Source organism: Janibacter sp. YB324 (assembly GCF_014217915.1).
In the GTDB taxonomy this organism is placed as follows: domain Bacteria; phylum Actinomycetota; class Actinomycetes; order Actinomycetales; family Dermatophilaceae; genus Janibacter; species Janibacter indicus.
The window spans coordinates 1-112898 of the sequence record NZ_CP060120.1 but is presented as its reverse complement, the minus strand read 5'-3'; the positions used below and the strand labels follow the sequence as shown (position 1 = coordinate 112898).

Below are 112898 nucleotides of genomic sequence, written 5' to 3'. Positions count from 1 at the left end.
GATGCCGCCGGCAGCGAGCACCGGGCGTTCGGTCGCGGCCAGCGCCATCGCGAGCAGGTCGTCGGTGGCCACCTCGTCACGGCCGTGTCCGCCCCCTTCGCCACCGCGGGCGACAATGATGTCGGCGCGCGCCTCGATCGCCTGCTCGAGATCGGCCGCGTTGCCGACCTGGCAGGCGACGAGCAGGCCCCACTCGTGCAGGCGCCGGACGGGTTCGACGAGGTCGCCGAAGGAGACCGACACGAGCTTGGGCCGCGACAGGCCGGTGAGCGAGGTGATCGCGTCGATCTGCTCGTCGAGCTGCGGCACCCACGCCATGAGCCCGATGCCGAAGGGGGTGGCCCCCTCTCCCGCGATCGCCGCCTGCTCGGCGATCCACTCCGGCGACGAGGTGCCGCGGGCGCCGATCATTCCGAGCCCGCCCGCCGCGGAGACGGCGTGCGCGAGGCGGCCGCCGGCGACGCCGGCCATGGGGGCGCTGATGATCGGGTGGGTCGTGCCGAGCAGGTCGGTGATGGCGATCATGTCCCTCATCATGCTCCGTGCACTCCTAGACTCCGGCCCATGACCCGACGCGCCGCCGCCCTCGCCGCCTCCGCCGCGCTCGCCCTCGCCGGGTGCGGCTCCGACGACGGGTCCGGCGACGACGGGTCGTCCGGTGCCGAAACCACGGCGATCAGCGGCGAGACCGAGTGCCCGCCGGAGGGCGGCGCCGAGGTGCGGGCCACGAGCTTCGAGCAGGCGCCGCCGATGTGCATCGACGAGGCGAAGACCTACACGGCGACAATGACGACCGACGCCGGCGAGGTGACGATCGAGCTCGACGCGAAGCAGGCGCCGAAGACGGTCAACAACTTCGTCGTGCTCTCGCGCTACAAGTACTACGACGGGCTGACCTTCCACCGGGTCATCAAGGACTTCATGGCGCAGGGCGGCGACCCCTCGGGCGACGGCAGCGGCGGGCCGGGCTACGAGTTCGACGACGAGCTGCCGGAGCAGGGCGACTACGAGATCGGGTCGGTCGCCATGGCCAATGCGGGTGCCAACACCAATGGCTCGCAGTTCTTCATCATCACCGGCGACGCGGGCGTGCAGCTGCCGCCGAGCTACAGCCTCTTCGGCAAGGTGACGCAGGGGATGGACGCCGTGGAGAAGATCGAGGCCGACGGGTCCGCCGACGACGGCGCCCCCGCCAAGGTGCACACCATCGAGAGCGTGACGATCGCGGAGAAGTAGGCCCCGGGCCGAGGACGGAGGAGCCGTGGACGACGTCCTCGTCGAGCGGGTGCTGCGGGCGGTCGAGCTCGTGCCCCGGGGCCGGGTCGTCTCCTACGGCGACCTCGCCGCCCTCGTCGGCACCGGCCCGCGCCAGGTCGGCTCGATCATGCGCGTCTACGGCAGCAACGTCACGTGGTGGCGGGTGACCAATGCGTCGGGCGACCTGCCCTCGCACCTGCGGCAGGCGGCCTTCGTCGAGTGGGCGGTCGAGGGCATCGAGGTCAAGCCCAACCGTCTGGGCTGCCGGATCCGTGACCACCGGGCAGATCTGGAGGCGCTGGCCGCCGCGTGGGAGGCCGCGGTCGCCGACCTGGGGTGAGCGGGGCGCGCGAGTCGATGTATGAGAGTGAGTCCCAGCGCACCGAGGTACATCAACCGAAGGGGAGTCAGCCGCGCTGGTGGCGCATCTGCTCCAGCGCCAGGGCGGCCACCGCGCCGACCACGAGGACCGCGGCGGGCAGGAGCAGCGACTCGGCGAAGGCGGACGACAGCGCTTCGGCGACCTGCGGGGGCAGGGTTGCGGGACCGGCGGCAGCACTCCCTTCGCCCGAGCCGAAGCGCTCGGCTGCCTGCGGACCTAGGTGGGAGGCAATGCGCGCGGACATGAGCGCCGCGATGGCCGCCGACCCGATGACCGAGCCGACCTGGCGGGTCGTGTTGTAGATGCCCGAGCCGGCGCCGGCGAGGTGGATCGGCAGGTTGCGGTTGGCCGTCGTCGCGAGCGGGCCCCAGATGCACGCGCCCGTCACGCCGATGAAGGTCATCGCGACGCACACCGCGACGATCGACGAGTCGGGGGTCATCAGGCGCGAGAGGACGAACAGCGTCACGGCAAAGCCGCCCAGGCCCAGCGTCGGCAGCACCCGCGGGTGGATCCGGTCAACGAGCTGGCCGACCGGGCGGGCGAGCGCGATCGAGGCGATGGCCTGCGGGGACATGAGCAGCGCGGCCTCGGTCGGCGTGTAGCCACGCACGCTCTGCAGCCACACGAGCAGCGGGAACATCATCGCCGTCACCGACAGGCCCATCGTCGTGATCGCCAGGTTGGACAGCGAGAAGTTGCGGTCGCGGAAGAGCCCGAGCGGCACGAGCGGCTCGGCCGGCCCTCGCGCCTGCCACACGACGAAGCCGACGAGCACGAGCACCCCGGCGCCGATGAGCATCGGGACGGTGAGCGGCCCGACGATCTGGCCCCAGTCGTGGCCCTCACCCTCCTGCAGGCCGAAGATCACGAGGAAGAGCCCGACCGCCGACAGGCCGACGCCGACCCAGTCCATCTGGTGCGCGTGCTGCTGCAGCCGCGGCACGAGCCGGGCCGCGGCGACGAAGCCGATGATCCCGACGGGCACGTTGATGAAGAAGATCCACTCCCAGCCGGCCGAGTCGAGGAGCAGGCCGCCGAGCAGCGGGCCCACGAGGAAGGCGACGCCCGCGGTCGCACCCCACAGGGCCATCGCGGACCCGCGCCGCGCGGGCGGGAAGGTGCGGGTGATGACGGCCATCGTCTGCGGGGTCATCATCGACGCACCGAGGCCCTGGACGACGCGTGCGCCGATGAGCCAGCCGATGGTCGGGGCGAGCCCGCAGGCGAGCGAGGCGAGGGTGAAGATCGCCAGGCCGGTGAGGTAGAGCCGCTTGGGCCCGAAGCGGTCGCCGAAGCGCCCGGTGATGAGCAGCGGCACCGCGTAGGCGAGCAGGTAGGCGCTCGTCACCCACAGCACCGGCTCGATGCCCGTGTCGAAGGACTCCATGAGCGCCGGCGTCGCGATCGAGACGATCGAGACGTCGACGAGGATCATGAAGAAGCCGACGACGAGGGCCCACAGCGCCGGCCACGGGTTGTCGGGGAACTCGTCGTCGCTGAGCACGGGCGCCTGGCCCGCCTGGGTCGTCATGGGCCCGACGCTACGCCTCGGGCCCGGCAGTCCCGCCATCCGTCGACGGGAGGGGAGAGACCACCCACCGGCCTATGCTGCGCTGGCGTCATCGCCGACCGAAGGGAGTGCCCGTGCACGACGTCCTCGACGACCTCGAGTCCGCCTGGCACGCCGGACGGTCCGTGGGGCTCGCGACGCTCACCGGCACCTGGCACTCCGCCCCGCGCCAGCCGGGCGCGACGATGCTCGTCGACGAGGACCGTGCCGTCGGCTCGGTGTCGGGCGGCTGCGTCGAGGGGGCCGTCTACGAGCTGGCCCGCGAGGTCGCGGCCGAAGGGAGCCCGGTCCTCACCCGCTACGGGGTGAGCGACGGCGACGCCCTCGAGGTGGGCCCTGACGTGCGGCGGTCAGCTCGAGCTCTTCGTACAGCCGGTGTCTCCCGCGACCTTCCCCGAGCTGCCGGAGGTCGCCGCCGACATCCGTGCGGGGCGGCCCGTCGCCGTCGCGACGGTCATCGAGCACCCGGAGCCGGCCTTCGTCGGGCTGCGGCTCGTCGTGCGGCCGGAGGGTCTCGAGGGTCGGCCGCAGGCGGCCTCCCACCTCGACCACCGGGGAACGGGTCGGCCGCAGGCGGCCTCCCACCTCGACCAGCGGATGAGCACCCGGCAGGTCGCGGCGCTGACCGATGACGCCCGGGGACTACTCGCCCAGGGCCTCTCAGAGGTCCTCACCGTCCTCACCCACGACCCGAAGTTCGACATCCCCCTCCTCGAGGTCGCCTTGCGGCTGGAGCAGGTCGCCTATGTCGGCGCGATGGGCTCGCGCCGCACGCACGACCAGCGCCTGGCGCAGCTGCGCGAGGTCGGCGTCTCCGACGACGAGATCGTCCGGCTCAGCTCGCCCATCGGCCTCGACCTCGGCGCCCGGACGCCCGAGGAGACGGCCGTGACGATCGCCGCGGAGATCATCTCGCTGCGCTGGGGCGGCGCGGGGTCATGGCTGTCGGACCGGGGCGGCCCGATCCACCACACTCACGCCTGAGGCCGGTCGACGTCCTGACCGGTCGCGAGGTCGGCGCACTCGACGGTCTCGGCGTCGCGCCGCCGCAGGTAGTCCGCGGCCCCACGGTCGCCGTCGAGCTCGGCGACGAGCGGCGCCCAGTGGTCACGGCCGATGAGAACCGGGTGACCGGGCCTCCCGGAGTAGACCGCCCGCCGAAGGGCGCCACTCCCCACCTCTCCCCCGAGCAGCCGCTGCGCCACGGCCGCGGTGACGTCCGGCAGGTCGACGAGGTGGACCAGGGCGGCATCGGCCCCACCCTCGCCGAGCACACGCAAGCCATGACGAAGGGAGTGACCCACCCCCTTCGCCCAGTCCGGGCAGTGCGTCCACGAGGTGCGTGGCAAATCCAGCTCCGCCTGCTCCCCGCTCGCTCCCAGCACGACGAGCGTTGCGGCACAACCCCCTTCGTCCAGCACGGACACCGCCCGGGCCAGCCACGACGTGCCGTCGGGGTCGCTGACGAGGGCCTTGGGCCGGCCCATCCGCCGACCGGCGCCGGCGGCGAGGAGGAGTCCGTGGACGAGGGCCATGCGGGCAGCCTAAGTCTCGAGAGGCAGGGAGCGGGATCGCGCATTGCCCTACGGCAATGCCGTGTGGAGTCCGCATTGCCGTAGGGCAATGCGGACTCCTTGACATTGCCGTAGGGCAATGCGGACTCCTTGACCGGGTACTGAACACGGGTTTAGCCTGCTGAACATGAGTTCAGTCGACGATCGCACCGGGCGGGCGCGGGTGCGCGATGCCGCGCTCGAGCTCTTCGCCGAGCGCGGCGAGGACGCCGTGACGATGCGGCAGATCGCCGAGCGGGCCGAGGTGTCGCCGGCACTCGTGGTCCACCACTTCGGGTCCAAGGCCGGGCTGCGCGAGGCGGTGGTCGAGCACGTGCGCGCCTGGATGGACGAGCTCTTCGACCTGTCGACCGACACCGACCTCGCCGCCGACATGCAGGCCGCCGAGTGGTCGTCCATCGGCGAGATGCTCCAGCAGGCGCTGCCGGAGGGCTCCCCGATCGTGCCCTACCTGCGCCGCATCCTCATGAGTGGTGACCCGCTCGCGACCGAGCTGCTCACCGCGTGGCACCGGCGCACCGTCGAGGTCTTCCGCGTCTGGGACGCCGCCGGCAAGCTCCGGGCCGGCCCCGACCCCGAGATGCGCGCTGCACTGGCCATGTCCTCCGACCTCGGCGCCCTCTTCCTCGCCGACCACTGGCGCCAGATCCTCGGCGTCGACCCCCTGCGCGGCGAGGGCCTGGCCCGCTGGGCCGACGAGGCGATGCGCTTCTATGCAGCAATCTTGCCCACACCCGATACAACAGCAGACGGCGGCATCGGGACCACACCCCCTTCGTCCGAGGAGACCTCGTGAACGACGTCATCCGCACCCGCGACCTGCGCAAGACCTACGGCAGCACCCACGCCCTCGACGGTCTCGACCTCACCGTCGGGCAGGGCGAGGTCCACGGCTTCCTCGGCCCCAACGGCGCCGGCAAGTCGACGACGATCCGCGTCCTGCTCGGCCTGACCCGGGCCGACGGCGGGGAGGTGAGCGTGCTCGGTGGCGACCCCTGGCACGACGCCGTCGAGCTGCACCGCCGCCTGGCCTACGTGCCCGCCGGCGTCACCCTCTGGCCCGGCCTCACCGGCGGCCAGTGCATCGACGTCCTCGGCCGGGCGCACGGCGGGCTCGACGAAGGGCGGCGACGTGACCTCGTCGAGCGCTTCGACCTCGACACCCGCAAGCGCACCCGCGACTACTCCACCGGCAACAAGCAAAAGGTCTCGCTCATCTCCGCGCTGGCCGCCGACGTCGACCTGCTCCTCCTCGACGAACCGACCTCCGGCCTCGACCCGCTCATGGAGCAGGTCTTCCAGGAGGTCGTCCGCGAGCGCGTCGCCGGCGGCACGACCGTGCTGCTCTCGAGCCACATCCTCGGCGAGGTCGAGGCGCTCGCCGACCGGGTGAGCATCATCCGCGCCGGCCGCACGGTGACGACCGGCACGCTGGCCGACCTGCGCCGCAGCACGAGCAGCCGGGTCCACGCGGTCACCGACGCCTCCCCCGGGCTCACCGGGGTCGCGGGGGTCACCGCCCTGGACGAAGGGGAGGTCGACGGCCGCGTCGAGACCCGCTGCCACGTCGAGGCGCACGCCGTCTCCGACGTCGTCGGGCGGCTGCACGCCGCGGGCGTGCACACCCTGACGATCCAGCCGCCGAGCCTGGACGACCTCTTCCTCGAGCAGTACCGGGTGTCGGCATGAGCATCGCCGGGGTGGGGACCAGCCTGCGGGTGCAGTGGCGCACCGGGTGGAAGGTCGTGCTCGCCTGGGTCCTCGGCCTCACCGCGGTCGTGCTGCTCACGACGACCTCGATCACCGGCCTCTACGACACCCCCGACAAGCTGCGCTCCTACGCCGAGACCACGGCGGGCCCCGGCATGCGGGTGCTCAACGGCGCCGTCGCCGGCACCGACACCCTCGGCGGGGTACTCGTCAACGAGCTCGGCTTCGTCGTCGCCTTCGCCATCCCGCTCCTCGCGACCGCGCTGACCGTCCGCGGCACCCGTCGCGAGGAGGAGGCCGGGCGGCTCGAGCTGCTCCTCGCCTCCCGCGTGGGGCGACAGGCACCGCTCGTCGCGGCGATCGGTCTCGCCCTGGCCGCCCTCGTGGGTGTCGGGGTGCTCTCGGCCCTGGCCTTCCTCGCCGCCGACGCCGACCCCACCGGTTCCCTCGTCTACGGCGCGGCCCTCGCCTGCCTCGGCGCGGTCCACGTCGGGGTCGCCGCCGTCGCTGCCCAGGCCTTCGGGCACGGGCGCACCGTCTGGGCGGCGAGCCTGGCGGTCGCCCTGGTCTCCTACCTCGTCCGCGGCGTCGGCGCCGTCGACAGCACGTGGGTGCTGTGGCTCAGCCCGCTCGGCTGGTACGACGAGGTGGCGGCCTTCGGGGAGACGCGAGCGCTCCCCTTCGTCCTGAGCCTGGCCACCGCCGCGCTGCTCATCGCCGCCGCCCTCAGCCTCTCGACCCGCCGCGACGTCGGCGGCTCGCTCGTCGCCCCCCGCACCGGGCCGCGCCGGGCGAGCGCCGGGCTCGTCGCACCCCTGGGCCTCGCGCTGCGCGAGCACCGCACGGTGACGCTCGGCTGGGCGGTGCTCGTCGCCGTGCTCATGGGCACCTACGGCTCGCTCATGCAGACGGTCATCGACGCGATCACCGGCAACCCCGACCTCGAGGTGTGGATCGGCGGGGACACGAGCAGCATCGTCGAGCCGATGGCCGCGATGTTCGTCCTGCTGCTGTCGATGCTCGTCGGCGGCTACGTGCTCCAGTCGCTCGGGTCGTTGCGCGGCGAGGAGACCTCAGGCCGCCTCGAGCTGCAGCTGAGCGAAGCCCGCAGCCGGACCGCCTGGCTGGCCCCGCACCTGCTCGTCGTCGCCGGCGGGACCCTCGTCGTCGGCGCCGCCGGAGCCATCGCTCTCGCGGTGAGCACCGCTGCGGCACTGGGCGACTCGTCCTGGGTCCCCACCCTGCTCACGGCCGCCGCCCAGCACCTGCCGGTCATGCTCCTGCTCGGTGGACTCTCGCTCGCCCTCTTCGGCTGTGCCCCCCGGTGGCAGCCGGCCGTCTGGGCGGTCTTCGCCGTGGCCGCGGTCATCGGCTACATGGGCCCGGGGCTCGACCTACCTGCGGGGCTGGTCGAGTGGGCCCCCTTCGGCCTCGTCGGCAACGTCCCGGCGGAGGCGGTCGACGTCACCGGGTCGGTCGTCGCCGGGGTCGGCGGACTGGCCCTCGCTGTGCTCGGCGTCGTCGGCTTCCGCCGCCGGGACGTCCCGCACCGCTGAGCGGTCCTCGCCCGACCGGTCCTCGCCCGACCGGTGCGAACCCTGCGCGGAGGGGCCCCCTGCGCCCCTCCGCGCACGCTCGGCGTCCTGGTGCTGCCGTCGCGAGATCTCGGCCCGGGCCAGAAGCAACCCGGCGAGGATCGGGAGGATGTACTTCAGGTGGCCGAGGATCCACACGAGCCAGCCCGGAGCACTCCAGTCCGGCCACGGGATCGACGGGAGGTCGATCGAGGGCCACGGGATGCTCGGCAGGTCGAGGTCGGGCATCGGGAGGGACGGCAGGTCCCAGTCGGGCCACGGGATCGACACGACGAGGCGGGCCGCGAGCGCGGCCAGCAGGATCGGGATGACGACCTTGCCCACCCCGGCCGCGACGTGCCGGGCAGCGTAGAGCCGCGGCCTGGCCCGCATCCGCTCCTCACGCACCGCGGCCGGCGACCCCGGCTCGGGCACGAGGTCGAGCCCGCCGACGCCGACCTGGGCCTTGGCCTCCGCGGCCGAGCGGTCTCCCTCGAACCACGTCGCGCGGACCGGCTTGCTCAGGGTGGTGAAGCGAGCGCGGACGGCACCGACCTCGTCGGCGAGCTCGTGGTCCTCGTCCGCGACGAGGTAGAGGTTGTCGGCCGTGGAGGACCTCGCGGTGGCCAGCTCCTCGTCGTCGACCCACCACGTCGCCGAGTTGCTCCAGCCGTCGCCGACGGAGGTCTCGACGCGGTGCCGACGCCCGTCGATGACCATCTCGTAGACCTGACTGCCTCCCATGACGACGAGGCTACGAAGAGGCCGGTGGACGGCACATCGGCCGAAGGTCGCTCCCTTCGTCAGCCTTTGGGACAGGATCGGTCAGGGCCGGTGCGCCTCCCCCGGCCGCGGCCGCACCGGCCCTAGGTTGCTGGGAAACCGACTCCGAGGTGCCCCGTGAAGATCAACAACGACCCGGTCTACGTCAAGCGACGTCGTGTCGCCATGGCCGTGCTCATCGTCGTGCTCATCGTCCTCGTCGTGTGCATCGGCCGGCTCGTCGGCGGCGACGAGACCGCCTCCGCCGGCACGCCCCAGCAGGTGGCCGCCCCCGCGAAGCGCGCGGCCCCGGCCAAGGTCGAAAAGGCGGCGCCCGCGGTCAAGCCGGCGCAGAAGCAGGGCAAGGAGGCCGCACCCGCCGACTCGTCGATGGTGCGCATCCAGCGGCTCACCGGCGCCATGACGCCCAAGTCGGTCGTCGCCTCGCCCACGGGTCACGTCTTCGCGCAGAACATGATGTACAGCCACTCGGTCACCGCGCTCACCCCCGACGGCGCCATCGAGAAGACGATCTCGGACGCGGTGAAGCTCTCCGACTTCGGGGTCAAGGGCCACCCGGGCACGAGCAAGGGCGCGCCGGTCGAGATGGCCTTCAGCCCCGACGGCAAGACCGCGTGGGTGAGCAACTACGCGATGTACGGCGAGGGCTTCTCCCCCGAGGGTGCCGACGCGTGCACCGGCCCCGAGGGCATCTCCGACAGCTACCTCTACAAGATCGACACCGACAGCCTGGAGATCAAGGACGTCGTGCGGGTCGGCGCCGTGCCCAAGTACGTCGCGGCGACCCACGACGGCAGCAAGGTCCTGGTGACCAACTGGTGCTCCATGGACCTCGACGTCGTCGACACGGCGAAGGGAGAGGTCGTCACCACGATCCCCATCGACGGCAAGCACCCCCGCGGCATCGCCATCACGCCCGACGACAAGGTCGCCTTCGTCGCCGTCATGGGCTCGGACAAGACGGTGCGGGTCGACCTCGAGTCCGGCAAGGTCAGCGACTTCGCCGCCACCGGCGACGGACCGCGCCACCTGCTCGTCTCGCCCGACGGCTCGAAGCTCTACATCTCCAACAACGGCGCGGGTACCGTGAGCGAGGTGGACGCCACGACCGGCAAGACCCTGCGCGAGGTGCAGGTCGGGTCCGAGCCGCGCTCGATGGCGATCAGCCCCGACGGCGGCGCGATCTACGTCGGCAACTACGGCAGCAGCACGGTGAGCAAGATCCGGACCAAGGACTTCGAGGTCGTGCAGACCGAGAAGACCGACGCGCTGCCCATCGGCATCACCTACGAGCCCACGAAGAAGCGCGTGTGGGTCGCCAGCTACGGCGGCTCGATCATCGTCTTCGACGACTCGCGGACCCTGTGAGGACCGCGCCATGAGGGCCGCGCTCGTCCTCAACCCCTCGAAGGGGGGCTGGGAGCGCGCGCTCGAGGCGGTAGTCGCCGCGGCCCAGGCGGCCGGCTGGCCGGACCCCGACGTCCACCTGACGACCCGCGACGACTGCGGTCACGGCCAGGCCCGCGCCGCGGTCGAGGCCGGCGCCGAGCTGGTCGTCGCGGCCGGCGGCGACGGCACCGTGCGGCACGTCGCCCACGCCCTCGGCGGCACCGGGGTCGACCTGGGCATCGTGCCGATCGGCACGGCCAACCTCCTCGCCCACAACCTCGACCTGCCGCGCACCGTCGAGGGGGCCGTCGAGGTCGCGCTGACCGGCCGCGCCCGACCCGTGGACCTGGGTATCGCGCGGGTCGACGACGAGGCGAGGGACCTCCCCTTCGTCGTGCTGGCGGGGATGGGCCACGACGCGGCGACGGTGGCGGCGACCAACCCGACCCTCAAGGAGCGCATCGGCTGGCCGGCCTATGTCGCGCCGGCAGCGGTCAAGGCGCTGCGGCGCCCGGTGCCGGTGACGGTCCGGCACGACGACGGCGAGGCCGAGCACCTGCGGGTGTGGAGCGTCCTCGCCGCCAACTGCGAACGGGTGCGGGCCGGCGTGCGGATCGCGCCGGGCGGGCTCGTCGACGACGGGCTCTTCGACGTGCTCGAGGTGACGGTGCGACGTCCCGGGCAGTGGCTCGGCGTCGCGGCGAAGGGGGTCTTCCGCCTCCCCGGTGACGTCGCCGGCCTGGCGACCCGCGCGTCGCGGGAAGTCGAGGTGACGAGTGAGCAGCCGCTGCACGTGCAGCTCGACGGTGACGTGGTCGGCCCGGCCCGACGGCTGCTCGTGCGGTGCGAGGAGCACGCGCTGGCGATCCGTGTCGCGGGCTGAGCACCAGTGCCCGCGGGCAGCGGGCCCCAAGCGGCTGGGTCGATGCGGCGGCCGACAGGAGCACGAAGGACAGGCCCGCCAGGGTTCGGCTTGACGCTGCGCCAACCCGCCTGGCCGTCCGCTCGATGCGCAGCCATCCCCCCTTCATCCTGCGGCAGGTAGGGTCGGGCGACATGAACCCGGGTTCAGGACAGGAGCGGCGATGAGTGCAGGAGCGGTGCGTGAGGAGGACGCCTTCGACGTGGCGCGGGTGAGCGCGTGGCTGCGCGAGCACGGCGACCCGGAGGTCGTCAGGGCGCTGGAGGGCGAGCCGCAGGTGCGGCAGTTCGACTCCGGGGCGTCCAACCTCACCTACGAGCTGCGGTGGCCCACCAGGGCGCTCGTGCTGCGCCGCCCGCCCCACGGGGCCCTCGGCGGCAGCGCGCACAACATGCACCGCGAGCACGACCTGCAGGCGGCGCTGCACCCCGTCTTCCCCCGCGTGCCGCGGATGGTCGGGCTGTGCACGGACCCCGAGGTCCTCGGCAGCGATTTCTACGTCATGGACAAGCTCGAGGGCACGATCCTCGGCCGCGACCTGCCCGACGGCGTCACCCTCACCCCCGAGCAGGCCACCGCCCTGTGCGAGGCCGCCCTGGCCACACTCGTCGAGCTGCACGAGGTCGACGTCGCCGCCGTGCCCCAGCTCGCGGCCCTCGACCGCGGCGACGGCTACGTCCACCGCCAGGTCGAAGGGTGGTCCTCCCGCTATCGCGCAGCGGCGACCGACGACGTCCCGGACTTCGAGGACGTCATGGCCTGGCTGGCCGAGCGCGAGCCGGCCGATCGGCCGCATGCCTTGATCCACAACGACTTCCGTCTCGACAACCTCGTCCTCGATGCCGCCGACCCGACGCGTGTCGTCGGTGTCCTCGACTGGGAGCTGGCGACCGTCGGCGACCCGCTCATGGACCTCGGCGGGGCCTTGGCCTACTGGGCCCAGGCCGACGACGACGCGACGATGCGCTCCCTTCGCCTGCAGCCGACGCACCTGCCGGGCATGCTCACCCGGGCCCAGATCGTCGAGCGCTACTGCGCCGCACGGGGACTCGAGGTGAGCGCTCGGGAGTGGGCCTTCTACGAGGTCTTCGGCCTCTTCCGCCTCGCAGGCATCGCCCAGCAGATCTACGCCCGCTACGTCTCCGGTGCCACGACCAACCCGCGGTTCGCGGCCTTCGGGCCGATGGTCACCTATCTCGACGCCCGCTGCCGCGCCCTCGTCGGCTGATCCCCCTTTCGCCCCACACCCAGGAGTCCGCATGACCTTCACGACCCTCATCACCGGCGCCAGCTCCGGCCTCGGCGCCGAGATGGCCCGCCAGTTCGCCGCGCTCGGCCACGACCTGGCGCTCACCGCGCGCCGCACCGACCGGCTCGACGAGCTCAAGGCGCAGATCCTCGCCGCCCACCCTGGTCGCCGGGTCGAGACCTATGCCCTCGACGTCACCGACGACGACTCCGTCACCGCCGTCTTCGACCAGGCGAAGGGGGACTTCGGCCGCCTCGACCGGGTCGTCGTCAACGCCGGACTCGGCAAGGGCGCGCCCTATGGCAAGGGCAGCCACTACGCCAACCGGCAGACCATCGAGACCAATGTGCTCGGCGCCGCGATCCAGACCGAAGCCGCGATGGCGATCTTCCGCGAGCAGAAGGCCGGCCACCTCGTGCTCATCGCCTCGGTCACCGCGCTGCGCGGCATGCCGAAGTCGATGACGACCTATGGCGCCTCCAAGGCCTTCCTCGCCTCGCTCGGCGAGGGCATCCGCAGCGAGATGATCGGCAAGCCCGAGCTCGACATCGACGTCACCGTCCTCTACCCGGGCTACATCCGCTCGGAGATGAACGAGAAGGTCGAGCAGAAGACGAAGTTCATGGTCGACACCGAGACCGGCGTGCGCGCGATGGTCGTCGCCATCGAGGGCCGCAAGGCCAAGGCGCTCGTCCCCGCCAAGCCCTGGGTCGCCGTCGGCTCCGCGATGAAGGTGCTGCCGCTCTCCGTCGTGCGCAAGATGCTCTGACGCCCGACTCTGCATTGCCCTACGGCAATGCGGCCTCCCGGCCGACCTGAATCTGCATTGCCCTACGGCAATGCAGACTCACGTCTGGCGGATGGCGGCGAGGCGGATGGTGAAGTCGTCGATGGCGTCGGCGAGGCCGGGCCCTTCGAGGACCTCGAGGGTGGCGCCGAGGTCGAAGGCCGCCATCGTCAGGTGACGGGCGAGGCTCGCGAGGTCGTCGGCGCTCGACTCGAGGTCGGTGACACCGGGGCGCACCTGGGTCGCGACCCCGTAGGCCGCGGGGACGCGGCGGCGCACCGCCTCGACGTCGGCGGTCAGGCGCACCCGCACCCGGTGGGCATAGCCGGCCCGGGTCACCGCCCGCCGCACGTGCTCGACGGCATCGGGCGACGGCCGCGGCCGGAAGCGGAAGGTCGACGCCCGCACCCCCGACATCCGGTCGAGGCGGAAGGTGCGCCAGTCCTGCCTTCGCCCGTCCCACGCGAGCAGGTACCACCGCCGACCGGTCGCGACGAGGCGATAGGGCTCGACGGCGCGATCGCTCACCTCGCCCGAGCGCCCCGTGTAGCCGAAGCGCACCCGCACGTGGTCACGCACCGCGTGGGCGAGGACGACGAGCACGCCGGTGTCGACGTCGTCGGTCGCGCCGGGCAGCAGGGCGGTGGCGTCGGCGAGCGCCGCCACCTCGCCGCGCAGCCGCGGCGGCATCACCTGGTCGAGCTTGGTCAGGGCCCGCACGGCGGGTTCGCCGATCGCCGAGATCCCCTGTGCGCCAACGCGAAGTGCCACCGTCACGGCCACGACCTCGTCCTCCTCGAGGAGCAGCGGCGGCATCCGCCCGCCGCTGCCGAGCCGGTATCCGCCGCCGACCCCGGGCGTCGCCTCGACGGGATAGCCGAGCTCGCGCAGCCGCTCGACGTCGCGCCGCAGGGTGCGGGTGGTCACCCCGAGCAGCTCGACGAGCTCGGGTCCCGTCCACACGGACCGGGTCTCGAAGAGCCCGAGCAGGCGCAGCGCACGTTCGGTCGTCTCGGCCATGCCCACCATCATCCGCCGGATTGGTGACAGAAAGTGTCCGCAATGCCGTGGACAGTGGATTCCGGGCGAAGGGAGGTCCCTCCCTTCGCGGCACGAGCAGCGAGACTTCGACCGCAAGGAGCACGCCATGTACACACCGGCCGTCCACGACGAGATCACCGGCTACGCCGAGTACGTCGACCAGCAGCTCGAGAGCCTGCGCGCCAGCGCCCACGGCCTCACCGAGGAGCAGGCTCGCCTCACCCCGACCCGCTCAGCACTGTCTATCGGCGGGATCATCAAGCACACGAGCTATGTCATCGCCGCGCCGGACGACAAGGAGGCGCGCGTCGAGGAGGGCGGCGAGATCACCGAGGACGCCTACGCGGCCTTCATGGACACCTTCGCCCTGCGCGCCGACGAGACCCTCGCCGAGACGATCGCGACCTTCGACCGACGCCGGGTCGCGGTCGTCGAGTGGATCCGCAGCAGCGACCCGAGCGCGGAGCAGACCGTCCCGCCGGCCCCGTGGTACGGCCTGATGGACTCCTCGCAGGCCGCGATGCGCTACTCCTTCGGCCACTTCATCGAGGAGCTCGCCCGGCATGCGGGCCACGCCGACATCATCCGCGAGCAGATCGACGGCGCGACCTCGCTCGAGCTGGTCCTCGCCGACACGGGCCGTCCGGCGACCCCCTTCGCCGAGCCGTGGAGCGCCCCGCAGCCGGCCACGCCATGATGGCGGGGTGAGGATCAGCGGACTGACCATCACCAGCCCCGACGTCGCCGCCACGCAGGACGCCTGGCGGCGACTCGGCACGCTCGACCGCGAGATCGAGGTCACGCCGGGCGAAGGGGGCCTGGCCGCCGTCGTCCTCGGCGTCGACGACGTCGCGGCGACCGAGCGCCTGCTCCAGCGGCGCGGCCTCGTCGGCGACGCCGACGGCTTCGACCTCGGCGGACTGACCTGGCGACTCGCCCCCTTCGTCGAGGGCGAAGGGATCCCCAGCAGCACCGACCTCGTCCTCGACCACGTCGTCGTGCGCACCGGTGACGCCGAGCGGGCCGCCGCCGACCTCGGCGCGCGCGTCGGCCTCGACCTGCGGCTGGACCGGCGCCTGATGGAGCACGGCTTCCGCGGGCTCTTCTTCCGGTGCGGCGACGCGGTCGTCGAGGTGGCCGCACCAATCGAGCCGACGGGCGACCCCGACAGCTTCGGCGGCCTGGCCTGGCGGTCCGCCAACATCGAGGCCACCCGCGAGCGCCTCGTCGCCGGCGGCGTCGAGGTCTCCGAGGTGCGCACCGGCCGCAAGCCCGGCACCCGGGTCGCGACCGTCCGCGACCGCGCCCTGGGCACCCCGACCCTGATCATCGAGCAGGGCTGACCGTCCCCCTTCGGGCGCGCCCGCCCGGGTGCAGACCGAGGGCATGGCCACGGACGCACGGACCCTGCTCGCCGGCATCGTCGCCGACCGGCTGCACGAGCTCGGCTGCGACATCTCGCGCGCGCTCGACGTGCCCTCCCTGCGGACCGGCATGAGCGCGATGACCGTCGCCCTCATGGCCTACCTGGCGAAGGGGGCCTGAGGCTCGCCGGTCGTGCCGGAGGCGGTGTCGGAGGCCCCGACCACGGTCGGGAAGAGATCGGCCAGGGTCTCGTCGAGATCCGGGACGACGCGGCTCTGCGTCGGGTCCGACGCCGCCCGACCCACGTCTCGGTCCTGCTGGCCGTGAAGCAGCCGCAGGTACGACACCTGACGTGAGTCGAGCACGGTCGGCAAGTGCCGGTGCAGCACCGCGTGACTACGGGCGGACGAGGGGAAGCTCGTCCTGCCGGTGCCGTCGTGATGCCCGACGAAGGCCAGGCCCATCGAGACCATCGCCTGCACCGTCACCCCGAAGTCGGCCAGGGCTCCGTCGGTGTAGCGAGCGGTGAGGCCACGACCGAAGCTCACCGCGAACCCGTCGTGGGCCAAGGTGACGAGCGGCAGCAGCCGGTCGAGGTAGTCGGTGGCGAGCAGGTCGTCGTCGTCGACGCGCACCCAGGCGAGCGGCCCGGCAGGCACACCTCGGGCCCGCAGGTCGTCACGGATCGCGCCGATGCGCCCCTTCCACCCGCCGACCGGGTCGAGGACGAGCGCCGGGTTGGCCTCGGCCGCGGCACGAAGGGGGTCCAGCCACCGGTCGGGCAGGTCGGGACTGTGCTGCACGATGTGCCGGTAGCCGTGCCGCTCGTGGAAGCGCTGGTACACCGGCACCGCCCACTCGAGGAAGATCTGCTGGCGCGGCGCCATCCGCTCGGGGGCCCAGAGCCGGTCGCGGTACTCCGCGGCGTCCACCTGGGAGAGGCGCCAGTCCGGGCTCTCCGGCTGGAAGAGGCTGTAGCGGGTCACCCCGTAGACGGGCGGCACCACGTCCTGCGCTGCGCCGGCGCGAGCCCGCAGCAGCTCCTCCCCGAGCTCGGCGATCCGCTCGGCCCGCTCCCGCGAGCGCGCAGCGTGGTACTGCGCCTTGGCTTGCCAGTCCTGCTCCCCCATGGTCCATCCCCGTCGTTCGTTCGCGCTTCCCCGACCACGTCCACCACGCAGCCGCCGTCACCGTACTGCCACCGCCCCGCCCGCCGCGGACGCCGCACCGTGTCCCCCGTCGCATTTCCTTGAGGTCGGGCGATTTGGTTGGTTGCCTCATGCAGGCATATAGTTGATGGGTGCACACAACCACCTCCACCGTCGCAGTTCATCTGCAGGAGACCCTGGGCCAGGTCTTCGGGCTCTTCTCCAAGATGATCGCGCGCCGGCAGGCGACCGACCCCCAGGCGATGAGTCGCACCGACTACGCCCTCCTCGGGTCGCTCGCGCACTGCCCCACCGAGGCCGGCATCCGCATCTCGAAGCTCGCGGAGACCCTTGGCCACGACCTGTCGACGATCAGCCGGCGGGTCACCCACCTCGAGTCGCACGACCTCCTCGAGCGACTGCCCGACCCGAGCGACGGCCGGGCCTCGACCGTCCGCCTGACCGCCGCCGGTCACGACGCGCTCACCGACGAGCGCTCGGCCCGCACCGGCCTCCTCGGCCGGATGCTCGCCGACTGGCCGGTCGACGACCTCGAGGAGCTCGACCGTCTCCTCAGCCGACTGGCCACCGATCTTGCCGCCGAGGCGCACCCGGCGACGCACCCCCCTTCGCCCCTCTAGACCACCGGAAGGACCGCCCCGTGAGCTCCACCACGGCATCCGCCCCCTACACGTTGAGCACGGAGAACAAGCGCGTCTTCGCCGGCCTCATGCTCGGCATGCTCGTCGCCTCCGTCAGCCAGACCATCGTCGGCCCCGCCCTGCCCCGGATCGTCTCCGAGCTCGGCGGCATGGACCACTACAGCTGGGTCGCCACCGCGGCCATGCTCGTCTCGGCCGTCACCGTCCCGATCGTCGGCAAGTTCTCCGACCTCTACGGCCGGCGCGGCTTCTACCTCGGCGGCATCGTCGTCTTCATGATCGGCTCGCTCATCGCCGGCTTCTCCCAGTCCTTCTGGATGCTCGTCGCCGGCCGTGCCGTGCAGGGCCTCGGCATGGGCACGCTGATGCCGCTGTCGCAGACGATCATCGGCGACATCATCCCGCCGCGGCAGCGCGGCAAGTACCAGGGCCTCATGGGCGCGGTCTTCGGCGTCACCTCGGTCGCCGGACCGCTCCTCGGTGGCGTCATCACCGACCACCTCGGCTGGCGCTGGCTCTTCTTCGTGTCGCTGCCCATCGGCCTGATCGCCCTGGTCTTCATCGCACGCTTCCTCCACGTGCCGCACACCCCGCGCAAGGCGCCGATCGACTACCTCGGCATCACCACCCTCTCGACCGGTCTCGTCGCGCTGCTGCTCGCCGTCTCCTTCGGCGGGTCGAGCTGGGCCTGGGGCTCCACCGAGTCGATCAGCCTCTTCGTCCTGAGCGTCGTCGCCCTCACCGCCTTCGTCCTCGTCGAGCGCAAGTCCGTCGAGCCGGTGCTGCCGCTGCGCCTCTTCGCCAACCGCACGATCAGCCTGAGCCTGGTCTCCGCCTTCGGCGTCGCGATCGTCATGTTCGGCGCGATCATCTACATCCCGGTCTTCGCCCAGGGCGTCATCGGGGTCAATGCCACCAACTCCGGCCTGATCCTCATGCCGCTCATGCTCGGCTTCATCATCTGCGGCATCCTCACCGGGATGCTCATCACCCGAACGGGCAAGTACCTGCCCTTCATGCTCACGGGCATCGCGATCATGGCGGTCGGCGTCTTCCTGCTCACCCGCCTCGACCACGCCGCCACGAGCCTGCAGCTCACCGAGGCGATGGTCGTCCTCGGCATCGGCCTGGGCATGGCGATGCAGCAGTACACCCTCGTCGTGCAGAACGCCGTATCCCGCTCCGACATGGGTGTCGCCACCGCGTCGACCCAGTTCTTCCGCAACGTCGGCTCGACCGTTGGCATCGCGATCTTCGGTGCGGTCATGTCGAGCGGCCTGCAGGAAAAGATCGCCTCGCACCTGCCCGGCGGCATGCCCGCGCAGGCAGGCGGTCACATGGACGCCGGGGCGGTGCTCGACCCGAGCGCCCTGGCCAAGCTGCCCCCGGCCGTCGCCGACGCCGTCCGCTGGGGTCTGGCCGACAAGCTGACCGACGCCTTTGCGCTCGGCCTGCCGATCCTCGCGGTCGTCTTCGTCGCGACGCTCTTCATCCCGAACACCCCGCTGCGCGAGACCAACGACGACGACCCGGTCGAGGACGCCGGCCAGCAGGTGCTCGACGCCTATGCGTCGGAGTCCGGTGAGAGCGACCACCGCACCACGGGCGAAGGGGGCGCCGCCGCCGGTACCGCGTCGGCCGCGTCCGACCTGGCCGGGGCGCGCCGGGCCTGAGACCCGGCAGGCGGGTCCGGGGACCCTGTCGCGGGGAGGCCAGCGGCCGACCCGGGCCCCTACGCCACTGCTCCGTCCTCTGGGCCGACCCGAGGTACGGAGCAGTGGCGTATGCAGCCAACGGACCTGCAGAGTCAGCGGCAGCCGGCCCGCCACGAGCCGACCCAGAGGCTCGGAGGGTCAGCCCGGCGGGGCGATCGGCAGGCTCCGCCCGCTGACGAAGCGCCGCTCGCGCCCGTCGACCGGGTCGACGAGCTCGAGGGTGCTCGCGAGCAGCTGCAGCGGCGTCGAGAAGTCGTCGACCGACACGTCGAGCACCTCGGGGTAGAGCGGGTCACCGACGATCGGGATGCCCAGGCCGTGCAGGTGCAGCCGCAGCTGGTGGGTCCGCCCGGTGTGCGGGGTCAGCCGGTAGACGGCGAGGTCCTCGACCGCCCTCGCCGCCTCGATGTCGGTCACCGCGTTGACCGGGGCGTCGGGGACGACCTGTGCCTGCCACACCCCGCGCGTCTTGGCGATGTGGTTGCGCACCGTGAGCGGGAAGGCCAGGTCGTCACGCCGGGGCGCGAGCGCCTCGTAGGTCTTGCGGACCCGGCGGTGCTCGAAGAGCGTCTGGTAGGGCCCGCGCCACCGCCGCTCGGTCGCGAGCAGGAGCACGCCAGAAGTCACCCGGTCGAGCCGGTGCAGCGGGGTGAGCTCCGGCAGCCCGAGCTCGTCGCGCAGGCGCACCGTGACGCTCTGCATGACGTGCCGCCCACGCGGGATCGTCGAGAGGAAGGGCGGCTTGTCGACGACGACGAGTCGCTCGTCACGGTGCAGCACCGTGATCTCGCCAGGCACCGCGGGCTCCTCGCGCAGGTCGCGGTGGAACCACACGAAGGTGTGCGGCCGGTAGGCGTCGTCGGCCAGCAGCACCGAAGCGTCGTCGTAGACGAAGCGCTCGTCGGCCAGCATCCCGTCGACGTCCACCCCTTCGGGCGAGGTGTCGCGCAGCCAGTGGCCCATCGTCGACCACGGGCGCGGCCGGCCGTGGTCGTGGTCGGGGGTGCGCACCCAGGCCGCGCCGAGGCCGTGGCGCGCGGGGAGGGGTGAGCGAGGGGCCACGGGTCCGAGGGTAGGCGAGGGGAACGTGGGACCCACACGAACGGGCAGGCGGAATGTTTGATTTTCAACTACTGTTGACCCAGGTGACCATCAACCGAAGGAGCACCAGATGCCCGCCGTGACCGTCGACAACATCCTCACCCTCCCCCGCGTCACCCAGCCGGCCCCCGAGGCGGTCTCGCGCCCCGTGCTGTCGGTGAGCACCGCGCCCAAGGGCTTCGAGGGCGAGGGCTTCCCGGTCCGCCGCGCCTTCGCCGGCGTCGACATGGCGCGCCTGGACCCCTTCATCCACATGGACCAGATGGGCGAGGTCGAGTACGCCCCGGGCGAGGCGCGCGGCACCAGCTGGCACCCGCACCGCGGCTTCGAGACCGTCACCTACATCGTCGACGGCACCTTCGCCCACGAGGACACCCACGGGGGCGGCGGCCTGATCACCGACGGCGACACCCAGTGGATGACCGCCGGCTCCGGGCTGCTGCACATCGAGGCCCCGCCGGAGGAGCTCGTCGTGAGCGGTGGCGTCTTCCACGGGCTCCAGCTGTGGGTCAACCTGCCGAGCCACCAGAAGATGTCCGACCCCAGGTACCAGGACATCCGCTCGGGTCAGGTCGGCCTGCTCTCCAGCCACGACGGCGGCGCGCTGCTGCGGGTCATCGCCGGTGAGCTGGACGGTCACGAGGGCCCGGGCATCACGACGACACCGATCTCGATGATCCACACCACGGTCGCCCCTGGCGCGCGGCTGCACATCCCGTGGCGCGAGGACTTCAACGGCCTGGCCTACGTGCTCTCCGGCCGCGGCACCGTCGGTCCCGACCGCCGTCCGATCCGGGAGGGCCAGCTCGCGGTCTTCGGCGCCGGCGGCGCCCTGGAGATCACGGCCGACGACCGCCAGGACTCGCGCAGCCCCTCGCTCGAGGTCGTCCTGCTCGGCGGGCGCCCGATCCGGGAGCCCGTCGCCGCCTACGGCCCCTTCGTCATGAACACGCGCGAGGAGCTCGTCACGGCCTTCGAGGACTTCCAGGCCGGCCGCCTCGGCGTCATCCCCAAGACGCCGAAGGTGCGCCCCGCCCTCGAGATCGCCGAGGCCATGGCGCAGGGCGGGCACCCCGGCCACGACGTCCTCTGACCCGACCCCCTTCGTCACCCGCTTCGACACCTCGGTGCGCCCGAAGGAGGCCACCACGGACATGACCTTCACCCGCGCGGCGGGGACACGACCTATCGCCGCCAGGAGGTCGTCGAGACCGACTACCCCTGGTACGTGCGGGTCTTCGTGCCGTCGGCGGGGACCTTCGCCTCCTGGCTCGTCGCCCTGTCCTTCCTCGCCGTCCTCATCGGCGTCCCGACGCTGGCCGTGCGGCTGATCCTCGGCGCGCGCCGCAGGCCGCGGCCCCGGTGACGCCGACCGGGCGCGTCGCCGCGGCGATGTCGCACCCGTGGGTGAGGATGTTGGGGTGACCAGCCCGTCGGCGACCCGTCAGGCGGCCCCGGCCGATGCGGCCCGGCCCGCGACGAAGGGGGGAGGCTCCCCCCTTCGCCACTGGCCGTGGGCGCTGGTCGCGGTGGCCCTCCTCGCCCTGGTCGCGGTCGGCTGGTCGGCGACCGCCTCCTATCCCGAGCACGCCGGCTCGTGCGCCGAACCCGGCTGCAAGGTCGCGGCCGGCCACCGGGTCCTCGCCCACTGGGGCGGCATGGCCGCCGCCGGCCTCGCGCTCGCCGTGGGGCTGATCGCCTGCCTGCGCTCACGCTCGACGCAGCCGACGACCTTCCCCGCCCGGCTGTCCCCGATGTGGCACGGCACGGTCGTCGGGATCGTCGTCATGGTGCTGGCGACCTTCACGCTGTGGCCGACGGTGCGCGTCGGCATGCTCGGCCCGCCGCTCGGGGTCGCCGTCCTCGCCGTCGAGTGGGTGCTGCTCGCCGTGGCCCTCGACCGCATGCACCTGGCCGCCCGGCCGGCGAGCGCCCCGCGCCGCCGGCTGCTCCAGTCCCTCGCCGTGGCAGCGGCCGTCGTCGTCCTCGAGGTGGCGCTACCGCTCGTCTCGCCCTTCCGGGCACTGTCGGCCGGCATGCTGCAGATCGCGCTCGTCCAGGCCGGTCTCGCGCTGGCGCTCACGACCTGGCTGTCGCTGCGCGACCCGGCCGGTCACGGCGACGCCCACGGCGAGCGGCGCACCGCCCAGCTCGCGACACTGGGCATGCTCGTCGTGGTCGTGACGATCTCGGTGACCGGGCTGCACCTGGGCCCGGGCAGCGCCGAGCGCTTCGGCCGGGACCTGGCCGACCTCGTCCAGCCCTGGTAGCTCGTGCCCGCACCTGACCGCTCGCACCAAAGTTTCGCCGAAGGGTGATCCACGGGGCCCCCACGGGTCGACAGTGGGGGTATGGCCGAGCAGCTGGCCAGTGACCGCGAGGTCCTGGCATCCATCGCCGAGGGAGACCAGCTCGCGCTGCGCGAGCTCTTCGACCGGCACCACGGCTGGCTGCTCTGGCGCCTGCGACGTCGCACCTCCGACGCGGAGCTCGCGGCCTCGGCCCTGCAGGACACCTTCGTCGAAGTATGGCGCTGCGCCGGCCGCTACCGCGGCGACGGTGACGTCGGCGCCTGGCTCTGGGGCATCGCCATCCACCGGCTCGTCGACCGACTGCGGGTCCGGACCGCGCCGACCCCGGTCTCTGCGCAGGCCATGGCGCTGCTCGTCCCGAGCGTGCGCAGCGCCGAGGACGAGCTCCTGCTCGCCGTCGAGCACGGCGACCTCGGCACCGCGCTGGACACCCTCACCCCCGAGCTGCGCGCCGTCGTCCAGGCCGTCGTCGTCGACGGACTGACGACCCGTGAGGCCGCCCGGCTCCTCGCCATCCCGCAGGGGACGGTGAAGAGCCGTTGGCGCACCGCCCGCACCCGGCTGCGCGAGCAGCTGCTCTCCCAGGGAGGCACGACATGACCACGACCGAGGGATGGCACCCCGACCCCGCGCTGCTCGAGGCCTGCGCCCACGACCGCCTGCCGCCCGCGGCCGACCTGGCCGTCGAGTCCCACCTCGCCGGGTGCGCGACCTGCAGGGCGAACCTCGTCGTCCCCGATCTCGCCCGGGACGAGCTCTGGGCCGGGGTGCGGCGCCGGGTGGCCACGCCCCGCCCAGGCCTGCTGCACCGACTGCTCGTCGACAGCGGCGTCGACCCCGGCGACGTCGTGCTCGTCGACGCCGCCGGTGCGCTCCGGATCCCGTGGGCCCTCTCCCTCGGCGGCTCCCTCGCGGTCGGCACCGTCGCCGGCCAGGTACCCGCTGCCCTGGGTGACGCCGCCTTCCTCCTGCTCGCACCGCTTGTCCCCGTGCTCGCCGTCGTCGCCGCCTACGACGCGACCGACACGCTGCGCGAGCTGTCAGCCACCACGTCCCACTCTCGCCTCCGGGTCGCCCTCGTGCGCACCCTCGCCGTCCTCCTCGTGGCCTTGCCCTCGATGCTGCTCGTCAGCCTCGCCGTCCCCGTCCTCGGGGCGCTCGCGTGGGTTTGGCTCCTCCCTTCGCTCGGCCTGACCTCCACCACGCTCGCCCTGATCCACCACTGGCCCGCCCGGTTGGCCGGCGGGGTCGTGGCCGGGGGCTGGGCAGTCGTGGTGAGCGCGCTCGCCGGAGGCGGGTCGGCGAGCGCCCTCGCCACCCCCGCCGGCCAGGGCGCCATCGCCCTCGCCACCACCGCACTCGTCGTCGCGCTCATCGCGGCGTCCCGCCACCCCGCTCGACCGACAGGAGGCCGACGATGACCGTCGTCCTGCACGACCTCGCCAAGAGCTACGGCCGCACCGAGGCCCTGGCCCCGACCTCCCTTCGCCTCGAGCCGGGGATCGTCGGGCTGCTCGGCCCCAACGGTGCGGGCAAGACGACGCTGCTGCGGCTCGTCGCCACCGCGATGCCACCCACCTCCGGCACCGTCGTCGTGGACGGCCTCGACGTCACGGCCGGGCAGGCAGAGCGGGTCGCGGCCCGCCGTCGGATCGGCTACGTGCCGCAGGAGGTGACCTTCCCTCGCGGCATGAGCGCCTTCGGCTTCCTCGACTACATCGCGGTCCTCAAGGAGTGGCGCGACACCGAGCGACGGCACACCGAGGTGCTGCGCGTGCTCGACCTCGTCGACCTCGGCCAGCGCAGCACCGACCGCATCCGCCGACTCTCCGGGGGGCAGCGGCGCCGGCTGGCCATCGCCCAGGCGCTCATCGGTGACCCCGCCGTGCTGTTGCTCGACGAGCCGACGACCGGCCTCGACCCCGAACAGCGCGCCTCGCTCCGACGGGTCCTGTCGGCCGTGCCGGGCACCGTCCTGCTCTCGACCCACCAGACCGAGGACGTCTCCGCCCTCTGCGACCGGGTCGTCGTCATCGACGGCGGGCGGGTGCGCTTCGACGGGTCGGTCCCAGGCCTCCTCGCCACGGCCGCCGGCCGGGTCCACGTCGGGCCCAGCCCGAGCACGGGCGCGGTCGCCAGCTGGCGGACCGGCACCGGCGAGCAGCGCTCCGTCGGCGGCACCCCTGCACCCGACGGTCAGGCGGTCGACCCCTCGGTCGAGGACGCCTACCTCCTCATCCGCCACCTCGACACCGGAGTCCCGTCATGAGCATCGCCGCACCCCACCCCGCCCGACGACCGGCGACCCCGTCGGCCCTCGCCGTCCTCACCCGTCACGAGGTCGTCGGCTACGCCAGATCGTGGACCTACCTCGTGGGCACGGCGCTGTGCCTGGCCGTCGTCACCACCGGCCTCGTCGGACCGGACGACGAGACGTCGTCGACGATGACGATGATCGTCCCGGCAGCCACCCTGGGCCTGCTCGGCCTCGTCGTCATGGCCCGCCTCACCCGACGGTCGGACGAGTCGGCCGCGGCCGCCGGGGCCGTCGCCACGAGCGAGTCGACCCGCACGCTGGCCCTCGTCGGCGCAGTCGTCGTCCCCCTCGCAACGGCCCTCGTCGTCTTCGCCCTGCTCTGGTGGACCTACTCCGCCCGCCCTCCGGCCGCCGGCGCCGTCCCCTTCGGCCCGGTCGACGACGCCCACGTGCTGGCCGTGATGTTTGCCCTCTCGGTCATCCCGGCCGTCGGCGGACCGCTCCTCGGGCTGCTCGTCGCGCGCTGGATGCCCTTCCGCGGGGCCACGGCCCTCGCCGTCGTGTTGCTCGCGCTGGTCACCATCGTCCTGCAGGGCAACTTCGAGTCGACGTGGCGGTGGAAGGTCGTGTGGCCCTGGACCTACTGGTACGGGCCCCTCGGGTGGAGCACGGCCGGGGGCGACGAGACGCACTGGGTCGCGACGCCGGGGTCTCCGCAGCTGTGGATCGTCTACCTGCTCGCGCTGTGCGCGCTGGGCGTCGTCGCCGCACTGGCCCATGACGCCGAGGCACCGCGGGGTCGGCTCGTACGGACCGCCGTCGCGCTCGGGCTGGTCGCGCTGGGCGCGCTCGCCCTGACGATGCTGCTCGGCCTGCCCGACCCCGCCGTCAACCCCGTGCCCGGGCGGGCCTTCTGAGGCCACGATGGGCACCTACCTCGCCCGCGCCGTGCCGTGGCCGCTGCTGTTGGCAGTGAGCGGGCTCGTCCTGCTGGTCGTGCGGGTGCTCCAGCTCGACCCGTGGACCCTGTGGCCCCTGCAGGGAGTCGCCGTCGGGCTCGTCGCCGGAGGTGTCGGGTGGTGCCTGGACGAAACCTGCGCCGACGTCGTCGACACCCTGCCGCGCCCCCTGGCCTGGCGCACGCTCGCCCGCCTCGCGGGTGTCGGTCTGGTCCTCGCCGGCTGGAGCCTCGCCGTCTGGTGGGCTCGCGACGGCCTCTTCGGCCACGCCCGGGCGGTGTGGTGGCAGGGCGTCGCCGCGGCCCTGATCGCACTTGCCGCGGTGACGTGGGCGCGAGCCGTGGGCCACCCGACACCGGGACGCGTCTGGGCCGTGACGATCGTCCCCGGGGTCACGGTGTGGTCCGTGGTGCGGCCGGCTGCCGACCGACTCCCCCTGCTGCCCTACGCGGACGGCCGGTGGGAGGCGAGCGTCGTCCTGTGGACGGCTCTGGCCGGGTCGGCGCTCGCGGTGCTGGTCCTCGGGCTCCTCGATGCGCGGTGGTGGCCGGCTCACTGGCGCGCCGGGGACCACCGCGGATCCACCCATGGCATCAGGCGAAGGGGTCGCGCCCCCGCTTGAGCGCTGCCCGCGCTTTGCCCGACTTCCCGATCGCCGCCCACCGCTTGCGGGCAGCGGCCCGGGCGGCGGGGTCGGTGCGCATCGCGATCCACGCCGCCTCGCGCTGGAGCTTGCCCCAGCTGTGCCAGCGACGCTCGTCGAGCTCGCCGGAGGCCAGTGCGGCCTGCACCGCGCAGCCGGGCTCGGTCTCGTGGGCGCAGTCGGCGAAGCGGCACGACGCGATGAGTCCCTCGACGTCTGGGAAGGTCAGCGCCACGCCGTCGTCGTCGTCGTGCAACCCGATCGAGCGCAGGCCGGGGGTGTCGATGAGCACCCCTCCGCCGGTGAGGGCGATGAGCTCGCGCGCGGTCGTCGTGTGCCGACCCTTGCCGTCCTGCCGAGTCCCGGAGACGAGCTGGACCTCTTCTCCCGCAAGGACGTTGACGAGCGTCGACTTGCCAGCGCCGGACTGGCCGACGAGGGCGGTGGTCCCGCCGGAGAGGACCGCGGCGAGGACGTCGACGCCCTCGCCGGTCTCGGCGGAGACGACGTGGACGTCGACCCCGGGCGCGGCCGTCTCGACCTCGGCGCGGGTGGCGTCCGGGTCGTAGGCGAGGTCGCACTTCGTCAGCACGACGAGCGGCTGCGCCCCGGACTCCCAGGCGACGACGAGATAGCGCTCGATGGTCGACAGGTTGACCCGGGTCTCGAAGGGCACGGCCACGAGCACGTGGTCGAGGTTGGCGGCCATGACCTGGGCGTCGGACCGCTCGCCGGCGGCCTTGCGCACGATCGCGGAGCTGCGCGGCAGGACCACGCGGACGACGTCGCCGTCGGGGCGGCGCTCCAGGCCCACCCAGTCGCCGGTCGTCGGCTGGTCCTCCAGCTCGCTGCCCGCCGGCAGCCGGACGAGCGCCGGGGTCGGCCCGTCGGCGGTGTGGACGGTCACCCGCCCGCGGTCGACCCGGCCGACGCGCCCCGCCACGAGGTCGAAGGCGCCGTCCTTGGGTCCCACGTTCCGCGTGGGCGGAGCGACGGAGGAGCCACGAAGGGGGGAGCCCGTCACGGCGTCGTCGAAGGCGCCCGCGGTCGTCTCGTCCCACCCGAGGTCGGTGAGGGTGGGGACGGTGGTGGTGTCGCTCATCGGCACCACGGTGGCACCGGTGCCGGGCCGCTCGCCAGTGATTATCTGCCGGGCCCGGCACCCGGTCCGTCAGGGATCAGGCGCGTCGGCGGCGCAGCCAGACGACGAGGCCGATGACCGTGACGACGACGGCGAGGCAGCACAGTGCGCCACCGATCGAGGCCATGACGATGCTGCCGACGGACAGGTTGTCCCCGACGACGAAGGGCGCCGTGCAGCTGATCGTGTAGCCGCCACCCTGCTCGGCGTCGAAGGCCATGACCCGGTGCAACGTCTTGTCGCCTGCCGTCACCGACTGGTCGCCCGTACCGGAGTCGGACACGGCGCCGGCGGGACCGGTCACGGTGCACGATGCGGTCGCGGTCTCCGACCAGACGGCCACCGACTCACCCTCCTCGAGGGTGACCGAGTAGGACCCGGTCTGCATCGGCTCGTCGGCGAGCTCCTGGCTCTGGCCGAAGACGGAGAACCCGCCGATCCCGCACAGCACGAAGGAGATGAGGAGGATGACCAGACCGGTGACGAAGACCCAGGGGGTCCCGCGCTTCGTGGGCTGCTGGGGCGGCATCGCGTAGCTCATGGCCACACCCTAGGAGGACCGCACCCCGGCGCGTGGGACGGACTCACCACCAGACCGTTGACAGATCAATCACCCTCCGCCACGATGACGCCCGGGGGACCGCGGGAGCGGTGCATCGCAGGGGCCTCCACTCACCCTTTCACCCCCCTTCGTCACGCGGACTCTGCCGTGATCCGCGCCACCGCCACCTTGGCTGCCGCTGCCCTGATGCTGTCCCTGCCCACCGCCGCGAGCGCCGCACCAGCTGCCGTCGCACCCTCTGCCGTCACCGTCTTCGCGCCGGCCGTCGCCTCGGCGACGAGCGCCCGACCCAAGGGCAGCTACGCGGTCAAGGTCGTGAGCGTCACCGACGGCGACACCATCCGGGTCCGGGTCAAGGGCCGCTCCACGCCCGTGCGCCTCATCGGGCTCAACGCCCCCGAGACCAACCCTCGGCAGTGCTACGGCACCCAGGCCACGAGCCGGATGAAGCAGTTGACCAAGGGCGGCACCGTCTACATCAAGGCCGACGGCTCGCAGGGCAACAAGGACAAGTACGGCCGACTGCTGCGCCACGTCTACACGCCCGGCGGCACGTCGCTGGCGCTGAAGATGATCGAGGGGGGCTACGCGCGGGAGTACACCTACAACCGTAAGTACGCCGGGCAGTACTCGCACCGACGTGCCCAGAGCCGGGCCAAGTCGGCGAAGCGCGGGCTGTGGCGCTCGTGCGTGTCCACCCCGAAGCCGACGCCGGTCAGCACCAGCTGCAAGATCAAGGGCAACATCAGCAGCAGCGGCGAGCGGATCTACCACCTGCCCGGGCAGCGCTTCTACAACGTGACGAAGATCGACACGAGCAAGGGCGAGCGCTGGTTCTGCACCGAGACGCAGGCGCGCAACGCCGGGTGGCGCAAGAGCAAGGTCTGATCAGGGGCCGACGCGTCGCCGCGACGGGCCGCCCAGCGCCGCCCAGACCGTCGTCTGCTTGTCGTCGCGCTGCACGCCCCACTCGTGGGCGATGCTGCGCACGATCCGCAGGCCGCGGCCGGACGTGGCCCACATCTGGCGGGGCGCCGGGGCCGGCTCGGTCTCGGCGCCGCCGTCGCTCACCTCGACCTCGACGTTGTCGCCGCGGGCCTTCCAGTGGATGCGCACGGTCCGGTCGGCGAGCGGCGAGGCGTGCCGAAGGGAGTTGGTCACCAGCTCGGTGACGACGAGCTCGGCCTCGCCGATGACCTGCTCGCTGACCTCACGCGCCGCGAGGTCGAGGGCGATCGCCTCGCGCACCCGGGTGACGGTCTGCAGCTCCCAGCGGGCCCGGATCGTGCGGGCCTGGCCGCGGCCGATCTCTCCCCCGAAGGAGTCGAGCGTCGGTGCGGTCGCGGCGCCGTCCTGTGGCTGCCCCATGTCTGACGATCCCTTCGTCGCGGTCGCGGACCCGGTCATTGTCCCTGCCACGGCGGTGCGACCCAACTCCCGGGCCGTGCAGCGCCTACGCTGACCGCCATGGGTAAGGCTTCACGTCGCAAGAAGGACGCACAGGGCAAGACCAAGGTCGCCCCCGTGCCATATGTCGCACGCCCCTTCGAGGGGCTGCCGGGCGAGCCCGACTGGGTGGCCGCCTACGAGATCCTCCCGGCGGCCACGGCCACTCTGACGCTGCGGTCCGACGCGGTGCCCGCGGACTCCCCCGACACGGTGACGCTCGCGAGCGTGCTGCCGATGGCCTGGCCGGCGCTGCGCCGTCAGGACGGCAGCGTGCTCATCGCCAGCCAGTCCGGGTCGAGCAGCGGCGACCCGAGCCGCGACCTCGCGCAGGCGCTGCTCACCGCCCTGGCCGCCGAGCCGGGCGCCCCGATCCCCCAGCTGCCGCGCACGACCGCCGAGACCCCGCGGCTGCAGGACCTCGTCGACACCTCCGCCCCCTTCGACATCACCGTCCACGAGGGCTTTGACTTCTGGGTCGACGGCCAGGAGGTGAGCGGCGAGGCCGCCGCGTCCCTCGAGCGGGCCAACGAGTCCGTCGTCCCGACCACCCCGATCGCCGGCACCCCGAGCACCTACTGGTGCCGCATCGGCGAGCGCACCTACATCCGCCACGTCCTCGCCGACGACGAGGAGAGCGCGACGACCGCCCTGGCCCGACTCCACGCGAAGGGGGAGGCGCACCTCGACGAGGACCGCCGCCTGCTCGGCATGTTCCGCGCCGGCGGCCTCGTCGTCCCCGTGTGGGAGGTCGCGGCCGACTCCGAGCCCGCCGAGCACGAGGGCGCGGTGGCCGACTTCGCCACCCGCTACGCGGCCGCGGCCGCCACGACCGACGACCTCACTGCCGACGAGCGCCGGGCCCGTTCCGGTCTGCTCTCGCGGCAGGTGACCCTGCGCTGACGATGTCCGCGAGAGTGGCCGCGATCGTCCCGGCCAAGGACGAGGCCGAGCGGGTCGCCGCGACGGTCACAGCACTGCTCTCGCTCCAGGACGTCGACGTCGTGGTCGTCGTCGACGACGGGTCGACCGACGCCACGGCCAGCGAGGCCGCCGACGCCGGGGCTCTCGTCGCGCGCCACCCCGCCAACCGCGGCAAGGCGGCCGCCCTCGAGACCGGCGTCGCCCGGCTCGTCACCGAGGAGCAGCGCACCGGATCGCCCGAGCACGTGCTCCTCTTCGCCGACGCGGACCTCGCCGAGTCCGCGGCCAACCTCGAGCCCCTCCTCGTCCCGGTCCTGCTCGGGTCCGCCGACCTGACCGTCGCCAACATCCCGCGCTCGGCGTCCTCGCTCGGCTCCGGCCGCGTCGTCCGGCTGGCCCGCGCGCAGATCGAGGCGATGACCGGGCGCGCGATCGAGCAGCCGCTCAACGGCATGCGGGCACTCACCCGGGCGACCTTCGCCGATGCCACCCCCCTGGCGTCCGGCTGGGGCGTCGAGGCGGCCATGCTCGTCGACGTGCTGCGGGCAGGCCGGCGGGTCGTCGAGGTGCCCGTGGAGCTGACCCACCGGCGCACCGGCAACGACATCAAGGGCCGGGTGCACCGGGCCATGCAGCTGCGCGACGTGTCGACGGCGCTGCTGGCTCGGCGCTTCCTGTCGTGAGGGACGACGGCGACCGCGACCCGCTGGGGCTCGGCCTGCTCGTCGTCGGCATCGGCCTGCTCCTGCTCGTCGGGGCGAGCGGCACCTCGCTGGCCCTCCCTCCCCTGGGACCGAGGGGCTGGGCTCCCCCTTCGCTCCCGTGGCGGCTCGGCGGCTGGACGGTCATCGCCCTCCAGGCCACCGGCTACGCCCTGGGCGCGGCCTCGCTGTGGCGGCACGTGCGGCGGCCGACCCCCCTTCGCCTGCGGTGGTGGCACCTCGTGGTGCTCGCCGGGCTGGTGCTGCTCACCGCGCCCTTCGGGACCGCCGACCACACCAACTACGCGGCCTACGGGCGGATCCTCGTCGAGGGCGGCGACCCGTGGTCGGTCGTGCCGGCGCAGTGGCGCGGCGGGGCCGACCCCGTCGTCAGCCGGGTCCAGGACCCGTGGCGTGAGGCGACGAGCGTCTACGGGCCGGTCGGCACGTGGCTCATGGGGCTCGCGGCCGGGGTCGGCGGTGACGTCGCCCGGCAGGTCGTGTGGGTCTGGCAGGCGCTCGTCGTCGCGGCCTGGCTCGGCGCCCGTGAGCTGCTCGTGCGCCTGGGCACATCCCGGCCCACCGTCGACCGGTGGTGGACGACCAATGCCCTCGTCCTCGGCGCCGGGGTCCTCGGGGCGCACGTCGACACCCTCGCCGTCTGCGCGATGGCCGCGGCCATCGGGCTCGGTCTCGCCCGGCGACCGCTGCTCGCCGGGCTGGCCACCGGGCTCGCCGCGAGCGTGAAACTGACCGCCGGGGTCGTCGGGGTCGCGCTGCTGTGGGACCTGCTCTCACGGCGTGGGGGTCGGTGGGCCGGCGCCGGTGCACTCGTGCTCGGGACCCTCCTCGTGCTCGTGCCGGCTCATGCCGTCGTGGGTGCCCACGCGCTCGGTCGGATCACCGAGGCCGGCGGCGGGATCTCCTACGCGATGCCGTGGCGTGGCCTCTACACGCTGCTCGACCTCGCCACGAGCGAGCCCTTCGCGCGCACGACGACGACCTGGATCGCGGCGGGCGCGTGCCTGCTGCTCGCCATCGCCCTGTGGCGGATCACCGAGGGCCTGACCGACGTGGTCGTGGTGCGGGCGCTGTGGGTGCTCACGACGGCCTACGCGCTCGGCGCGGGCTACGTCCTGCCCTGGTACGAGCTGCCGCAGTGGCTGGCGACCGCCGTGCTCGTCGGGGTCGTGGGGCGCGAGGGGTGGCGTCGGCTCGCTCCGGTGCTGCTCCTGCTGGTGGGTCGCTCGCTCGTCCTCGCCCTGGCCTACGTCCCCGGTCGCGTCCAGCTGCCCGAGACGATCGAGACGGTGACGCTGGGCTTCCGCTTCGTTGCGTCGCCGCTGGCCACGGTCGCCGTGTGGGTCGCGATCTGGGTGCTGTGCCGGCAAGCCCGTCAGAGTCGAGTCAGGGGATGGTCAGGAAGGGGTCAACGGATCTAAGATCCAGTGATCGCGCGCAACCCGGGGGGACGAGATGGAGTGCACTTCGTGCGGGACGACGGGCACGGGGGCCTTCTGCCCCGGGTGCGGGGTCCGCATGGCGACCGATGGTGGCACGGACGACGCCGGTCGCTTCTGGCAGGACGACGAGCCAACCCGCGCCCAGGCAGCACTCGACCCCGGCCCGGGCTGGCCGCAGCCGTCGCCCGAGACCTCGTGGGACGACTGGATCGTGCAGCCGGCGCCGCCCGCGGGCCCAGGTCCACTCCCGGTCACGCCCTCTGCAGGTGCACCGACAGCGGGGGCCTCGATGGCCCCACCCCCCGGCTCGCACGGCGGCCCGCCCTGGACCGCAATCGTCGCTGCCGTCGTTGCCGGTGTCCTGCTGCTCGGTGCGGGTGGTGCAGCGTTGTGGTTCTTCGGCTCCGACGGCGAGCCCGCGGCCGGGCCCCCTTCGACCTCGACGCCGACGACGACCGTGACCGCCACACCCCCGCCCACGACGACCGTGACGAGTACCGCGACGCCGCCGCCCACGACCACGGTGACCACGACCGCGGCCCCGCCGAGTGCGGCCGAGCAGCTGAGCGACAAGCGCGACGAGTCGCTCGCCCGGCTCGACGCCGACGGCGACTGGGCGGTGAGCCTCTCGGCCAAGCAGGACGGCACCCGTGACGACCGCCAGGTCACGAGCAGCGGGTCGCACGTCTTCCGACTCCCCGACATCCTCGAGCTGCACGAGGGGTACGAGTCGACCTACGCCTGGACCGACGTCTACCTGCTCAAGGCCGAAGATCTTGGCAGCACCGTGGGAGCCGACGACGACAAGATCTGGATGACCATCGTCGACCCCGGATGGCTGACCACCCGCGAGGACGCCGAAGCATGGTGCGCGGTCGAGTTCTCGTGGCTGAGCGGAGACGACCTCGACAACGCCTGCTACCCCCGTCAGCTGCGGGCTCCCTGACGCGCTGACCCGATCCACAGGACGACGAGGGCGGGGCCCAGGACGAGCGCGGCAGCGGCCGGGATCGCCGTGCCCGAGTCGTTGAGCAGGAAGCCCACGGTGAGCGCGACGACGAGACCGATGAGCCCCACGCGCAGTGCCGGGTATGCCGCCAGGATGGGCTGGATCCGTTGCCCCGCAGCGCTGTCCGGCCGCGCCAGCACCCAGATGACGGCGACGAGGACGACCGGCACGAGCAGCGCGGTCCGCTCCGGCCCGAGGAGCAGGTCGACATTGGTCTCGAGCTTGCGCACGAGGATCCCCCACGCGTCGCCAGCGAGCAGGCTGCCGAAGAAGCGGCCCAGGTGGGTGCGCGACTCCTCGGGACGCAGCCAGTCCAGCCCGGCCATCGCGAGGAAGCCGACGACCGTCGCGACCCCGATCGTCAGGACCTTGCCCCAGCCGAGCCGGACCCCCGCCACGGCCAGCACGAGGTAGCCGACCGACGGGATGAGCGCGAGCGCGCCCCCGCCGTCGGCTCCGAGCCAGGCGTCGACGACGAAGGTCGCGCCCCCCACGACCGCGACGACCAGCGCAGCCGTCCGCCGGCGCCCCGCCGCGACGAAGGGGGAGGCCAGCGCCGCCATGAGGAAGAAGGCCGCCGCGACGAAGATCGCGAAGGGCACGTTGCCGAAGCCGTGGAAGCGGCCGCCGTCGAGGGGCAGCAGACCGAGGACGGACAGCATCGTCATGCGCCCGCCGAGGAGCAGGTCGACGGCGAGCAGACCCCACGTCACACCGGCGACGGTACCCACGGCGACGAGCGCCGACCGCCGTGGCCCGCCCGACGCTCCCTCGTCACCGGGCCAGCGTCGCTGGACGAGCAGCACGACCACCAGCACCAGCGCCAGCAGGGCCAGGTCGATGACGGCCAGCCGCAGGACGAACCCGCCCATGGCAGAAGGCGTGTCGAACCACCGGGTGAGCGTCAGCAGGTAGGTCGAGGCGGGCACCGCCATCGCCGCCAGGGCGACGACGCCAACGGCGCGACGGACGACGGGGCGGCGGGACCGCGGGCCCAGCGCCCCGCCGAGCCCGGCGATGACGAGCAGCCCGGCGAGCCCGAGGCCGAAGCCCCGGAAGAAGGGCGGGATGACCTCGTCGGCCGCGCGCAGCTGGGCGTCGTCGTCGACGAGCGAGGCGCGCCGGTCCCCGTAGGCGCCGTCGTCGGGGACCGGCACGAGCATCCGGCCGGTGACCCTGTCGGGGGGCGTCAGCCCGGCGAGCGCGAGCGTCGTGTGGGTGACGTCGGCGACCTGGGCCATCTCGTCGCGGGTCGTCGAGTCGGAGTGCAGCCAGCCCGGCTCGACGTCGGCGCCGTGCATCGCGAGCACCCGCAGCCCGGGCTTCCCGCCGTCGTCGGAGAGGCCGGCGAGGATGACGACCGTGTCGCCGTCGACCGACGCGACGACGTCGGCGACGGTGCGGTCGACCGCCGCGACCTGCTGGGCCCGGACCCCGTCGGGCACCGTGATCGCGGGGGCGCCGACGAGGGTGATCGGGCACGGCTCGTTGATCCCCGCCCTCCCGGACCAGCCGCCGCCGGCGTGGTCGACGACGGCCAGGACCGACCCCGGTCCGCTGCCGGAGACGCAGACGCCCGCCTCCTCGGCGGTCTCGCCGAGCGTCCCGATCTGCGCGTCGAAGCCCTGCTGGGAGATCCGCTGCGACAGGTCGGCCCAGTACTGCGGGTCCATCTCGACGGTCGTGAGGTCGGACGAGCTGTCGACCTGCGGCAGGGCACTGCACGTCGGCAGCGCCCGCGGGTCGGCGCGCAGCTGGGCGCGCGTCACGTCGCGCGGCTCGGCGGCGCGGGTCCCGGCAGACAACCCGAGCCAGCCATCGCTGGGACACGACGTGAAATACGTCGACCGCACGTTGAGGTTGGCCAGGGCCGCCCCCTTCGCGAAGCTCGTGATCGCCGGCGCGCCCTCCTCGGTCACGTCGCTCCACGACAGGCCGGGGGCGCCGATGACGACGACGTCACGGGGTCCCCCTTCGTCCTGCGGGGCGGCGGAGGCCGGCGGCACGGCCAGACCCGCGAGGACGAGCAGGGCCAGCAGCAGGGCGGGCGCACCCCGGGGACGAAGGGGGTGACGTCCGCTGGCCATGGACCCACCGTAGTGATCCGGGCCGGGCGGGGAGGCGTCGGACACAATGGCGACATGCGCCGCCTGAGCCGACCCCACCTGATCCTCGGGGTCGTCCTCTTCGTGCTCGTCGCGGCCTGGCCGGTGGCGAAGTTCCTCGTCTTCTTCCCGCAGGACCAGTGGCAGGTCGACGTGCAGGTCTACCGCGAGGGCGGCCTGTCGGTGCTGCAGGGGCGCGACATCTACGCGCAGATGACCCAGCCGCCGCAGCTGCTGCCCTTCACCTACCCGCCGATCGCGGCCTTCCTGTCCGTCCCGCTGGCCTTCGTCCCCTTCGAGGTGGCGGCCTGGGGCTGGACCATCGCCCAGCTGGCCGCCGACGTCGCGATCGTCTGGTTCGCCTGGTACCGGCTGCGCGAGCGGGTCGGGGTGTGGGCGCCGGTGCTCGTCGGGGTCGTCGCCGCCGGCTTCCTGTGGACCCAGCCGGTCGGTGACGGGATCCGCTTCGCCCAGGTCAACGCCTTCCTCGTCCTCGCCTGCCTGCTCGACCTGCAGCGGCCCCGGCAGCGCTGGCTGATGACGGTGCCACCGGGCGTGCTCGTCGGTCTCGCCATGGCGATCAAGCTGACGCCGGGCGTCTTCGTCATCCACTACCTCGTGGGCAAGCGGTGGCGCGAGGCCGGATGGGCCATCGGGACGGCGACCTTCGTCTCGCTGGCGGCGTGGTTCCTCCTGCCGCAGGCCTCCTTCACCTTCTGGGGCGGGGCGCTGTCGGACCCGACCCGGCTGGGCCCCAATGAGGGGTCGGCCAACCAGGCCTTCCGCGCGACGCTCCTGCGGCGTGGCCTCGACGGCCCCGAGCTGCTGCTCGCGTGGGCACCGTGGCTGCTCGTCGTCGGGGTCGCCGTCTACTGGGTCGCCCGCCGGGCGCACCGCCAGGGCGACTGGGTCGCCGAGGTCGCGGCCGTCGGGCTCGCCGGCTTCCTGCTCTCCCCGGTCTCGTGGGTGCACCATCTGCACTGGATCATGGTCATCGTCCCGGCGATCCTCGGCCCATACGTTGTGCACTGGCGCCGGCCGGACTGGCCGCGCGTCGCCGCTGCCGCCGTCGTCGTCGCGTGGTTCGTCTGCACCCTGCCCTTCTGGGGCGTGCTGTGGGTGCGCGCCGACCGGGACCCGCGCTGGGTCGGCGACCTGCTCCAGGAGGGCAATGTCATCGGCAGCGTCGTCGTCCTCGTGCTCCTCGCGTGGGCGGTGCGGCGCAGCGACCGTGAGATGACGGCCGCGGAGCCGGAGGCAGCGCCTAGGGTGACGCCATGACCGCCGTCGAGATCGCCCTGCTGTGCGGGCTCGTCGTCGCGCTGGCGCTCGCCGCCGGCGCGCTCGCTACGACCCGGCGGCTCGCGGCACGGGTCGCCGAGCTCGAGCACCGCTCCCCCGTCGGTGAAGGCGACCTCGCCTCCCTTCGTCACGACATCGCGCAGGCGCTGCGTCACGTGGCAGTCGTGCGCTACGACGCCTTCGGCGACATGGGCGGGCGGCTGTCCTTTTCCGCGGCGATCATCGACGACGCCGGCGACGGCCTCGTCGTGAGCAGCATCCACGGCCGCGGGGAGTCGCGGACCTACGCCAAGGGCGTCGTCGGTGGCGATGCCGACGCCACGCTCACCCCCGAGGAGCGCCAGGCGCTCGCCGCGGCCCGCACCGGGTCACCGGACGCCTGACCCCCTTCGTCCGTCACCAGGAGGAGAGAGATGACCCGCTACGCCTACCTCGGCCCCGAGGGCACCTTCACCCAGCAGGCGCTGCTGTCGTGGGTGGCCGACGCGGAGCACGAGCAGGTGCCGCTCGGGTCGGTCGACGCGGCCCTCGACGCGCTGCGCTCGGGCGAGGTCGACGCGGCGGTCGTCCCGATCGAAAACTCCGTCGAAGGGGGTGTCTCGGCCACCCTCGACGCCCTCGCCTCGGGTGACCCGCTCGTCATCGTCGGCGAGGTCCTCGTGCCGATCACCTTCGTCGCATGCGCCCGGCCGGGCACCACGCTGGCCGCGGCGCGCGCCATCGGCACCCACAGCCACGCGTGGGCACAGGTCCGCGGATGGGCCGGCAAGGCTGCGCCGCAGGCGATCTACGTCCCGACGCTGTCGACGGCGTCGGCGGCCAAGGACCTGGCCGAGCACCCGGGCGAGGTCGGCTACGACGTCGCGGTGTGCGCGCCGATCGCGGCCGAGCACTTCGGGCTCGAGGTCGTCGGGCACGACATCGGTGACATGACCAATGCGGTGACCCGCTTCGTCGTCGTCTCCCGGCCCGACTGGCTCCCGGCGCCCACCGGACGCGACAAGACGACGGTCGTGCTCTACCAGCGCAGCGACCGCGCGGGCGGGCTGCTCGAGCTGCTCGAGCAGTTCGCCGTCCGCGGGATCAACATGACCCGGCTCGAGTCGCGGCCGACGAAGGAGTCGATGGGCTCCTACTGCTTCTCCATCGACCTCGAGGGGCACGTGCAGGACGAGCGGGTGGGCGCGGCGCTGATGAGCCTGCACCGGGTGTGCGCCGACGTGCGCTTCCTCGGGTCCTACCCGGCCGCCGCCGGCACCCCGATCTCGGTCGACCCGATCACGAGCGACGCGGCCTTCGTCGCCGCGCGGGAGTGGCTCGACCGGCTGCGCCGGCTGGGCGGATGAGGCTCGCGCTGCCGCAGGCGGTGAGCCGGTGCGGGCGGCGGCAGCCGCGCGTCATTGACCCACCTGGTGGAGCAGGAGCGTAGTGCGCTGGCCGGGCTCGGCTCACGTCGCCACCGGCCCCCCCGGCGGCCGTCGGGCCCCGCACCCACTACGCCGCTGCTCCACCAGACGGGTCACACTCACCGCTCCCGCGCCAGCACGCCCTCGCACCAGTCGAGCAGCCGGGTCATCAGCCCGGCCGACTCGGGCAGCCGTGCGTCGGACAGGTACGAGTGCCACATCCCCTCGGCGAGCACGAGGTCCGCGTCGCCACCGGCGGCCCGCCACGCGGTGTGGATCCGGGCAGTGTCCGAGAGGAAGAGGTCTCGCGTGCCGGTCGTGAAGATCGCCGGCGGCAGCGCCTCGCCCGACCAGTCGGCGTGCACCGGTGAGACTCGCGGGTCGCGCAGGTCGGCCCGCCCTGCATAGGCCCGCGCGAAGCGCTCCTGCTGCCCGCGCCAGCGCAGGTAGGCGTCGCGCCCTTCGTTGACGCGATAGGAGTCGCCCTCCCCCGCCAGGTCTCCGAAGGGGGTCAACCCCACCAGCCCGAGCGGCAGCGGCAGGTCCTCACCGGCCGCACGCCGCTGCCGGATCCGTTGCAGCACACCGAGGGCCAGGTTGGCGCCGGCGGAGACGCCACCGAGCAGCACGCGCGGCCCGCGCTCGCGCACCCCGGCCTCGTAGGCGGCCAGGCAGCGCTCGATCGCCACCGGGAAGCGCGCCTCGGGCGCGAGCGGGTACTCGACCGAGACGACCGGGCGCCCGAGCCCGGCCGCGAGCCGCAGCCCGGTCCCGTCACGCGCCGACCCCCAGCAGAAGCCGCCCCCGTGCACCCACAGCACCCACGCCCCCTCAGTTCGCATTGCCCTACGGCACTGCGAACTCGTCAGCACCAGGTCCCCGCGGACATCGCGCTCGACCTCGACCCCCAGGGCAGCGCGATCCGCCTCAAATCCCGCGAGGCGGGCGTCGGCCCCCTTCGTCCGCAGCCAGCGGGTGATCCGGGGCGTGAGCGGCCACCGGTGCACGCGGTTGTCCGCCTCGCCCGCGGCGGTCACAGCCACCGAGCTCACCGTCGGCGGGAACCACGGCTTCACAGGTGCTCGCGCCCGCTGATCCGGGTGTCGACCCAGTGGTTGACCTCGCCCCACCGCGCGTCGAGCCACTCGGCGACCGCGTCGCCGTCGGTCGGCACGTCCTCGCTGCGATAGGTGCGGCCCCGGATGAGCAGCCGGTTGCGGAAGGGCACGGCCCGGATCACCGCGGCCGGCCCCGAGATCATGTCGAGCCCGGTGTGCGAGATGACCATGACGTCGGCGTCGGGCGCGTGCTGACGCATCGACGCCACGCCGCGCGAGCGAGCCTCGAGCACCCACGGCCTCGAGACCGCGGTGGCGAGCCGGTCGGCCTCGCCCGCCGCCTTGAGCCGCCGCAGCTGGTCCTCGTGCCGCTCGCGGGTCCAGTTGCGCCCCTCGGGGAAGATGAGCATCGCGTCCTTGGACGAAAGGGTCGAGGCGAGCGTCGCGACCCCCTTGGTCCGGTCGTCGCCGGCGCCGGAGCGCGAGGGCACGAAGTAGGAGTCGAGCCGCTGCAGCACCATCGCGATGCCCGGGTCCCAGAGCATCGCGTCGGCGAGGACGATCCGCGGGATCCGCCCGGCCGTGCCCGCGAGCAGCCAGGCGATGGCGAGCGAGTCGGCGGGGCCGGCGTGCCGGGAGATGACGACGAGCGGGTGGCCGGGGCGTCCCACGGTCATCTCACCTTCGATCTCGATGTGGAAGCCGACGACCCTCTTGGCCGTGTAGAGCACGTTGTTGAGCGCCCGCTGGATCAGGGCGAGGTGGTCGGCGTCCCACGTCGGGCTCGTACCGCGCGGCGAGCGCAGCCGCAGGTACCAGCACTCGACGACGAGGCCGATGTCCTCCCACATGATGTAGACGGTGAGGAAGAGGCAGCGCAGCAGCGCGAGGTGCCGGTCCCACGGCCACAGCAGCAGCAGGAAGGGCACGAGCACGAGGAAGAGCAGCGACATGACGATGCCGAAGAGCGGGTAGATCGCCTGCAGGACGACCCGCAGCCACAGCGGCGGCGCCGGGAGCGAAGGGAGGGCACTGATCCTCATCGCGTGGTCCCGTCGAGGTAGGCGCTCGTCGCGTCGAAGGCCCGGGACATCCGGTCCTCGACCTTGGCCATGGTGCCCCGGCCGAGCGGCACCGACGTCGTCGGTGCCTTGTCGGTGCCGCTCGGCAGCACGTGCAGGCGCACCGAGTCGGGAACCTCGGCGATCTCCTCGACGAAGCGGTGCCGCCGCGCGATCTCGAAGGCCACCAGACCGACGTCGAGCGGGTTGGTCGGCGCGGAGAGCAGCTGCTCGACCCGGCCGACCTGCAGCACGTGGATCTCGGTGGCGCCCAGGGCGATCGCCCGCCCGACCGGGATCGAGTGGACGAGCCCGCCGTCGTAGTAGTGCGCCCCGTCGATCTCGACCGGCGCGAAGAGACCCGGCACCGCACAGCTCGCGGCGACCGCCGAGGCGATCGGCCCGGCGGTGAACCACCGCGAGGCCGAGCTCTCGATCTCGGCGGCGACGCACTGGAAGGGCACCGGCAGGTCCTCGATGAGGTCGACCCCGAGGTGGCGCTCGACGAGCCCGGGGATCAGCCCGCGTCGCATGACGTGGGTGCCGTGGCGCGCGAAGCGCGCGGCCTGCCGCACCGGGCTCTCGCTCATCTCGCCCGAGCGGACGACGTCGCGCCACAGCTCCTCGAGCCGGGCGACCCCCTCGGCGGTCGGGTCGGCCGCGACGAAGGCACCGTTGACCGAGCCGATGCTGGTGCCGACGACCAGGTCGGGGGTGATGCCCGCGGCGAGGAGCGCGCGCAGCATGCCGACCTGGGTCGCTCCGAGGACACCGCCTCCGCCGAGGACGAAGGCGGTCATGGACATGGGCGTCAGATTACTGGGCGGGGGTGTCGGCCCGCGGATCGGAGCCGTCCTGGGGGATGACGTCGACCCCGACCTTGAGGCTGGAGCCACCCCCTTCGCCGAAGATCACGCCCTTGAGCGGCGAGACGTCGCGGAAGTCGCGCCCCCACCCCGTGACGATGTAGCGCGAGTCGGCGAAGTGGTTGTTGGTCGGGTCGAGGTCGACCCAGTCGCCGTCGGGCGTCATCGCCGCGACCCACGCGTGCGAGGCGTCGGAGCCCTGGAGCTTGACCTTGCCCGGCGCCGGTCGGGTCTCGATGTAGCCCGAGACGTAGCGGCCGGGGATGCCGACGGCGCGCAGGCACCCGGCGGCGAGGTGGGCGAAGTCCTGGCAGACGCCTTCGCGCTGGGCGAGCAGCTCGGGCAGCGTCGTCTTGACGCTCGTCGTGCCCTTGGCATAGCGGAAGTCGCGGTAGATGTCGGCGTAGAGCGCCACGAGAGCCTCGCCGAAGGGCCGGTCCGGCGGCAGGATGCCGGCCGAGTAGGCGACGACCTCGGGGGCGCGATCTCGACGAGCGCGGACGGCAGGAGGTACTGGGCGGCTTCGGCGCGGTCGATGCCCTCACCCCGCCGCGAGCAGCTCGGCGGCCTCGGCGACGGTCCACTGGCCCAGCCGCTCCATGTCGGGGGCCGGCCACTCGATCTCCATGAGGCTGACCTTGTTGACGTCGAGGACCGTGTGCGGCGTGCGCACCTCGTAGAAGCTCGAGTGGTTGCCGAAGTGGTCGACGTGTTCGGTGAGGATGTGCGGCTCCGGCGAGATCTCCACCCGGTGCTCGAGAACCCGCTGCTGCCCGGTCTCCCTGGGGCGCAGCAGCGCCCGGCCGAAGGAGTCGGTGACGTACTCCTCGTAGGTGTAGGTCGTGCGGTGGCGCACCTCGTACTGACGAAGGGTGTGGTGCTCCGGCTTGATCACGGGGACCGTGGGGTCGCCGGTGGCGACCGGCTCGGGAGCCGGCGGCCGCTCGGGGACGGAGGACTCCCCCTTCGGCTTGACGACGTCAGGCGTGGACTCGTCGGCGGGGGGCTGCTCGTCGGCAGGCTGCTCGTCGGTGCTCACCAGGACTCCTCCCCACCGTTCCACTGGACCCACTGGACGTTGCGGCCCGGGGTCTTGCGCTGGAAGTAGGCCCGGTCGATGGACCGGTGCGTTTCGCGCAGGTCGGTGCCGAGCCGGGTCAGGGTGCGCACGAGGGGCGTGCGGTTGTCGGCGAAGAGCGCGTCGAGGTCGAGCCCGGCGATCTGGTCGGCGATGGCCCGCGCCTGCGGCAGCGCGGCCTCGTCGTCGATGAGCTCGAGCCCCTCGACGAGCCGGTCGACCTGGAAGGCGACCGAGCGCGGGTTGGTCCGGTCCCGCAGGAGCAGGTCGAGGGCGGCCTGCAGCGCCGACATCCCGCCGAGGCCCGCGGTGAGCCGACGGCGATAGGTGATGACCGACTCGGCGGCGAGGAGGGCTGCCTCGGTCGTCGTGCCCTCGACGACGGGGGTGCGCTCGACGGCGATGACCGAGGCGAGCAGCCGGATCGTCTGCTGGGCCCGCTCGACGCGCTTGCCGGCGTCGGCGAAGGCCCAGGCCGGGTCGCGGATGAGGGACTCGACGCCGATGCCCGCGAGCGCGAGCAGGCCTTCGATCGTCTCCATGAGCAGCTCCTGCAGGTCGTCCTGGGGGACGGCGTGCTGCAGGGTCCGCTCGAGGCGCGACATGACCAGCCAGGTGTCGAGCGACAGGCTCTCGCGCACGGCCTGGGCGGCGATGACGGCGCGGTGGGTGGCGTAGGCGACCGACCCGACGATCCGCGGGTCGAGCGTCAGCTCGCGCAGGTGCGGCAGCGGGTCCGCCCGGCGCTCCTGCGCCTCCTCGCCGATGAACCCCGGGCGCACGGCCATGACCTCGGTGACCGCCCCGAGGATCGCGAGCATCGCGGCGTGGCCGGTCGTGCCGGGGCGGGCGGCGTGGTCGTCGACGAGGTTGTCGGCGACTCGCAGCAGGCGGGCGGCCGCTTCGGCGCGCTCGGCGTAGCGGCCCATCCAGTAGAGGTCGGCGGCGACACGGGGGGCCGGTGCGGCATAGCCGGCCGCGCTCGTGCCCTCGAGCAGGCTGGAGACGGGGAGGACCTCGCCCTCTGTCCGCGGGGTCTCGCTGTCGACGCGGACCCACACGTCCTTGCTCATCGCGCCGGTGAGGCTCGAGATCTCGCCGGAGTCGGCCCGCACCGAGACGCGGCCGAGGCCGCCGGGCATGACGGCGTAGTCCTCCTCGTCGGCGACGGCGAAGGTGCGCAGCACGACATGGCGCGGCTCGAGGCCGCCGGCGGTGACGACCGGGGCGGTCGACATCGTCAGGGGGTCCTGCGCGGTCCAGCGCCACGGCTCCGCCTGGATGCGCATCGCGAGGTCGTCGCGCTCCTGGGCGCTCAGCTGCCAGCCGAAGATCGAGTTGGTCGCGCCGCTGCGGGAGGCCGGCTTGACGACGAGGCTGCCCAGCTGGGTGACGATGTGGCTCAGGTGGGTCGGGTCGCCGGCCCACCAGGTCTGCGTGGAGGCGAGGAGCAGGTCCTCGCCGAGGACCTGGCGGCAGATCTGCGGCAGATAGGGGATGAGCGCAGGGTTCTCGAGGACGCCCGAGGAGATCGGGTTGACGACCGAGACATTGCCCAGCCGGGCGGCCTCGACGAGGCCGGGCAGGCCGAGGCGCGAGTCGCCGCGCAGGTCGAGCTGGTCAATGGCATCGCCCTCGACGCGGCGCATGATGACGTCGACCGGGGTCAGCCCGGAGGTCGTGCGCATCCAGATCCGCCCGTCGCGGCTGACGAGGTCCTCGGACTCGACGACGGGCACACCGAGCACGGTCGACTGCAGCGCCTCGTCGAACGCCGCGGCGCTCAGGGCACCCGGGGTGAGGATGACGACGCGCGGGACGTCGTCGGTTTGCGGGGCGGCGGCGACGAGCGCCTTCTGCACCTGGAAGAAGAAACCGCGCAGCCGGGCGAGGTCGACCTGGCGGTGCAGGTCGGGCAGGACGCGCGCGATGATCCGACGGTTGGCCATCGCGTAGCCGGCGCCGCTCGGGGCCTGGGTGCGGTCGGCGAAGACGCGCCAGGTGCCGTTGCGGTCCCGGGCGAGGTCCATCGCGGGCATGACGAGCTGGCGAGGGCCGGGCAGCTGGATCCCGTCGGCCTGCGGCAGCCAGCCGTCGTGGCCATAGACCGCCGCCCCGGGGACGATGCCGTCGCGCACCAGTCGCTGCTCGCCGGTGAGGTCGGTGAGCACGGCGTCGAGCAGTGCGGCCCGCTGGCGCACGCCCTGCTCGAGGGTGCTCCACTCGCCGGCGCCGAAGGTCAGCGGTAGCGGGTCGAGCTCCCACTCGCGCGGTTCGGTCGGGATCTGCCGGCCCTCGGCGGCCGCGTCCTCGTCGGGGGTGATGCTCGCGCCGTAGGTGATGCCGTCGTCGGCGACGAAGCGCCGGGCCGCAGCACGGGCCGAGAGCAGCCCTGTCAGGCCGGCCCCGCCGAGCTGGTCGGCGAGCGGCTCGGAGGCCTCACGGACCCCCTCGAGCGTCACGAGCTCGTCGACGCCCTCGCTGCTCGTGACGACCTCGCGGTAGTCGTCGATCAGGCCGGAGGAGGTCTCTGCGCTGGCCGCTGCGGACATGTGGCGACACTAACGCGGTTGGGTGGGCGGGCCCGAACCTCATCCGCCCCACGATTCTCGGGTCACCCGAGAAACTGCCCCTTCGCAAGAGTTTCAAACCCTTGCGGAGGGGCAGTTTGTCTTGCTGAGTTGGCGCGAAGGGGGGTCAGCCCCGGCCGTGCCCCCGCCCCACGGTCGTGTCGACCCACACCAGGCGGTGGTCGCTCGTCGGGAAGGGATAGGTGCCGGTGAGCCGGTACAGCGGGCTGTCGCTCGTGGGCCAGAAGACCCGCGCGTCCCGGATCGGCAAGTCGCTGCTCGGCAGGACGTAGTCGGCGCGGATGTTGCCCGGCGGCTCGGCGAAGTCGGCGGTGTCCTGCGCCGGGTCGCCGACGTGCTCGTCGTTGATCCCACCCTGCTGCTCACTCGCCTCGACGGCGCCGCGGCTCGTCGGGGCCTTCGAGGTGTTGACCCTCGGGTGGTCCAGGAGCTGGTGGATCGCGTTGTCGGTGCTGTCGCCGTCGTCGGGGTCGGCGTTCTGGTCGCCGGCGATGACGAAGCTGGCCCCCCGCGGGAGGCCACCTCGCCTCCCTTCGTCGTCGCGGATCCAGCGCGCGTCATGGCCACCGCTCACGTAGTCGGCCCACAGACGGATCTCGTCGGCATTGCGCCGGCCGTTGCGGTCCTCGGGCCCGTCGAAGGTGGGCGGCGTCGGGTGGCTGGCGAGGAGGTGGACGGTCTGGCGACCGATGCGGATCGGCAGGTCCCAGTGGCTCTTGCTGCTCAGCCGCAGGTCGCGCTGCTCGGCAGGCGAGTAGTAGTCGGTGGGCATGCGGTTGCCGGGCATCGACTGCCACGTCAGCTGCTGGAAGGTGCGCACCTTGCGCGTGTCGATCGGGTACTTGCTGTAGACGACCATCCCGTACTGCCCGGGGAAGAGCCCGAAGCCGTAGGCGTCGTCGCCGCCACCGACGGTCCCGTCGTTGTTGAGGTCGTGGCCGCTCGGCACGCCCGTGTTGCTCGGCGCGATGTAGTGGTACGGGTAGTCCACGGGGTCGGCGCCGCGCTGGCCGACGGCCAGGTAGTTGTCGCGGAAGAGGCGAGCGGCCTTGCGGGAGTAGTCGAACTCGTTGACCAGCACGACGTCGGGGTTGGCCCGCTGGATCGTCTCGGCGACATTGCGCGCCTGCTCGTTGTCCCCGGTCGACAGGTCCTGCTCGAGCTGGCCCTCGGTGGCCCGGTTGAGCGAGGCGTTGAACGTCGCGAAGCGCACCTCCTCGGGTCCGGGGCGGGCGGCGGCCGGCGCGGCCAGGGTCAGGGCGAGGGCAGCGGCCCCCGCGAGCGCGGCGGTCCGGCGGATGCGTGGCGTCATGCGCCCGACGCTAGGGGCGAAGGGAGAACTCCGCCTGACGAGCGCACGAACACTCCCCTCCCCCACGGTGGTCGAGACCCACTCCCACGCTGGTCGAGGTGGCCGAGCGCCAGCGAGGCCCTCGAGACCCCGTGACACCACGCTGGTCTGGGTCCCACGCTCCGTGTGGGCGGTGCGAGGCCGCCCACACGTTGGTCGAGGTGCGAGGCCGCCCACACGTCGCGCACCTGCTCGCCTACACCGGCCACGGCATGCAGGGCCCTGCCTACAGCGCGCTGCTGCACCGCGAGGCGACTTCGACCAACCGCGCGACCGTGCTCTCGCTGGCGTCGATGTGCGCCTTCGGGTCCACCGCCGTCACCATGCCGCTCGCGGGCCTCCTCGCCGACGCGACCTCGACACCCGTGGCCATGGCCGTCTCCGGGGCCTTCGGCCTCGGTGGCGTCTGGTGCCTGCTGCCGGCCCTGCGCGCCGAACGTCGCCGCCCTTCGCTCGCTGAGGCCGCTCCTGCCGGCCGAGCCGAGGTGCCCACGACCGAATAGGCGGACCCGGATACCTCGACCCGCCAGCAGCGGCGCCGCGACCTCACAGGGTGCGCGAGATCAGCTCCTTCATGATCTCGTTGGTCCCGCCATAGATCTTCTGCACGCGCGCGCCGGCGTAGAGCCGCGCGATGGGGTACTCGAGCATGTAGCCGTAGCCACCGAAGAGCTGCAGGCAGCGGTCGATGACCTCGCACTGGACGTCCGTCGTCCAGTACTTCGCCCGCGAGGCGGTGGCGGCGTCGAGCTTGCCGTCGACGTGCAGGGCGACGCAGTGGTCGAGGAAGGTCCGCGCCGCCATGACGTCGGTGGAGACCTCGGCGAGGGTGAATCGCGTGTTCTGGAAGGCGCTGATCGGCTTGCCGAAGGCGGTGCGCTCCTTGGTGTACGCCACCGCGAGGTCCACGGCGAGCTCGGCGGAGGCCACCGCGCCGACGGCGATCGCCAGCCGCTCCTGCGGCAGCTGCATCATCAGCTGGTAGAAGCCCTGCCCCTCCTCCTCACCGAGCAGGTTGGCCACGGGCACCCGCATGTCGGTGAAGGCCAGCTCACGGGTGTCCTGACCGTGCTGGCCGACCTTCTGCAGCACCCGACCGCGCTCGAATCCTTCGAGACCGTCGACCTCGGCCACGATGAGCGAGATCCCTTGTGCCCCTTCGCCGCCGGTGCGCGCGACGACCACGACGAGACCGGCGTGCGAGGAGTTGGTGATGAAGGTCTTCGACCCGTTGATGACGTAGTGGTCGCCCTCGCGCTTGGCGGTCGTCGTGATGTTCTGCAGGTCCGACCCAGTGCCCGGCTCGGTCATCGCGATGGCACCGATGAGCTCGCCGGAGGCCATGCGCGGCAGCCACTTCTGCTTCTGCTCCTCGGACCCGTAGGCGAGCAGGTAGTGGGCGACGATCGAGGAGTGCACGGAGTAGCCGAGCGCGTCGTCGCCGGCCCGCCCCTGCTCCCACATCACGGCCGCCTCGTGGGCGAAGGTGCCGCCCCCGCCGCCGTACTCCTCGGGGATCGAGATGCACAGCAGGCCCGCGGCGCCCGCGGCCAGCCAGGTCTCCTTGTCGACCTGGTGCTGCTCGGCGAAGCGCTCCGCGTGCGGCGTCACCTCCCGCTCGAAGAAGGTGCGGGCGAGGGTGAGCACGTCGGCCACCTCGTCCTGCATCCACGGGGAGACATAGGGCTGGGGCATGAGGATCTCGGGCATCGTTGCCTCTCTCTCACGCTGGCTGAGGTGCAAGGAGCTCTGCGACGAGCCTCGAAGCCAGGCTCTGTCTCGAGGCTCGGCCGCGGGCGGCCTTTGCACCTCGACCAACGTTGGTCGGGGTCGGTCAGCTGGAGCGAAGGGGGGCGAGCGGCACGTCGTGCTCCGCCGCCCAGGTGGCCCACTCGTCGGCCGTGCGGGTGGCGAAGACCTCCGCCAGCCGCTCGCGCGAGAGCTCCTCGGGCGCGATCCCGAGAACCTCGAGCAGGCGGGCGGTGAAGTGCGGCTCGAGCGCCGCGAGCGCGACCGGCCGGTCGGCGGTGTCGTAGACGGCGTAGACCGGCAGGCCTCCGCCGAGCAGGGCACCGGGTGCGGTGAGCCCGTGCAGGAGCGGCCCGGCGATCGCCTGCGACACGTCCGACAGGGCCACCTCGCGGCGTACCCCTTCACCCGTGCGGGACCGGGCCACGAGCGCGGCCGCAGCCTCCGCCGCCGCCCGCTCCGACCCGGCGAGGTCGACGACGAGGGTGGCGGGCATGCCCCCTTCGCCGAGCAGTCCGGTCACGGCCTGGTAGGTGAGGTCGTGACCGGGGGTCTCCGCCTCGTCGCCCGGGTGGCCGACGATGTCGACCTGGCAGACCTGCGGGTGCCGCGCGTGCACGGACTCCCAGTCGAGCCCGAGCCTCCGCAGCGCCGACGGCCGCGAGCTGGTGACGAAGACGTCTGCGGCAGCGAGGAGCTCGTCGACCTCGACCCGACCGGCGTCGGACTTCAGGTCGACCCGGCGCACCTCCTGACCGACGTGCAGCTCGTCGTAGTAGTCCTTGGCGAACTGCTCCACCGGGTCACCGCTCGGGGGCAGGACCGTCACGACGCTCGCCCCCTGCCCGGCCAGCCGCGCGACGGCGGCCGGCCCGGGGAGGTTGATGGCGATCGAGACGACGCGGACGCCGGTCAGGGGCCCGGTCATGTCAGGCCTTGTCGACGAGGGTGCCGGCAGCGACGCGGCCGCGCAGCCACTCCGACGGACGGAAGCGCTCGCCGTAGGTGTCGGCGAGCTCGTCGGCGCGCGCGACGAAGCCGGCCAGGCCGCCCTCGTAGTTCGTCATGAAGGTCGCCGGCCCACCAGTGTGCGGCGGGAAGCCGATGCCGAAGATGCCACCGATGTTGGCCGACTCGGTGTCGGTGAGCACGCCGTCCTCGAAGCAGCCCGCGGTCTCCAGCGCCATGATGAAGAGGTAGCGGTCCTGCAGGTCACGAAGGGGGACCTGCGTCCCCTTCGCGAAGCGCTCGCGCAGCCCGGGCCACAGGACCTTGGGCCCGTCGGCCGGGTAGTCGTACATGCCGGCGCCGGCGGCGCGGCCCTTGCGACCCTCCGCGACCATCGTGTCGATGAGCTCCTCGCCCGGGCCCTTGGGCAGGGTCTTGCCCTCCGCGGCCGCGGCCTTGTCGGCCTCCGCGCGGATGTGCTGGGTGAGGGTCAGCGAGACCTCGTCGAGCATCGCCAGCGGCGGCGCGGGGAAGCCCGCCGTCGTCGCGGCCCGCTCGACGACCATCGGGTCGATGCCCTCGGCAACCGCCACGGCGCCCTCGAGGATCAGCGTGCCGAAGACCCGGCTGGTGTAGAAGCCGCGCCCGTCACCGACGACGACCGGGATCTTGCGGATCTGCTGGACGATGTCGATCGCGCGGGCGGTCGCCTCGTCGGAGGTCTGCTCGCCGCGGATGATCTCGACGAGCTGCATCTTGTCGACCGGCGAGAAGAAGTGCAGGCCGATGAAGTCGGCCGGCCGGCTGGAGAACTCCTGCAGCGAGGTGATCGGCAGGGTCGAGGTGTTGGAGCACAGAAGCGTGTCCGGCCCGACGACTGTTTCGACTTCAGAGAAGACCTGCTTCTTGAGGTCGTAGTCCTCGAAGACCGCCTCGATGACCGCGTCGACACCGGCGAGGTCGTTGACGTCCGCGGTCGGCGTGATGCGGGCGAGCACGGCGTCGGCCTTGGCCTGGTCCATCTTGCCGCGCTCGACACGCTTGGCGAGCAGCTTCTCGGAGTAGCTCTTGCCCTTCTGCGCGCCCTCGATCGAGACGTCCTTGAGGACGACCTCGATGCCCGACATGGCGGCGGAGTAGGCGATGCCGGCGCCCATCATCCCGGCGCCGAGGACCCCGACCTTGCCGACCTGGCGGCGCTCGACGCCCTCGGGGCGCAGCTTGCCGCTGTTGATCGCCTGCAGGTCGAAGAAGAAGGCCTGGATCATCGCGGTCGACTCCGGGCCGGCCGCGAGCTCGGTGATGTAGCGCGACTCGATCCGGCTCGCGGTGTCGAAGTCGACCTGCGAGCCCTCGACGGCCGCGGCGAGGATCGCCCGCGGCGACTTCGTCGGGGCGCCCTTGAGGGTCTTGCGCAGGTTGGCGGGGAAGGCGGGCAGGTTCGCAGCGAACTTCGGGACCGACGGGGTGCCGCCGGGGATCTTGTGGCCCTTGACGTCCCACGGCTTGACGGCCGCGGTCTCGTCGTCGGCGTGCTCGCGGATCCACTGCTTCGCGGCCGGGACGAGCTCCTCGCGGGTGGCGACGAGCTGGTCGATGACCCCCTTCGCGTGGGCCTTGGCCGGGGCGTACTGCTGGCCCTGCAGCAACCAGCCCATGAGCGCCTCCTGGATGCCGAGCATCCGCACGAGGCGGGTGACGCCGCCGCCACCCGGCAGCAGACCGAGGGTGACCTCGGGCAGGCCGAGCTTGACCTTGGGGTCGTCGACGGCGATGCGGTGGTGGGTGGCGAGCGCGAGCTCGAGGCCCCCGCCGAGCGCCGCGCCGTTGATCGCGGCGACGACGGGCTTGCCGAGCTGCTCGAGGCGACGCAGCTGCGACTTGATGCCCTCGATGCCGGCGAAGAACTCACCGGCGGTCTCCTCGGTCACCGACTGCAGGTCGGTGAGGTTGCCGCCGGCGAAGAAGGTCTTCTTGGCGGAGGTCAGCACGACACCGGTGATGTCGTCGCGCTCGGCCTCGAGGCGGTCGACGGTCTCACCCATCGCCGCGATGTAGGTGTCGTTCATCGTGTTGGCGCCCGCACCGGGGTCGTCCATCGTCAGCGTGACGATGCCCTCGTCGTCGCGCTCGTAGCGGATCATGTTCTCGCTCATGGCTTCTCGTGCTTCCTGTCCGTGACGAAGGGGGGTCAGACGCGCTCGACGATCGTGGCGACACCCATGCCGCCGCCGATGCAGAGGGTGGCGATGCCGCGCTCGAGGTCGCGGCGCTCCAGCTCGTCGACGAGGGTGCCGAGGATCATCGCGCCGGTGGCGCCGAGTGGGTGGCCCATGGCGATCGCGCCGCCGTTGACGTTGGTCTGCTCCTCGCTCCAGCCCATGTCGCGCATGAGCTTGAGGGCGACGGCGGCGAAGGCCTCGTTGATCTCGACGAGGTCGATGTCGCTGGCCTTCATGCCGACCCGGTCGAGGGCCTTGCGGCACGACGGGGCGGGGCCGGTGAGCATGATCGTCGGCTCGGAGCCGATGACCGCGGTGGAGACGATGCGGGCGCGGGGGGTCAGGCCCATCTCCTGGCCGACGCGCTCGTTGCCGACGAGCAGCAGCGCGGCGCCGTCGACGATGCCCGAGCTGTTGCCAGCGTGGTGGACGTGGTTGATCGCGTCGACGTGCGGGTACTTCTCGGTCGCGACGAAGTCGAAGCCGCCCTGCTCGCCCATCGCGGCGAAGGAGGGGCGCAGCCCACCGAGCGACTCGGCGGTCGTCCCGGGGCGGATCGTCTCGTCGCGGTCGAGGATCGTGATGCCGCTGGCGTCCTTGACCGGGACGACGCTCTTGTCGAAGTAGCCGCCCTCCCAGGCGGCCGCCGCGCGGGCGTGGGACTGGGCGGCGAAGCGGTCGACCTCGGCGCGGTCGTAGCCCTCGATCGTCGCGATGAGGTCGGCGCTGATGCCCTGCGGCACGAAGTCGGTCTCGAGCGCGGTGCGCGGGTCCATCGCCCACGCTCCGCCGTCGCTGCCCATCGGCACGCGCGACATCGACTCGACGCCACCGGCGATGAGCAGGTCCTCGAAGCCGGAGCGCACCCGCGCCGCGACCTGGTTGACCGCCTCGAGGCCGGAGCCGCAGAAGCGGTTGAGCTGCACGCCCGCCACCGGCTCGGGGTAGCCGGCCTTGAGGGCGGCGATGCGCGGCAGCACCGCGCCCTGGTCGCCGACCGGCGAGACGATGCCCATGACGAGGTCGTCGACCTGGGCGGCGTCGAGGCCGGGGTTGCGCTCCCGGATCGCCTCGAGGAGGCCGACGGTCAGGTCGATCGGCTTGACCTCGTGGAGGGAGCCGGAGGACTTGCCCTTCCCTCGGGGCGTGCGGACGGCGTCGTAGATGATCGCCTGGGGCTGCTCGGGCATGGGCCGGCTCCTTCGCGGGTCACTGCTGGGGTTCGCCTCGCACCCTACGCAGCCGTTGAACACATGTGCAATGGTGGGTCGACTTGTTCACCGTCACACCGAAGGGAGGTCCCCGTGGGTTCACGAGAAGGCGCCGCCGGCGACACCAGCACGCGGATCCGGGACGCGGCACTGGCGCTCTTCGCCGAGCGGGGCGTCGCCGCGACGAGCCTGCGCGAGGTCGCCCGCTCCGCCCGGGTCGCCCCCGGTCTCGTCGGCCACTACTTCGGGAGCAAGGACGGGCTGCAGGAGGCGGTCGAGGACGCGGTCGTCGGGCTCTTCCACGACGCCCTCGGCTCGGTGCCGCTCGACGGACCGGTCGACGAGGTCGTCGCGGGGCGCGATGCCGCGGTCAACGCGATGTTCCGCGCCAACCCGCACGCCGTGGACTACCTGCGACGCGTCGTCGTCACGCCCGGTGCGGGTGACGGGCGGCTGGTGCGCAAGCTCCTCGACGAGCAGATCGTGCAGACCCAGACCCTGCGCGACCACGGCATCGGCGCCAGCCGCACCCCCGTCACCGAGCAGGCGGTCCGGGTGCTCGTCCGCCAGCTCGGCACCTGGCTGCTCCAGCCGGCCCTCGGCCGCCTCTGGGCCCTATCCGGCGCCGAGGGCCCACCCCCCGAGGTCCGCGTCACCCTCCGCTGATCGCGCCTCAGTTATGAGCCGCCTCAGCACTACGCCTGGAGTTCCGTGTGGACCAGATCGCATCCCTCAATGCATTTACAAGAGCCCCTAAGCCCTAAACTCCGCCGCGTAAAGCAGCCTGGGGCCATGCCGCTTCGACCTCGTCAAGCGTGACAATGCGTCGGTGGAGCCCACGCCCCAAACTTGGTCCGGCGAAGAGCAATTGCTCGACAGCGCCGTGGCCCGAATCGTCGGGCATGAGCGTCCGGTACCGGTAGGTCAGATAGGCCGACTCAACCACGACCAGAAGGGGGCGCAATGGATCAGCCGGATAAGGCATATACCGCGACCCGAAGTGAAACTCGATCTTCGGATTTTTGTTGCTCTCAGAGAACACCAATTTCTTACTGACTCGCTCGGCGACTCGACCAGTGGGCGAGATCTTCTCCAAGGTGATTGATCTATCATCACCCGGCTCGAGGTTAAAGAATTGCCGCGAAACCTCTTGATTAAAATGCACCTGCTGCCAGCGCGGCAGGCCATCACCCGCCTTTCCGACCTGTCCGATCAAAGCCACCTCGGTACCTGTAAGAAGGTCGGGAACTCGCTGGTTCACGATGCCTCACCACTCCCGCTCGGGCGTCCGCATGATCTCGTCGTAAGGAAGCGCCGTCTTTCCGGTGGACTTCTTTGCCGGGGGCTTCGCCGCGATGATGATGTACTCGTGCACGTTTTTGAACAATAGGTTGGGGGGGTACGGATAGCTGCCGAAGATAGGACGTTGGCCATTGGCGGACCCCCACTTTCCGCCCGTGCCGTCCTTGTTCCAGATGATCTCGTTAACAAGGACGAAGCCCAGTTCACGCAAAAGGATCACGAGATCGGTCGCTAGGGGGAAAGTGAGCAAGCCATGATCAGTGTGCTGATTCACATTGGCGGTGTTCACACAGAACTTCCGCCCAGGCGCTAGGACGCGAAAGACCTCAGCAAAGGCGGGCCGAAGAGATTCGACGAACTCCAAATACCCATCAATGTTGCCCAGATTCGCTCCACCGTCCCCATAATCGGCCTTGTTCCAATATGGAGGGCTGGTGATGGCCAACCCCACAGACGCGTCAGGTAGGTCGAGTTCGCGGGCGTCTCCCAGGGTAGGGTCGAACAGGTGACTCGCGCCATTCAGAAGCGCCTTCTCCCGCAACATGCGATCGACGTAGACGTTGCTCTGATCGACACACACGCCGCGTCGCTCGAGTTCAGCGGCGACCCGGCCGGTCGTTCCAGTACCACCGAACGGATCGAGCACCGTCTCGTCGACGAAACTGAACATCTTAATCAGGCGGCGCGGAATCTCCGGAGGAAAGACGGCCGGGTGTTCCGCATCAGAAGTATTGGCGATGCTCCACACGGTCTTGGTGTACTCGCGCCACTCCTCTTTCGTAATTGCGCTGGCATCGCGCTGCTCTCGCGAAACATTCAGGCTCACTATCTTTTCCTCCGGATCAAATTACGTCGCTCGGAGTCTGGGTCAACCACAACGAGCTGTTCATGCCACGCGGCCAGTCGAGAGCCGTATGATACACCGAGATACGCCCCCATCTCGACGTCGATCTGGTCCAGCAACTCCGCATAAGGCCATGTCGGATAGGACACCGTAGTTCGACCACGGTTGCTGCTAACTACGGGGTTCTCCAGCGCTGCCTTCCAGAGCCGGTCACCCAGGTCAGCGAGCCGGTCAGTCCGCCCTTCGTCTCCACGGGGAGTCGGCAAACGGCGAAGAAGGGCGTTGGTGACATGAAAGCCGTCACCAATGACATGCCAAAGCCAGAAGGCTAAGCGACTACTCAGAAGAGCGTACGCTGCCGATGCGTCTCGCTCGCTGCTGAACTGAATTATGGAGAACCCGTTCTGAGAGTTGTGCCCATCCGTTACTGCCCGGAGTGGTTCACGCATGAGGCTTAGAAAATTGTAGGCCGTTGGTGCCAAGGCGATAGCAGCTGACTGCTCATGTGTACCGCAACGGGAGGCGCGCTCGAGGGGGACTTGCCGTCGATGCACGTGCCATTTGTCCATGAATCTGCCGTTGGCTTCACAGGCCGCCAAGAGATCCCTTTCCCATTCGAAACCAATCTTTGGAATGGCACCCGGAACTCCGTCTAAACCAGCAATCGACACCACGGGGATGCCGGGGAGTGCCGCTTCCCGCGTCAGACTGGTCCATCGATAAAGGGGACTGGTCCTCAGATCGCTCGGGGCACTCCGGTCCATGTACACGATGGCGTTTCGCGTCTTGATGTCATCCCCGAAGAGTGCGTCCGGCACGCGGTCAAAAGACAAGAATTCGAGCGCGCCACGGTCAGCAGCCAGCCTTTGACGAAGCTCCGGGAACGGCGCCCGAGTCGACGACACCACGGAGAGTGGTAGCACGACTGCCATCGCTCCATCCCCGGACAGAATATTGGCAGCCAGTTCAACGAAGACTGGCGAGATGTCAGCAGAGGCACGTCCTGTGGCGGCGTGCAGGTTAGGCACATGGGACTTGGCGGTGTCTCCCTGAAGTGGTGCGTAGGGAGGGTTTGCGACTACTCGGGCAAAGCCTTCACCTCCCGTCTCGGGAAAGACCTCCGACAGGCGCCAAGGCTCGAATCGCCCGAGCGGGTGCCCGTCGGTTACCCGGACGCTCGGGTGAAGGTCCAACATCGGTTGGGCTGGGGCACTGGCAGTGTCGATGAGTAGAGCATCGCCCGTGACAAGGTTCCGTCGGAAGCGGTGCCATCGCCTCCATGGAGGGCCGGCGTCGGGGTTTCGAACAAGGTCTTCCGCCGTCAGGACGAAGGAGGCCGTCTCGGCGGCGATCGGATCAAGGTCCACCCCATACAGGCGATCGGCCATTCCGGATTGCCCCCCGAGGGCACAAAACGCGGCGCGCAAGAAGACCCCACTACCGTGAGCGGGATCGAGCCAAAGGCCCCCGCCAGCGCTCGACTCATGAGACAGGAGCCGTTCAACCATGAGATTGGCTACATCCCCAGGCGTGTAGTAGACCCCCGAAGCTTTCCGCGACCGGCGCTCCAGAGCGGTGCTCTGCGCAGTCAGAACATCGCGCCGTGTAGCTGCCGGCATCGGGTCGAGGAGGTATGGCAGAAGAGCGCGGAGCTCCACAGGGTCCCCGACCTCAAGGTCGACGTCGATGTCGGGTGCCGTTCCAACCTCCTTTCCACTGCCCCGCCAGAACCAATCGTGGGACGCCGCCAGCCCGTTTCCAAGGCAAGGTGCCTGTACAGACGCGGCCACCAGCCACTCCCCGAGGAGGGCCCAGGCAGAACGACGAGGCAAGTCATCGTCTGGCAGTGTGAAGCCGACTCCGGCTCGGGTCGGCCGGTACAGATCCTCGAACGGAAGGTGTACCCGGGGTTGGACCTCAACAACGGCGGCGCGGATGGCGCGCGCCAGCCGCTCCACACGCGGGACGAGCGGGCGGTTGTGCCCTGGAGAGGACGGCATGACCCAGTCCGGAGGTGTTCGTTGGAGGCTCACGTCGTCAAAGATAGATGCTAGGACCGACATGCTCCGTGTGCCACAGCCGCGCGGGCGATAGGTTGCCGTGGTGACCGATTACGCGATGTTCGCCAACGCGCGGATCTACGCGCATGTTCTAACAGGCATGGTGGCCGCCAGGCCCGGGACCGCTGTCGCCGATGCACTCCGCCGCATGTCGCCCGGAGAGCACATCGTTCCGCTGTATGAGTCGACGCCAGCGCATGGCGAGGACGAGTTGGCGGCGCTCGGCGACCTCGCAGACGACTTATTGCACATCTCGTTAGATGAGTTGCTCACCGCCTACAACGAGATCGCCGGCCAGGTCCCGCACCTGCTGCGCGTAGCGGGTAGCGCCGAGGACCATACTGCGGGCACCGAGTCTCTAGTAGCGGTATCTGTCGAGATCCAGCCACTGCCGAATGAACTGCCGGGGGCCGACTTCCTGCGACTTCGGGCACTGAACGAGACTGTGGCTTCTCAGTTCAAGGGTTCAGCTCCGGCGCGTCCAATCCAAGAGGTTTCGCGTTCCTTGGTCGGCAACGTCCGAGCGGCGGCCGAACCAGATCGAGATGAGAGCACGCTCCTACGAAACTTGAGTCTGGTGGCAGCTCAGAATGTTGGGTTGGCTGCCCAACTCCTCACCGACGCTGGCCGCGCCCCACGCGAAGGTGACCTCGCATTTCTCGTCACACGAGCAACTATGCCAGGGCTCGCCGCAACGGGCGGTGGCGGCAACCTGACCCAGCCCCAACAACCGATCGCACACACTCCAGAGGACATAAAGACGCTACTGCTCGATGCTCAACGCAAAGCGAGCCCTTCTGATCCTTTCAATGCCACACCAGCAATCAGTGCCGCGGACGAACTCCTAGGTCTCTTGAATGCAGATGAGCCCGTAAAGGCAATCGACGATTTCGCGGCGTTCTACAACTTCCGCACGCTCAGCCGAGCAGTCACGCAAGCCATCGATCTAGCAAAACGACCGCTTCCTGCGGATGCCCCCACCGCCGCCGAAATAGAGGCACCTCCCGAGGAAGCGGACGTGGACGCGGCGGCAGCTCTGCAGGGGCTATCGGTCGAGGCTGTGCTTGCCGAACTTCCCGATGGTTTCGCAATTGAACGGACCGTCATTGCAGCCGCCGTGGCCTCACTTCGGGCAGGTAAACACCTACTCTTGGGGGGACCACCGGGTACGGGCAAAACAACCCTTGCGGAGGCGCTGTGCCGGGCAGTTGTGAGCACAAATTTCGACATGACCACGGCTACCGCCGACTGGACAACCTTTGACACGATCGGCGGGTACATTCCCGATGACGGAGGCCTGAAATTTGTGCCAGGTGTGGTGATGCGGTCGCTCCGGACGAATGGTTGGCTGATTATCGATGAGGTGAACCGCGCGGACATCGACAAGGCCTTCGGCCCCCTGTTCACGGTCCTATCCGGCGGAGAGGGGTTGGCTGGGCGGGCGTCTGTGCTTCCATATACGACGCGCGACGGAAAGCCGGTGACCATCGAGTGGTCGTCGACTAGCAACTCGGCGGAGGGAGTCTTTGCGATAACCCCTTCATGGCGACTGATCGGAACGCTAAATGTCTCGGACAAGGCCAGCCTATTCCGTCTATCGTTTGCCTTCCTCCGCCGCTTCGCAGTCATCGATGTACCCCTTCCAGCAGACCACGACTACCGAGCGCTATTCATCCGCTGGTTTGAAGCGCTGGGACGCAAGGATGTGTCAGCCTTCGTCGAACTGGCCATGGCCGCGGTGAGCGGTCCGGTACCGATCGGACCCGCTATCGGGCGTGACTTCGCCCAACTCATCGTCGAAGGGCTGACAGAGACGGCGAGCGGGGAACCCACCTTCTCGAGTGACGAGGAAGCCGTCCTCACCGCCGCCCGTCTGTTGCTGGTGCCCCAGTACGAGGGGCAGCCACTCACATCGGGCGCGAGGCTACTAGAAATCGTCGATGAACTCGTGGCTCCCGAGGGGCAACCCGCACGCTCCGCGTTGGAGGCGGCGCTGCGTGAGGTCGCGTTGACATGAGCCGAATCGACAGCAGCCTAGAACCCGGCCTACGCGCCGCGATGCTGTCGGAAGTACAGCGGTTGCTACCCGCATTTCTGACTGCTGCAAGCATCGAGCGGGATGGGCCGCTCAACGCCGCGGTAGAGCTCCTAGAGCTTCCGGAATCGGATCTTCGGCGCGTCCTGGCTGTCCATATGATGCTGTCCCCGTACGTCCGCGACTTGGTTACAGCGCTCCCCACGGGGATTCGCCGCCCTCTGACTTCTTCCACCCGCCCCCGGGTGGCTGGAAGAGTGGTCACATCCGGAATCGATTGGGCGGCAACCTCCCGTCTCAGGGCCACCTCCAGTCCACTCGGCGACACTTGGGTGACTCGACCAGCGAACCGCATATTCGACATACCCGAGAACCGAGCACTGGCTTGGACACTAAAGACGATCTTTGAACGAGGCCTGACTGCGATAGGTCCGCGGGACGATCACTTTGGTACCTGGGAGGACGAAATCCGGACAATGACCGCGACCGTCCACCGAGCCCGCCGAACTGCTTGGGTCGAGTCCGTCCCGACCACGTGGCCCGGCGAGGAGGTCTACATCCAGCTCAAGGCAGACAGAATGGGTTTCTACCGTTTGCACGTGACCGAGGCCGCGCGATATTTGCGCCGCATGATTTTCACTCCATCTGCCACCGACGTCGTCGACGCCCTGAGCCACCGCTACTTTGAGCCCAATCAGGATTGGAAACTCTTCGAGATCGCCATCCTCCTTCGCATCACCACCGCACTTAACGATGTCGGCGTACGTACAAGTCCAATCAGACTTTTCAACGACACCAAGGCGCGTCCCTTCGCTGTCTATCAGTTGACCCCAACACGCCAGGTCCGTATCTGGTATCAGAAATGGCCCCCCACAACCCGCCCGTCCGAGCTCAACGACGCCATCCGACACTACGAGCTCCCCTCCGGTGGAACGCGGCCAGACATCGTCGTTGAGACCGTCATTGGAGGGGAAACGAAGAGTGCCGTTCTGCTTGAGCTAAAAGCATCAAGTTCCGGCGCCTATCTCAGTAGCGGGTTATCCCAGCTCCTTGGGTACATGCGCGACCGGCCGGCATTATTCGCCAACGAAGCGTCAGGTTGGCTGGTTGCGCCACCGTCTCCCAACTTCGTCTCGAAGAATCACGAGGGCCGCTCCCTTTGGGTGACGTCCGCCGAAGACGTTGGTGCCGCCATCGTCGCCCGGGTGTTTCCAGGAAGCACCGACCAACAGCCACTATCCTTGCACCGCCAGGCGGGCCGGACCCTCGGATCTGGCGATGATTCCTGAGGAAGCTCCCGGTGAGGTGAGTGAGTGCTCCGTACACCTTCCGGAAAACTCAAACTTCGAACAGAGGGGACCACTCGCTGGTGCGCCACGCATTGGTCTCGGGAGCAGGTCCGACCCCTCGACATGAAGATCGGGCGGGAAGTCTGGACAGGGACTGTCGTCCGAGCCAAAGTTGTGGCGGTAGCTCTGGCATCCGCGCCCCTCAGCCGGGTTGCGGGCTCAGACCATCGACCGCTCCGAGGTCCGCGTCACCCTCCGCTGATCGGCCACCCCGTTGGTCGAGGTGGCCGAGCGCCAGCGAGGCCCTCGAGACCGCGCAACGCACCAGGTCTCGAGGCTCGGGCGCGGGGCGCCCTCACACCTCGACCACCGTGGTCTCGGGGCTCCTCACACCCTCGACCAGCGATGCGCGTCAGGCGTTCGGGTCGGCGTTCTCCGGGCACTGGCACCACTGGTCGGCGGGCACCTGTGCCCGCACCTGGGCCACGTGCTCACCGCAGCCGCTCCACGTCGTCTTGCCGCACTGCTGGCACCGGACCGGCATGCACACGGGCGGTCACTCCCCTTCGTCGTCATGGAGCCGGCGACGTGCCGGCCCCTCTCACAGTAGGGTCCGAGCATGGCCGATCGCACCACCTACCTCCTCGTCGACGGGGAAAACATCGACGCCACGCTCGGGGTCTCCGTCCTCGGGCGGCGGCCCGAGCCGCAGGAGCGCCCGCGGTGGAACACGCTGCTGGAGTACACCGAGGCGGTGTGGGACCAGCCGGTCAAGGGGCTCTTCTTCCTCGCGGTCGCCGGTGAGCTGCCGGCCTCCTTCGTCCAGGCGCTGCTCGCCATGGGCTATCGGCCGGTGCCGCTGCGGGGCGAGGGCAAGGTCGTCGACATCGCGATCCAGCGCACCGCCGAGGCGCTGCTCGAGCGCGACGCCGACGTCATGCTCGTCAGCCACGACAACGACTTCACGCCGCAGATGGAGGCGCTGGCGCAGGACGAAGGGCGTCGGCTCGGCATCGTCGGCTTCGGCGAGTTCATGGCGGGCGGGCTGCGGCAGGTCGACGGCGTGGAGTTCTTCGACCTCGAGTACGACGTGTCGGCCTTCAAGAGCCGGCTGCCGCGCGTTCGGGTCATCGAGATCGACGAGTTCGACCCGCTCGAGTTCATCTGACGAAGGGGGCGGGCTCCCTTCGTCGGGTGCTGCGCCCTGCCTCAGCGGTCGCGCAGGGCGAAGAGAATCGCTCCGGCGACGAGGAGCGGCGCCGACAGACCCACGAGCACGGCCCCCACGAGCTCCGGCCCTCGGGCGAACTCCTCGAAGCCATCGGTGTCCCCGCCACCTGCGAGGACGAAGAGCGCGACCGCGCCAGGCCTGCTCTTCAGGCGCGGGGACGCCGCAGGAGCAGGACGATGCCGATGACAAGCGCCGCGAGAGCGATCACGCAGGCCGCGATCCCGAGGACCAGCGACCACACGACCCACGGGTCCTCGCTCGCCTGGTCGACCATGATGGCGCCGAGCCCGCCGTAGCCGACGACGCCCAGTCCGCAGCACCCGAGCAGGATGCCGAGACTGATGAACACGGCCGCCAGTGCAGACCGGGTCCCCGAGGACGCGGGTCGAGGGGCGGGCGCCGGTGCACTCATGGTGCGACCCTAGTGAGCACGGGGTCGTCGGGTGGCCCTTGCGCACGAGGCGAAGGGAGCTGGTCCGGTGACGATCGAGCTCACCCACCCCTTCGCCGGGGCCTGGCAGGTGCGCAACTCGCCCGCCGACCGGGTGCCGAGCCACGGCACGACCCGCTTCGCGTCGGCCCACGCGATCGACTTCGTCCCCGTGGGCGGGGACGAACGCACCGCGCCCCTCACGTGGCGGAGCCTGCTGCGACCGGAGCCGCCGCAGCGCTTCCCGGGGTTCGGCCGGGACATCGTCTCGCCCGTGGCCGGCGAGGTCGTCGCGGCGCACGACGGCGAGGTCGACCACGAGGCATATCGCGGGCTGCCGTCACTCGGCTACGCCCTGACCCAGGGTCGGCGGGCGGCCGCCGGCTGGCCCGCCCTCGCCGGCAACCACGTGAAGATCCGCTGCGCAGTGGGTGTGGTCGTCCTGTGCCACCTCCAGCGCGGCAGCCTGACGGTGACGGTCGGCGAGCAGGTGGGCACCGGTCAGCCGGTGGCGCGCTGCGGCAACTCGGGCAACAGCACCGAGCCCCACCTCCACGTCCAGGCCATCGACCGGCTGCCCGTCGAGGCGGCGCAGGCGGTGCCGATGACCTTCGACGGTCGGCTCCCGCACAACGGCGAGATCGTGCAGGGCTGACCTGCCCCGAGCACGACGAAGGGCGTCGCACCAACCGGTGCGACGCCCTTCGACATCTGTGCGCGAGGGGGGATTTGAACCCCCACGCCCTTTCGGACACTGGCACCTGAAGCCAGCGCGTCTGCCGTTCCGCCACTCGCGCAAAGAGTGTGCCCAGCGCCTTCCGGCGCACGAGCCGTCTCATTGTGCCCCATGAACGGGCAGATCCCCAAAGCGAGGGTCAGTCGCTCTCGCTCACGGCGATGTGCTGCTGGGCGAGGCGACGCAGCGGGGCGAGGACCCGGTCGACGAGGACGGTGCCGAGCACCACCTGCCGCACCGCACCGGCGGCGTCCGGCGGGACAGAGTCGACGTCGACGCGGGCGATGCGCAGCACGGCGTCGGCGTACTGCGTCATCCGTGCCTCGTCGAGACCGAGGCCGGCGGCGTCGCACGCGGCCCACGCCGTGTCGAGATCGTCGATGACGGGGTCGTGGGGGTGCACCTGCCAGCCCGCCTCCGCCAGCCAGGCACGGGCCCGCGAAGGGGGGTTCCCCCCTTCGTCGGGGTCGTCACCCTCGGGACCGGCCACGAAGTCCTCGCCGAGGAGGGCCCGCTGGGCGGCGCCCAGCACGTCGACCCGGGAGGTGCCGGGGTCGGCGATGACCTCGAGGACCTGCCGGGTCGTGGCCAGGGACAGCCCGCCGACACTCGTCAGCGCGCGGATCAGACGCACCCGCTCGACGTGCGCGTCCCCGTAGGCCGCGCTGGTGCGCGACAGCGCCTCGCCCGGCGGCAGCAGGCCCTCGCGCAGGTAGTACTTGAGCGTGGCGACCGGGACGTCGGTCGCCGCGGACAGCTCGGAGATCTTCATCAGGCTCACCTCTTGCGCCGGATAGTAGTCCTACCCAATACTGGATAGCGGCACTATCCATTGTGCACCAGGGAGGCACCGACCATGCAGCACCACACCCACGCGTGCGACGACGACGTCGTCGTCTTCAACATCGGCATGACCATCGCCAGGCCCCACCGCATCGACCTCTGGTGGCCGGTCTTCGTCGCCATGCCGCGGATGATCGCCGAGCTGGAGCGCAACCGCGCGGCAGTCGAGCGCGGCGAGGCCGAGGACCTCGGCTTCCTCGGCGCGACGACACTCATGGGCCGCCGCGGCCCCTGGGTCGTCCAGTACTGGCGCAGCACCGAGCAGCTCTACCGCTATGCCAGCTCCGCCGACCACGCCCACCTGCCGGCGTGGAAGGCCTTCAACGCCGCCGGCCGCAAGCACCCCGGGGCCGTCGGCATCTGGCACGAGACCTTCGCCGTGCCCGCGAGCGGTGTCGAGACCCTCTACGGCAACGGCGCGCAGATCGGCCTGGGAGCGGCGACCGGCACCGTCGAGGTGAGCCGACGTGGTGCTCGCGCCCGCACCCGCCTGGGCTCGCGGGTCGCCTGACGCGCGGCTCCCGCCGGTGGAGGTATCCGCGACCGGCTATCCGGTCGCTGCCACCTCGACCCGACCCGGGCGCCGCACGACCTTGAGGAATTGCGAAAGAAGGGCGGGCGAAGGGGTCGGCCTCAGGCGGCGCGGGCCTCGTCGACGCCGCGGGCGGCCTCGAGCAGCAGGTCGATCGCGCGCTGCGCCGCCGGGTTGGTCTCGGAGGAGTCGCGCAGCAGGGCGACGATGCGGCGGCGCGGCACCGGATCACTCACCTCGAGCACGGCGGTCCCGGCAGGGGCAGTCAGCGCCGCCAGCCGCGGCAGGACGCACACGCCGACCCCGGCAGCGACGAAGGCCATCGCCGTGTGGTGGTCGTCGGAGCGGGCGACGTAGTTGGGCGTGACCCCGGCCGCGGCCGCGGCGCGGTTGATGATCTGGGTGCACATGCTCTCGACCCGGTCGTCACGGATCCACGCCTCGTCGACGAGGTCCGCCAGCCCGATCTCGCCGCGATCGGCGAGCGGGTGGTCGCGGGGCACGACGCACACGTAGGTCTCCTCGGCGAGCACGCGACGGCAGCGGCCGGGCGTCTCGGGCAGCTCGACCTCGAGATCCTCGACCCGGATGTCGATGTCGGCGCGCAACCCCTGCTGCTGCAGCGCCGTCTCGTTGAGCGCCAGGTCGACGACCAGGCCGGGGAACTCCTCGCGCAACCGGCGGACCACCGACGGCACCCACTGCTGCGCGGCCGAGCTGAAGGAGGCGATCTCCAGACCACCGGTGTGCCCGGCCCGCAGGTCGTCGACCATCCCGGTGAGCCGGGCGAGGTTGCCCATGAGCTCCTCGGACTCGGCGGCGAGCAGGCGACCGGTCGCGGTTGGCACGATGCCGCGTCCCGCCTTCTCGAAGAGGGTCAGCCCCGTCTCCCGCTGGAGGGCGGTGATGTGCTGGCTGATCGTCGACGGCGTGTAGCCGAGATGGCGGGCGGCGGCCTGCACGGAGCCGCTGGCGACGACGGCGCGGAAGACCCGGATGCGGTTGACGTCGAGCATCCCCCAACCATACGCCCGGAGCGAACGATCCGTCGATAATCATCGCTTGTCTCGCACGGTATCGGGGAGGACCGTGGAGGCATGAGCCGCTTCCGATTCCCCTTCGACCCGACCGCCCCCGCCGACCGCGACGACGTCCGGCTCGCCGCCGAGCTCCAGGCGATCGCCCAGGACGACACCCGCCGCCCCCGGCCCCAGCAGATCTCCCGACGCACCCGCCGCGGGCACGCACTTCGCCCCGCCCTCCGACCGAAGGCGCTGCCCCGGCACTGACCAGGGGGAGGCGAAGGTAAGGTCCGCGCACATCAAGCCGAAGTCCGGTTGACCGACGTGACGTCGTCGACCGACGCAGGGACTTCGGCGGGCGCGGACCCTCCCATCGCCGGACCTCCCTTCGAGACGGCCGCGGACGGCCTCCTCAGGGAGCGGGCGGCAGCTGGCCGCGAGGCGCGCATCGGCATGGGTTGCAGGCATCCCTCAGGGTCAGACGTTAGGCTCGCCGCACCGTGTGTCCGTGATGACGTCTGCCCGAAGGGAGGAGAGCGTGAGCCTCTTCGAACGCATGGAGCGCAAGCTCGAGCGCACCGTCAACGGCGTCTTCGCGCGCGCCTTCCGCGCCGAGGTCCAGCCGCTGGAGCTCGCCTCCGCCCTGCGTCGCGCCATGGACGACCGGGCGACGATGCTCGGCCGCGGCCGCACGATCGTGCCCAACCTCTTCACCATCGAGCTCGCCCCGAGCGACTACGAGCGCCTCACCGAGTTCGACCAGGAGCTCGAGGACGAGCTCGTCGCCGCCGCGCAGGAGCACGCCGAGTCCCAGCGCTACCAGCCCGGCGGCCCGCTGCAGGTCCTCTTCGACGAGGACGACGAGCTCGAGACCGGGGTCTTCCGGGTCCGCCCGGCCACCGCCCGCCAGCGCGTCGAGCGCGCCGACCAGATCCGCTCCTACGCCGACGAGCAGTCCGGCGACGACGACGCCTACGACGAGTACTCCGGCGGCTGGGAGCTCACCGACGACCAGGTCGAGGAGGCACCGGCCCCCGTGGCCGCGCCCGAGCGGACCGTGCCTCGCCCCCCTTCGCCCCGCCCGCCGGTGGCCCCGCAGCCCGAGCCCGCCGACGACGCGCCCACGGCGGTCCACCGTCCGCAGCCGCCGCGGCAGAGCCCGACCCGCTCGGTCCACGACCGACCGTGGCTCGAGGTCGACGGCGAGCGCTACCCGCTCATCGCCGCGATGACCGTCCTCGGCCGCGACGAGAGTGCCGACGTCGTCCTCGACGACCCCGGCATCTCGCGCCGGCACTGCGAGGTCCGGGTCACCCACGACGGCCCCCACCTCGTGACCCACCTGCGCGACCTGCGCTCGACCAACGGCACCTTCGTCAACGGCGAGCCCACCGACGCCGTGCGCCTGCACGACGGTGACCGGATCACCGTCGGGCGCACGCATGCCACCTTCCACGCCGGCCGCTGAGCCGGCACACACGACAGGAGTCCCGGAGTTGAGCGAGTTGACGGTCACCGTGCTGCGCCTCGGCCTGCTCGTGCTCCTGTGGGTCTTCGTGCTCTCGGTCGCGTCCGTGCTGCGCACCGACCTCTTCGGCACGCGCGTGGTCAACCGACGCCCCACGCCGCCCAAGAAGGCCGCCCGCGCGTCTCGCAGCGCGAGGTCCAAGGAGGCCCCGGAGGCGACCACGCCGCGTCCGCCGCGCAACCCCCGGACCCCGACCCACCTCGTGCTGACGACGGGGCCGCTCACGGGCACCTCCCTGCCCCTGCGCGACTCGGGCGTCCTCATCGGCCGCAACCCCGAGTGCGCGCTCGTGCTCGACGACGAGTTCGCCTCCGGGCGGCACGCCCGCATCATCCGTGGCGAGGATGGCTGGTACGTCGAGGACCTCGGCTCGACCAATGGCACCTTCCTCGGCCAGTACCGCGTCGGTGACCCCGTGCCCGTCGAGACCGGCACGTCGATCCGGATCGGCCGCACGGTCATCGAGCTGAGGAACTAGCGATGGCGCTGACCTTCCACTACGCAGCGCGCTCCGACGTCGGACTGGTCCGCAAGGACAACCAGGACTCCGGCTACGCCGGCCCCCACCTGCTCGTCGTCGCCGACGGCATGGGCGGGCACGCGGGAGGTGACCTCGCCTCGGCGACCGTCATCACCGAGCTCGTCGAGATCGACCACGACTCCCTCACCGCGGCCGAGGCCTCCTCGCAGCTGGGCCGCGCGATCACCCGGGCCAACGACGAGATCGCGCGCACCTTCGCCGACAACGCCGAGCTCGAGGGCATGGGCACGACCGTCACCGCGATCATGCGGGCGCGCAACAAGCTCATCCTCGCCCACATCGGCGACTCGCGGGCCTACCTGCTGCGCGAGGGCCGGCTGTCGCAGATCACCAAGGACCACTCCTTCGTCCAGACGCTCATCGACGAGGGTCGGATCACCGAGGAGGAGGCGAGCACCCACCCGCAGCGCTCGGTCGTCACCCGCGTGCTCACCGGGGCCGACGGCGACGAGCCCGACCTCGGGGCGCGCGAGGCACGCAAGGGCGACCGCTACCTGCTGTGCTCCGACGGCCTGTCCGGCTTCGTCGCGCTCGACACGATCGAGGAGATCCTCACCGGCGGCACGCCCCCGGGGCAGGCCGCCGACGACCTCGTCTCCCTCGCGCTGCGCGCGGGCGCCCCCGACAACGTGACGGTCATCGTCGCCGACGTCGTCGAGGCCGGCACCGCACCCTCCACCCAGCCCCAGGTCGTCGGTTCCGCGGCCCTGCGCCGCCCGCGCAAGCGGGTCGACAACTCCCCCGCCGCGCGTGCCGCCGCCCTGACCCGCGACGAGGACGACGACGAGGGCGTCGAGCTCGACGAGGAGGGCCACGGCCGACGCGGCCGGTGGCTGCGCCGTCTCGGGGGACTCGTCGTCGCCGTGCTGCTCGTCGGCGCCGTCGCCTACGCCGGCTATGCCTGGACCCAGCAGCAGTACTACGTCGGTGCCCAGGACGGCCACGTGACGGTCTACCGCGGCGTCGCCCAGGACCTCGGGCCCATCTCGCTCAACACGGCCGTCGACCAGACCGACATCGAACTGTCCGAGCTGCCGTCCTTCTACCGCGACGAGGTCGAGGGCACGATCTCGGTCGAGTCGCGCAGCGCGGCCGACCAGCGGGTCGACAGCCTGCGCGTGGCGGCCAAGAAGTGCGGACAGCTGCGGGCGACCGGGGAGCCCTGCGGACGATGAGCCGAGCCATCACGACGATCACTCCCGCGCGGGGCCGCAACGTCGAGCTGCTGCTCACGGCGCTGGCCATCGGCGTGGTGATCCTCGCCTACGTCAACGTCTCGGTCGCCGAGTCCGGCGAGATCCCGCCCGACCTGCTCGGTCACACGGGCATCCTCGCGGCCATCGCCCTCGGCGTGCACCTCGTGCTGCGCTGGCGGGCCTCCTTCGCCGACCCGATCATCCTGCCGATCGTCACCCTGCTCAACGGCATCGGCCTGGTGATGATCCACCGGCTCGACCTGGCGGCCGGCCGCGACTTCAGCTCCGGGCTGGCCCTGCGCCAGCTCATCTGGACGGGTCTCGGGGTGGCCATCGCCCTCGTCGTGCTCGTCGCGCTCCGCGACCACCGGGTGCTGCGGCGCTACACCTACACGGCGGGCCTCTTCGCGCTGATCTTCATCGCCCTGCCGCTCACCCCCTTCGGGCACTCGGTCTACGGGGCGAAGATCTGGATCAAGCTCGGCGCCTTCACCTTCCAGCCCGCCGAGGTGGCCAAGATCCTGCTGGCGATCTTCTTCGCCGGCTACCTCGTCCAGACCCGCGACATGCTGGCCCTCGCCGGGCGCAAGTTCCTCGGCATCACCTTCCCCCGCGCCCGCGACCTCGGCCCCCTCGTCATCGCCTGGCTCGCCGCTGCCGCGGTCCTCGTCCTGGAAAACGACTTCGGGACCACGCTGCTGATCTTCGGGCTCTTCGTCGCGATGCTCTACACCGCCACCGAGCGAACCTCGTGGATCGTCCTGGGCCTGGGCATGGCGGCCGCCGGCGCGCTCGTCGTCTACCAGTTCGCCAGCCACGTGCAGACCCGCATCCTGTGCTGGACCGACACCTTCTCCGAGGAGGGCGTCGAGCAGTGCGGGCAGATCGGCGCCGGCATCATGGGCATGGCCGCCGGCGGCATCTCCGGCACCGGTCTGGGGCGCGGCCGGCCGTGGCTGACCCCGCTGCCCGAGTCGGACTTCATCTTCACCAGCATCGCCGAGGAGCTCGGCCTGATCGGCGTCTTCGCGATCATCATGCTCTACGCGCTGCTGGTCGAGCGCGGCCTGCGCTCGGCCATCGGCCTGCGCGACGGCTTCGGCAAGCTCCTCGCGAGCGGACTGACCTTTGTCCTGGCCATCCAGGTCTTCGTCGTCATCGGTGGCGTCACCCGGGTCATCCCGCTCACCGGGCTCACCCTCCCCTTCGTCGCCTACGGCGGATCCTCACTCCTGACGAACTGGACCCTCATCGCCATCCTGCTGCGCATCAGCGACCACGCCCGCCGTCCCGAGCCGGAGTTCGACCCCGCCTCGATGGACGCCCCGACGCAGGTGGTGAAGGCGCGATGAACCAGCCCATCCGCAGGCTGTCGACGCTCGTGGCGGTGATGTTCGTGCTGCTGCTCGGCGCGAGCACATGGATCCAGGTGCTCGGCAGCCAGGACATCAACGACCGTCCCGGCAACCGCCGCACCCAGCTCGAGAGCTACGCCCGCGAGCGCGGCCAGATCCTCCTCGGTGGCCGCGCCATCGCCTCGTCGTCGCCCACCGACGACGACCTGCAGTGGCAGCGCACCTACAGCGACCCGCAGCTCTACTCCCACGTCACCGGCTGGAACTCCTTCACCTACGGTCCCGGGGGTGGCGTCGAGTTCGCCGCCGACGGCCTGCTGTCCGGGCGGGACGACCGGCTCTTCTACGACCGGCTCACCAGCACCATCGCCGGGCGCACGCCGAAGGGGGCGAGCCTGGAGCTGACCATCGACCCGCGCGTGCAGCGCGCCGCCGACGAGGCCCTGGGCGACCAGCGCGGCGCCGTCGTCGCGCTCGACCCGCGCACGGGCGAGATCCTCGCGATGGTCTCCCACCCCGACTTCGACCCGACGCCGCTCGTCAGCCACAACACGTCGACGGAGAAGAAGGCCTGGGAGGAGCTCAACTCCGACTCCAGCCGCCCACTCGTCAACCGCGCGATCTCCGGCAACCTCTACCCCCCGGGCTCGGTCTTCAAGATCGTCACCGCCGCCGCCGCCATCGAGGACGGCCAGTGGGACGAGAACTCCTCCATCCCCGGGCCCGCCGTGCTCGACCTGCCGCAGACCGAGGTCGGGCTGCCCAACTCGCACGCCGGTGCCTGCGGACCCAACGACATGGTCACGCTGGCCGTCGCCATGCAGGACTCCTGCAACACCGCCTTCGGGTGGCTCGGCATGGAGCTCGGCGGCGACGCCGTCCGGGACCAGGCCGCGAAGTTCGGCTTCGGCGACGACCTCGAGATCCCGATGAACGTCACGCCGTCGACGGTGCCCGACGAGCTGAGCCCCCCGCAGGAGGCCCAGGTCGGCATCGGCCAGTACGACGTGCGCGTCACCCCGCTGCAGGTCGCCATGGTGAGCGCCGCCGTCGCCAACGACGGTGTCGTCATGACCCCGCACCTCGTCCAGTCGGTCCTCGGGCAGGACCTGTCGACGATCAGCGAGACCAAGCCCGAGCAGCTGTCGAAGGCCATGGAGCCGGAGACCGCCGACCAGCTGACCGACATGATGAAGCTCGTCGTCGAGCAGGGCACCGGCACGCAGGCCGCCGTGCCGGGCGTCAGCGTCGCCGGCAAGACCGGGACGGCCGAGCACGCGACCGACGCTGCTCCGCACGCCTGGTTCACCGGCTTCGCGCCGGCGGACAACCCCAAGGTCGCCGTTGCCGTCGTCGTCGAGGACGGCGGCCGCGAGGGCAACGAGGCCTACGGCGGATCGGTCGCCGGACCGATCAGCTCGGCCGTGATGAAGGCGGCCCTGCAGTGAACCCCGTCCTGAGCACCCCACCCACCCGCGAGTCCAGGGGGACAGCATGAGCAGCTCGACACCCCGCCTGCTCGGCGGCCGCTACGAGGTCGGCGAGCTCATCGGACGCGGCGGCATGGCCGAGGTCCACCTGGGTCACGACGCCCGGCTCGGCCGACCCGTCGCGATCAAGATCCTGCGCACCGACCACGCGCGCGATGCCGCCTTCCTCGGCCGCTTCCGCCGCGAGGCGCAGTCCGTCGCCGGCCTCAACCACCGCTCGATCGTCGCCGTCTACGACTCCGGCGAGGACCGCATCACCGAGACCGGCGGCGCCACGCTCGACATCCCCTACATCGTCATGGAGTACGTCGACGGCCGGACCCTGCGCGAGGTCCTCAACGACTCCGAGACCGGCACGATCGAGCCCGACGAGGCGGCGCGGATCGTTCAGCAGGTCCTCGAGGCCCTCGACTACAGCCACGAGATGGGCATCGTCCACCGCGACATCAAGCCCGGCAACGTCATGCTCGCCGACGACGGCAGCGTCAAGGTCATGGACTTCGGCATCGCCCGCGCGATCGCCGACACCCAGGCCACGATGACCCAGACCCAGGCGGTCATCGGCACGGCGCAGTACATCTCCCCCGAGCAGGCCCGGGGCGAGACGGTCGACAAGCGCAGCGACGTCTACTCGACCGGCTGCCTGCTCTTCGAGCTGCTCACCGGACGCACGCCCTACACGGGCGAGCCGATCTCGCTGACCTACCAGCACGTCAACGCCGACATCCCGCTCCCTTCGTCCGTCAACCCAAGCGTGCCGCCGGAGCTCGACGCGATCGTCCTGCACGCCCTGACCAAGGACCGCGACGAGCGCTACCCGGATGCCCGGGCGATGGCCGAGGACCTCGGCGCCTTCCGCGGGGGCATGCCGATCAGCCCGGTCGTCACCGAGCACCTCGACGCCGTGACGACCGCGCTGCCCGTCGCCGCCGCCCGGCCCGAGGGAGCGCCCCTGCGCACCGAGCCCGACACCGCGTCGATGCCGGCGGCACCGCCGCGACGCCGACGCTCCGGGCTGGGCTGGGTCATCGCCGCACTCCTGCTCATCCCGCTCGCCCTGCTCGGGTGGTACGCGTGGAGTGCCAGCCAGGGCGACGACGTCGTCGAGGTGGCCGTGCCACGGGTCGTCGGCATGGACGAGGACGCCGCCCGCGCCGAGCTGGACAGGTCCGGGCTGCGCACCGACGTCGAGACGGTGACCAACGACGCGACCGTCGGCGAGGTCGTCGCCCAGAACCCTGGCGAGGGCGCGAGCGTGGCCGAGGGCGAGACGGTGACCATCGAGGTCTCCGGCGGGCCCGACGAGGTGACGGTCCCGAGCATCGTCGGGATGAGCCGCGGCGAGGCCAAGAGCGCGCTCGAGGCCCAGGGGCTCGAGCTCGGCACGGTGACCAAGGAGGACAGCCCCGACCAGTCGGCCAACCACGTCATCAGCACCAGCCCCGGTGTGGCCGAGTCCGTCGCCCGCGGCAGCAAGGTCGACGTCGTCGTCGCCAGCGGTGACGTCGAGCTCAAGGACTACACCGGTCAGCAGATCGACGAGGTGCGCAATGAGATCTTCGCGCTCGGCCTCGACGTCAAGGTCGAGTCGGAGACCTCGAGCGAGGAGCCGGGCACGGTGCTGGGGCAGAACCCCGGCGCGGGCAAGATCAAGCAGGGGCGCACGGTGACCTTCACCGTCGCGACCGAGCCGGAGTCGACGACGACGGTCACCGAGACGCCCTCGACGACGTCCGACGAGACGACCGACGAGCCGACGACGGAGGAGCCGACGAGCGATCCGACGTCGACGAGCGAACCCACGGGCGGCACCCTCAGCCCCTCGCCCACCTCGACGGACCGGCCGACGACCGACCGGACCACGCAGTCACCCGCGAGTCCGTGAGAGCGGGTAGGGCGATCGGACCCCTGGCGGTCGGATCTGGGTGACTCGCCGTTGCTCCACAGGACGGGTCACGACCCACACCACGGAGCAGCGGCGTAGCCCCTCCAACACGACAGCCCTGTCCCACTGAATCTGCCCGACAACCTGCCGGCCGTTCGGCCAGCCGGCCCCGAGCGATCAGTCGTCGCCGTCGCGCCCGCGCGTCTCGTCGAAGAAGACGTCGATCCGCTGGAACCCCTTGAGCCGCTGCGCCTCCGCGTGCCGGGCATAGGCCCGCTGGTCGGCGCTGGTGAGCACCACCTGGTCGGTGAAGGGCGTGAGCAGCGCACGGGGCCACAGGTGCTCCTTGCGCACGACGTTGACCTCGACGCAGAGCATGATCGCCACCGACATCGTGTAGAGGAAGACGAGCAGGCCCAGGACGATCGCGAAGACCGAGTTGAGGTTGCTCGCCCGCTCGATGACGGTGCTGACGTACACCGCACCGACCGTCTGCATCCCCTGCCAGGCGAGCGCCGCGAGGGTCGCTCCCGGCAGCACGTCGGCCAGGCTGAGCGGCCGGGTCGTGGCGATGATGAAGATCAGTGAGATGACGAGCGTGTTGAGCACGATCGAGGCGATGGTGATCGCCCACCCGGCGTAGCCACCGGAGACCAGTCGCTGCAGATAGGTCGTCAGGCCGGTGGTGAGCACGATGGTCATGCCGGCCACGAGCAGGAGCAGCAGCCCCCGGCCACGACTGGCGAAGGGGTTGGGCCTGCTGTTGCGCGGGACCATCCACGCGGTGTTGTTGGCGTACTGCAGGGCCTGACCCACGCCGAGCCCACCGTAGAGCGCGGCGAGTCCACCGACGACCAGACCGACGGGGCCACCACCCAGGGTGCCGGTCGTGCGCAGCTCGTCACCGACGATCGGGAACTCCGACAGCGCCGAGTCGAGGATCCGGTCCTGCCACTCGGGCTGCCCCTGCAGGACGAAGCCGACGACGGTCGACAGCAGCAGCAGCCCGGGGAAGAGCGAGAGGAAGCCGTAGTAGGTCAGCAGCGCGCACAGGTAGCCGCCGAAGTCGTCGAAGAACTTGTAGACGACCGCGAGCGGGAAGCCGAGCACCGGGTGCCGGCGCTGAATCCGGTCCAGCGGGCCGACCGTCGGCTCGCCCATGCTCCCCCCCCTTCGCCCGTCAGCCGGCCGCGACGGCCCGGGCCACGCCCTCGACGTCACGCACGAGCGGGGACATGCCCGCACTGCGCTCGACGGCGCCGGTGTCGCCGGTCATGGCCAGCCAGTTGGCGAGGATGCGGTGCCCGCCCTCGGTGAGGACCGACTCGGGGTGGAACTGCACGCCGTGCAGCGGCAGGTCGCGGTGGTGCGCGGCCATGATGACCCCGGACTCGGTGTGGCCGTTGGGCACGAGGGTGTCGGGCACGGTCGACGGGTCGATGGTCAACGAGTGGTAGCGGGTGGCGGTGAAGGGCGAGGCGAGCCCCGCCAGCACCCCCGTCTGGTCGTGCAGGACCCGGCTCGTCTTGCCGTGGAGCAGCTCCGGCGCCCGCCCGACCGTCGCCCCGAGGACGAGACCGAGGGCCTGGTGGCCGAGGCAGACGCCGAGCATCGGCTGGGCCCGCTCGGCACAGGCCTCGATCATCGCCGTGGAGACACCGGCCTCCTCGGGCGTGCCGGGGCCGGGCGAGATGAGCACGCCGTCGAAGTCGGCGCCGTCGGCGGGAGCGACGGCGTCGTTGCGCACGACCGTCGTCTCGGCCCCCAGCTGCTGCAGGTAGCCCACGATCGTGAAGACGAAGCTGTCGTAGTTGTCGACGACGAGGATGCGGCTCACCGGAACAGTATGTCCCTCACCGTCGGGACGAGAGCGGTCGGGCGTGGTCGAGCGTCGTGCGCCCGTCGAAGGGGGGCAGCTCGGTCTCGTCGTCGTGCTCGACCTCGTAGCCCAGGCCGACGGCGTCGACGTACTGCTTGTAGACGCTCACGGCGGGGTCCTCGTCGAGGGCGGCCTGGAGGTCCTCCTGGTCGCCGATCGCGGTGATCGTGAAGGGCGGCGAGTAGACCCTGCCCTGGAGGATCAGGGTGTTGCCGACGCAGCGGACCGCACTGGTGGAGACGACCCGCTGGTCCATGATCTGCATCGACTCGGCACCGCCGCGCCACAGGGCGTTGACCACGCCCTGCACGTCCTGCTGGTGGACCACGACGTCGTCGACGGTGAACCCCTCCGGCACCTCGCTCGCCTTGAGATGGGCGTCGTCGAGCGTCACCGTCACCGACGGGCCCTGCACGGCGGTCATGCCGGCGGAGCGCGCATTGGCCCGGCTCTCCTCGTCGATGGCGCGCAGCCGCGAGCTGCCGGGGGCGGCGGACTTCGTCAGCTGGTCGACCTCGCTACGCAGGGTCTGCACCCGCTGCGCGGAGCGCTCGTTGTCGAGGGTGCGCTCACGGATGACGTCGGGCACCCCCGTCGCCTCGCTGCGCAGGTCGGTCCCACGGGCCGTCGTGCTCGAGGTCGCGAAGAGCAGGCCGGCGCCGGCGGCGATGACGGGCACGAGGGCCGACCACCGGCTCGGCCGATGGGTCAGCCAGGTGCGCACTCGGCTGCGCAGGTCACGGTCCGGCACGGGGCACCCCCTTCGGTCGGTGGATCGGTGCTCGGCATCTACGCTAGGCCACGACCCCCGTAGACCCGAGGAGCACCCAGTGGCGAAGTCCGCCGACGACGCGAAGGACACGACCGAGGCCCCGGCCGACAAGACCCCGGCCACGGCCAGGGCGAAGGCCGCGAGCAAGAGCGCCGCCCGCTCCGGCAACCCGAGCAAGCGCGCGGCAGCGGCCGAGGCCGGCGAGGCCAGCCGTTCGCGACACAAGGTCAAGGCCCAGCGGGTGGGCAACCCGAGCTGGTTCGTGCCGGTGATGCTCGGCCTGATGCTCATCGGGCTCGTGTGGGTCGTGACCTTCTACATCACGCAGGAGCAGTACCCCGTCGAGTCGTGGGGCCGGTGGAACCTCGGCGCCGGGTTCGCCTTCATCCTCGCCGGCTTCGCCATGACGACGCGCTGGCGTTGACGCCGTGACCGGCAGGTTCCCCTGTGGGAATCTGCCGGTTTCCCCCACAAGCCTGTGGACAACTCGAGTTGTCCACAGGCTTTTTCACATGTGGGGACAAATGACACGCGTGTAACTCGGCGTTGTCCACAGCCTGCGATCGCCCGGGACCGCCGGTGTCATCACCCGAAGGGAGCCTCGAACCCGCTCGGGGACAGGGCATAGCGCGCCACGCCGAGGACGACGACGAGCGCGAGCACCGCGCCGACCCCGACCCACGCCAGGCCCGGCCGACCGCGGCTGCGCGAGAGGGCGATGACCGCGGCGAGGACGCCACCGGCGACAAGGCCACCGAGGTGCGCCTCCCACGCGACATTGGGGACGAGGAAGCCGATGACGGCGTTGATGCCGATCGTCGCGACCATCGACGAGCTGTCGCGGCCGAGGTGCCGGTTGAGGACGATGACGGCGGCGAAGAGGCCGAAGACCGCGCCGGACGCCCCGACGATCGGCACGTAGGCCTCGGGGTCGGCCGGGTCGACGGGCTGGAAGAGCAGCCACGTCACCGAGCCGGCGAGCGCGGTGACGAGGTAGATCGCGAGGTAGCGGGCCCAGCCGAGCATCCGCTCGAGGTAGCCGCCGACGAGCCACAGCGCGAGCATGTTGAACAGGATGTGCATCGGCTGGTTGGGGCTGTGGGCGAAGGCCGAGGTCAGCAGGCGCCAGGGCTCGGTGGTGCCGAGGGCGGGCGCGAAGGCGACCTCCTGGAAGACCCGCGGCGAGAGCAGCTCGCCGATCCACACGAGGGCGCAGATCGCGATGATCGCGATGGTGAGGCGCGGCGCGTCGGCGCCGCTGCCTGCGCGGCCGCCGAAGACGGTGCGCTGGGGGCGGTCCCCCTTCGACCCCTGACGGACGCAGTCGACGCACTGGACGCCGACGGCGGCCGATCGCTGGCACTCGGGGCACACCGGTCGGTGGCACCGCTGGCAGCGGATGTAGGAGACCCGGTCAGGGTGCCGGGGGCACGTGGGGGTCTCGGGGGTGGCGCCGGTGCCGCCGTCCGTGGACGAACCGCCCCAGCCGGACGGCGGCAGCGACACGGGATCAGTCCTGGACGATCTCGACGGACTCGATGGTCACCGGCTCGACCGGCTTGTCCATCGCACCCGTCTGGACGCCGGCGATCTTGTCGACGACCTCGCGGCTCGGGCCGTCGGCCACCTCGCCGAAGATCGTGTGCTTGCCGTTGAGCCAGGGGGTCTCGCCGACGGTGACGAAGAACTGCGAGCCGTTGGTCCCGCGGCCCATCTGCTTGCCGGCGTTGGCCATGGCGAGCAGGTAGGGCTTGGAGAAGGTCAGGTCGGGGTGGATCTCGTCGTCGAACACGTAGCCGGGGCCGCCGACGCCCTGACCCAGCGGGCAGCCGCCCTGGATCATGAAGCCGGAGATGACCCGGTGGAAGCCGAGACCGTCGTAGAACTTCGTCGGGTTGGTGCGACCCGCGTCGTCCTGGTACTCCTTCTCGCCCGTGGCGAGGCCGACGAAGTTGTCGACGGTCTTGGGAGCGTGGTTGGGGAACAGCTCGATGGAGATGTCGCCGTGGTTGGTGTGCAGGATCGCCTTCATGCCGCCCATGCTATCGACCGGGGCCGAAGGGGGGACGTGGCGGGCCTCATCGCCGCTCGCGGTTTCATCGCCCGGCGATCCGGTGCAGGATGGGTGTGTACCCCAATGGCGCAGGAGGAAGTGTGTTCCAGAAGAACAGCAAGGTCGAGGACGGCCGCGTCCGGGCCCACGAGACCGCCGAGGCGGCCTCGCTCAAGGTGCACGAGATCATCGACAAGGTCGCCGAGCACACCGAGCACGGCAACGAGCGGGCGCAGGAGCTCAAGGTCGCCGCGAGCCAGCAGGCGAGCGCCACCCGCGAGAGCGCCGCCGCCAAGGCCGACGAGCTGCGCGACGCCGCCGAGGAGGCCAGGAAGCAGGCCGCCAAGGACGCGAAGAAGGGCAAGAAGACCGCCCGCAAGCAGGTCCGCAAGACGAGCAAGCAGGCGCGCAAGCAGGGCAAGCAGGCCGGCAAGGACGTGCAGGACGTGCGCGACACCTTCGTCGACGAGGTGCTGCCCAAGGTCGTCACCACGGCGAGCGGCCTGGCCGCCGCCGGTGCCGCCGCGAGCCGCAAGGCCGCCGACGAGGCCGCTACCCGCGCCCCCGAGGTCGTCGCCGCTCTGCGTGACGACCGCGACCCGCAGCTGGCCCTGGCCGCCGCCAAGGGCGAGCAGCCGAAGAAGAAGCGCCGCGGGCTCAAGCTCCTCCTCCTTGCTCTCGTCGCCGGTGGCATCGCTGCCGTCGTCGCGAAGCAGAAGCAGGGCCCGAAGAAGGACCCGTGGGCCGTCCCTGCCGGCGACCCCTACAAGGCGCCCGCCTCGGGCCGCGCCTCCACGGTCTCCACCCCGGCCGCTGCCGGTGCCGCTGGTGCTGCCGCCACGACGTCCGAGGCCCCGGCCGCCGACCCGCTGGCCGCGCCGGCCGCGATCGACGAGGACCCGCTGGCCGCGCCGGCGGCCCCCGTCGAGGACACCGCCGAGGCCCGCGCCCAGGACGAGTCCGTCGAGGGCACCGACGCGTGGAGCTCCGCCCGCGACTGGGCCGACAGCTCGGCCGTCCCGTCGACGACCGAGACCTCCGAGGGCAGCGACGTCACGCCGCACAACCTCGCTGGCGACCTGCCGGTCGAGGGCGACGGCAAGGCCTGATCGAGGCCGGTCCTGAGGAGGGCGCCCCGCGCCCGTCTCGAAGGGCCATACGAGGGGGCCGGTTCCGCTGCTGCTTCGGTTCACATGGTCCTCGCAACACCTCGATCTGAGGAGTTGCGAGGACCATGGTCATTTCGAGCCAAAAGCGGCGTCGTGTTGAGGTCTCTGCGGAGGTAGTTGCTGTGATGGTGGCTGCCTTCGAACGGGAAGGATCGATTGGTGCCGCAGCCAGGGCGGCTGGATGTGCTCACTCCACAGCTCGTCGGCATCTGGTTCGGGCGGGGTTGGTGCAGGCCGAGCCGATGCCGTTGGGCAAGCCGCGTCAGCGGGCCGAGTTTGACGAGCTGATCGCGTCCGGGGTCCACAACGCCGTGGCCGCTCGTCGGGTTGGGGTCACGCTCGACACGGGCCGGTATTGGATGCGGGGCGTGCGTAAGAGTCATGGCCGCACGATCTATCCCGATGGGCGCGTCACGGGCCCGCCGGCCAAGCGAGCGGCTAGGAACAGGCCCATGATCGAGGTCGTGGGTACGGGCAGGTTGCTGTCATTGCAGGATCGTCTGGTGATCGCCGACGGGCTGATCAACCGGGAGTCGATGCGTTCGATCGCTGCCGGCTGGGCCGGCCGACCTCGACGGTCACACGTGAGGTCGCCGCCCACCGCGATGAGCAGGGCCGGTACGCGCCCCCCGGGCGCATCGTGACGCCGCGGATACCCGGGCCCGGCCGAAGGCATCAAAGCTGGCGCGGCCGGGAGCGCTACGCGAGTACGTCGTGGACGGGTTGTCACGGAAGTTGTCACCGGAGCAGATCAGTAACAGGCTCAAGGTCGATCACCCCGACGACGAGAGCATGCGTGTGAGCCACGAGACGATCTACCAGGCCCTGTACTTCCAGGCTCGTGGCGGCCTCAAACGTGAGGTCCAGACCGCGTTGCGCACCGGTCGTACGATCCGCAAACCCCAAGCCCACGGGGTGCGGCGGCCGCGGTTCGTCGACGAGATGATCATGATCAGCGACCGGCCCGCCGCGGTTGAGGACCGCGCCGTCCCGGGCCATTGGGAAGGCGATCTGATCACCGGCAAGAACAACGGCTCAGCGATCGGGACGCTCGTGGAGCGCTCGACCCGGTACGTGATGCTGCTGCACCTGCCGGGCACCCACGACGCGATCACGGTGCGTAACCAACTGGTCGCCGCGATGCATCGCCTGCCGCAGCACCTGCGCGGGTCGCTGACCTGGGACCAAGGCGCCGAGATGGCCGCGCACGCCTCGTTCACCACCGCGACCGACATGCCCGTCTACTTCTGCGACCCGGCATCGCCCTGGCAGCGCGGCTCGAACGAGAACACCAACGGGCTGCTGCGCCAGTACTTCCCCAAAGGCACCGACCTGAGCGTCCACGGCCCCGAAGAGCTGGAGTACGTCGCCCAAGAACTCAACGCCAGACCACGAAAGACGCTCGACTGGGCAACCCCAGCCGAGCGTCTTCGTGATCTACTCCAAGAGGCCTAACCACCCAGGCCGAAATCCACACGGTGTTGCGAACACCCCATGAATCCGCCCTGCGGAACCGGCCCCCTTCGTCATGCCCACTCAGCCCAGGAAGTCGCCGACGAGCCGCGCGAAGCCCTCCGCGTGCTCGATCTGCACCCAGTGACCGCACCGGCCGAAGACGTGCAGCTGCGAGTCGTCGATGAGCTCGTGCAGTCGCATCGAGGTGCTCAGGGGGATGACCTCGTCGTCGCGGCCGTGGAGGATCAGCGCGGGCTGCGTGAGCGCGCGGATGTCGGCGTCGGGCACGGCCAACGCCTCGACCCAACGCTGCCGCGGGGCGGGGAACATCGCGCTGAAGGCCTCGTGGACCCCCGGCCGAGTCGCCGCGTCGAGCCGCAGCTGGGCCAGGTCCTCGGTGAGCAGCGACTTGTCGTACGCGAAGACGTCCATGAGCTCGATCATGTTGGGCAGCGACGGCTCGAAGCCCCACACCTTGTCCAGGCCCTCGGTGATCTCGAAGGGCACACCCGCCGCGCCCATGAGGACGAGCCGGCTCACGCGGTCGGGGTGGTGCGTCGCGATGTTGAGCGCGAGCGCCCCGCCGAAGCTGTTGCCGACGACCGCGACCCGCTCCAGGCCGAGCGCGTCGAGCAGCCCGACGAGGTGCTGGGTCCACGTCGCCATGTCGTAGGTGACGCCCTCCGGCCGCTCGGTGTACCCGAAGCCGAGCACGTCGGGGGCGATGACCCGGTGCTGCTGCGACAGGGTCGGCAGCACGCCGCGCCAGTTGGCCCAGGCACTCACGCCGGGACCGGAGCCGTGGATGAGCAGGACGGGGTCGCCCTCGCCGACGTCGTGGTAGTTGGTGGCGATGCCGCCGACGTCGATCGTCGAGGCGACCTCGGGGTTGGTGGTCTGCACAGCGTTCATGTCGGCAACCTATGGCCCCGGAGGCCGCGCGAAGGGGGGCGCTCCGCTGTGCGGAACACCCCCCTGCCCCGGTCCCTGAGGAGCGAGTCCGCGCAGCGGGCGAGCGTCTCGAAGGGCCGGAAGCCCCGCGCGAGCGCCGGGCCACCCACGCTGGTTGAGGTGCGGGCGCCAGGCCACCCACGCTGGTTGAGGTGCGAGCGCCAGCGAGCCTCGAAACCTGCCACGCTGGCCCCATGAGCGCCGACGCCGTCCGTGAGCACGCCCTGTCGCTACCGGGCGCCTGGCCCGACGAGCCGTGGGAGGGCGACCTCGTCGCCAAGGTGGGCCCCGGCGAGCGGGGCAAGATCTTCGCCTTCCTCGGCGGCACGAGCGTGAGCTGCTCGAGGCCGTCGACGACTCCTACGAGGCGATCGTGGCCAAGCTGCCGAAGAAGCACCGACCCCAGACATGACGAAGGGGGGCGGTCCGCTCGTGCGGGCCGCCCCTCCTTCGTGGTTCGCGCCCGGGGGCGCTCACGCCTCAGGACGGCGCTTCGTTCATCTCGGTGGAGGCGATCGGACTCGAACCGACAACCCTCTGCTTGCAAAGCAGATGCGCTACCAATTGCGCCACGCCCCCGAGGGCTGGTGGATCAGGTGGGACGGTCGGTGGCCTCGGCCCAGGCTCCGCCACCGGCGGGCTTGGGAGATCTGGACATCCGACTGGTGGCGGCGTGGAGGTCCTTCTCCGACCGCTGCTGCTCGACCTTGCGCCGGGCGTATACCGCGCCGACCGCGGCCGCGACGAGTACGAGAACCTTCTTCACAGGACTCTCCTCACCGTGTGTGTTGGTGGGCCCAGGAGGACTTGAACCTCCGACCTCTTCGTTATCAGCGAAGCGCTCTAACCGCCTGAGCTATGGGCCCGAGTGCACCGGGATCTCTCCGTGGCGCGACGCCCGAGGTTACCCCACACCGGCCGCCGAAACCAAAACGGCGGCCGGGATGCGGATCAGTCGTCGGTGAGCGTCATGTGCACGCCGCCGACGAGGCTGGCGACGATGTTGTAGAGGAAGGCGCCGAGGGTCGCGATCGCCGTGAGCAGGAAGACGTCGACGACCGCGATGACGATCGACAGGGACAGCACCCGGCCGAAGCCGAGGAAGTCCATGACGTCGAAGGTCTCGCCCGACCCGTCGCCGATGATCTGGCCGGCGAGCTCGTTGATCGAGTCGAAGACGCCCATCGCGGACAGCAGAGCCCACATGACGCCGGTCATGACGACCATGGCGATGCCCATGGCCACCGAGACGAGGAAGCCGACCTTCATCACCGAGAAGGGGTCCACCCTCGAGACCATGAGCTTGACCCGGCGCCCGGCACGGGGGGCCGGTCGGGCCGCAGCCGGAGCGGCCGGGCTCCGTCCTGTCGCCTGGGACGAGCCCCCGGCCGTGCGGACGGCCGTGGTGTCTCCTGTCGTGCTCACTCCTGATCACCTCCGGGGGCATCCCCCTGCTGGGCGGTCTCCGCCGTGTCCTCGACGGGTGCGTCAGGGTCTGACGCTACATCGTCACCCTCGGAGTCCGTTTCTTCGCCACGGTCGACGTTGCGCGCGACCGCGACGATCGCGTCACCCTTGCGCGGCGAGGCGAAGTTCACGCCCTGGGTGTTGCGGCTCGTGCGGTTGACCTCGGACACCGCCGACCGGACGATGTTGCCCTTTTCCATGACGACCATGACCTCGTCGCTCTCGTCGACGACGAGGGCACCGACGAGCTGACCGCCCTTCTCGGAGTTCGCGGCGAGCACCCCGAGACCCGCGCGGCCCTTGGCGGTCCACTGCGAGGCGGCGGTGCGCTTGGCGACGCCCTTCTCGAAGACGACGAAGACGTCGGGGTCAGTGCCGGCCGGGATGACGTTGAGCGCGAGGAGCGAGTCGTCACCGCGGAACTTCATGCCGGTGACGCCGCTCGTCGAGCGCCCCATCGGGCGCAGCACGTCGTCGGTGGCGTGGAAGCGCACCGACATCGCATTGCGCGAGACGAGCAGCAGGTCGTCCTCGGCCGACACGAGGCCGACCCCGATGAGCTCGTCGTCCTCCCGCAGCTTGATCGCGATGAGGCCGCCGCTGCGGGGTGAGTCGTACTCGGTCAGGCGGGTCTTCTTGACCAGGCCGCGCTTCGTCGCGAGGACGAGGTAGGGCGCCGCCTCGTAGTCCTTGATCGCGTAGACCGCGGCGATCTGCTCGTCCGGCTGGAAGGCGAGCAGATTGGCCACGTGCTGGCCCTTGCCGTCGCGGGCGGCCTCGGGCAGCTCGTAGGCCTTGACCCGGTAGACCCGGCCGAGGTTGGTGAAGAAGAGCAGCCAGTGGTGCGAGGTCGTGGTGAAGAAGTTGCGCACGACGTCCTCGCCGCGCAGGGAGGCACCGCGCACGCCCTTGCCGCCGCGCTTCTGCGCGCGGTACTCGTCGACCCGGGTGCGCTTGGCGTAGCCACCCCGGGTGATCGTCACGACGACGTCCTCCTCGGGGATGAGGTCCTCCATCGCGACGTCACCGTCGTAGGGCAGGATCCGGGTGCGCCGGTCGTCGCCGTAGCGGTCGACGATCTCGGCGAGCTCCTCGGAGACGATCTGCCGCTGCCGCTCGGGGCGGGCGAGGATGTCCTTGTAGTCGACGATGCGGGCTTCGATCTCGTCGTGCTCGTCGATGATCTTCTGCCGCTCCAGGGCCGCGAGACGGCGCAGCTGGAGGTTGAGGATCGCCATCGCCTGCAGCTCATCGATGTCGAGCAGCTTGATCAGGCCCTCGCGGGCCTCCTCGACCGTCGGCGAGCGACGGATGAGCGCGATGACCTCGTCGAGCATGTCGAGGGCCTTGAGGTAGCCGCGCAGGATGTGGATCGCGGCCTCGTCCTTGCGCAGGCGGTACTCGGTGCGCCGGACGATGACGTCGATCTGGTGCTCGACCCAGTAGCGGATGAAGGCCGAGATCGGCAGGGTGCGCGGCACCCCGTCGACGAGGGCCAGCATGTTGGCGCCGAAGGTCGTCTGCAGCTGGGTGTGCTTGTAGAGGTTGTTGAGGACGACCTTGGCGACGGCGTCGCGCTTGAGGACGATGACGAGGCGCTGACCGGTGCGACCGGAGGACTCGTCGCGGATGTCGGCGATGCCGGAGAGGCGACCCTCCTTGGTCATCTCGGCGATCTTCTGCGCCAGGGCGTCGGGGTTGACCTGGTAGGGCAGCTCGGTGACGACGAGGCAGGTGCGCCCCTGGATCTCCTCGACCTCGACGACGGCTCGCATGATGATCGACCCGCGGCCCGTGCGGTAGGCCTCGTCGATCCCGCGGTTGCCCATGATGAGCGCGCCGGTGGGGAAGTCGGGGCCCTTGATGAAGCCCATGACCGCCTCGAGAGCCTCCTCGCGGGGCACGTCGGGGTGCTCGAGCATCCACTGGGCGGCGTCGGCGACCTCGCGCAGGTTGTGCGGCGGGATCTGCGTGGCCATGCCGACGGCGATGCCGGCGGAGCCGTTGGCGAGGAGGTTGGGGAAGCGCGCCGGCAGCACGTCGGGCTGCAGCGTCTTGCCGTCGTAGTTGGGGACGAAGTCGACCGTCTCCTGGTCGATGTCGCGCACGAGCTCCATCGACAGCGGCGCCATCTTGCACTCGGTGTACCGCGGGGCGGCCGCGCCGTCGTTGCCGGCGGAGCCGAAGTTGCCCTGCCCGTCGATGAGCGGGTAGCGCAACGACCAGGGCTGCACGAGGCGGACCATGGCGTCGTAGATCGCGGAGTCACCGTGCGGGTGGTACTGACCCATGACGTCGCCGACGACGCGCGAGCACTTGTTGTAGCCGCGGTCGGGGCGGTAGCCGCCGTCGTACATCGCGTAGACGATGCGGCGGTGCACGGGCTTGAGCCCGTCGCGCACGTCGGGCAGCGCGCGGGAGACGATGACGCTCATCGCGTACTCGATGTAGCTGCGCTGCATCTCCGCGTTGAGGTCGACCGGCTCGGTCCGGTCGGTCTCGGGCGTGGTGGGGGTGTCGGTCATGTGGTCAGGTCACCTCGGGGTCGTGCCGAAGGGGGGCGAAGGCGGGTCTGCGCGAAGGTGCGCCGGACGGCCTAGATGTCGAGGAAGCGCACGTCGCGCGCGTTCTTCTGGATGAAGCTGCGGCGGGACTCGACGTCCTCGCCCATGAGGACGGCGAAGATCTCGTCGGCCGCGGCCGCGTCGTCGAGCGTCACCTGGAGCAGGACCCGGGTGTCGGGGTCCATCGTCGTCTCCCACAGCTCCTGGTAGTTCATCTCGCCGAGACCCTTGTAGCGCTGGACCGGGTTGTCCTTGGGCAGGCGCCAGCCCTTCGACTGGCCCTCGGCGATCATCGCGTCGCGCTCACGGTCGCTGAAGGCGAACTCATGGTCGTGGTTGGACCACTTGAGGCGGTACAGCGGCGGCTGGGCGAGGTAGACGTAGCCGGCCTCGATGAGCGGCTTCATGAAGCGGAAGAGCAGCGTCAGCAGCAGCGTGCGGATGTGCATGCCGTCGACATCGGCATCGGCCATGAGGACGATCTTGTGGTACCTCGCCTTGGCCAGGTCGAAGTCCTCGCCGATGCCGGTGCCGAAGGCCGAGATGAGGGCCTGGACCTCGGTGTTGGCGAGGATCCTGTCGATCCGCGCCTTCTCGACGTTGAGGATCTTGCCGCGGATCGGCAGGATCGCCTGGTTCTCCGGGTTGCGGCCGGCCTTGGCCGAGCCACCGGCGGAGTCACCCTCGACGATGAAGACCTCGGAGACCGTCGGGTCCTTGCTCTGGCAGTCGGACAGCTTGCCCGGCAGGCCGCCGGACTCGAGCAGGCCCTTGCGGCGGGTCGCCTCGCGCGCCTTGCGGGCGGCCATGCGCGCCGCCGCGGCCTGGACGGCCTTGCGGACGATGTCCTTGCCCTCGTTGGGGTGGGTCTCGAGCCAGTGGCCGAACTCGTCGGTCATCGCCCGCTGGACGAAGCCCTTGACCTCGGAGTTGCCGAGCTTGGTCTTGGTTTGGCCCTCGAACTGCGGCTCGCCGAGCTTGACCGAGACGACAGCTGTCAGGCCCTCACGGATGTCGTCACCGGTGAGGTTGTCGTCCTTGTCCTTGAGCAGGCCCTGCTTGCGGGCGAAGTCGTTGATGAGCTTGGTCAACGCCGCGCGGAAGCCCTCCTCGTGGGTGCCGCCCTCGTGGGTGTTGATGGCATTGGCGTAGGTGTGGACCGACTCGCTGTAGGCGGTCGTCCACTGCATCGCCAGCTCGAGGGAGAGCGAGCGCTCGGGGTCCTCGTTGTCGATGGCGATGATCTCGTTGGTCACCGGCTCGGACTTCTTCGACCCGACGAGGTGCGTGACGTAGTCGACGATGCCGTTGTCGTAGCGGTAGGAGACCTTGCGGGCCTTCTTGGGGGCCGCCTCGGCGCCGTCCTCGGAGTCGACGACCTCGGTGATGTCGTCGTCGACGTGGTCGAGGTCCTCGGCCTGCTCGGTCTCGGTGGGCTCCTCGACGCGCTCGTCGACGAGGTTGATCGTCAGGCCCTTGTTGAGGAAGGCCATCTGCTGGAAGCGCGCGCGGATGGTCTCGTAGTCGTAGGTCGTCGTCTCGAAGATCTCAGGGCTGGCCCAGAAGGTGATCGTCGTGCCGGTGGCATCGGTCTCCTCCTCGCGGCGAAGAGGGCCGGTCGGCACCCCGCCCTCGAAGGACATCCGGTGGGCGTGGCCCTTCTGCCGGACGCAGACGTCGAGGCGGGTCGACAGGGCGTTGACGACCGACGAGCCGACACCGTGCAGGCCACCGGAGACTTTGTAGCCGCCGCCGCCGAACTTGCCGCCGGCGTGCAGCTGGGTGAGCACGAGCTCGACCGCGGAGACGCCCTCGGCCTCGTGGATGTCGGTGGGGATGCCACGACCGTTGTCCTTGACGCGGACCGCGCCGTCCTCCATGAGGGTGACGTCGATCGTGTCGGCGTAGCCGGCCATCGCCTCGTCGACGGAGTTGTCGACGATCTCCCAGACGAGGTGGTGCAGGCCGCGCTCGCCCGTCGAGCCGATGTACATGCCGGGGCGCTTGCGCACCGCCTCCAGGCCCTCGAGGACCGTGATGGCGCTCGCGTCGTACTCGGGGCTCCCCGGGTCCGGGGTGCTCGGCTGGGTGTCTGGCGACTGCTCGTCTGCCACGGTGCTCCTCGAGTGCGGTGCATGGATCGCCGCGGGCTGGCCCCACAGGGCTGGCACCGCGGCCTCAACCCTGTAATTCTACCCCCTCGACGCCACGGACGACGCATCTTGGACGCCCGTGGCGGCGCCTCTCGCCGCCGGCCGGGGCGCCGCACGACTCCCGGTACGCGCACCGGCCCCCCACGGGCTCTCAGGACCGCTCTCGGGGTTCACGCTCCGGCCACCCGCCGGTCCGTCTCGGCACATACGATCGAGGCATGAGCCCACTCCACGGACCCCGTGCCCTCGCTGCCCTCGCGACCGCTGCCGTCCTGGCCCTCTCGGCCTGCGGTGGTGGCTCGGAGCAGACCGACACCTCCAGCAGCTCCGCCTCGAGCGAGTCCTCGAGCGCCGAGTCGTCCTCCCCCGAGGACTCCGCGTCCTCGGAGTCCGCAGAGGCCTCGAAGACCGAGTCCGCGGACGACGACGCCGAAGGGAGCGACGACGGCACCGCCACGGCGAAGAAGTCCGGCGTGAGCTTCGACGTGCCCGACGGCTGGACGGCCGTCGACCCGGCCGAGGTCGCGAGCAGCGGCGAGGCCCCGGAGGCCCTCGAGGAGATGGCCAAGGCCCAGGGCACCACCACCGACCAGCTCCTCGAGGCCATGAAGAACATGGACCTGATGCTCGTCGGCGAGACCACCAACGACTTCGCCGACAACGTCAACGTCCTGGCCTCGCCGGCGATGCCGACCGAGGCGGACCTGAAGTCCCAGCTCGAGCAGATCAGTGCCAAGGTCGAGGGCACCGAGACGGTCGAGACCGACCTCGGTGAGGCGCTCGACACGACCTACTCCCTGTCGGCGGGCGGCACGACGGTCCAGGGCCGGATGCTCGCCGTGCCCACGGACTCCGGCGCGGCGATGATCACCGTCTCCGCCTCCGACGCCGCGACCGCCGACGAGGTCGCCACGCAGATCCTCGAGAGCGTCGACAAGGCCTGACACACCACCTGGAGCACGGCCCTGTCGAGGCCGGCCGCGGCGATCAGCAGCGGCCGGCCTCCAGCGTGCCGCGGTGCAGCCGCACCGACCGGGCCAGCTCGTCGGCGATCGCGGTGCCCTCCTCATGGGTGCCGGTGCGCACCTGCAGGGTGACGGCCAGGTCCCCCTTCGTCCCGGGCACGATGCCCAGCTGCCGCACGACATAGCCCTCGGGGGTCGAGCCCCAGCCCCCCTTGAAGCGGGCGCCGGGGATCGCGCCCAGCCCCCAGCGCTGGCCGTCGACGACGCGGCCCATGGCCTCGGTGACGCTCGACGACCCGGCCAGGCAGGGCAGGGCGGCGGTGAAGCGGGTCTGGTCGGTCAACCGCCACCGGGACTGACCGAAGGCCGAGTAGCCGGGCACCGTGACCTCGGCCGGCACCTCGGTGCGGGTGTCGTGACCGCGACGCAGCTGGGTCTCGACGGCCCCGGCAGCCGCCTCACCCGCGCCCAGGCGCTGCCAGAGCGAATCCGCGGCCGCGTTGTCGGAGGCGGTGAGGGCCCTCTCGACGTCACCCGACCAGTCGCCTCCGTCGGCCGAGCGGATGACCGCGAGCGCGAGCGGGACCTTGATCGTCGACCACGCGACGAGGGTCGTCGGGGCGCCGTGGACCTCGACGGGGCCCCGGGCCCCGACGGGGGCGTGCGCCAGCGCGATGTCGGCCTCGGGGTGCGCCCGGGCCACCTTGGCGACCGAGCGCGCCAGGTCCCGGTCGACCCCGGCCGCGGCGGGTCGCGGCGTGGCCGATGGGCGGCTCGACGTCGCGGTCGTCGATGTGGTGGTGCCGGTGGCCGGCGCCGGGTCGTCGCTGCAGGCGGGCAGCGTGAGCAGCGCGGCACCCAGGGCTGCGGCCGCCAGGCGGCGGGTGGTCACGTCAGTAGAGGACGACGACCGCGTCGTTGCCGCCGGTGCAGCGCGTGACGCCCTCACCGGAGCAGGTCATCGTGTAGGCCTTGTCGGTCACCGGGCTGGTGACGCGCAAGGTGGCCTTGCCGTTCTCGGGGTCGGCAGCGAGGTAGGCATCGCGCACCGCCGTGGCGAACTCGCAGCTCGTCACGGTGGTCCCGGCGCCCACCTTGGTGCCCTGCGAGGGTCCGGCGCACTGCTTGACCCCGGCGGGCGCGACACCCGGGCGGGTGGGGGAGGAGCTGGTGCTCTTCGACGACGTCGAGCTCGAGCTCGACGTCTCCTCGCTCGTCGACGAGCTGCTCGACGTCTCGCTCTGCGGGGAGCTGGTCTTGGTCACCGTCGTCTGCGCGGTCGGCTCGTCGTCGCCACCGCCCATCGCCATGACGGTGCCACCGACGCACAGCCCGCCGAGGAGCACGCCACCGACGAGCAGGGCCACGAGACCCAGCGGGGAGCCGGACCGGCCGGACCCACCACGGCGAGACGGCTGCTCGTGGTACGGGCTCGGCTCACCGACCGGCTGGGACTGCTGCCAGGTGCTCGCAGCGGCCACGGGCGCCGCCGGGGTGGTCACGGGCTCGGGGTCCCACCAGTCGTCCGGCAGCGCTCCCTGGGGGGTCGGCTCGGGCTGGATGGGGGGCACGGGCGCAGCAGCCTGCGTGGGCTGCTGCGTCCGTCGGCGCAGCTCGACGTCCTGGGTCGGCTCGTCCTCGGCGAAGGGGGCAGCGTCCGACGCGTGGGACACGGGGCCCATCCGTCCGGACGGCGTCGGGTCGCCGAAGAAGTCGTCGAAGGCGTCGCCGCCTCGCGGGTTCTCCGGTCCGCTCATGGTTGCTCTCCTCGAAGGCATAGGTCCGCCCTCTGGATCAAGAGCGACATCTCACGATGCCATAACAACCCGGGGGGTCCGCCAATCGACGAGGTGACGTGGACCCCCCTTCGGACTGTCAGGAGGCACCCTCGACGGTGCGGTCGATCTGCATGACGACGGCCTTGGGCTCGGTGAAGAACTCGCGGCTGAAGTTGCCGCCCTCCCGGCCCACACCCGAGTCACCGACCCCACCGAAGGGGGTGCGCAGGTCGCGGATGAAGAAGCAGTTGACCCACACCGTTCCGGCCCGCAGGTGTGAGGAGACGCGGTGCGCCCGCGAGAGGTTCTCGGTGAAGAGCATCGCGTTGAGCCCGTAGCGGGTGTCATTGGCCAGGTGGATCACCTCGGCCTCGGTCTCGAAGCGGTTGACGACGCACACCGGGCCGAAGATCTCCTCGCAGTACTGGCGGGAGTCCAGGGGCAGGTCGGTGAGGATCGTCGGCCTGACCAGCCAGCGGCCCCCCTCGTCCACGCCGCCGGTGAGGACCGTGCCGCCCTGTTCCTCGACGTCCTCGAGATAGCCCGACACCTTGTCGAAGTGCTTCTTGCTCGCGAGCGAGGAGAACGCCACCTCCGGGTCGAAGGGGTCACCGATCGTCAGGGCCTCGGCCGCGGCGACGAAACGCTCCATGAACTCGTCGTAGATGCCCGACTGGACGTACAGGCGCGAGCCGGCGAGGCAGATCTGGCCGGAGTTGCGGAAGATCGCCTCCACCGCCCAGTGCACGGCGTTGTCGATGTCCGCGTCGTCGAAGACGATGTTGGCGCCCTTGCCGCCGAGCTCGAGCGAGACCGGGGCGAGGTGGGTCGAGGCCGAGGCCATGACCGCCTTACCCGTGACGGACGACCCGGTGAAGGTCACCCGGTCGACCCGGTCGTCGCCGGTCAGGGTCGAGCCCGCGGGGGCGCCGTGGCCGTTGAGCACGTTGAGCACGCCCGGCGGGAAGCCCGCTTCGACGGCCAGGCGCCCGAGCAGGGTCACCGAGGCCGGCGTGTCCTCGCTCGGCTTGATGATGCACGTGTTGCCCCAGGCGATCGCCGGGGCGATCTTCCACGTCGCCATCATCAGCGGGAAGTTCCACGGCGAGATCGCCGCGACGACCCCGGCGGGGCCGAACTCGCTGTAGGTGTGGTGCCCCGACGGCATCGGGTAGACCTCGCCCGTGTGGTCGCGCTGGTGGTCGGCGAAGAAACGGAAGTTGGCCACGGACCGGCCGACGTCGTGCTTGGCCTGGGCAAAGGGCTTGGCCATGTTCGTCGAGTCGAGCGTCGCCAGCTCGTCGGCCCGCTCCTCCATGAGGTCGGCGAGCTTGTGGATCGCGGCGGCCCGCTCGGCATGGGTCATCCGCGGCCACGGACCCTCGTCGAAGGCCTTGCGGGCGCTGGCGATGGCGCGCTCGGCGTCCTCGGCGCCGCCTTCGGCGGCCTGAGCGAAGACCTCCTGCGTCCACGGGTTCCACACGTCGAAGCGCTCGCCCGAGATGGACTCGACCTCTTCGTTGTCGATGATGTGGCCGAAGAACTGGGTGCTCACGGTGTCTCCTGCGGTGGGGTGGTGGGAGCCGCCGCGGGGTCACCCGTTGCGGCCGTCTGGGCTGCCTTGCGCTCGGCGATCGTCACGTCGCCTGCGGCGAAGTGCTCGGTGGGGATCTCGGTGACGAGCACGCGCACGTTCTCCTTCGGCGCGACGCCGGTGTCGGCGAGCGCCTGGGTCACCGCGGAGATCATCGAGCGGATCGTCTCGGGGCTGCGCCCCTGGGTCAGGGTCACCTGCACGACGGGCACGTCACTCGCCCCCGTGGATCCGGACCGAGCCGAGGTTGGTGAAGTGGCACGAGATCGAGCTGCCCGGGGTCGCGAAGTAGGCGTCGGTCATGCCGCCGGTGAGGACGATCCAGCCGGGCTCGATGGCGTGGCCCCGCGTGGCGAGGTCGTTGGCCGCGAGGGCGAGCGCCTCGCCGGGATGTCCCTGCACGGCGGCACCGGTGGCCGAGTCGACGACCTGGCCGTCGACCTCGACGAGGACTGCCTCGAGGGAGAGGTCGAGTTCGCTCGGCGGGAGGGCCACCGGCCCGGTGACGAAGGCGCCGGAGCTCGCGTTGTCGGCGATGACGTCACCGGCGGCGAACTTGAAGTCGCGGTAGCGGCTGTCGATGACCTCGGCGCCGCCGAGGACGTGGTCGACGGCCGCCATCGCCTGGGCAGCGGTGACGCCGGGGCCCTCAAGCCGCTCACCCATGACGAAGACGAGCTCCGGCTCGATCCGCGGGTGGATGAGCTGGTCCTGGGGGACCGGGTCACCGGCCGGCAGCACCATGGCGTCGGTGAGCCAGGCGACGAAGGGGGTGTCGACCCCCATGCGCTGCTGCTTGGCCCGTGAGGTGAGGCCGAGCTTGATGCCGACGACCTTCTCGCCGCGGTCGAGGCGGCGCTGAAGGGTGAGGTCCTGGATCTCGTAGCCGGTGGCCACGTCGAGCTCGGGCCACTCGTCGGTGAACTTCGTGCGGTCGCGGCGCTCGTCCTCGCAGGCGAGGAGCTCGGTGGCGACCGACTCGACGTCCCAGGCGGCCATCAGGCACCCACCGTCGCGCCGGCGCGCTGCTGCTGCTCCCGCAGCTCGAGGGCCACGTCGATGATCATGTCCTCCTGGCCGCCGACGTAGCCGTACTCACCGACCTTCATGAGGATCTCGTGTGCCGGGACACCGTAGCGCTCGGCGGCCCGCTCGGCGTGGAGCAGGAAGGAGCTGTAGACGCCCGCGTAGCCCTGGGTGATCGAGGAGCGGTCCATGATCGGCATCCGGCGGATGAAGGGCTTGACGACGTCCTCGGCCGCCCCGAGGACACCACCGACGTCGATGCCCGTCGTGATGCCCAGACGCTCGAAGGAGGTCGCGAGGACCTCGGTCGGCGAGTTGCCCGCACCGGCACCGAGGGCGCACAGCGAGCCGTCGATCTGGCGGGCGCCGGCCCGGTGGGCGAGCACCGAGTTGGCGACGCCGAAGGACATGTTCTGGTGGCCGTGGTAGCCGACCTGGGCGTCCTGGCCGATCTCGGCGATGATCGCCGAGACGCGGTCCGAGACGTCCTCGAGGATCAGCGCCCCGGCGCTGTCGACGACGTAGACGCACTGGCAGCCCGCGTCGACCATGATCCGGGCCTGCTTGGCCAGCTCCTCCGGGCCGATCATGTGGCTGAGCATGAGGAAGCCGACGGTCTCCATGCCGAGCTCGCGCGCGGCGCCGAAGTGCTGGATCGAGACATCGGCCTCGGTGCAGTGGGTCGCGATCCGGGCGATCTGAGCGCCCATCTGGTGTGCCTCGTGGAGCTTGTCCACGGTGCCCAGGCCCGGGAGCATGAGCACGGCGATCTTCGCCCGGTGGGCCTCGGCGACGGCCGCTTTGATGAGTGACATCTCGTCGACGGCGGAGAAGCCGTAGTTGAAGGAGGAGCCGCCGAGGCCGTCGCCGTGGGTCACCTCGATGACCTGGACGCCGGCGTCGTCGAGAGCGCGGACCGTGGTGCGCACCTGCTCCTCGGTGAACTGGTGCGACATCGCGTGCGAGCCGTCACGCAGCGTCGTGTCGGTGATGCGCACGTCGACGTCGCCATCGAAGAGCACGGGCGAGGGGGCCGTGTTGTTCGTGTTGTCGGTGCTCATGCCGTCGCCTCCTGGCCGGTCGTGCTGTCGGTGTCCGCGGGGACCCAGCCGGAGTCGACCCCCAGGCGGTGGGCCACCATCATGTCGCCCACGCGGGCAGCGGCGGACGTGATGATGTCGAGGTTGCCGGCGTACTCCGGCAGGTAGTCGCCGCGACCCTTGACCTCGATCGGAACGGTGACCCGGGCCATGCCCTGCCACAGGTCCCGGGCGTGGTCGAACTGCGGGTCGGCGCGCAGGTGGTAACCGGGGACGTACTCCTGCACGCGGGCGACCATGGCCGCGATGGACTCCTGCACCTGGTCGTGGAGCGCTCCCGCCTCGGCGGCCTCCTGCGGGATGGCGCAGAAGACGGTGTTGCGCATCATCAGCGGCGGCTCGACGGGGTTGAGGATGATGATCGCCTTGCCCGACCTCGCCCCGCCGACGACCTCGAGCGCCTCGCTCGTCGTCTCGGTGAACTCGTCGATGTTGGCCCGGGTGCCGGGGCCGGCGGACTTGCTCGAGATCGAGGCGACGATCTCGGCGTAGGGCACGTCGACGACCGAGGAGACGGCCGCGACGATCGGGGTCGTCGCCTGGCCACCGCAGGTGATCATGTTGACGTTGGTCGCGTCGAGGTTGAAGTCGAGGTTGACCGGCGGGCAGAGGTACGGGCCGACGGCAGCAGGGGTGAGGTCGACGGCGAGGATGCCGGCCTCGGCGTACTTCGGCGCATTGGCCTCGTGGGCCTTGGCCGAGGTGCACTCGAAGACGACGTCGGGCAGCTCGTCCTGGGCGAGCAGCCAGTCGACGCCCTCGTGGCTGGCCTCGAGGCCGAGCGTCTTCGCCCGGCGCAGACCGTCGCTGCTCGGGTCGACGCCCACCATGTAGCGCGGCTCGAGGACCTCGGAGCGGCGCATGAGCTTGAACATCAGGTCGGTCCCGATGTTGCCGGGGCCGACGATGGCGGCGGTTCCCTTGGTGCGGGTGGTCATGGGTTCACCTTTCACTTCGACGCGAAGCACGCCGTGACGCTGCCGAGACCACCGAAGGTCGCGGTGAAGACGTCGCCGGGTGCCACGGGGACCATCGAGGTGACGGACCCGGGGAGGATGACGTGGCCGGCCTCGAGCGTCGTGCCGAGCGCACCGACGGTGTTGGCCAGCCAGACGAGGCTGTTGATGGGGGAGCCGAGCACCGCTCCGCCGGCACCGGTGCCGACGACCTGGCTGTTGCGGGTGAAGACGCACCCGGTGAGGCGCAGGTCGACGTCGGTGAGGCGGGTCGGCGTGCTGCCGAGGACGAAGCCACCGGAGCTGGCGTTGTCGGCGATGGTGTCGGCGAGTTTGATCTTCCAGTCCGCGACCCGGCTGTCGACGACCTCGAGGGCCGGCAGCACGTAGTCGACGGCGTCGATCGCCTGGGTGAGGGTGACCCCGGGGCCGGTGAGCGGCTTGCGCAGGACGAAGGCGATCTCCGGCTCGACGCGCGGCTGGAGGTAGGTGTCGAGGGCGATCGGCTCGTGCTCGAGGTGGGCGAAGTCGTCGGTGAGGTGACCGAAGTCGGGCTGGTCGACGCCGAGCTGCTTCTGCATCGCCAGCGAGGTCAGGCCGACCTTGTGGCCGATGATCCGGCGGCCGACGTCGGTCCAGGAGCGGACCTGCTCGAGCTGGATGGCGTAGGCGTCCTCGACGGTCAGGCCGTCGAACTGCTCGGTGAGCGGCGCGACCGGCGTGCCGGTGGCATAGGCCTCGAGGAGGATCTGCGCCGCCCGGGTCCGGGTTGAGGAGTCGGTCATGGTCGTCACGCTAGGTCCGTCCTTCGTGGGTCGGTGGGGCCGTTCCCGGCACGGGAACGTCAGGTGGTGGTGGACGAAGGGGGCTCCCCCCTTCGTCCATCCAGTGGTGCCACGGCCCCCTGAGGCTGCATTGCCGTAGGGCAATGCGGCCTCCTCGCGCATTGCCATAGGGCAATGCGGCCTCGCGGAGCGTGGGACGGGTGGTCAGGACTGGTACTGCCGGGCGATGCGGTTGGCGGCGGCGGTGAGCAGCGGGACGACCCGCCGCACGTCCGCCTCGATGAGGGGCGTCGGGCCGAAGACCGACAAGGAGCCGATGGCACGCCCCTGGGAGCGGATCGGGACGGCGACCGAACTGGCCCCGGCGATGGAGCCGGAGTGCAGCACCGCATAGCCGCGCTGGCGGACCACGCCGAGTGCCTCCTCCCACTCCTCGACCCGACGCACGGTGCCGCGGGTGCGGGGCGGGAAGCCGGCCTCGCGACGGGCGCGGTCGACGTCGGGGTTGAAGGCCGCGATGGCCAGACCCGAGCTGACGCAGTGGGCTGCCTGCCGCCGCCCGCTGTGCCCGAGGATGCGCACGCCGTCGACGGACTCGATGCGCTCGATGAAGACGACGTCGCCTCCGTCGGGCACGCCCAGGTTGACGGTGTGCCCGGTCTGCTCGGCGACGGCCTGCATGACAGGCAAGGCTGCATGGCGCAGACCGTTGCGGGCGTGGGAGAGCATCCCGAGGTCGTAGAGGTGCAGCCCGAGCCGGTAGAGCCCCTGGCTGTCCTGCTCGATGAAACCGCGGCTCGCGAGGGTGGTGAGCACGCGGTGGGCGGTCGACTTCGCGACGCCGAGGCGGCGCGCGACGTCGGAGACGCCCAGGGCGGAGTCGACGGCGAAGCACTCGAGCACGTCGAGCGCGGTCCCGACCGAGCGCAGTCCGCCACCCGTGGCCCGCGTGGGCTTCGGCGTGCACCAGGCGTCAGCCTCGGTCTGGGGGTCGTGCGGCGCGGTGGTCATCGTTGTCCACTCCTTTGGTTCGATGCTGCACTGTGGGCCCGGGGATCGGGCATGATCAAGGAATGCGTTCCGCTGAGTCGAACGACCCACCCACCTCCGTCGTCGGGCGGGTCGCGGCCGTCCTCGGTGCCCTCGAAGGGGCCGACGCCCCGCTCGGCATCAGCGAGCTCGCAGCCCGCACCGGCCTGGCGAAGGGGAGCGTGCACCGGCTCGTCGGGCAGCTCGTCGACGAACGCCTCCTCGAGCGCACCCCCGACGGTCGCCTCGTCCTCGGCGTACGGCTCTTCGAGATCGGCTCGAGCGTCCCGCTGCCGCGCTCGCTCAGCCAGGTCGCCCGGCCGCTCATGGTCGACCTGCACCAGGCGACCGAGCGCCAGGTGCACCTGGCGACCCTCGACGGGATCGACGTCGTCTACATCGAGATCGTCCGGGGCCAGGGACCGCGGCTGACCTCCCAGGTGGGTGGCCGGCTGCCGGCCCATGCCACGGGGGTGGGCAAGGCGATGCTCGCCTACTCGCCCAGGGCCGTCCTCGCGCAGCGGGTCGAAGCCGGCCTGCCCGCGATGACGCCGCGCACGCTCGTCACCCCGGGAGCGCTGGCCCGCAACCTCCAGGACATCCGTACCGAGGGCACCTCCTACGACCACGAGGAGTCCCACGTCGGCGTCTCGTGCGTCGCCGCCCCGGTCTTCGGCGCGGACGCGAAGATCCGCGCGGCGCTCTCGGTGACCGGTCCGACCCAGCGCATGGACCTGCAGCGCCTGGGGGTGGCGGTGCGGACCGCGGCCTTCGCCATCTCGCGACAGCTGCGGGATGCCGACCTGTAGGTCATCGAGCCCGCCGGCCTTCGATCGGGCCGCGCTCAACGCTTGATGAGCGGACTCTTCAGGCCTGTGGAGTTCTTGTCCGACTCGTCGAAGAAGTCCTCGCGGAAGATGTCCCGGGGGAAGAGGCGTCGGCTCATCAGGGTCTTCAGGGCCGCGTCGACCATCTGCGGCGGGCCGCAGAGGTAGCCGCGGCAGCCGGAGAGCTTCGCGTGGTCGGCCTCGATGACATCGGTGACCATGCCGAAGGCGTAGTCGTCCGGGTCCTCGCCGTCGGCCTCGACCTGCTCGGGCGTCTCGTCGGAGAGGCAGGGCCGGTAGGTGAACTCGTCGTACTCGTCGGCGAGCGCCCGGAAGACGTCGACGTCGTAGAGGTGGGCTCGGGTGCGCCCTCCGGCGTAGAGGGTGAGGTCTCCCTCGTACTCGCCCGCCTCGAGGGCGTGCCGGACCATCGACTTCAGCGGTGCGACACCCGTGCCGCCACCGACGAGGATCGCGTGCTTGTCGTCACCCGTCTTGAGCACGAAGCGCCCGTAGGGCCCCGACAACCGGACCTCGTCCCCCGTCGCCAGGGTGGAGAAGACCCAGCCGTCCGTCCCGCGCCCGCCGGGCACGTTGCGGATGTGGAACTCCAGCCGGGAGCTCTCTCCGGGGGGCGAGCCGATCGACCACGTGCGGTCGCACGGCTCGGCCCCGTCCGCGCCGGGCACGGTGAACTTCATGTACTGGCCGGCGTTGAAACCGACCTCACGATCGAGCTCGACGACGAGCCGCTTGGTGTCCTGCGCGATGTCCTCGAGGACGACGACGGTGCCCGTGTAGTCCTCGACCGGGTGCACCTCCATGTCCTCGTCGACGTCGAGGTCGGCCTCGATCGTCACGTCCCCGCGGGGCTTCGCGCAGCAGGTGAGCACCTTGCCCTCGTCCCGCTCGAAGTCCATGAGGGCGAAGGAGCTCGCCTCGCCCAGGTCCACCTCGCCGTCGAGCTTGTCGACCTTGCAGGTCGCGCAGGTGCCGTGGGTGCAGCTGTGCGGCAGCCACACCCCCGCCCGCAGGCAGGCGTCGAGGATCGTCTGGTCCTCGCCGCACTCGACCTCGCGGCCAACGGGTTCGACGGTGATCGTGTGGGTGGTCATGGGTCTCTCCTCGAGCGGGACGAAGGGGGGAGCTGACGGCGTGTGCGGGAGGTGTAGGAGACGACGATTCCCCGCAGCGCCACGCAGGAGCGCCTCAGGGAATCGTCGTCTCCACCTCAGGCGGCCACGCGGGTGCCGATGACGTCCTTGTGACGGACGCCGAGCTCGGCGAGCGTCTGGTCGTCACGCGGCTCGAAGGGGGCGCCGTGCAGCGTCCACGTGCGGGGAGCAGCGGGGTCGTAGTCGGGGTCCTCTTCGGCGAAGGGCACGAACATGTGGTCCCGGAAGTCGGCCCAGGTCATCGCCCTCGGTGCCCGGAACATCGCCGGGGCGGCGAACCACATCGTGTCCTGGAACCACACGGAGACGAGCTGGTCGTCGCGGTAGAGCTCCTGCCGGGAGCGGGAGGGGAAGTCGTACGCGCCCAGGCTCTTGATCGCCATGTCAGGCACCTGCCTTCGTGTCGTCGGGGGTGGCGGTGTCGGCTGCGGCCTCGTCGTGCCAGGCCAGCCAGTTGCGGTGGTCGCGCGATCCGATGTACTCACCGGCGTCGCCGTCCTGCAGGCCGTACCACTCGAGCACCTCCGGCACGGTCGGACCCCCGCAGTTGCCCTGGTAGATCTGGTGCACGGGCAGCCAGGCCTGGCGGTACTTCTCCGGCTCGCGCTCGAAGATCCACTGACAGCCGTTGGAGCAGGTGTGGTAGATCTCGCCCTCGAACTCGGACTCACGCTGGGCGAAGGTGGTCGGGTCGCCGGGCTCGGTGAAGAGCATCGGCACCTGGCAGACCTGGCACAGCTGGGGCAGGCCCGGCGCGAAATGCCGTCCGCCGGCCTCGATGTTCTTCTTCTCCTTCTCCCAGAGCGGTCGGTAGTGGGTGTCGAAGGTGTCGGGGTAGGCCTGCGAGAGCCAGTCCATGTGCTCCTCGCTCGGAGCGCTCGTCGTGAAGGCGGCCGCGAAGGAGAACTGGTAGAGGGTCCAGTACACCTGGTGGGAGAGGATCTCCTTCTCCTTGATGGCGTCCTCGACGTGGCGCGGAGGCGTGATGCCGTAGAAGGCGAGGTCCTCGAAGAGGCCACCGAGCATCTGCTCCTCGAAGTACAGCTCGAAGGACTCCTTCCAGCTCATGACCTTGCGCGGGAGCATGTAGTCGAGCATCTGGGCGACGAGTGCGGTGACGCGGTAGGAGCGCCAGAACCACTTGTCGATCCAGCCCTGGACGATTGGGACGTTGGCCTCGTCCTGCTCGAGGAGGAACTTGATCGCCTCGAGGCCCAGGGTCATGTGCCGCGACTCGTCGGACTGCGCCGAGAAGCCGAAGGTCATCGTCGGCAGGTCGCCGTTGAAGGACGACCCGGACATGAAGGGCACGAAGAGCAGGTTGGTCAACAGGTACTCGAAGGAGAAGCCGATCGCGATGAGGAACTCGAAGGGCCCGCAGGACAGTGCGTCCTCCATGAAGCTCTTGGGCACCGACAGGTACCAGACCCGGTCGTACTGCTCCGGCCAGTTGTGCAGGCCCGAGTAGTACTTGTTGTAGTTGGACAGGGTGTGGATCTCGGTCTGCATGTGACGGATCTCGTCGATCGACTGGCACAGTGCCGCAAACCGCGGGCCGGGTCCGGCGAAGTGCCGCGCCAGGTAGGAGAAGTGCCGGTGGGCGCCGTACTCGAGCGGGGTGACGCCCTGGATGAAGATCTTCATCGCGTTGAGGTAGCTCGCATCGGTCAGGCCGAGGTGGCCCTGCCCCTGCGCGAAGCCGTCGAGGACGGCGTAGAGGCGCTTGTCCTTTTCGGCCTGGTACTTGCAGTAGGCGTCGATCGTCAGGCGGAAGGGGTCCTCCCAGGCCGCCCAGTCGTGGATCGTGATGCCCTCGTAGTCGAGGTGCGGGAACATCTCGTCCTTCTGGACGTAGGACGGCTCCCAGTCGAGGCCGCGGGTGAGGGCCTCGTAGCGGGCCTTCATCGACAGCTTCTTGGCCTTCTTCGTCTTCTTCTCCGGTGCCAGTGTCATCGTGGGTCTCTCCTGTGGTCAACGGTGGTCGAGGTGTGAGGGCGCCGGGCGCCCGAGCCTCGAGACCTGATGCGGTCGGTTGGTCTGTCTGTCTGTCTCAGTGGTCCCAGGCGATGACGATCTCGTCGTCGTCCCACTCCTGGATGTTGCCGAAGTAGCTGACGATCGCCATCTGGAACTCGTGCGTCTCCCACTCCCGGCCGAGCTTCTCCTCGACGGTCTCCTGGGTGACCACGATGCGGCCCGGGGCGGTGATGCGGACGAGTCCGGGGGTGTGCATCACGCTGCACCCGGGGTTGTCGGCCTCGATGGCCTCGATGACGGGCCGGTTGTTCTCCGACTCCTGGATGACGACGCCGACGTCGCGGACACCCTTCGTCTGCGGATCGTCTGCCGTGGTCTGCTCCTGCATGGTGCTCTCCTCTCAGGCGGCCGCGCCGGTGTGCGCAGCGCGCACCTCGGCGGCGGTCGTGGTGATCCGGTCGACGGCCGAGCTACCGCCGAGCAGCTCGTCGATGCGGGCGGCGAAGGGGGTGACGACCTCGAGCGCCGTGTCGACGGCGGCCGCACCGTGCTCCGCGAGGAGGGCCGCATTGGTCGCACCGAGCTCGGGGTCCTCGCGCCAGGCCGTGTACAGCGCGTCGATCCATTTGCGGTTGTCGGCGAACCAGCTCGCCATGTGCTGCGCGACGAGCGAGTAGGCCGGCGCACCGCTGACGACGGCCTGGTCATCGAGGTGCTGGTACAGCAGGTCGTACATGAGCCGGTCGACGGCGTCGAGACGCAAGAGCGCCAGACCCCAGTCGGTCTCGACGATGGTCTCCTCGGCCATCCGGCGCAGCTCCTGCAGGGGCGCGTCCTGCAGCCAGTGCTCCTTGGCCTCGGCGAGCAGGTCCGCCGTGCCGCCGCCGAGGGCGATGCCGACCCGGCTGAGGACCTGAGCGTTGCCGACCCGGTCGAAGCCCGAGTAGGCAGCCGCCTGGGTCACCGTCGCGCCCCAGCCGAAGCGGGCCATCCCGCAGAGGATCAGCTGGCCGGCGCTCTCGAGGTGCCGCAGGGGCAGCACGAGCTCGGTGAGGACGCTGCGCCAGCCGTCGGGCAGACGCTCGAGCAGCCCACGTGCCTCGATGTACTCGAGCGAGGTCGCGAAGGCCTCGTGGTGGCCGGAGCGGGCGGTGACGTAGGGGGCGTAGTAGTACTGCCGCGGGTCGAGGTAGCTGTAGGCATCGGTCAGCCGGAAGACGCTGTAGGAGTCGTCGAAGATCTCCCGCGTCGGGTCCCACGTCGGTCGGTACTGGAAGTGCTCCTTGGGCTGCACGTCGATGCTGCCCTCGGTGTAGCGCGAGGCGGGCTTGTCGCCATAGCGCTTCGCGATGTGGGTGAAGGTCTGCCGCTGGGGTTCGATGACCTGGGTCTTGAGCTCGTACTGCACTGGACGTTCTCCTTGGTCTGGTGGGCTGGCGAAGGGGGAGTCAGCTCGGCTGCGCGGTGCGCGTCGCCTGCGTCGGGGCGGTCTCCAGGAGCCGGACGAGCAGATCCGGCAGGGCGTCGGGACCGTCGAGCTCACGCTCGTCACCCCCTTCGTCGAAGGTGCCGACGAGACGACCGACCGCTCGGCCGTCGGCGAAGGTCGTGGAGCACCGGGCACCGGCGTCACCGAAGGTCACGGTGAACGCCAGCTCGTTCGGGAGGGTCTCGTCGACGAGGCCGAGATGCTCGCGCTCGGACCCGAGGACGGCATTCGCCTCGCAGACGTACTGCTCGGCGAGCGACCGCAGGGCGACGTGCCGGTCGGCGCCGGTCCCGGTCGCCACCCGCTCGCTGATCCGGGTCCGCGGCACGGTGGTCGGCCCCTGGGCCAGCTCGCCGTGGTGCTGATGGGGCGTGCCGACGAGCTCGGCGACGCGAGTCATGAAGGGCGTCATGGCACCTCTCCTCGGTGGTCCGGGGACGAGGAGCGAGGTCCGCCCCACCACCCCGGCGTGGTCTGTCGTGGAGGCAACGTAGGCCGGGTGTGGCGCCCGCCACGATCCGATGAACGCAGTCGCTGTCCGCTCGACGCAGGCACCCGGAAGCACACCGTCGTTCCCCGCTGCGGAACGCCACCGGGACCCGTCACCCTGGGGGGTCATCATCGGGCGATCACGGATGATCGCGAGAGGAGTGCGATGAGGCACCTTCTGCAGTCGGCACCCCGGTTCGAGGACTGGGAGGGGGTGCACGACGCCCTGTCCGATGCCTATTTCCCGCACGCGATGCACCCCAAGGCCGTGCCCGGGGCTTCTGCATCGGGCATCGAGGTCGTCGACCTCGACAGCTGCCGGCTGGCCCGCATCACGTTCGGCGCGACCGTGGGGATCGACTCGGACCACCCCGGTGCCGTGGCGGTCAACATCCCGCTGAGCGGTCACCTTGCCTCCCGCATCGGCAGCAAGAACTACGACGCCGCACCCGGTCGGGCCACGGCCTTCCCGGCCGACACCCCCGCACACATGCCGGCCTGGGCTCCTGACCTCGTCGTCCTGGGCCTGCGCATCGACAGCGCGCACCTGCACCGTGAGAGCGAGCGGGTCTTCGCCCGCAAGGACGTGCGGTTGCCGACCGACATCGACCTGCGCACCCCGGCGGGGGCTGCGTGGTTCCGGATGGCGCGCACGACCTTCGACAACGCCCGCGACTGCGGCGGCGTCCTCTACCGCGACCCGCAGGTCGCCGACTCCGTCGCGAGCATGCTCGTCACCGGGCTCCTCCTCGCGGCCGTGCCCGAGGAGCCGACCGGGCGCGAGATGCTGCGCCCCCGACCGGTCCACCGGGTCATCGCGGCCATGGAGGCCGACCCGGCGCGGGCCTGGACCCCGGCCGACCTCGCCGAGATCGCGGGGGTGAGCGTGCGGCGGCTGCAGCAGGCCTTCCGCGAGCACGTGGGCACCACCCCCTTCGCCCACCTGAACGACATCCGCCTGGAGCGGATCCACGACGACCTCTCGCACGCTCGTGGTGGCAACGTCACCGACGTCGCGCTCGCGTGGGGCGTGACCCACCTAGGTCGCTTCGCCGCCGCCTACCGGGCGCGCTACGGCGAGCTGCCGAGCCGCACCCTCGCGCGCGCGGCCTGACCCCCCTTCGTCCGCGTCCCCCTGTCAACGCGTCAAGACTCTGCACTGCCCTATGGCACTGCAGAGTCTTGACGTCGAGAGACTGCATTGCCGTATGGCAATGCAGGGTCGGCTCAGCCGGTGGAGCCGGTCACCGCAGCGGCGCCGGCCGCGGCCACCTGCTCGTCCTCTCCTGCCGAGCCGCCGGAGGCGCCGACCGCACCGACGAGCTCGCCGTCGACGCGTACCGGGACCCCGCCGCCGAAGGCAGCCACCCCGGGCCGGTTGCCGATACCGCGGATCACCGCGTCCTCACCGGCGAGCGCCTCGTAGAGGCCGGAGGTCGGTGCCCCGCCGAAGCGGACGACGGTCCGCGCCTTGTCGATCGCGATCTCGCCAGAGGCGGCGAAGGCGCCGTCCATGCGGGCGAAGGCGAGCAGCGTGCCGCCGGGGTCGACGACGGCGACGTTCATCCGCAGGTCGTGCTCACGGGCGTGCGCCAGGGCAGCGGCGAGCGCCGCCCCGGCCCCCTCGAGGGTCAAGACGGCGCTGCCGCGGGTGTGCTCGCCCATGCTCAGGTGAGCACCGTGGTGAAGCGTTCGTTGAGCTCGCGGTCGTGGTAGAAGATCCCCTTGCCGAGCTGGTCGACGGTCCACACGTTCGTCGGGCGGTCGGGGAAGGCGAGGTACCCGCCGGAGAAGACCTCGTTGCGGTTGCCGCTCGGGTCGAAGAAGTAGACCGTCTGGCCGCGCGTGATGCCGTGGCGGGTCGGGCCGATGTCGATCGGCACGTCGTCCATCGTCATCAGGTCGGCCGCGCGCCCCACGCTGTTCCAGTCCTCGAGGCGGAAGGCGAAGTGGTGCAGCTTGCCCTGGGGACCACCGATGACCGCGAGCTGGTGGATCTGGTTGTTGGAGGTCATCCACGTGCCGACGCACTCGTGGTCGTCCTCGAGGCTCGTCTGCACGCGCTCGGTGGCGTAGAAGCCGAAGACGTCCGAGAGCATCCGCTCCATCGTGCCCACGTCCCCGGTCGTGATGAGGGAGTGGTCGAGGGCCGGGGCGCCGATACCGACGAGGTGGCGGGGGAAGACCTCGGGGTTGTGCGTGCCCAGCTCGGTGCCGATCGCGGTCGCCTGGTGGTAGACCTCGAAGACGTGCTCGCTCGGCGTGACGAAGCGGATGCCGTCGCCGATCTCCGGGTTGTCCCCCTTCGACATGCGCTCGACAGTCAGGCCGAAGGTCCTGGCCTTGGCCTCGACGTCGTCGATGTCAGCCTCGTGCTCGACCTTCCAGCCGTACTTGACGACGCCGACGCCCCCCTCCTCGAGGACGACCGAGTGGTGGTCCCACTCGTCCCAGCCCTTGTAGAAGACGCGCTTGTTGCCCTCCGGGGAGGTGTCCTCAAGGGTCTCGTAGAGACCCATCGTCGAGGCATAGTGGTTCTTCGCCTCGGTCATGTCGGTGACACGCACGTGGGCGTAACCCATCCGCATGATGCCCATGTCTACTGCTCCTCCAGTGGGGTGCCCGCAGACCGCTCGCGTTCGCAGCGCGCCGCGTTGATCTTGCCGAGCAGGGGGTTGACGAGCCGCAGGGACGCGTCTCGCATCTCGATGACCAGGTCCTCGTCGGCGACCGCGCGGCAGCTCAAGCAGGTGCCGTCGGTGCGCTCGTCCTCGGAGACGACCGAGTCGGCCACGGGTCGGTTGTAGGAGAAGTCGCCGTCGACGACATCCACCTTGCAGATTCCGCAGCCGCCACGGCGGCAACCCACCGTGTAGGCATAACCGGCCTTGTGCAGGCCGGAGAGCAGCGTCTCGCCGGGCTCGATGTGGATCTGCGTGCCCGACGGCTGCACGATGATCGTCGTCATCGAGCACTCCTTCGTGGTCGTGCCGGGTCGCCGACGACCCGGTGGGTCCACTGTGGGCGAGACCACGGACGAAGGGGGCGAACGTTCCCCTTCGCGGAACGACCGGCCGGTCCCGGCCGACCGGTGGGTCGGTCGGTGGCCGGCGCCGGTGGCGCTCGGCTCAACCGTTGTTGCGCTCCTTGGCCCGGATGAGGTCGAGCGCGATGACCGCACCGATGGTGCCCAGCTTTTCGGGGACCGGGACCTGCGGGCTGAAGCCGAGGACATAGCGCTCGCGCCCGAGGAGGGCCTCGGCGACGCCCGGCCAGTGCCGGCTCGCGGTCGCGGCCACACCTCCGGGGCCGGTCACCTGGAACTCGCGGTCCCACATCGACCCCTCGAGCCGCAGCTGCGGGCCGGTCGCGAGCTCGATGCGCAGGGCCTTCGTGAAGAAGGTGAACTCCTTGACGATGCGGGCGACGACCTGACCCCGCCCGTCGTGCACCTCGTAGCGGTCGAGACCGATGCCCGGCGGGTCGATGACCCGCATGAGCAGCGTGCCGTCGGTGTCGACGATCGCCAGCTGCCGGTTGCCCATGAGCAGCCGGGATCCGGCCCCTCCCTCGGTGACGATGCGCCCCACCGGCGCACCCGTCAGGTCGTGGATGCCGAAGTCGTTGCTCAGGAAGGAGCGCACCTGGTCCAGGACGAGGGCGTCGGTCTGCAGGATCCCCATGAGGTCAGTGTGCGCTAGCCGTAGGTGTCCCGGGGCCCCCGGCCGTCGCTCGTGCGCCGCGGTCCGCGCGACCACGACGGGGCGCTCGGCCCGTGCACCCGCAGCTCGTGCACGACATCGGGCCCGACGGCCTCGGCGATGCTGCCGAGCAGCGAGCTCGACAGCAGCCGGATCTGCGTCGCCCAGGCCGTCGAGTCGGCCCGGACCGAGAGCACCCCGGCCTCGAAGCTCACCGGCTCGCAGTGCTCGGCGACCTGGCGACCGACGATCTCGGGCCACCGGCCCATGACCGACCCGGCGGCGACGTCGACCTGCCACCCGCGGTCGCCGACGAGTCGCTCGACCTGCTCGCCGACGGTCATCGGGTCGCGTCCGGTGCCGGCGAGCACGCCGCGGGGCTGCCACTTCCGCTTGGGCCGCGGCTTCATGCCGGGCCGCAGCCCCTTCGTCGCCGCGACCGCGCGAGCACGGGCCAGGGCGGCAGCCGCCGCGTCCTGCTCCTCCTCCGCGGGGGCCGGCGTCGTCGAGGGCAGCGTCTCGTCCCCGCCGTCTCCCGACGAAGGGGGTGGGACCTCCCCTTCGCTCATGGGCCGGACACCTCGCCGAGGGTGACGGAGTAGCGGCGGCCGGCCATCGACTCGGGCACGTCCTCGGGGACGGCAGCGGTGATGAGCACCTGCTCGCAGTCGGCGATCATCGCCGCGAGCCGCTCGCGGCGGCCGCTGTCGAGCTCGGCGAAGACGTCGTCGAGCACGAGCACGGGGTCGTCACCGAGGTCGTGGCGCAGCAGGTGGTAGGCGGCCAGGCGCAACCCGAGGGCGAAGGACCACGACTCGCCGTGGGAGGCATAGCCCTTCGCCGGCATCGGCCCCAGGCCCAGGACGAGGTCGTCGCGGTGGGGACCGACGAGGTTGACCCCGCGCTCGATCTCCTGGTCACGCCGCTCACCGAGGGTGTCGAGGAGCATCTGCCGCAGCTCGTCGGGCTCGGGCACCTCGCCGCCGGCGATCGCCTCGGCCGCCTCGTCGTGGAGCGAGCTGCGGTAGACCGCCGTGGCCTCCGACTGGTTGGCGCTGACCTCGCGATAGGCCTGCTGAAGGTGGGGGACGAGGTCACGCAGCAGGCGCAGCCGCGCATAGAGCAGCTGGCTGCCGACCGTCGCGAGATGGTCGTCCCAGATGTCGAGGGTGCGCACCGCGTCCTCGGCCGCGGCCCGGGGGTCGACTCCCTCGGGAGCGGCGGAGCTGCGACGGCCGCGACCCCGCCGGCCGCCCAGGAGTGCGGCGGCGGACTTCAGCAGGGCCCCCGCGCTGCTTGAGGATCTTGTCGTAGTCGGAGCGCACGCCCGACCACCGGGGCTGCCGCTGGACGAGCAGGTCGTCGAGGAAGCGGCGTCGCTCGCCCGGGTCGCCCTTGATGAGCGCGAGGTCCTCCGGCGCGAAGAGCACGGTGCGAAGCGTGCCCAGGACGTCGCGCGCGCGGCAGGGGAGAGCGGTTGAGCTTGGCGCGGTTGGCCCGCCCGGGGGTGATCTCCAGCTCGACGAGGCTCTCGCGCTCGTCGCGCACGACCGCTGCGCGCACGATCGCCCGGTCGGCGCCGAAGCGCACGAGCGGCTGGTCGGTCGCGACCCGGTGGCTGGAGAGCGAGGCGACGTAGCCGATCGCCTCGACGAGGTTGGTCTTGCCCTGGCCGTTGAGCCCGACGAGGGTCGTCACCCCCGGCTCGAGGGCCAGCTCGGCCGCGGGATAGCTGCGGAAGTCGCCGATGCTCAGGTGTCGGACGTACACGGGTCAGGACGCCGGGGGCCGGCCGGCCATCAGAAGACCCCCATGCAGAGCATCGCGACGCCGGCGACGCCGGCGAAGGCCATCTTGAGCATGATCGGGTGGGTCTGGACGTGCTCGCCGATGGGAGCGATGAAGCCGAACATCAGTCTCCCGAGGCCCCACCGGAGGTCTCGCCCGACCCGCTCGTCGGGCCGGCCTGGCTGGCGTCGCCCTTCGGTGCCTGCGCCGGCGTCGTCGGCTTGTCGACCTTCTTCTCCTCCTGGGCGTGGCTCGCCGCGGGGGAGGCCACTCCCTTCGCTGCCTCGGCTCGCAGGTCCTCGCCCTCGGCCACGGTCATCACCTGGTGACCACCGAACTGCCCGCGCAGTGCGGCGACGGCCTGCATCGCCGGACTGACCTGCTGCCGCGAGGCGAAGCGCGCGAAGAGCGAGGCCGAGATGACCGGCATCGGCACGGAGTTGGCGATGCCCTCCTCGACGGTCCAGCGGCCCTCGCCCGAGTCGGCGGTGTAGTCACTGACATCGTCGAGCGTGGGGTTGTCCTCGAGGGCCTTGACCATGAGGTCGAGCAGCCACGAGCGCACGACGGTGCCGCGGCTCCACGCCTTGAAGGCACCCGGCACGTCGGTGACGATGTCCTTGCGCTCGAGCAGCTCGTAGCCCTCGGCGTAGGCGTGCATCAGGCCGTACTCGATGCCGTTGTGGACCATCTTGACGTAGTGGCCGGCACCGACGGCGCCGGCGTGCACGAAGCCCTCGTCGCGCGGACCCTCGGGGCGCAGCGCGTCGAAGATCGGCATCGCCTGCTCGACGTGCTGCGCGTCGCCACCGACCATGAGGCCGTAGCCGTTGTCCAGGCCCCAGATGCCACCGGAGACGCCGCAGTCGAGGTAGCCGACCCCCTTCGCGCCCAGCAGCTCGGCATTGGGGCCGTCGTCGCTGAAGCGCGAGTTGCCGCCGTCGATGACGAGGTCACCGGGCTCGAGGCGCTCGGCGAGGTCGGCGACGACCGAGCGGGTCACCTCGCCCGCGGGCACCATGACCCACACGACCCGCGGCGCCTGCAGCGCGTCGACCATCGCCTGGACCGACTCGGCGTCGGAGACCTCGGGGTTGGTGTCGTAGCCGACGACCTCGTGGCCGGCGCGGCGGATGCGCTCGCGCATGTTGCCGCCCATCTTGCCGAGTCCGATGAGACCGATCTGCATGACTGAGCCTTCCTGACGGTGGCACCCCACGACCGGGGCGAAGGGGGGATCAGCCGGCGAGACGCACCGGCTGCAGGACGTAGCGGTAGGTCGTGTCGATCTCGCCATCCTGGGTGTCCTGACCGGTGATCATCGCCGGCTTGAGGGGGGCGGTGAAGGACAACCGGGTGAAGGTCGTACCGAGGACGCCGAGCCCGTCGAGCAGGTAGCCGGGGTTGAAGGCGACCTCGATGTCGGGGCCGTCGACCTTGGCCTCGACGGCCTCGGAGGCCTGGGCGTCGTCACCGGCGCCCGCCTCGATCGTCACCTGGCCGTCGCTGAAGCGCAGCCGCACCGGGGTGTTGCGCTCGGTGACGAGGGCGACGCGCTTGACGGCCTCGGTGAGCACCTCGGTGTCGACGACCGCCTCGGTCTCGCTCGCGGTGGGGAAGATCTTCGACACCTTGGGGTACTCGCCGTCGAGGAGCCGGCTCGTCGTGTGCCGCTGACCGGCCTCGAAGCCGACGAGGCCCGAGCCACCGGCGGCCGCGCCGAGCGAGACCTCGACCGAGCCGGAGGCGCCGAGCGCCTTGGCGGTGTCGGACAGGGTGCGGGCGGGGATGAGCGCGATGTGGCTCGCGTCGGAGGTGTTGGGGCTCCACGTCAGCTCACGCATCGCGAGGCGGTAGCGGTCGGTCGCCAGGAGGGTGACCTTCTCGCCCTCGATCTCCACCCGGACGCCGGTGAGGATCGGCAGGGTGTCGCCGCGGTCGGCGGCGATCTGCACCTGCTGGACCGCCTGGGTGAAGACCGTGCCGTCGATGCTCCCGCTCCCCTCGGGGGAGGTCGGCAGCGTGGGGTACTCGTCGGCGGGCATCTGCAGCAGGGCGAAGCGCGAGCTGCCGCAGGTCACCTGGACCTTGGCGCCCTCGGTCGTGATGTCGACCGGCTTGCCCGGGAGGTTGCGCGAGATGTCGGCGAGCAGGCGACCGAGCACGAGGACGGTGCCGGGCTCCGAGACCTCAGCGGCCACCGTGATGCGGGCCGAGACCTCGTAGTCGAAGGTCGAGAGGGTGAGCGTGCCGTCATCCGTGGCCTCGATGAGGACACCGGCCAGGACAGGGACCGGCGGACGGTTCGGCAGACCACGGGCCACCCAGGTGACCGCCTCGGCCAGCACATCGCGCTCGACGCGGAACTTCACGACAGACCTACCCTTCGACGCGCTCGAGCGCGAGGTCATGGGAATGACACGGATCCACGCGCATGGACGCGTGGGTTCCTGACATTACGTGGTCGGGGGCCGGTTCGGGAACCGAGGGTGACCTTGTGATTCGTCAGGGCTCGTACGTCCACAGGCAGGGCAGCAGCCATGCGTGGGGGAGGGAATGGATGGAGAGAGGACTCATCATCTTCTTCGGCGGTGTGGACACCGTGGACAACCGCCTGCAGCCCGCTGCTGGCGCGGATCTCGGGTGTGGATGTCGACGTGGACAGCGTGTCGACGAGCTGGCGTGGGGTGTGGACGCAGATGCGTCGTCCCAAGGCTGTCGGGCTCGTGCACAGTGTGTCCACAGCGTCGTCCGCAGGGGCGGCCCCGCGAATGTGGATGGTCGGTGGTGCCAAGGCCCCGTGATGACGTCGACGGCCGGACCCGGGGCGAACCGGGCTCGTGCTGTGGGTCGTCCCGGGTAGGTCTGTGGACGGTGTCGGGCGTGTTGCCCGGTATGCCGGGGAGAGCGCTACCCACAAGACTGTCCACAGCCTGTGGATCTGTGGACGAAGGGGGCCGAGATGAGCTACCGGAGGGTAGGTCACGGACGGGTCGCGGAGCGACACACAGGTGGGGAGAAGCCTGTGGACAACGTGGGATCGCCGGATATCCATGGGTATCGGATGATCCGTAGACATCCGGATACGACCGGATCGGGCGAAGGGGGAGTCAGCCAGCCTGCTGCTTGATCCGGTTGGTCAGCTCGGTGACCTGGTTGTAGATCGCGCGGCGCTCGCCCATGAGCTCGCGGATCTTGCGCTCGGCGTGCATGACCGTCGTGTGGTCGCGGCCGCCGAACTGCTCGCCGATACGCGGCAGCGACATCTCGGTCAGCTCCCGGCACAGGTACATCGCGATCTGGCGTGCCGTCGTCAGCTTGCGGGTGCGCGAGGCGCTCTGCAGGTCCTCGATCGTCAGCGAGAAGTAGTCGGCGGTCTGGGCCATGATCGTCGCGCTCGAGATCTCGCTCGACTGCTCGGTCGGGATGAGGTCCTTGAGGACGATCTGCGCCAGGCCGATGTCGACCGCCTGACGGTTGAGGCTGGCGAAGGCCGTGACCCGGATGAGCGCTCCCTCGAGCTCACGGATGTTGGTGCTGATCCGGCTGGCGATGAACTCGAGGACGTCGGCCGGCACGGAGAGCTTTTCCTGGATGGCCTTCTTGCGCAGGATCGCGATCCGGGTCTCGAGGTCCGGGGGCTGCACGTCGGTGAGCAGACCCCACTCGAAGCGGCTGCGCATGCGCTCCTCGAAGCCGGAGAGCAGCTTGGGTGCCACGTCGGAGGTGATGACCACCTGCTTGTTGGCGTTGTGCAGCGTGTTGAAGGTGTGGAAGAACTCCTCCTGCGTCTGCATCTTGCCCTGGAGGAACTGGATGTCGTCGATGAGCAGGACGTCGACGTCGCGGTAGCGGCGCTGGAAGTTGGCGGCCTTGTCATCGCGGATGGAGTTGATGAAGTCGTTGGTGAACTCCTCGGAGTTCACGTAGCGCACCTTGACGTGGGGGTAGAGGCTGCGGGCGTAGTGGCCGATCGCGTGGAGCAGGTGGGTCTTGCCCAGCCCGGACTCCCCGTAGATGAAGAGCGGGTTGTAGGCCTTGGCCGGGGCCTCGGCGACGGCGACGGCAGCGGCATTGGCGAAGCGGTTGCTCGCACCGATGACGAAGGTGTCGAAGGTGTACTTGGGGTTGAGCCGGGTCAGCTCGACCTGCTCGGGCTCGGGGCGGCCGCGCCGCGCGCGCACCGGCGCCGGCTCGGGGTCGTCGTCGACGAGCCCGTCGTCACGGCCCTCGACCGGGAGCGTGGAGGACAGGCCCTGGGGAGTGGGCTGGACGACCGGGTCGGCGGGGGCGGCCACCGAGTCGTCCTCGGCCAGGCCCTGGGTCGGCGGCAGCGGCTCGCCGTCGGCGAGGTCGGGGTCGACCGTGACGGCCAGTCGGACCTCACGACCCAGCTGCTCCGACAGGGCCTGGGTGACGTGCATGCGCAGTCGCTGCTCGACGAAGTTCTTCGAGAAGTCGTCGGGCACGGCGATCAGGGCGGTGTCGTCGAGGAGGCCGACGAGGCGGGCCATGCTGAGGAAGGCGCGACGGGTGACGGGAACGCCGTCGGCATCGAGGGTGTTGAGGGTGGTTCGCCAGACCTCACCGAAGTCGACCTCGCCTCCGGCCACGGGCGCACACCTCAACTTTTCTGCGGCTCGGCGGCCGATCGGGACTGATGTCGACGGTCATCCTCCCACTGCCGAAGGGTGCATCCACAACGTTGTCCACAGACTGTGGAGATGCACGTCGGGCAGGGTGGTGAGGTGCGACGCTAACAACACACTCCGGTGGCGGCAACCTGACGTCGCGACTTTTTTCGGGCTCCCGGCGTGTCGCGCTGGACAGCCGTCCCCGG

General features: G+C 71.0%; 111 protein-coding genes, 3 tRNA genes and 3 pseudogenes (1 of these 117 running past the window's edge). 52 read left to right on the top strand and 65 right to left on the bottom strand.

Annotated features, from left to right (window positions below; translation table 11 throughout):
• Window positions 1-525, bottom strand: the 5' portion of a protein-coding gene (locus H7A72_RS00575; protein WP_185221282.1) for a nitronate monooxygenase family protein. It extends 396 nt beyond the left edge of the window; only the first 525 of its 921 coding nucleotides appear in the window; the start codon lies at window positions 523-525; its stop codon lies beyond the left edge, outside the window.
• Window positions 526-564: 39 nt separating this feature from the next.
• Here H7A72_RS00575 and H7A72_RS00570 point away from each other — a divergent pair, with 39 nt between their 5' ends.
• On the top strand, window positions 565-1236 hold the full coding sequence (locus H7A72_RS00570; protein WP_185221281.1) for a peptidylprolyl isomerase: 672 nt from the start codon (window positions 565-567) through the stop codon (window positions 1234-1236).
• Between the two features lie 25 nt (window positions 1237-1261).
• Window positions 1262-1597, top strand: coding sequence for an MGMT family protein (locus H7A72_RS00565; protein ID WP_185221280.1), 336 nt, complete (start codon window positions 1262-1264; stop codon window positions 1595-1597).
• Window positions 1598-1664: 67 nt separating this feature from the next.
• On the opposite strand, the gene H7A72_RS00560 is transcribed toward H7A72_RS00565, so the two are convergent.
• Window positions 1665-3173 carry a DHA2 family efflux MFS transporter permease subunit gene (locus tag H7A72_RS00560; RefSeq protein WP_185221279.1) on the bottom strand — a complete coding sequence of 503 codons (1509 nt, stop codon included), beginning with the start codon at window positions 3171-3173 and terminating at the stop codon, window positions 1665-1667.
• 74 nt (window positions 3174-3247) lie between these two features.
• Between H7A72_RS00560 and H7A72_RS17030 the strand changes: the two are divergent.
• Both H7A72_RS17030 and H7A72_RS00555 read left to right on the top strand, forming a co-directional pair.
• Window positions 3248-3457 (top strand): annotated as a pseudogene (locus H7A72_RS17030) (XdhC family protein); the annotation flags it as partial.
• 130 nt (window positions 3458-3587) lie between these two features.
• Complete coding sequence (locus tag H7A72_RS00555) at window positions 3588-4196, top strand: XdhC family protein (RefSeq protein WP_370543545.1); 609 nt, start codon at window positions 3588-3590, stop codon at window positions 4194-4196.
• Here H7A72_RS00555 and H7A72_RS00550 read toward each other — a convergent pair.
• Window positions 4187-4747, bottom strand: a complete 561-nt coding sequence (locus H7A72_RS00550) for an NTP transferase domain-containing protein (protein WP_185221278.1) — start codon at window positions 4745-4747, stop codon at window positions 4187-4189. The two genes, H7A72_RS00555 and H7A72_RS00550, sit on opposite strands and share 10 nt — an antisense overlap.
• A 166-nt stretch (window positions 4748-4913) precedes the next feature.
• On the opposite strand from H7A72_RS00550, the gene H7A72_RS00545 reads away from it, so the two are divergent.
• The 7 genes from H7A72_RS00545 (at window position 4914) to H7A72_RS00515 (ending at window position 13182) form a co-directional block, all read left to right on the top strand.
• Window positions 4914-5582, top strand: coding sequence for a TetR/AcrR family transcriptional regulator (locus H7A72_RS00545; RefSeq protein WP_185221277.1), 669 nt, complete (start codon window positions 4914-4916; stop codon window positions 5580-5582).
• A complete protein-coding gene (locus H7A72_RS00540; protein ID WP_185221276.1) occupies window positions 5579-6475 on the top strand; it encodes an ABC transporter ATP-binding protein in 897 nt (298 codons plus the stop codon). Before H7A72_RS00545 ends, H7A72_RS00540 begins: the two co-directional genes overlap by 4 nt.
• On the top strand, window positions 6472-8052 hold the full coding sequence (locus tag H7A72_RS00535; RefSeq protein ID WP_185221275.1) for an ABC transporter permease: 1581 nt from the start codon (window positions 6472-6474) through the stop codon (window positions 8050-8052). The genes H7A72_RS00540 and H7A72_RS00535 overlap by 4 nt, the downstream gene beginning before the upstream one ends.
• Before the next feature lie 918 nt (window positions 8053-8970).
• On the top strand, window positions 8971-10221 hold the full coding sequence (locus H7A72_RS00530; protein WP_084450863.1) for a beta-propeller fold lactonase family protein: 1251 nt from the start codon (window positions 8971-8973) through the stop codon (window positions 10219-10221).
• A 10-nt stretch (window positions 10222-10231) separates the two neighbouring features.
• Complete coding sequence (locus tag H7A72_RS00525) at window positions 10232-11125, top strand: diacylglycerol kinase family protein (RefSeq protein WP_185221274.1); 894 nt, start codon at window positions 10232-10234, stop codon at window positions 11123-11125.
• Between the two features lie 202 nt (window positions 11126-11327).
• Window positions 11328-12392, top strand: a complete 1065-nt coding sequence (locus tag H7A72_RS00520) for a phosphotransferase family protein (RefSeq protein ID WP_185221273.1) — start codon at window positions 11328-11330, stop codon at window positions 12390-12392.
• Between the two features lie 31 nt (window positions 12393-12423).
• Complete coding sequence (locus H7A72_RS00515; protein WP_185221272.1) at window positions 12424-13182, top strand: SDR family oxidoreductase; 759 nt, start codon at window positions 12424-12426, stop codon at window positions 13180-13182.
• Window positions 13183-13260: 78 nt separating this feature from the next.
• Here H7A72_RS00515 and H7A72_RS00510 read toward each other — a convergent pair whose 3' ends face one another.
• Entirely contained in the window at window positions 13261-14220 is a 960-nt protein-coding gene (locus H7A72_RS00510) for a YafY family protein (RefSeq protein WP_185221271.1), read from the bottom strand.
• 127 nt (window positions 14221-14347) lie between these two features.
• On the opposite strand from H7A72_RS00510, the gene H7A72_RS16535 reads away from it, so the two are divergent.
• From H7A72_RS16535 to H7A72_RS00500, 3 genes are read left to right on the top strand one after another with little or no spacing between them, the layout of a single operon-like run.
• Window positions 14348-14938, top strand: coding sequence for a DUF664 domain-containing protein (locus H7A72_RS16535; protein ID WP_223277710.1), 591 nt, complete (start codon window positions 14348-14350; stop codon window positions 14936-14938).
• A gap of 7 nt (window positions 14939-14945) precedes the next feature.
• Entirely contained in the window at window positions 14946-15584 is a 639-nt protein-coding gene (locus tag H7A72_RS00505) for a VOC family protein (protein ID WP_223277709.1), read from the top strand.
• 43 nt (window positions 15585-15627) lie between these two features.
• Window positions 15628-15786, top strand: coding sequence for a hypothetical protein (locus H7A72_RS00500; protein WP_185221269.1), 159 nt, complete (start codon window positions 15628-15630; stop codon window positions 15784-15786).
• Here the strand turns inward: H7A72_RS00500 and H7A72_RS00495 are convergent.
• A complete protein-coding gene (locus H7A72_RS00495; RefSeq protein WP_185221268.1) occupies window positions 15765-16736 on the bottom strand; it encodes a glycosyltransferase in 972 nt (323 codons plus the stop codon). The two genes, H7A72_RS00500 and H7A72_RS00495, sit on opposite strands and share 22 nt — an antisense overlap.
• Window positions 16737-16906: 170 nt before the next feature.
• On the opposite strand from H7A72_RS00495, the gene H7A72_RS00490 reads away from it, so the two are divergent.
• Together H7A72_RS00490 and H7A72_RS00485 are read left to right on the top strand one after the other, a co-directional pair.
• Window positions 16907-17395, top strand: a complete 489-nt coding sequence (locus H7A72_RS00490) for a MarR family winged helix-turn-helix transcriptional regulator (protein ID WP_185221267.1) — start codon at window positions 16907-16909, stop codon at window positions 17393-17395.
• A gap of 20 nt (window positions 17396-17415) precedes the next feature.
• Complete coding sequence (locus H7A72_RS00485) at window positions 17416-19089, top strand: MDR family MFS transporter (RefSeq protein WP_223277708.1); 1674 nt, start codon at window positions 17416-17418, stop codon at window positions 19087-19089.
• A 180-nt stretch (window positions 19090-19269) separates the two neighbouring features.
• On the opposite strand, the gene H7A72_RS00480 is transcribed toward H7A72_RS00485, so the two are convergent.
• On the bottom strand, window positions 19270-20193 hold the full coding sequence (locus H7A72_RS00480) for a pseudouridine synthase (protein WP_185221266.1): 924 nt from the start codon (window positions 20191-20193) through the stop codon (window positions 19270-19272).
• Between the two features lie 109 nt (window positions 20194-20302).
• On the opposite strand from H7A72_RS00480, the gene H7A72_RS00475 reads away from it, so the two are divergent.
• From H7A72_RS00475 to H7A72_RS00440, 8 genes are all read left to right on the top strand, one after another.
• Complete coding sequence (locus H7A72_RS00475) at window positions 20303-21325, top strand: pirin family protein (protein ID WP_185221265.1); 1023 nt, start codon at window positions 20303-20305, stop codon at window positions 21323-21325.
• A 135-nt stretch (window positions 21326-21460) separates the two neighbouring features.
• Complete coding sequence (locus H7A72_RS00470; RefSeq protein ID WP_185221264.1) at window positions 21461-21598, top strand: hypothetical protein; 138 nt, start codon at window positions 21461-21463, stop codon at window positions 21596-21598.
• Window positions 21599-21653: 55 nt separating this feature from the next.
• Window positions 21654-22502 (top strand): hypothetical protein, encoded by an 849-nt coding sequence (locus tag H7A72_RS00465; RefSeq protein WP_185221263.1) that lies wholly within the window; start codon window positions 21654-21656, stop codon window positions 22500-22502.
• A gap of 81 nt (window positions 22503-22583) precedes the next feature.
• Window positions 22584-23144: an RNA polymerase sigma factor gene (locus tag H7A72_RS00460; RefSeq protein ID WP_185221262.1), complete on the top strand. Its 561-nt coding sequence runs from the start codon at window positions 22584-22586 to the stop codon at window positions 23142-23144.
• Complete coding sequence (locus H7A72_RS00455; RefSeq protein WP_185221261.1) at window positions 23141-23965, top strand: hypothetical protein; 825 nt, start codon at window positions 23141-23143, stop codon at window positions 23963-23965. Before H7A72_RS00460 ends, H7A72_RS00455 begins: the two co-directional genes overlap by 4 nt.
• On the top strand, window positions 23962-24813 hold the full coding sequence (locus H7A72_RS00450; RefSeq protein WP_185221260.1) for an ATP-binding cassette domain-containing protein: 852 nt from the start codon (window positions 23962-23964) through the stop codon (window positions 24811-24813). The genes H7A72_RS00455 and H7A72_RS00450 overlap by 4 nt, the downstream gene beginning before the upstream one ends.
• Window positions 24810-25718 carry a hypothetical protein gene (locus H7A72_RS00445; RefSeq protein WP_185221259.1) on the top strand — a complete coding sequence of 303 codons (909 nt, stop codon included), beginning with the start codon at window positions 24810-24812 and terminating at the stop codon, window positions 25716-25718. The genes H7A72_RS00450 and H7A72_RS00445 overlap by 4 nt, the downstream gene beginning before the upstream one ends.
• A gap of 7 nt (window positions 25719-25725) precedes the next feature.
• On the top strand, window positions 25726-26382 hold the full coding sequence (locus H7A72_RS00440; RefSeq protein ID WP_185221258.1) for a hypothetical protein: 657 nt from the start codon (window positions 25726-25728) through the stop codon (window positions 26380-26382).
• On the opposite strand, the gene rsgA is transcribed toward H7A72_RS00440, so the two are convergent.
• Window positions 26354-27505: a ribosome small subunit-dependent GTPase A gene (rsgA, locus tag H7A72_RS00435; RefSeq protein ID WP_185221257.1), complete on the bottom strand. Its 1152-nt coding sequence runs from the start codon at window positions 27503-27505 to the stop codon at window positions 26354-26356. The two genes, H7A72_RS00440 and rsgA, sit on opposite strands and share 29 nt — an antisense overlap.
• A gap of 76 nt (window positions 27506-27581) precedes the next feature.
• Window positions 27582-28085 carry a hypothetical protein gene (locus tag H7A72_RS00430; protein ID WP_185221256.1) on the bottom strand — a complete coding sequence of 168 codons (504 nt, stop codon included), beginning with the start codon at window positions 28083-28085 and terminating at the stop codon, window positions 27582-27584.
• Window positions 28086-28253: 168 nt separating this feature from the next.
• Here H7A72_RS00430 and H7A72_RS00425 point away from each other — a divergent pair, with 168 nt between their 5' ends.
• Entirely contained in the window at window positions 28254-28994 is a 741-nt protein-coding gene (locus H7A72_RS00425; protein WP_223277707.1) for a thermonuclease family protein, read from the top strand.
• Here H7A72_RS00425 and H7A72_RS00420 read toward each other — a convergent pair whose 3' ends face one another.
• Entirely contained in the window at window positions 28995-29474 is a 480-nt protein-coding gene (locus tag H7A72_RS00420; protein ID WP_084450887.1) for an ATP-binding protein, read from the bottom strand.
• 99 nt (window positions 29475-29573) lie between these two features.
• Here H7A72_RS00420 and H7A72_RS00415 point away from each other — a divergent pair, with 99 nt between their 5' ends.
• The 4 genes from H7A72_RS00415 to H7A72_RS00400 all read left to right on the top strand — a co-directional run bounded on the left by H7A72_RS00415 (window position 29574) and on the right by H7A72_RS00400 (window position 33586).
• The gene (locus H7A72_RS00415) at window positions 29574-30455 is read left to right on the top strand and encodes a DUF5926 family protein (RefSeq protein ID WP_084450889.1); all 882 of its coding nucleotides are present in this window, start codon (window positions 29574-29576) and stop codon (window positions 30453-30455) included.
• Between the two features lie 2 nt (window positions 30456-30457).
• Window positions 30458-31159 carry a glycosyltransferase gene (locus H7A72_RS00410; RefSeq protein WP_223277706.1) on the top strand — a complete coding sequence of 234 codons (702 nt, stop codon included), beginning with the start codon at window positions 30458-30460 and terminating at the stop codon, window positions 31157-31159.
• Complete coding sequence (locus H7A72_RS00405; RefSeq protein ID WP_185221255.1) at window positions 31156-32619, top strand: glycosyltransferase family 87 protein; 1464 nt, start codon at window positions 31156-31158, stop codon at window positions 32617-32619. Before H7A72_RS00410 ends, H7A72_RS00405 begins: the two co-directional genes overlap by 4 nt.
• A gap of 310 nt (window positions 32620-32929) precedes the next feature.
• The gene (locus tag H7A72_RS00400) at window positions 32930-33586 is read left to right on the top strand and encodes a hypothetical protein (RefSeq protein WP_185221254.1); all 657 of its coding nucleotides are present in this window, start codon (window positions 32930-32932) and stop codon (window positions 33584-33586) included.
• Here the strand turns inward: H7A72_RS00400 and H7A72_RS00395 are convergent.
• On the bottom strand, window positions 33568-35736 hold the full coding sequence (locus H7A72_RS00395; protein ID WP_223277705.1) for a hypothetical protein: 2169 nt from the start codon (window positions 35734-35736) through the stop codon (window positions 33568-33570). The genes H7A72_RS00400 and H7A72_RS00395 overlap by 19 nt on opposite strands.
• Before the next feature lie 54 nt (window positions 35737-35790).
• Between H7A72_RS00395 and H7A72_RS00390 the strand changes: the two genes are divergently transcribed.
• The 3 genes from H7A72_RS00390 to pheA are packed head-to-tail and all read left to right on the top strand — an operon-like array spanning window position 35791 to window position 38402.
• The gene (locus H7A72_RS00390; protein WP_223277704.1) at window positions 35791-37035 is read left to right on the top strand and encodes a glycosyltransferase 87 family protein; all 1245 of its coding nucleotides are present in this window, start codon (window positions 35791-35793) and stop codon (window positions 37033-37035) included.
• Complete coding sequence (locus tag H7A72_RS00385; RefSeq protein WP_185221252.1) at window positions 37032-37439, top strand: DUF4446 family protein; 408 nt, start codon at window positions 37032-37034, stop codon at window positions 37437-37439. Before H7A72_RS00390 ends, H7A72_RS00385 begins: the two co-directional genes overlap by 4 nt.
• Before the next feature lie 30 nt (window positions 37440-37469).
• A complete protein-coding gene (gene pheA / locus H7A72_RS00380) occupies window positions 37470-38402 on the top strand; it encodes a prephenate dehydratase (RefSeq protein ID WP_084450899.1) in 933 nt (310 codons plus the stop codon).
• 179 nt (window positions 38403-38581) lie between these two features.
• Here the strand turns inward: pheA and H7A72_RS00375 are convergent, their stop codons facing one another.
• The 7 genes from H7A72_RS00375 to H7A72_RS00345 form a co-directional block, all read right to left on the bottom strand.
• Window positions 38582-39505 carry an alpha/beta hydrolase gene (locus tag H7A72_RS00375; protein ID WP_185221251.1) on the bottom strand — a complete coding sequence of 308 codons (924 nt, stop codon included), beginning with the start codon at window positions 39503-39505 and terminating at the stop codon, window positions 38582-38584.
• 29 nt (window positions 39506-39534) lie between these two features.
• Window positions 39535-40563, bottom strand: a complete 1029-nt coding sequence (locus H7A72_RS00370; RefSeq protein ID WP_185221250.1) for a 1-acyl-sn-glycerol-3-phosphate acyltransferase — start codon at window positions 40561-40563, stop codon at window positions 39535-39537.
• Window positions 40560-41387 (bottom strand): patatin-like phospholipase family protein, encoded by an 828-nt coding sequence (locus H7A72_RS00365; protein ID WP_185221249.1) that lies wholly within the window; start codon window positions 41385-41387, stop codon window positions 40560-40562. The genes H7A72_RS00370 and H7A72_RS00365 overlap by 4 nt, the downstream gene beginning before the upstream one ends.
• Before the next feature lie 10 nt (window positions 41388-41397).
• Window positions 41398-41895, bottom strand: coding sequence for a transglutaminase family protein (locus H7A72_RS00360; RefSeq protein WP_223277935.1), 498 nt, complete (start codon window positions 41893-41895; stop codon window positions 41398-41400).
• A 93-nt stretch (window positions 41896-41988) separates the two neighbouring features.
• The gene (locus H7A72_RS00355; RefSeq protein WP_185221247.1) at window positions 41989-42486 is read right to left on the bottom strand and encodes a transglutaminase N-terminal domain-containing protein; all 498 of its coding nucleotides are present in this window, start codon (window positions 42484-42486) and stop codon (window positions 41989-41991) included.
• Entirely contained in the window at window positions 42483-45077 is a 2595-nt protein-coding gene (locus H7A72_RS00350; RefSeq protein ID WP_185221246.1) for a circularly permuted type 2 ATP-grasp protein, read from the bottom strand. Before H7A72_RS00350 ends, H7A72_RS00355 begins: the two co-directional genes overlap by 4 nt.
• Window positions 45078-45222: 145 nt before the next feature.
• On the bottom strand, window positions 45223-46428 hold the full coding sequence (locus tag H7A72_RS00345; protein ID WP_185221245.1) for an endonuclease/exonuclease/phosphatase family protein: 1206 nt from the start codon (window positions 46426-46428) through the stop codon (window positions 45223-45225).
• Window positions 46429-46628: 200 nt separating this feature from the next.
• Between H7A72_RS00345 and H7A72_RS00340 the strand changes: the two genes are divergently transcribed.
• Window positions 46629-46970 (top strand): MFS transporter, encoded by a 342-nt coding sequence (locus tag H7A72_RS00340; RefSeq protein WP_185221244.1) that lies wholly within the window; start codon window positions 46629-46631, stop codon window positions 46968-46970.
• 43 nt (window positions 46971-47013) lie between these two features.
• Here the strand turns inward: H7A72_RS00340 and H7A72_RS00335 are convergent, their stop codons facing one another.
• From H7A72_RS00335 to H7A72_RS00320, 4 genes are all read right to left on the bottom strand, one after another.
• The gene (locus H7A72_RS00335; protein WP_223277703.1) at window positions 47014-48177 is read right to left on the bottom strand and encodes an acyl-CoA dehydrogenase family protein; all 1164 of its coding nucleotides are present in this window, start codon (window positions 48175-48177) and stop codon (window positions 47014-47016) included.
• 124 nt (window positions 48178-48301) lie between these two features.
• Window positions 48302-49144 carry a CoA transferase gene (locus H7A72_RS00330; protein ID WP_185221243.1) on the bottom strand — a complete coding sequence of 281 codons (843 nt, stop codon included), beginning with the start codon at window positions 49142-49144 and terminating at the stop codon, window positions 48302-48304.
• Window position 49145: 1 nt separating this feature from the next.
• On the bottom strand, window positions 49146-51320 hold the full coding sequence (locus tag H7A72_RS00325; protein WP_185221242.1) for a 3-hydroxyacyl-CoA dehydrogenase NAD-binding domain-containing protein: 2175 nt from the start codon (window positions 51318-51320) through the stop codon (window positions 49146-49148).
• 35 nt (window positions 51321-51355) lie between these two features.
• Window positions 51356-52576 carry an acetyl-CoA C-acetyltransferase gene (locus H7A72_RS00320; RefSeq protein ID WP_185221241.1) on the bottom strand — a complete coding sequence of 407 codons (1221 nt, stop codon included), beginning with the start codon at window positions 52574-52576 and terminating at the stop codon, window positions 51356-51358.
• Between the two features lie 114 nt (window positions 52577-52690).
• On the opposite strand from H7A72_RS00320, the gene H7A72_RS00315 reads away from it, so the two are divergent.
• Window positions 52691-53263 carry a TetR/AcrR family transcriptional regulator gene (locus H7A72_RS00315; protein WP_185221240.1) on the top strand — a complete coding sequence of 191 codons (573 nt, stop codon included), beginning with the start codon at window positions 52691-52693 and terminating at the stop codon, window positions 53261-53263.
• Between the two features lie 94 nt (window positions 53264-53357).
• Here the strand turns inward: H7A72_RS00315 and H7A72_RS00310 are convergent, their stop codons facing one another.
• From H7A72_RS00310 to H7A72_RS00300, 3 genes are read right to left on the bottom strand one after another with little or no spacing between them, the layout of a single operon-like run.
• Window positions 53358-53858, bottom strand: a complete 501-nt coding sequence (locus tag H7A72_RS00310) for a hypothetical protein (RefSeq protein ID WP_185221239.1) — start codon at window positions 53856-53858, stop codon at window positions 53358-53360.
• A gap of 6 nt (window positions 53859-53864) precedes the next feature.
• Window positions 53865-54725, bottom strand: coding sequence for a site-specific DNA-methyltransferase (locus tag H7A72_RS00305; RefSeq protein WP_185221238.1), 861 nt, complete (start codon window positions 54723-54725; stop codon window positions 53865-53867).
• A complete protein-coding gene (locus H7A72_RS00300; RefSeq protein ID WP_185221237.1) occupies window positions 54725-56533 on the bottom strand; it encodes an N-6 DNA methylase in 1809 nt (602 codons plus the stop codon). Before H7A72_RS00300 ends, H7A72_RS00305 begins: the two co-directional genes overlap by 1 nt.
• 313 nt (window positions 56534-56846) lie before the next feature.
• On the opposite strand from H7A72_RS00300, the gene H7A72_RS00295 reads away from it, so the two are divergent.
• Both H7A72_RS00295 and H7A72_RS00290 read left to right on the top strand, forming a co-directional pair.
• The gene (locus H7A72_RS00295; protein ID WP_185221236.1) at window positions 56847-58820 is read left to right on the top strand and encodes an AAA family ATPase; all 1974 of its coding nucleotides are present in this window, start codon (window positions 56847-56849) and stop codon (window positions 58818-58820) included.
• Between the two features lie 617 nt (window positions 58821-59437).
• Window positions 59438-60127, top strand: coding sequence for a hypothetical protein (locus H7A72_RS00290; RefSeq protein ID WP_185221235.1), 690 nt, complete (start codon window positions 59438-59440; stop codon window positions 60125-60127).
• A 412-nt stretch (window positions 60128-60539) separates the two neighbouring features.
• On the opposite strand, the gene H7A72_RS00285 is transcribed toward H7A72_RS00290, so the two are convergent.
• Window positions 60540-60677 (bottom strand): hypothetical protein, encoded by a 138-nt coding sequence (locus tag H7A72_RS00285; RefSeq protein WP_164513539.1) that lies wholly within the window; start codon window positions 60675-60677, stop codon window positions 60540-60542.
• 69 nt (window positions 60678-60746) lie between these two features.
• On the opposite strand from H7A72_RS00285, the gene H7A72_RS00280 reads away from it, so the two are divergent.
• Window positions 60747-61295: an NYN domain-containing protein gene (locus H7A72_RS00280; RefSeq protein WP_185221234.1), complete on the top strand. Its 549-nt coding sequence runs from the start codon at window positions 60747-60749 to the stop codon at window positions 61293-61295.
• 208 nt (window positions 61296-61503) lie between these two features.
• Here H7A72_RS00280 and H7A72_RS00275 read toward each other — a convergent pair whose 3' ends face one another.
• Window positions 61504-61707 (bottom strand): hypothetical protein, encoded by a 204-nt coding sequence (locus tag H7A72_RS00275; RefSeq protein ID WP_185221233.1) that lies wholly within the window; start codon window positions 61705-61707, stop codon window positions 61504-61506.
• 130 nt (window positions 61708-61837) lie between these two features.
• Here H7A72_RS00275 and H7A72_RS00270 point away from each other — a divergent pair, with 130 nt between their 5' ends.
• Window positions 61838-62443: a M23 family metallopeptidase gene (locus H7A72_RS00270; RefSeq protein ID WP_185221232.1), complete on the top strand. Its 606-nt coding sequence runs from the start codon at window positions 61838-61840 to the stop codon at window positions 62441-62443.
• 59 nt (window positions 62444-62502) lie between these two features.
• Here the strand turns inward: H7A72_RS00270 and H7A72_RS00265 are convergent.
• Both H7A72_RS00265 and H7A72_RS00260 read right to left on the bottom strand, forming a co-directional pair.
• Window positions 62503-62585: transfer RNA gene (locus tag H7A72_RS00265), tRNA-Leu, on the bottom strand.
• A 78-nt stretch (window positions 62586-62663) separates the two neighbouring features.
• Complete coding sequence (locus tag H7A72_RS00260) at window positions 62664-63296, bottom strand: MerR family transcriptional regulator (protein ID WP_185221231.1); 633 nt, start codon at window positions 63294-63296, stop codon at window positions 62664-62666.
• Window positions 63297-63380: 84 nt separating this feature from the next.
• Here H7A72_RS00260 and H7A72_RS00255 point away from each other — a divergent pair, with 84 nt between their 5' ends.
• The gene (locus tag H7A72_RS00255; protein WP_185221230.1) at window positions 63381-63878 is read left to right on the top strand and encodes a DUF4188 domain-containing protein; all 498 of its coding nucleotides are present in this window, start codon (window positions 63381-63383) and stop codon (window positions 63876-63878) included.
• A gap of 122 nt (window positions 63879-64000) precedes the next feature.
• On the opposite strand, the gene H7A72_RS00250 is transcribed toward H7A72_RS00255, so the two are convergent.
• Complete coding sequence (locus H7A72_RS00250) at window positions 64001-64915, bottom strand: LysR family transcriptional regulator (protein ID WP_084450937.1); 915 nt, start codon at window positions 64913-64915, stop codon at window positions 64001-64003.
• 81 nt (window positions 64916-64996) lie between these two features.
• Between H7A72_RS00250 and H7A72_RS00245 the strand changes: the two genes are divergently transcribed.
• From H7A72_RS00245 to pknB, 7 genes are all read left to right on the top strand, one after another.
• A complete protein-coding gene (locus tag H7A72_RS00245; RefSeq protein WP_185221229.1) occupies window positions 64997-65188 on the top strand; it encodes a hypothetical protein in 192 nt (63 codons plus the stop codon).
• Between the two features lie 271 nt (window positions 65189-65459).
• Window positions 65460-66389 carry a DUF3662 and FHA domain-containing protein gene (locus H7A72_RS00240; protein ID WP_223277702.1) on the top strand — a complete coding sequence of 310 codons (930 nt, stop codon included), beginning with the start codon at window positions 65460-65462 and terminating at the stop codon, window positions 66387-66389.
• Between the two features lie 28 nt (window positions 66390-66417).
• Complete coding sequence (locus H7A72_RS00235; RefSeq protein ID WP_072623326.1) at window positions 66418-66927, top strand: FHA domain-containing protein; 510 nt, start codon at window positions 66418-66420, stop codon at window positions 66925-66927.
• Window positions 66928-66929: 2 nt separating this feature from the next.
• On the top strand, window positions 66930-68165 hold the full coding sequence (locus H7A72_RS00230) for a Stp1/IreP family PP2C-type Ser/Thr phosphatase (protein ID WP_185221228.1): 1236 nt from the start codon (window positions 66930-66932) through the stop codon (window positions 68163-68165).
• Complete coding sequence (locus tag H7A72_RS00225) at window positions 68162-69538, top strand: FtsW/RodA/SpoVE family cell cycle protein (protein WP_185221227.1); 1377 nt, start codon at window positions 68162-68164, stop codon at window positions 69536-69538. Before H7A72_RS00230 ends, H7A72_RS00225 begins: the two co-directional genes overlap by 4 nt.
• Window positions 69535-70989: a penicillin-binding protein 2 gene (locus tag H7A72_RS00220; protein ID WP_185221226.1), complete on the top strand. Its 1455-nt coding sequence runs from the start codon at window positions 69535-69537 to the stop codon at window positions 70987-70989. The genes H7A72_RS00225 and H7A72_RS00220 overlap by 4 nt, the downstream gene beginning before the upstream one ends.
• Before the next feature lie 46 nt (window positions 70990-71035).
• Window positions 71036-72916: a Stk1 family PASTA domain-containing Ser/Thr kinase gene (gene pknB, locus H7A72_RS00215; RefSeq protein WP_185221225.1), complete on the top strand. Its 1881-nt coding sequence runs from the start codon at window positions 71036-71038 to the stop codon at window positions 72914-72916.
• A 177-nt stretch (window positions 72917-73093) separates the two neighbouring features.
• On the opposite strand, the gene H7A72_RS00210 is transcribed toward pknB, so the two are convergent.
• The 3 genes from H7A72_RS00210 to H7A72_RS00200 are packed head-to-tail and all read right to left on the bottom strand — an operon-like array spanning window position 73094 to window position 75546.
• Window positions 73094-74077, bottom strand: coding sequence for a YihY/virulence factor BrkB family protein (locus H7A72_RS00210; RefSeq protein WP_185221224.1), 984 nt, complete (start codon window positions 74075-74077; stop codon window positions 73094-73096).
• Window positions 74078-74096: 19 nt separating this feature from the next.
• Window positions 74097-74753 (bottom strand): aminodeoxychorismate/anthranilate synthase component II, encoded by a 657-nt coding sequence (locus tag H7A72_RS00205; RefSeq protein ID WP_185221223.1) that lies wholly within the window; start codon window positions 74751-74753, stop codon window positions 74097-74099.
• A gap of 16 nt (window positions 74754-74769) precedes the next feature.
• Window positions 74770-75546, bottom strand: coding sequence for a DUF881 domain-containing protein (locus H7A72_RS00200; protein WP_084450949.1), 777 nt, complete (start codon window positions 75544-75546; stop codon window positions 74770-74772).
• A gap of 79 nt (window positions 75547-75625) precedes the next feature.
• Here H7A72_RS00200 and H7A72_RS00195 point away from each other — a divergent pair, with 79 nt between their 5' ends.
• Window positions 75626-75991 carry a cell division protein CrgA gene (locus H7A72_RS00195; RefSeq protein ID WP_223277701.1) on the top strand — a complete coding sequence of 122 codons (366 nt, stop codon included), beginning with the start codon at window positions 75626-75628 and terminating at the stop codon, window positions 75989-75991.
• A gap of 161 nt (window positions 75992-76152) precedes the next feature.
• Here the strand turns inward: H7A72_RS00195 and H7A72_RS00190 are convergent, their stop codons facing one another.
• The gene (locus H7A72_RS00190; RefSeq protein ID WP_185221221.1) at window positions 76153-77073 is read right to left on the bottom strand and encodes a rhomboid family intramembrane serine protease; all 921 of its coding nucleotides are present in this window, start codon (window positions 77071-77073) and stop codon (window positions 76153-76155) included.
• 4 nt (window positions 77074-77077) lie between these two features.
• Window positions 77078-77599: a peptidylprolyl isomerase gene (locus tag H7A72_RS00185; protein ID WP_084451161.1), complete on the bottom strand. Its 522-nt coding sequence runs from the start codon at window positions 77597-77599 to the stop codon at window positions 77078-77080.
• Between the two features lie 122 nt (window positions 77600-77721).
• Between H7A72_RS00185 and H7A72_RS00180 the strand changes: the two genes are divergently transcribed.
• Together H7A72_RS00180 and H7A72_RS00175 are read left to right on the top strand one after the other, a co-directional pair.
• Entirely contained in the window at window positions 77722-78729 is a 1008-nt protein-coding gene (locus tag H7A72_RS00180) for a hypothetical protein (RefSeq protein ID WP_185221220.1), read from the top strand.
• A gap of 419 nt (window positions 78730-79148) precedes the next feature.
• Window positions 79149-80244 (top strand): annotated as a pseudogene (locus H7A72_RS00175) (IS30 family transposase).
• A gap of 81 nt (window positions 80245-80325) precedes the next feature.
• On the opposite strand, the gene H7A72_RS00170 reads toward H7A72_RS00175, so the two are convergent.
• From H7A72_RS00170 to gyrB, 7 genes are all read right to left on the bottom strand, one after another.
• Complete coding sequence (locus tag H7A72_RS00170; protein WP_185221219.1) at window positions 80326-81156, bottom strand: alpha/beta fold hydrolase; 831 nt, start codon at window positions 81154-81156, stop codon at window positions 80326-80328.
• A 545-nt stretch (window positions 81157-81701) separates the two neighbouring features.
• Window positions 81702-81774, bottom strand: a tRNA-Ala gene (locus H7A72_RS00165).
• A gap of 13 nt (window positions 81775-81787) precedes the next feature.
• Window positions 81788-81961: a DLW-39 family protein gene (locus tag H7A72_RS00160; RefSeq protein ID WP_159451180.1), complete on the bottom strand. Its 174-nt coding sequence runs from the start codon at window positions 81959-81961 to the stop codon at window positions 81788-81790.
• Window positions 81962-81984: 23 nt separating this feature from the next.
• A tRNA-Ile gene (locus H7A72_RS00155) sits at window positions 81985-82061 on the bottom strand.
• A gap of 85 nt (window positions 82062-82146) precedes the next feature.
• Window positions 82147-82482: a DUF3566 domain-containing protein gene (locus tag H7A72_RS00150; RefSeq protein ID WP_234993811.1), complete on the bottom strand. Its 336-nt coding sequence runs from the start codon at window positions 82480-82482 to the stop codon at window positions 82147-82149.
• A gap of 134 nt (window positions 82483-82616) precedes the next feature.
• A complete protein-coding gene (gene gyrA / locus H7A72_RS00145; RefSeq protein WP_185221218.1) occupies window positions 82617-85187 on the bottom strand; it encodes a DNA gyrase subunit A in 2571 nt (856 codons plus the stop codon).
• A gap of 71 nt (window positions 85188-85258) precedes the next feature.
• Window positions 85259-87340: a DNA topoisomerase (ATP-hydrolyzing) subunit B gene (gene gyrB / locus H7A72_RS00140; protein ID WP_185221217.1), complete on the bottom strand. Its 2082-nt coding sequence runs from the start codon at window positions 87338-87340 to the stop codon at window positions 85259-85261.
• Window positions 87341-87597: 257 nt separating this feature from the next.
• On the opposite strand from gyrB, the gene H7A72_RS00135 reads away from it, so the two are divergent.
• A complete protein-coding gene (locus H7A72_RS00135; RefSeq protein WP_185221216.1) occupies window positions 87598-88323 on the top strand; it encodes a hypothetical protein in 726 nt (241 codons plus the stop codon).
• A 43-nt stretch (window positions 88324-88366) separates the two neighbouring features.
• On the opposite strand, the gene H7A72_RS00130 is transcribed toward H7A72_RS00135, so the two are convergent.
• The 9 genes from H7A72_RS00130 to H7A72_RS00090 all read right to left on the bottom strand — a co-directional run bounded on the left by H7A72_RS00130 (window position 88367) and on the right by H7A72_RS00090 (window position 96594).
• Window positions 88367-89236: a hypothetical protein gene (locus H7A72_RS00130; protein ID WP_185221215.1), complete on the bottom strand. Its 870-nt coding sequence runs from the start codon at window positions 89234-89236 to the stop codon at window positions 88367-88369.
• A gap of 1 nt (window position 89237) precedes the next feature.
• The gene (locus H7A72_RS00125; protein ID WP_084450967.1) at window positions 89238-90101 is read right to left on the bottom strand and encodes a hypothetical protein; all 864 of its coding nucleotides are present in this window, start codon (window positions 90099-90101) and stop codon (window positions 89238-89240) included.
• Window positions 90102-90219: 118 nt separating this feature from the next.
• The gene (locus H7A72_RS00120) at window positions 90220-91677 is read right to left on the bottom strand and encodes an aldehyde dehydrogenase (RefSeq protein WP_185221214.1); all 1458 of its coding nucleotides are present in this window, start codon (window positions 91675-91677) and stop codon (window positions 90220-90222) included.
• Window positions 91674-91928 (bottom strand): tautomerase family protein, encoded by a 255-nt coding sequence (locus H7A72_RS00115; protein WP_072623311.1) that lies wholly within the window; start codon window positions 91926-91928, stop codon window positions 91674-91676. Before H7A72_RS00115 ends, H7A72_RS00120 begins: the two co-directional genes overlap by 4 nt.
• 1 nt (window position 91929) lies before the next feature.
• Entirely contained in the window at window positions 91930-92715 is a 786-nt protein-coding gene (locus H7A72_RS00110) for a 2-keto-4-pentenoate hydratase (RefSeq protein WP_084450971.1), read from the bottom strand.
• Window positions 92715-93803: a 4-hydroxy-2-oxovalerate aldolase gene (dmpG, locus tag H7A72_RS00105; protein ID WP_185221213.1), complete on the bottom strand. Its 1089-nt coding sequence runs from the start codon at window positions 93801-93803 to the stop codon at window positions 92715-92717. Before dmpG ends, H7A72_RS00110 begins: the two co-directional genes overlap by 1 nt.
• A complete protein-coding gene (locus H7A72_RS00100) occupies window positions 93800-94780 on the bottom strand; it encodes an acetaldehyde dehydrogenase (acetylating) (RefSeq protein ID WP_185221212.1) in 981 nt (326 codons plus the stop codon). The genes dmpG and H7A72_RS00100 overlap by 4 nt, the downstream gene beginning before the upstream one ends.
• An 11-nt stretch (window positions 94781-94791) precedes the next feature.
• Window positions 94792-95583, bottom strand: a complete 792-nt coding sequence (locus tag H7A72_RS00095; RefSeq protein WP_185221211.1) for a 2-keto-4-pentenoate hydratase — start codon at window positions 95581-95583, stop codon at window positions 94792-94794.
• Window positions 95584-95787: 204 nt separating this feature from the next.
• On the bottom strand, window positions 95788-96594 hold the full coding sequence (locus H7A72_RS00090) for an IclR family transcriptional regulator (protein ID WP_185221210.1): 807 nt from the start codon (window positions 96592-96594) through the stop codon (window positions 95788-95790).
• Window positions 96595-96656: 62 nt separating this feature from the next.
• On the opposite strand from H7A72_RS00090, the gene H7A72_RS00085 reads away from it, so the two are divergent.
• The gene (locus H7A72_RS00085; protein ID WP_185221209.1) at window positions 96657-97421 is read left to right on the top strand and encodes an IclR family transcriptional regulator; all 765 of its coding nucleotides are present in this window, start codon (window positions 96657-96659) and stop codon (window positions 97419-97421) included.
• 35 nt (window positions 97422-97456) lie between these two features.
• Here the strand turns inward: H7A72_RS00085 and H7A72_RS00080 are convergent, their stop codons facing one another.
• The 6 genes from H7A72_RS00080 to H7A72_RS00055 all read right to left on the bottom strand — a co-directional run bounded on the left by H7A72_RS00080 (window position 97457) and on the right by H7A72_RS00055 (window position 102492).
• Complete coding sequence (locus H7A72_RS00080) at window positions 97457-98554, bottom strand: NADH:ubiquinone reductase (Na(+)-transporting) subunit F (RefSeq protein ID WP_185221208.1); 1098 nt, start codon at window positions 98552-98554, stop codon at window positions 97457-97459.
• A 116-nt stretch (window positions 98555-98670) separates the two neighbouring features.
• A complete protein-coding gene (locus H7A72_RS00075; RefSeq protein ID WP_185221207.1) occupies window positions 98671-98997 on the bottom strand; it encodes a phenol hydroxylase subunit P4 in 327 nt (108 codons plus the stop codon).
• A gap of 1 nt (window position 98998) precedes the next feature.
• Window positions 98999-100567 carry a YHS domain-containing protein gene (locus H7A72_RS00070; protein ID WP_185221206.1) on the bottom strand — a complete coding sequence of 523 codons (1569 nt, stop codon included), beginning with the start codon at window positions 100565-100567 and terminating at the stop codon, window positions 98999-99001.
• A gap of 97 nt (window positions 100568-100664) precedes the next feature.
• Window positions 100665-100979, bottom strand: a complete 315-nt coding sequence (locus H7A72_RS00065) for an MmoB/DmpM family protein (RefSeq protein WP_068319621.1) — start codon at window positions 100977-100979, stop codon at window positions 100665-100667.
• 12 nt (window positions 100980-100991) lie between these two features.
• On the bottom strand, window positions 100992-101999 hold the full coding sequence (locus H7A72_RS00060) for a phenol 2-monooxygenase (RefSeq protein ID WP_185221205.1): 1008 nt from the start codon (window positions 101997-101999) through the stop codon (window positions 100992-100994).
• Between the two features lie 40 nt (window positions 102000-102039).
• Entirely contained in the window at window positions 102040-102492 is a 453-nt protein-coding gene (locus tag H7A72_RS00055) for a hypothetical protein (protein ID WP_072623301.1), read from the bottom strand.
• A 243-nt stretch (window positions 102493-102735) separates the two neighbouring features.
• On the opposite strand from H7A72_RS00055, the gene H7A72_RS00050 reads away from it, so the two are divergent.
• Window positions 102736-103683, top strand: a complete 948-nt coding sequence (locus H7A72_RS00050; RefSeq protein WP_185221204.1) for an AraC family transcriptional regulator — start codon at window positions 102736-102738, stop codon at window positions 103681-103683.
• Window positions 103684-103796: 113 nt separating this feature from the next.
• Here H7A72_RS00050 and H7A72_RS00045 read toward each other — a convergent pair whose 3' ends face one another.
• The 9 genes and pseudogenes from H7A72_RS00045 to dnaA form a co-directional block, all read right to left on the bottom strand.
• Window positions 103797-104234 carry a heme-binding protein gene (locus tag H7A72_RS00045; protein ID WP_185221203.1) on the bottom strand — a complete coding sequence of 146 codons (438 nt, stop codon included), beginning with the start codon at window positions 104232-104234 and terminating at the stop codon, window positions 103797-103799.
• 2 nt (window positions 104235-104236) lie between these two features.
• A complete protein-coding gene (locus tag H7A72_RS00040) occupies window positions 104237-105166 on the bottom strand; it encodes a catechol 2,3-dioxygenase (protein ID WP_084450988.1) in 930 nt (309 codons plus the stop codon).
• A gap of 2 nt (window positions 105167-105168) precedes the next feature.
• On the bottom strand, window positions 105169-105537 hold the full coding sequence (locus H7A72_RS00035; RefSeq protein WP_185221202.1) for a 2Fe-2S iron-sulfur cluster-binding protein: 369 nt from the start codon (window positions 105535-105537) through the stop codon (window positions 105169-105171).
• A gap of 160 nt (window positions 105538-105697) precedes the next feature.
• On the bottom strand, window positions 105698-106252 hold the full coding sequence (locus H7A72_RS00030; RefSeq protein WP_185221201.1) for an LURP-one-related/scramblase family protein: 555 nt from the start codon (window positions 106250-106252) through the stop codon (window positions 105698-105700).
• A 14-nt stretch (window positions 106253-106266) separates the two neighbouring features.
• Complete coding sequence (locus H7A72_RS00025) at window positions 106267-106839, bottom strand: DUF721 domain-containing protein (RefSeq protein ID WP_185221200.1); 573 nt, start codon at window positions 106837-106839, stop codon at window positions 106267-106269.
• Window positions 106836-108040: pseudogene (gene recF, locus H7A72_RS00020) on the bottom strand (DNA replication/repair protein RecF). Before recF ends, H7A72_RS00025 begins: the two are co-directional and overlap by 4 nt.
• A gap of 142 nt (window positions 108041-108182) precedes the next feature.
• Window positions 108183-109247: a phosphogluconate dehydrogenase (NAD(+)-dependent, decarboxylating) gene (gene gnd, locus H7A72_RS00015; protein WP_185221199.1), complete on the bottom strand. Its 1065-nt coding sequence runs from the start codon at window positions 109245-109247 to the stop codon at window positions 108183-108185.
• A 49-nt stretch (window positions 109248-109296) separates the two neighbouring features.
• Window positions 109297-110430, bottom strand: a complete 1134-nt coding sequence (gene dnaN, locus H7A72_RS00010; protein WP_084450997.1) for a DNA polymerase III subunit beta — start codon at window positions 110428-110430, stop codon at window positions 109297-109299.
• Between the two features lie 738 nt (window positions 110431-111168).
• A complete protein-coding gene (dnaA, locus tag H7A72_RS00005; RefSeq protein WP_072623292.1) occupies window positions 111169-112671 on the bottom strand; it encodes a chromosomal replication initiator protein DnaA in 1503 nt (500 codons plus the stop codon).
• Between the last annotated feature and the right edge of the window lie 227 nt (window positions 112672-112898).

Coding starts and splice junctions, on each gene's coding strand:
- H7A72_RS00475 (WP_185221265.1), top strand. CDS start 20,303: ATGCCCGCCGTGACCGTCGACAACATCCTCACCCTCCCCCGCGTCACC.
- gyrA (WP_185221218.1), bottom strand. CDS start 85,187: ATGACCGACACCCCCACCACGCCCGAGACCGACCGGACCGAGCCGGTC.
- H7A72_RS00185 (WP_084451161.1), bottom strand. CDS start 77,599: ATGAAGGCGATCCTGCACACCAACCACGGCGACATCTCCATCGAGCTG.
- H7A72_RS00085 (WP_185221209.1), top strand. CDS start 96,657: ATGCGTTCCGCTGAGTCGAACGACCCACCCACCTCCGTCGTCGGGCGG.
- H7A72_RS00260 (WP_185221231.1), bottom strand. CDS start 63,296: ATGAAGATCTCCGAGCTGTCCGCGGCGACCGACGTCCCGGTCGCCACG.
- H7A72_RS00090 (WP_185221210.1), bottom strand. CDS start 96,594: ATGACCACCGCGCCGCACGACCCCCAGACCGAGGCTGACGCCTGGTGC.
- H7A72_RS00045 (WP_185221203.1), bottom strand. CDS start 104,234: ATGGGCGAGCACACCCGCGGCAGCGCCGTCTTGACCCTCGAGGGGGCC.
- H7A72_RS00520 (WP_185221273.1), top strand. CDS start 11,328: ATGAGTGCAGGAGCGGTGCGTGAGGAGGACGCCTTCGACGTGGCGCGG.
- dmpG (WP_185221213.1), bottom strand. CDS start 93,803: ATGAGCACCGACAACACGAACAACACGGCCCCCTCGCCCGTGCTCTTC.
- H7A72_RS00335 (WP_223277703.1), bottom strand. CDS start 48,177: ATGCCCGAGATCCTCATGCCCCAGCCCTATGTCTCCCCGTGGATGCAG.
- H7A72_RS00410 (WP_223277706.1), top strand. CDS start 30,458: ATGTCCGCGAGAGTGGCCGCGATCGTCCCGGCCAAGGACGAGGCCGAG.
- rsgA (WP_185221257.1), bottom strand. CDS start 27,505: ATGAGCGACACCACCACCGTCCCCACCCTCACCGACCTCGGGTGGGAC.
- H7A72_RS00365 (WP_185221249.1), bottom strand. CDS start 41,387: ATGTCCATGACCGCCTTCGTCCTCGGCGGAGGCGGTGTCCTCGGAGCG.
- H7A72_RS00550 (WP_185221278.1), bottom strand. CDS start 4,747: ATGGCCCTCGTCCACGGACTCCTCCTCGCCGCCGGCGCCGGTCGGCGG.
- H7A72_RS16535 (WP_223277710.1), top strand. CDS start 14,348: ATGTACACACCGGCCGTCCACGACGAGATCACCGGCTACGCCGAGTAC.
- H7A72_RS00545 (WP_185221277.1), top strand. CDS start 4,914: ATGAGTTCAGTCGACGATCGCACCGGGCGGGCGCGGGTGCGCGATGCC.
- pheA (WP_084450899.1), top strand. CDS start 37,470: ATGACCCGCTACGCCTACCTCGGCCCCGAGGGCACCTTCACCCAGCAG.
- H7A72_RS00025 (WP_185221200.1), bottom strand. CDS start 106,839: ATGAGCGAAGGGGAGGTCCCACCCCCTTCGTCGGGAGACGGCGGGGAC.
- H7A72_RS00515 (WP_185221272.1), top strand. CDS start 12,424: ATGACCTTCACGACCCTCATCACCGGCGCCAGCTCCGGCCTCGGCGCC.
- H7A72_RS00385 (WP_185221252.1), top strand. CDS start 37,032: ATGACCGCCGTCGAGATCGCCCTGCTGTGCGGGCTCGTCGTCGCGCTG.
- H7A72_RS00170 (WP_185221219.1), bottom strand. CDS start 81,156: ATGAACGCTGTGCAGACCACCAACCCCGAGGTCGCCTCGACGATCGAC.
- H7A72_RS00395 (WP_223277705.1), bottom strand. CDS start 35,736: ATGGCCAGCGGACGTCACCCCCTTCGTCCCCGGGGTGCGCCCGCCCTG.
- H7A72_RS00040 (WP_084450988.1), bottom strand. CDS start 105,166: ATGGGCATCATGCGGATGGGTTACGCCCACGTGCGTGTCACCGACATG.
- H7A72_RS00495 (WP_185221268.1), bottom strand. CDS start 16,736: ATGGGGGAGCAGGACTGGCAAGCCAAGGCGCAGTACCACGCTGCGCGC.
- H7A72_RS00255 (WP_185221230.1), top strand. CDS start 63,381: ATGCAGCACCACACCCACGCGTGCGACGACGACGTCGTCGTCTTCAAC.
- H7A72_RS00080 (WP_185221208.1), bottom strand. CDS start 98,554: ATGACCACCCACACGATCACCGTCGAACCCGTTGGCCGCGAGGTCGAG.
- H7A72_RS00055 (WP_072623301.1), bottom strand. CDS start 102,492: ATGACGCCCTTCATGACTCGCGTCGCCGAGCTCGTCGGCACGCCCCAT.
- H7A72_RS00030 (WP_185221201.1), bottom strand. CDS start 106,252: ATGGGGATCCTGCAGACCGACGCCCTCGTCCTGGACCAGGTGCGCTCC.
- H7A72_RS00345 (WP_185221245.1), bottom strand. CDS start 46,428: ATGACGCCACGCATCCGCCGGACCGCCGCGCTCGCGGGGGCCGCTGCC.
- H7A72_RS00035 (WP_185221202.1), bottom strand. CDS start 105,537: ATGACGACGATCATCGTGCAGCCGTCGGGCACGCAGATCCACATCGAG.
- H7A72_RS00125 (WP_084450967.1), bottom strand. CDS start 90,101: ATGAGCGGACCGGAGAACCCGCGAGGCGGCGACGCCTTCGACGACTTC.
- H7A72_RS00570 (WP_185221281.1), top strand. CDS start 565: ATGACCCGACGCGCCGCCGCCCTCGCCGCCTCCGCCGCGCTCGCCCTC.
- H7A72_RS00390 (WP_223277704.1), top strand. CDS start 35,791: ATGCGCCGCCTGAGCCGACCCCACCTGATCCTCGGGGTCGTCCTCTTC.
- H7A72_RS00440 (WP_185221258.1), top strand. CDS start 25,726: ATGGGCACCTACCTCGCCCGCGCCGTGCCGTGGCCGCTGCTGTTGGCA.
- pknB (WP_185221225.1), top strand. CDS start 71,036: ATGAGCAGCTCGACACCCCGCCTGCTCGGCGGCCGCTACGAGGTCGGC.
- H7A72_RS00510 (WP_185221271.1), bottom strand. CDS start 14,220: ATGGCCGAGACGACCGAACGTGCGCTGCGCCTGCTCGGGCTCTTCGAG.
- H7A72_RS00050 (WP_185221204.1), top strand. CDS start 102,736: ATGAGGCACCTTCTGCAGTCGGCACCCCGGTTCGAGGACTGGGAGGGG.
- H7A72_RS00210 (WP_185221224.1), bottom strand. CDS start 74,077: ATGGGCGAGCCGACGGTCGGCCCGCTGGACCGGATTCAGCGCCGGCAC.
- H7A72_RS00325 (WP_185221242.1), bottom strand. CDS start 51,320: ATGAGCGAGAACATGATCCGCTACGAGCGCGACGACGAGGGCATCGTC.
- H7A72_RS00370 (WP_185221250.1), bottom strand. CDS start 40,563: ATGAGGATCAGTGCCCTCCCTTCGCTCCCGGCGCCGCCGCTGTGGCTG.
- H7A72_RS00430 (WP_185221256.1), bottom strand. CDS start 28,085: ATGAGCTACGCGATGCCGCCCCAGCAGCCCACGAAGCGCGGGACCCCC.
- H7A72_RS00320 (WP_185221241.1), bottom strand. CDS start 52,576: ATGCCCGAGCAGCCCCAGGCGATCATCTACGACGCCGTCCGCACGCCC.
- H7A72_RS00500 (WP_185221269.1), top strand. CDS start 15,628: ATGGCCACGGACGCACGGACCCTGCTCGCCGGCATCGTCGCCGACCGG.
- H7A72_RS00220 (WP_185221226.1), top strand. CDS start 69,535: ATGAACCAGCCCATCCGCAGGCTGTCGACGCTCGTGGCGGTGATGTTC.
- H7A72_RS00075 (WP_185221207.1), bottom strand. CDS start 98,997: ATGGCGATCAAGAGCCTGGGCGCGTACGACTTCCCCTCCCGCTCCCGG.
- H7A72_RS00400 (WP_185221254.1), top strand. CDS start 32,930: ATGGCCCCACCCCCCGGCTCGCACGGCGGCCCGCCCTGGACCGCAATC.
- H7A72_RS00420 (WP_084450887.1), bottom strand. CDS start 29,474: ATGGGGCAGCCACAGGACGGCGCCGCGACCGCACCGACGCTCGACTCC.
- H7A72_RS00415 (WP_084450889.1), top strand. CDS start 29,574: ATGGGTAAGGCTTCACGTCGCAAGAAGGACGCACAGGGCAAGACCAAG.
- H7A72_RS00110 (WP_084450971.1), bottom strand. CDS start 92,715: ATGGCCGCCTGGGACGTCGAGTCGGTCGCCACCGAGCTCCTCGCCTGC.
- H7A72_RS00065 (WP_068319621.1), bottom strand. CDS start 100,979: ATGCAGGAGCAGACCACGGCAGACGATCCGCAGACGAAGGGTGTCCGC.
- H7A72_RS00135 (WP_185221216.1), top strand. CDS start 87,598: ATGAGCCCACTCCACGGACCCCGTGCCCTCGCTGCCCTCGCGACCGCT.
- H7A72_RS00095 (WP_185221211.1), bottom strand. CDS start 95,583: ATGACCGACTCCTCAACCCGGACCCGGGCGGCGCAGATCCTCCTCGAG.
- H7A72_RS00460 (WP_185221262.1), top strand. CDS start 22,584: ATGGCCGAGCAGCTGGCCAGTGACCGCGAGGTCCTGGCATCCATCGCC.
- H7A72_RS00100 (WP_185221212.1), bottom strand. CDS start 94,780: ATGACCACCCGCACCAAGGGAACCGCCGCCATCGTCGGCCCCGGCAAC.
- H7A72_RS00450 (WP_185221260.1), top strand. CDS start 23,962: ATGACCGTCGTCCTGCACGACCTCGCCAAGAGCTACGGCCGCACCGAG.
- H7A72_RS00225 (WP_185221227.1), top strand. CDS start 68,162: ATGAGCCGAGCCATCACGACGATCACTCCCGCGCGGGGCCGCAACGTC.
- H7A72_RS00455 (WP_185221261.1), top strand. CDS start 23,141: ATGACCACGACCGAGGGATGGCACCCCGACCCCGCGCTGCTCGAGGCC.
- H7A72_RS00350 (WP_185221246.1), bottom strand. CDS start 45,077: ATGTCCGCAGCGGCCAGCGCAGAGACCTCCTCCGGCCTGATCGACGAC.
- H7A72_RS00330 (WP_185221243.1), bottom strand. CDS start 49,144: ATGACCGGGCCCCTGACCGGCGTCCGCGTCGTCTCGATCGCCATCAAC.
- H7A72_RS00525 (WP_185221274.1), top strand. CDS start 10,232: ATGAGGGCCGCGCTCGTCCTCAACCCCTCGAAGGGGGGCTGGGAGCGC.
- gnd (WP_185221199.1), bottom strand. CDS start 109,247: ATGCAGATCGGTCTCATCGGACTCGGCAAGATGGGCGGCAACATGCGC.
- H7A72_RS00070 (WP_185221206.1), bottom strand. CDS start 100,567: ATGACACTGGCACCGGAGAAGAAGACGAAGAAGGCCAAGAAGCTGTCG.
- H7A72_RS00250 (WP_084450937.1), bottom strand. CDS start 64,915: ATGCTCGACGTCAACCGCATCCGGGTCTTCCGCGCCGTCGTCGCCAGC.
- H7A72_RS00230 (WP_185221228.1), top strand. CDS start 66,930: ATGGCGCTGACCTTCCACTACGCAGCGCGCTCCGACGTCGGACTGGTC.
- H7A72_RS00445 (WP_185221259.1), top strand. CDS start 24,810: ATGAGCATCGCCGCACCCCACCCCGCCCGACGACCGGCGACCCCGTCG.
- H7A72_RS00280 (WP_185221234.1), top strand. CDS start 60,747: ATGGCCGATCGCACCACCTACCTCCTCGTCGACGGGGAAAACATCGAC.
- H7A72_RS00560 (WP_185221279.1), bottom strand. CDS start 3,173: ATGACGACCCAGGCGGGCCAGGCGCCCGTGCTCAGCGACGACGAGTTC.
- H7A72_RS00535 (WP_185221275.1), top strand. CDS start 6,472: ATGAGCATCGCCGGGGTGGGGACCAGCCTGCGGGTGCAGTGGCGCACC.
- H7A72_RS00245 (WP_185221229.1), top strand. CDS start 64,997: ATGAGCCGCTTCCGATTCCCCTTCGACCCGACCGCCCCCGCCGACCGC.